113 protein-coding genes, 1 tRNA gene and 1 pseudogene (2 of these 115 running past the window's edge) are annotated in these 111540 nt (G+C 63.8%); 57 read left to right on the plus strand and 58 right to left on the minus strand.

Annotation, left to right across the window (positions count from 1 at the left end):
- The 3 genes in view from QAZ47_RS10875 to QAZ47_RS10885 are tightly spaced (at most 20 nt apart) and all read left to right on the plus strand, a layout consistent with a single transcriptional unit that may run on beyond the window.
- Window positions 1-100, plus strand: the final stretch of a protein-coding gene (locus tag QAZ47_RS10875; RefSeq protein ID WP_278233233.1) for an ROK family protein. 773 nt of this gene lie to the left of the window's left edge; only the last 100 of its 873 coding nucleotides appear in the window; the start codon falls outside the window, past its left edge; the stop codon is at window positions 98-100.
- Entirely contained in the window at window positions 97-861 is a 765-nt protein-coding gene (locus QAZ47_RS10880; RefSeq protein ID WP_278233234.1) for a GntR family transcriptional regulator, read from the plus strand. Before QAZ47_RS10875 ends, QAZ47_RS10880 begins: the two co-directional genes overlap by 4 nt.
- A 20-nt stretch (window positions 862-881) precedes the next feature.
- The gene (locus tag QAZ47_RS10885; RefSeq protein ID WP_278233235.1) at window positions 882-1673 is read left to right on the plus strand and encodes an SIS domain-containing protein; all 792 of its coding nucleotides are present in this window, start codon (window positions 882-884) and stop codon (window positions 1671-1673) included.
- 42 nt (window positions 1674-1715) lie between these two features.
- Here the strand turns inward: QAZ47_RS10885 and QAZ47_RS10890 are convergent, their stop codons facing one another.
- Complete coding sequence (locus QAZ47_RS10890) at window positions 1716-1895, minus strand: hypothetical protein (RefSeq protein WP_278233789.1); 180 nt, start codon at window positions 1893-1895, stop codon at window positions 1716-1718.
- A 324-nt stretch (window positions 1896-2219) separates the two neighbouring features.
- Here QAZ47_RS10890 and QAZ47_RS10895 point away from each other — a divergent pair, with 324 nt between their 5' ends.
- Window positions 2220-2654: a hypothetical protein gene (locus tag QAZ47_RS10895; protein WP_278073924.1), complete on the plus strand. Its 435-nt coding sequence runs from the start codon at window positions 2220-2222 to the stop codon at window positions 2652-2654.
- Window positions 2655-2893: 239 nt separating this feature from the next.
- Here QAZ47_RS10895 and QAZ47_RS10900 read toward each other — a convergent pair whose 3' ends face one another.
- From QAZ47_RS10900 to QAZ47_RS10935, 8 genes are all read right to left on the minus strand, one after another.
- Entirely contained in the window at window positions 2894-4084 is a 1191-nt protein-coding gene (locus QAZ47_RS10900; protein ID WP_278233236.1) for an NADH-quinone oxidoreductase subunit D, read from the minus strand.
- Window positions 4085-4256: 172 nt separating this feature from the next.
- Complete coding sequence (locus QAZ47_RS10905; RefSeq protein ID WP_278206767.1) at window positions 4257-4652, minus strand: hypothetical protein; 396 nt, start codon at window positions 4650-4652, stop codon at window positions 4257-4259.
- A 120-nt stretch (window positions 4653-4772) separates the two neighbouring features.
- A complete protein-coding gene (locus QAZ47_RS10910; RefSeq protein WP_278233237.1) occupies window positions 4773-6380 on the minus strand; it encodes an FGGY-family carbohydrate kinase in 1608 nt (535 codons plus the stop codon).
- A 32-nt stretch (window positions 6381-6412) separates the two neighbouring features.
- Window positions 6413-7141 carry an SDR family oxidoreductase gene (locus tag QAZ47_RS10915; RefSeq protein WP_278233238.1) on the minus strand — a complete coding sequence of 243 codons (729 nt, stop codon included), beginning with the start codon at window positions 7139-7141 and terminating at the stop codon, window positions 6413-6415.
- A 118-nt stretch (window positions 7142-7259) separates the two neighbouring features.
- The gene (locus QAZ47_RS10920; protein WP_278073929.1) at window positions 7260-8144 is read right to left on the minus strand and encodes an AraC family transcriptional regulator; all 885 of its coding nucleotides are present in this window, start codon (window positions 8142-8144) and stop codon (window positions 7260-7262) included.
- 171 nt (window positions 8145-8315) lie between these two features.
- Complete coding sequence (locus QAZ47_RS10925) at window positions 8316-9266, minus strand: ABC transporter permease (RefSeq protein WP_278233239.1); 951 nt, start codon at window positions 9264-9266, stop codon at window positions 8316-8318.
- A 23-nt stretch (window positions 9267-9289) separates the two neighbouring features.
- Complete coding sequence (locus QAZ47_RS10930; RefSeq protein ID WP_278233240.1) at window positions 9290-10810, minus strand: sugar ABC transporter ATP-binding protein; 1521 nt, start codon at window positions 10808-10810, stop codon at window positions 9290-9292.
- 73 nt (window positions 10811-10883) lie between these two features.
- A complete protein-coding gene (locus tag QAZ47_RS10935; RefSeq protein WP_278233241.1) occupies window positions 10884-11996 on the minus strand; it encodes a sugar ABC transporter substrate-binding protein in 1113 nt (370 codons plus the stop codon).
- 412 nt (window positions 11997-12408) lie between these two features.
- On the opposite strand from QAZ47_RS10935, the gene QAZ47_RS10940 reads away from it, so the two are divergent.
- Entirely contained in the window at window positions 12409-13566 is a 1158-nt protein-coding gene (locus QAZ47_RS10940) for an SGNH/GDSL hydrolase family protein (protein WP_278233242.1), read from the plus strand.
- A 53-nt stretch (window positions 13567-13619) separates the two neighbouring features.
- Here the strand turns inward: QAZ47_RS10940 and QAZ47_RS10945 are convergent, their stop codons facing one another.
- Window positions 13620-14579: a dihydrodipicolinate synthase family protein gene (locus QAZ47_RS10945; protein WP_278233243.1), complete on the minus strand. Its 960-nt coding sequence runs from the start codon at window positions 14577-14579 to the stop codon at window positions 13620-13622.
- A gap of 95 nt (window positions 14580-14674) precedes the next feature.
- On the opposite strand from QAZ47_RS10945, the gene QAZ47_RS10950 reads away from it, so the two are divergent.
- The gene (locus tag QAZ47_RS10950; protein WP_278233244.1) at window positions 14675-15715 is read left to right on the plus strand and encodes a proline racemase family protein; all 1041 of its coding nucleotides are present in this window, start codon (window positions 14675-14677) and stop codon (window positions 15713-15715) included.
- Window positions 15716-15845: 130 nt separating this feature from the next.
- Here QAZ47_RS10950 and QAZ47_RS10955 read toward each other — a convergent pair whose 3' ends face one another.
- Window positions 15846-16592 (minus strand): phosphoribosyltransferase, encoded by a 747-nt coding sequence (locus QAZ47_RS10955; protein ID WP_278233245.1) that lies wholly within the window; start codon window positions 16590-16592, stop codon window positions 15846-15848.
- Window positions 16593-16634: 42 nt separating this feature from the next.
- On the minus strand, window positions 16635-17912 hold the full coding sequence (gene hemA / locus QAZ47_RS10960) for a 5-aminolevulinate synthase (RefSeq protein ID WP_278233246.1): 1278 nt from the start codon (window positions 17910-17912) through the stop codon (window positions 16635-16637).
- A 127-nt stretch (window positions 17913-18039) separates the two neighbouring features.
- Between hemA and QAZ47_RS32090 the strand changes: the two genes are divergently transcribed.
- Both QAZ47_RS32090 and tnpA read left to right on the plus strand, forming a co-directional pair.
- Window positions 18040-18420, plus strand: a complete 381-nt coding sequence (locus tag QAZ47_RS32090) for a hypothetical protein (RefSeq protein ID WP_347567191.1) — start codon at window positions 18040-18042, stop codon at window positions 18418-18420.
- A 174-nt stretch (window positions 18421-18594) separates the two neighbouring features.
- Complete coding sequence (gene tnpA / locus QAZ47_RS10970; RefSeq protein ID WP_278233247.1) at window positions 18595-19023, plus strand: IS200/IS605 family transposase; 429 nt, start codon at window positions 18595-18597, stop codon at window positions 19021-19023.
- Window positions 19024-19153: 130 nt separating this feature from the next.
- On the opposite strand, the gene fixJ is transcribed toward tnpA, so the two are convergent.
- Window positions 19154-19765: a response regulator FixJ gene (fixJ, locus tag QAZ47_RS10975; RefSeq protein ID WP_278233248.1), complete on the minus strand. Its 612-nt coding sequence runs from the start codon at window positions 19763-19765 to the stop codon at window positions 19154-19156.
- Window positions 19755-21284: a PAS domain S-box protein gene (locus QAZ47_RS10980; protein ID WP_278233791.1), complete on the minus strand. Its 1530-nt coding sequence runs from the start codon at window positions 21282-21284 to the stop codon at window positions 19755-19757. Before QAZ47_RS10980 ends, fixJ begins: the two co-directional genes overlap by 11 nt.
- A gap of 224 nt (window positions 21285-21508) precedes the next feature.
- Between QAZ47_RS10980 and QAZ47_RS10985 the strand changes: the two genes are divergently transcribed.
- Window positions 21509-22318, plus strand: a complete 810-nt coding sequence (locus QAZ47_RS10985) for a universal stress protein (RefSeq protein WP_278233792.1) — start codon at window positions 21509-21511, stop codon at window positions 22316-22318.
- Window positions 22319-22370: 52 nt separating this feature from the next.
- Window positions 22371-25013 (plus strand): magnesium-translocating P-type ATPase, encoded by a 2643-nt coding sequence (gene mgtA, locus QAZ47_RS10990; protein ID WP_278233249.1) that lies wholly within the window; start codon window positions 22371-22373, stop codon window positions 25011-25013.
- A gap of 72 nt (window positions 25014-25085) precedes the next feature.
- Here the strand turns inward: mgtA and QAZ47_RS10995 are convergent, their stop codons facing one another.
- Together QAZ47_RS10995 and QAZ47_RS11000 are read right to left on the minus strand one after the other, a co-directional pair.
- On the minus strand, window positions 25086-25646 hold the full coding sequence (locus tag QAZ47_RS10995; RefSeq protein WP_278233250.1) for a cytochrome b/b6 domain-containing protein: 561 nt from the start codon (window positions 25644-25646) through the stop codon (window positions 25086-25088).
- A 3-nt stretch (window positions 25647-25649) separates the two neighbouring features.
- A complete protein-coding gene (locus QAZ47_RS11000) occupies window positions 25650-25931 on the minus strand; it encodes a PepSY domain-containing protein (protein ID WP_278206782.1) in 282 nt (93 codons plus the stop codon).
- A 149-nt stretch (window positions 25932-26080) separates the two neighbouring features.
- Here QAZ47_RS11000 and QAZ47_RS11005 point away from each other — a divergent pair, with 149 nt between their 5' ends.
- The 3 genes from QAZ47_RS11005 to QAZ47_RS11015 all read left to right on the plus strand — a co-directional run bounded on the left by QAZ47_RS11005 (window position 26081) and on the right by QAZ47_RS11015 (window position 28715).
- Entirely contained in the window at window positions 26081-26743 is a 663-nt protein-coding gene (locus QAZ47_RS11005) for a response regulator transcription factor (protein ID WP_278233251.1), read from the plus strand.
- Window positions 26740-28104, plus strand: a complete 1365-nt coding sequence (locus tag QAZ47_RS11010; protein ID WP_278233252.1) for an ATP-binding protein — start codon at window positions 26740-26742, stop codon at window positions 28102-28104. The genes QAZ47_RS11005 and QAZ47_RS11010 overlap by 4 nt, the downstream gene beginning before the upstream one ends.
- Before the next feature lie 62 nt (window positions 28105-28166).
- Window positions 28167-28715, plus strand: a complete 549-nt coding sequence (locus QAZ47_RS11015) for a hypothetical protein (protein ID WP_278233253.1) — start codon at window positions 28167-28169, stop codon at window positions 28713-28715.
- 70 nt (window positions 28716-28785) lie between these two features.
- On the opposite strand, the gene QAZ47_RS11020 is transcribed toward QAZ47_RS11015, so the two are convergent.
- From QAZ47_RS11020 to QAZ47_RS11065, 10 genes are all read right to left on the minus strand, one after another.
- Window positions 28786-29463: a CBS domain-containing protein gene (locus QAZ47_RS11020; protein ID WP_347567192.1), complete on the minus strand. Its 678-nt coding sequence runs from the start codon at window positions 29461-29463 to the stop codon at window positions 28786-28788.
- Window positions 29464-29518: 55 nt separating this feature from the next.
- Entirely contained in the window at window positions 29519-29689 is a 171-nt protein-coding gene (gene ccoS / locus QAZ47_RS11025) for a cbb3-type cytochrome oxidase assembly protein CcoS (RefSeq protein ID WP_278206787.1), read from the minus strand.
- The gene (locus QAZ47_RS11030; protein ID WP_278233255.1) at window positions 29686-31971 is read right to left on the minus strand and encodes a cation-translocating P-type ATPase; all 2286 of its coding nucleotides are present in this window, start codon (window positions 31969-31971) and stop codon (window positions 29686-29688) included. Before QAZ47_RS11030 ends, ccoS begins: the two co-directional genes overlap by 4 nt.
- Window positions 31968-32483: a FixH family protein gene (locus tag QAZ47_RS11035; RefSeq protein ID WP_278233256.1), complete on the minus strand. Its 516-nt coding sequence runs from the start codon at window positions 32481-32483 to the stop codon at window positions 31968-31970. The genes QAZ47_RS11030 and QAZ47_RS11035 overlap by 4 nt, the downstream gene beginning before the upstream one ends.
- Window positions 32480-34039 carry a cytochrome c oxidase accessory protein CcoG gene (ccoG, locus tag QAZ47_RS11040; RefSeq protein WP_278233257.1) on the minus strand — a complete coding sequence of 520 codons (1560 nt, stop codon included), beginning with the start codon at window positions 34037-34039 and terminating at the stop codon, window positions 32480-32482. The genes QAZ47_RS11035 and ccoG overlap by 4 nt, the downstream gene beginning before the upstream one ends.
- A 166-nt stretch (window positions 34040-34205) precedes the next feature.
- Window positions 34206-35069, minus strand: a complete 864-nt coding sequence (gene ccoP, locus QAZ47_RS11045) for a cytochrome-c oxidase, cbb3-type subunit III (RefSeq protein WP_278233258.1) — start codon at window positions 35067-35069, stop codon at window positions 34206-34208.
- Window positions 35070-35071: 2 nt separating this feature from the next.
- Window positions 35072-35221: a cbb3-type cytochrome c oxidase subunit 3 gene (locus tag QAZ47_RS11050; protein WP_278206792.1), complete on the minus strand. Its 150-nt coding sequence runs from the start codon at window positions 35219-35221 to the stop codon at window positions 35072-35074.
- 13 nt (window positions 35222-35234) lie between these two features.
- Window positions 35235-35966 (minus strand): cytochrome-c oxidase, cbb3-type subunit II, encoded by a 732-nt coding sequence (ccoO, locus tag QAZ47_RS11055; RefSeq protein ID WP_278233259.1) that lies wholly within the window; start codon window positions 35964-35966, stop codon window positions 35235-35237.
- A gap of 10 nt (window positions 35967-35976) precedes the next feature.
- On the minus strand, window positions 35977-37587 hold the full coding sequence (gene ccoN, locus QAZ47_RS11060) for a cytochrome-c oxidase, cbb3-type subunit I (protein WP_278233260.1): 1611 nt from the start codon (window positions 37585-37587) through the stop codon (window positions 35977-35979).
- A gap of 264 nt (window positions 37588-37851) precedes the next feature.
- Window positions 37852-38565, minus strand: coding sequence for a Crp/Fnr family transcriptional regulator (locus QAZ47_RS11065; RefSeq protein ID WP_278233261.1), 714 nt, complete (start codon window positions 38563-38565; stop codon window positions 37852-37854).
- 107 nt (window positions 38566-38672) lie between these two features.
- Here QAZ47_RS11065 and hemN point away from each other — a divergent pair, with 107 nt between their 5' ends.
- Entirely contained in the window at window positions 38673-40055 is a 1383-nt protein-coding gene (gene hemN, locus QAZ47_RS11070) for an oxygen-independent coproporphyrinogen III oxidase (protein ID WP_278233262.1), read from the plus strand.
- 81 nt (window positions 40056-40136) lie between these two features.
- On the opposite strand, the gene QAZ47_RS11075 is transcribed toward hemN, so the two are convergent.
- The 3 genes from QAZ47_RS11075 to QAZ47_RS11085 form a co-directional block, all read right to left on the minus strand.
- Window positions 40137-40568, minus strand: a complete 432-nt coding sequence (locus QAZ47_RS11075; protein ID WP_278206797.1) for a potassium channel family protein — start codon at window positions 40566-40568, stop codon at window positions 40137-40139.
- 115 nt (window positions 40569-40683) lie between these two features.
- Complete coding sequence (locus QAZ47_RS11080; RefSeq protein ID WP_278233793.1) at window positions 40684-41133, minus strand: group III truncated hemoglobin; 450 nt, start codon at window positions 41131-41133, stop codon at window positions 40684-40686.
- A gap of 182 nt (window positions 41134-41315) precedes the next feature.
- Complete coding sequence (locus tag QAZ47_RS11085) at window positions 41316-42506, minus strand: NnrS family protein (protein ID WP_278233263.1); 1191 nt, start codon at window positions 42504-42506, stop codon at window positions 41316-41318.
- A gap of 207 nt (window positions 42507-42713) precedes the next feature.
- Between QAZ47_RS11085 and QAZ47_RS11090 the strand changes: the two genes are divergently transcribed.
- Window positions 42714-43418 (plus strand): Crp/Fnr family transcriptional regulator, encoded by a 705-nt coding sequence (locus tag QAZ47_RS11090; protein ID WP_278074641.1) that lies wholly within the window; start codon window positions 42714-42716, stop codon window positions 43416-43418.
- Here QAZ47_RS11090 and QAZ47_RS11095 read toward each other — a convergent pair.
- Complete coding sequence (locus QAZ47_RS11095) at window positions 43336-43566, minus strand: hypothetical protein (RefSeq protein ID WP_347567206.1); 231 nt, start codon at window positions 43564-43566, stop codon at window positions 43336-43338. The two genes, QAZ47_RS11090 and QAZ47_RS11095, sit on opposite strands and share 83 nt — an antisense overlap.
- On the opposite strand from QAZ47_RS11095, the gene QAZ47_RS32095 reads away from it, so the two are divergent.
- From QAZ47_RS32095 to QAZ47_RS11105, 3 genes are all read left to right on the plus strand, one after another.
- On the plus strand, window positions 43465-43695 hold the full coding sequence (locus QAZ47_RS32095) for a hypothetical protein (protein ID WP_347567213.1): 231 nt from the start codon (window positions 43465-43467) through the stop codon (window positions 43693-43695). The two genes, QAZ47_RS11095 and QAZ47_RS32095, sit on opposite strands and share 102 nt — an antisense overlap.
- A gap of 227 nt (window positions 43696-43922) precedes the next feature.
- Complete coding sequence (locus QAZ47_RS11100; protein WP_278233265.1) at window positions 43923-46304, plus strand: phosphoketolase family protein; 2382 nt, start codon at window positions 43923-43925, stop codon at window positions 46302-46304.
- Window positions 46292-47542, plus strand: coding sequence for an acetate/propionate family kinase (locus tag QAZ47_RS11105; RefSeq protein WP_278233266.1), 1251 nt, complete (start codon window positions 46292-46294; stop codon window positions 47540-47542). The genes QAZ47_RS11100 and QAZ47_RS11105 overlap by 13 nt, the downstream gene beginning before the upstream one ends.
- Window positions 47543-47669: 127 nt before the next feature.
- Here QAZ47_RS11105 and QAZ47_RS11110 read toward each other — a convergent pair whose 3' ends face one another.
- A complete protein-coding gene (locus QAZ47_RS11110) occupies window positions 47670-48185 on the minus strand; it encodes a GNAT family N-acetyltransferase (protein ID WP_278233267.1) in 516 nt (171 codons plus the stop codon).
- Window positions 48186-48231: 46 nt separating this feature from the next.
- Window positions 48232-48879 (minus strand): helix-turn-helix domain-containing protein, encoded by a 648-nt coding sequence (locus tag QAZ47_RS11115; RefSeq protein ID WP_278233794.1) that lies wholly within the window; start codon window positions 48877-48879, stop codon window positions 48232-48234.
- Between the two features lie 231 nt (window positions 48880-49110).
- Between QAZ47_RS11115 and QAZ47_RS11120 the strand changes: the two genes are divergently transcribed.
- Together QAZ47_RS11120 and QAZ47_RS11125 are read left to right on the plus strand one after the other, a co-directional pair.
- On the plus strand, window positions 49111-49284 hold the full coding sequence (locus QAZ47_RS11120; protein WP_278233268.1) for a hypothetical protein: 174 nt from the start codon (window positions 49111-49113) through the stop codon (window positions 49282-49284).
- Window positions 49285-49375: 91 nt separating this feature from the next.
- Window positions 49376-50359 carry a zinc-dependent alcohol dehydrogenase family protein gene (locus QAZ47_RS11125; RefSeq protein ID WP_278233269.1) on the plus strand — a complete coding sequence of 328 codons (984 nt, stop codon included), beginning with the start codon at window positions 49376-49378 and terminating at the stop codon, window positions 50357-50359.
- A gap of 12 nt (window positions 50360-50371) precedes the next feature.
- On the opposite strand, the gene QAZ47_RS11130 is transcribed toward QAZ47_RS11125, so the two are convergent.
- The 5 genes from QAZ47_RS11130 to QAZ47_RS11150 all read right to left on the minus strand — a co-directional run bounded on the left by QAZ47_RS11130 (window position 50372) and on the right by QAZ47_RS11150 (window position 54185).
- Window positions 50372-50962, minus strand: a complete 591-nt coding sequence (locus tag QAZ47_RS11130) for an NAD(P)H-dependent oxidoreductase (protein WP_278233270.1) — start codon at window positions 50960-50962, stop codon at window positions 50372-50374.
- A gap of 32 nt (window positions 50963-50994) precedes the next feature.
- A complete protein-coding gene (locus QAZ47_RS11135; protein ID WP_278206806.1) occupies window positions 50995-51381 on the minus strand; it encodes a hypothetical protein in 387 nt (128 codons plus the stop codon).
- Window positions 51382-51464: 83 nt separating this feature from the next.
- Window positions 51465-51914: a thioredoxin TrxC gene (gene trxC / locus QAZ47_RS11140; RefSeq protein WP_278233271.1), complete on the minus strand. Its 450-nt coding sequence runs from the start codon at window positions 51912-51914 to the stop codon at window positions 51465-51467.
- Window positions 51841-53799, minus strand: coding sequence for a heavy metal translocating P-type ATPase (locus QAZ47_RS11145; protein WP_278233272.1), 1959 nt, complete (start codon window positions 53797-53799; stop codon window positions 51841-51843). The genes trxC and QAZ47_RS11145 overlap by 74 nt, the downstream gene beginning before the upstream one ends.
- Entirely contained in the window at window positions 53799-54185 is a 387-nt protein-coding gene (locus tag QAZ47_RS11150) for a DUF302 domain-containing protein (RefSeq protein ID WP_278233273.1), read from the minus strand. The genes QAZ47_RS11145 and QAZ47_RS11150 overlap by 1 nt, the downstream gene beginning before the upstream one ends.
- 147 nt (window positions 54186-54332) lie before the next feature.
- Between QAZ47_RS11150 and QAZ47_RS11155 the strand changes: the two genes are divergently transcribed.
- On the plus strand, window positions 54333-57014 hold the full coding sequence (locus QAZ47_RS11155) for a bifunctional acetate--CoA ligase family protein/GNAT family N-acetyltransferase (RefSeq protein ID WP_278233274.1): 2682 nt from the start codon (window positions 54333-54335) through the stop codon (window positions 57012-57014).
- Between the two features lie 14 nt (window positions 57015-57028).
- On the opposite strand, the gene QAZ47_RS11160 is transcribed toward QAZ47_RS11155, so the two are convergent.
- Complete coding sequence (locus QAZ47_RS11160; protein WP_278233275.1) at window positions 57029-58588, minus strand: bifunctional aminoglycoside phosphotransferase/ATP-binding protein; 1560 nt, start codon at window positions 58586-58588, stop codon at window positions 57029-57031.
- A 65-nt stretch (window positions 58589-58653) separates the two neighbouring features.
- Complete coding sequence (locus QAZ47_RS11165) at window positions 58654-59055, minus strand: c-type cytochrome (protein ID WP_278233276.1); 402 nt, start codon at window positions 59053-59055, stop codon at window positions 58654-58656.
- A gap of 168 nt (window positions 59056-59223) precedes the next feature.
- Between QAZ47_RS11165 and QAZ47_RS11170 the strand changes: the two genes are divergently transcribed.
- The 3 genes and pseudogenes from QAZ47_RS11170 (at window position 59224) to QAZ47_RS11180 (ending at window position 61577) form a co-directional block, all read left to right on the plus strand.
- The gene (locus QAZ47_RS11170) at window positions 59224-60036 is read left to right on the plus strand and encodes a universal stress protein (RefSeq protein ID WP_278233277.1); all 813 of its coding nucleotides are present in this window, start codon (window positions 59224-59226) and stop codon (window positions 60034-60036) included.
- Between the two features lie 306 nt (window positions 60037-60342).
- Window positions 60343-60744 (plus strand): annotated as a pseudogene (locus QAZ47_RS11175) (DUF6088 family protein); the annotation flags it as partial.
- A gap of 434 nt (window positions 60745-61178) precedes the next feature.
- A complete protein-coding gene (locus tag QAZ47_RS11180; RefSeq protein ID WP_278233278.1) occupies window positions 61179-61577 on the plus strand; it encodes a hypothetical protein in 399 nt (132 codons plus the stop codon).
- A gap of 126 nt (window positions 61578-61703) precedes the next feature.
- Here QAZ47_RS11180 and QAZ47_RS11185 read toward each other — a convergent pair.
- Window positions 61704-61793, minus strand: a tRNA-Ser gene (locus QAZ47_RS11185).
- Window positions 61794-62284: 491 nt separating this feature from the next.
- Between QAZ47_RS11185 and QAZ47_RS11190 the strand changes: the two genes are divergently transcribed.
- From QAZ47_RS11190 to QAZ47_RS11210, 5 genes are all read left to right on the plus strand, one after another.
- Window positions 62285-63025: a metallophosphoesterase gene (locus QAZ47_RS11190; RefSeq protein WP_278233279.1), complete on the plus strand. Its 741-nt coding sequence runs from the start codon at window positions 62285-62287 to the stop codon at window positions 63023-63025.
- A gap of 18 nt (window positions 63026-63043) precedes the next feature.
- Window positions 63044-64456, plus strand: coding sequence for a bifunctional serine/threonine-protein kinase/universal stress protein (locus QAZ47_RS11195; RefSeq protein WP_278233280.1), 1413 nt, complete (start codon window positions 63044-63046; stop codon window positions 64454-64456).
- A 181-nt stretch (window positions 64457-64637) separates the two neighbouring features.
- A complete protein-coding gene (locus QAZ47_RS11200) occupies window positions 64638-65339 on the plus strand; it encodes a hypothetical protein (protein ID WP_278206817.1) in 702 nt (233 codons plus the stop codon).
- A 158-nt stretch (window positions 65340-65497) separates the two neighbouring features.
- On the plus strand, window positions 65498-65818 hold the full coding sequence (locus QAZ47_RS11205; RefSeq protein ID WP_278206818.1) for a hypothetical protein: 321 nt from the start codon (window positions 65498-65500) through the stop codon (window positions 65816-65818).
- A gap of 201 nt (window positions 65819-66019) precedes the next feature.
- Complete coding sequence (locus QAZ47_RS11210; RefSeq protein ID WP_126097971.1) at window positions 66020-67009, plus strand: BMP family ABC transporter substrate-binding protein; 990 nt, start codon at window positions 66020-66022, stop codon at window positions 67007-67009.
- A 61-nt stretch (window positions 67010-67070) separates the two neighbouring features.
- Here QAZ47_RS11210 and QAZ47_RS11215 read toward each other — a convergent pair whose 3' ends face one another.
- Both QAZ47_RS11215 and QAZ47_RS11220 read right to left on the minus strand, forming a co-directional pair.
- Window positions 67071-67475, minus strand: coding sequence for a hypothetical protein (locus QAZ47_RS11215; RefSeq protein ID WP_278206819.1), 405 nt, complete (start codon window positions 67473-67475; stop codon window positions 67071-67073).
- 32 nt (window positions 67476-67507) lie between these two features.
- Window positions 67508-67717, minus strand: coding sequence for a SlyX family protein (locus QAZ47_RS11220; protein ID WP_278206820.1), 210 nt, complete (start codon window positions 67715-67717; stop codon window positions 67508-67510).
- Between the two features lie 166 nt (window positions 67718-67883).
- Between QAZ47_RS11220 and QAZ47_RS11225 the strand changes: the two genes are divergently transcribed.
- The 6 genes from QAZ47_RS11225 to deoA all read left to right on the plus strand — a co-directional run bounded on the left by QAZ47_RS11225 (window position 67884) and on the right by deoA (window position 74127).
- Window positions 67884-69416 (plus strand): ABC transporter ATP-binding protein, encoded by a 1533-nt coding sequence (locus QAZ47_RS11225; protein WP_278206821.1) that lies wholly within the window; start codon window positions 67884-67886, stop codon window positions 69414-69416.
- The gene (locus QAZ47_RS11230; protein ID WP_278206822.1) at window positions 69413-70552 is read left to right on the plus strand and encodes an ABC transporter permease; all 1140 of its coding nucleotides are present in this window, start codon (window positions 69413-69415) and stop codon (window positions 70550-70552) included. Before QAZ47_RS11225 ends, QAZ47_RS11230 begins: the two co-directional genes overlap by 4 nt.
- Before the next feature lies 1 nt (window position 70553).
- Window positions 70554-71525 carry an ABC transporter permease gene (locus tag QAZ47_RS11235; protein ID WP_278206823.1) on the plus strand — a complete coding sequence of 324 codons (972 nt, stop codon included), beginning with the start codon at window positions 70554-70556 and terminating at the stop codon, window positions 71523-71525.
- Between the two features lie 73 nt (window positions 71526-71598).
- Window positions 71599-71991, plus strand: coding sequence for a cytidine deaminase (cdd, locus tag QAZ47_RS11240; protein WP_278206824.1), 393 nt, complete (start codon window positions 71599-71601; stop codon window positions 71989-71991).
- Between the two features lie 13 nt (window positions 71992-72004).
- Window positions 72005-72811 carry a purine-nucleoside phosphorylase gene (locus QAZ47_RS11245; protein WP_278206825.1) on the plus strand — a complete coding sequence of 269 codons (807 nt, stop codon included), beginning with the start codon at window positions 72005-72007 and terminating at the stop codon, window positions 72809-72811.
- Window positions 72811-74127: a thymidine phosphorylase gene (deoA, locus tag QAZ47_RS11250; RefSeq protein WP_278206826.1), complete on the plus strand. Its 1317-nt coding sequence runs from the start codon at window positions 72811-72813 to the stop codon at window positions 74125-74127. The genes QAZ47_RS11245 and deoA overlap by 1 nt, the downstream gene beginning before the upstream one ends.
- Window positions 74128-74298: 171 nt before the next feature.
- On the opposite strand, the gene QAZ47_RS11255 is transcribed toward deoA, so the two are convergent.
- The 3 genes from QAZ47_RS11255 to QAZ47_RS11265 all read right to left on the minus strand — a co-directional run bounded on the left by QAZ47_RS11255 (window position 74299) and on the right by QAZ47_RS11265 (window position 76707).
- Window positions 74299-74865: a TIGR02281 family clan AA aspartic protease gene (locus tag QAZ47_RS11255; protein WP_278206827.1), complete on the minus strand. Its 567-nt coding sequence runs from the start codon at window positions 74863-74865 to the stop codon at window positions 74299-74301.
- A 104-nt stretch (window positions 74866-74969) separates the two neighbouring features.
- On the minus strand, window positions 74970-75599 hold the full coding sequence (gene upp / locus QAZ47_RS11260; RefSeq protein WP_278206828.1) for a uracil phosphoribosyltransferase: 630 nt from the start codon (window positions 75597-75599) through the stop codon (window positions 74970-74972).
- Between the two features lie 133 nt (window positions 75600-75732).
- Window positions 75733-76707 (minus strand): adenosine deaminase, encoded by a 975-nt coding sequence (locus tag QAZ47_RS11265; protein WP_278206829.1) that lies wholly within the window; start codon window positions 76705-76707, stop codon window positions 75733-75735.
- A 168-nt stretch (window positions 76708-76875) separates the two neighbouring features.
- On the opposite strand from QAZ47_RS11265, the gene ubiE reads away from it, so the two are divergent.
- The 3 genes from ubiE (at window position 76876) to coaBC (ending at window position 80815) form a co-directional block, all read left to right on the plus strand.
- A complete protein-coding gene (gene ubiE, locus QAZ47_RS11270) occupies window positions 76876-77652 on the plus strand; it encodes a bifunctional demethylmenaquinone methyltransferase/2-methoxy-6-polyprenyl-1,4-benzoquinol methylase UbiE (RefSeq protein ID WP_278206830.1) in 777 nt (258 codons plus the stop codon).
- 42 nt (window positions 77653-77694) lie between these two features.
- Window positions 77695-79269, plus strand: coding sequence for a 2-polyprenylphenol 6-hydroxylase (gene ubiB / locus QAZ47_RS11275; protein ID WP_278206831.1), 1575 nt, complete (start codon window positions 77695-77697; stop codon window positions 79267-79269).
- A gap of 73 nt (window positions 79270-79342) precedes the next feature.
- Complete coding sequence (coaBC, locus tag QAZ47_RS11280; RefSeq protein WP_278206832.1) at window positions 79343-80815, plus strand: bifunctional phosphopantothenoylcysteine decarboxylase/phosphopantothenate--cysteine ligase CoaBC; 1473 nt, start codon at window positions 79343-79345, stop codon at window positions 80813-80815.
- A 32-nt stretch (window positions 80816-80847) separates the two neighbouring features.
- Here the strand turns inward: coaBC and QAZ47_RS11285 are convergent, their stop codons facing one another.
- From QAZ47_RS11285 to QAZ47_RS11310, 6 genes are all read right to left on the minus strand, one after another.
- Window positions 80848-82284, minus strand: a complete 1437-nt coding sequence (locus QAZ47_RS11285; protein WP_278206833.1) for an MFS transporter — start codon at window positions 82282-82284, stop codon at window positions 80848-80850.
- A 192-nt stretch (window positions 82285-82476) separates the two neighbouring features.
- Window positions 82477-82953 (minus strand): DUF992 domain-containing protein, encoded by a 477-nt coding sequence (locus QAZ47_RS11290; RefSeq protein ID WP_278074605.1) that lies wholly within the window; start codon window positions 82951-82953, stop codon window positions 82477-82479.
- 270 nt (window positions 82954-83223) lie between these two features.
- Window positions 83224-84075 (minus strand): tetratricopeptide repeat protein, encoded by an 852-nt coding sequence (locus QAZ47_RS11295; protein WP_278206834.1) that lies wholly within the window; start codon window positions 84073-84075, stop codon window positions 83224-83226.
- 136 nt (window positions 84076-84211) lie between these two features.
- Complete coding sequence (gene rpsU / locus QAZ47_RS11300) at window positions 84212-84475, minus strand: 30S ribosomal protein S21 (protein WP_040969057.1); 264 nt, start codon at window positions 84473-84475, stop codon at window positions 84212-84214.
- A gap of 178 nt (window positions 84476-84653) precedes the next feature.
- Window positions 84654-85040 carry an SET domain-containing protein-lysine N-methyltransferase gene (locus QAZ47_RS11305; protein ID WP_278206835.1) on the minus strand — a complete coding sequence of 129 codons (387 nt, stop codon included), beginning with the start codon at window positions 85038-85040 and terminating at the stop codon, window positions 84654-84656.
- A gap of 108 nt (window positions 85041-85148) precedes the next feature.
- The gene (locus tag QAZ47_RS11310; protein WP_278206836.1) at window positions 85149-85907 is read right to left on the minus strand and encodes an SDR family oxidoreductase; all 759 of its coding nucleotides are present in this window, start codon (window positions 85905-85907) and stop codon (window positions 85149-85151) included.
- Window positions 85908-86158: 251 nt separating this feature from the next.
- Here QAZ47_RS11310 and QAZ47_RS11315 point away from each other — a divergent pair, with 251 nt between their 5' ends.
- The 5 genes from QAZ47_RS11315 (at window position 86159) to QAZ47_RS11335 (ending at window position 91658) form a co-directional block, all read left to right on the plus strand.
- The gene (locus QAZ47_RS11315; protein ID WP_278074601.1) at window positions 86159-87412 is read left to right on the plus strand and encodes a sarcosine oxidase subunit beta; all 1254 of its coding nucleotides are present in this window, start codon (window positions 86159-86161) and stop codon (window positions 87410-87412) included.
- 80 nt (window positions 87413-87492) lie between these two features.
- Window positions 87493-87789: a sarcosine oxidase subunit delta gene (locus QAZ47_RS11320; RefSeq protein ID WP_278206837.1), complete on the plus strand. Its 297-nt coding sequence runs from the start codon at window positions 87493-87495 to the stop codon at window positions 87787-87789.
- Window positions 87786-90794, plus strand: coding sequence for a sarcosine oxidase subunit alpha (locus QAZ47_RS11325; protein WP_278233281.1), 3009 nt, complete (start codon window positions 87786-87788; stop codon window positions 90792-90794). Before QAZ47_RS11320 ends, QAZ47_RS11325 begins: the two co-directional genes overlap by 4 nt.
- Entirely contained in the window at window positions 90787-91371 is a 585-nt protein-coding gene (locus QAZ47_RS11330; protein ID WP_278233282.1) for a sarcosine oxidase subunit gamma, read from the plus strand. Before QAZ47_RS11325 ends, QAZ47_RS11330 begins: the two co-directional genes overlap by 8 nt.
- A 95-nt stretch (window positions 91372-91466) precedes the next feature.
- Window positions 91467-91658, plus strand: a complete 192-nt coding sequence (locus tag QAZ47_RS11335; protein ID WP_278206840.1) for a hypothetical protein — start codon at window positions 91467-91469, stop codon at window positions 91656-91658.
- A 103-nt stretch (window positions 91659-91761) separates the two neighbouring features.
- Here the strand turns inward: QAZ47_RS11335 and QAZ47_RS11340 are convergent, their stop codons facing one another.
- The 6 genes from QAZ47_RS11340 to QAZ47_RS11365 all read right to left on the minus strand — a co-directional run bounded on the left by QAZ47_RS11340 (window position 91762) and on the right by QAZ47_RS11365 (window position 96128).
- Window positions 91762-91998, minus strand: coding sequence for a DUF680 domain-containing protein (locus QAZ47_RS11340; RefSeq protein WP_278233283.1), 237 nt, complete (start codon window positions 91996-91998; stop codon window positions 91762-91764).
- Window positions 91999-92167: 169 nt separating this feature from the next.
- Window positions 92168-92812: a TetR/AcrR family transcriptional regulator gene (locus QAZ47_RS11345; protein ID WP_278233284.1), complete on the minus strand. Its 645-nt coding sequence runs from the start codon at window positions 92810-92812 to the stop codon at window positions 92168-92170.
- A gap of 138 nt (window positions 92813-92950) precedes the next feature.
- On the minus strand, window positions 92951-93727 hold the full coding sequence (locus tag QAZ47_RS11350) for an SDR family oxidoreductase (RefSeq protein WP_278233285.1): 777 nt from the start codon (window positions 93725-93727) through the stop codon (window positions 92951-92953).
- 17 nt (window positions 93728-93744) lie between these two features.
- Window positions 93745-94797 carry a phosphotransferase family protein gene (locus QAZ47_RS11355; RefSeq protein WP_278233286.1) on the minus strand — a complete coding sequence of 351 codons (1053 nt, stop codon included), beginning with the start codon at window positions 94795-94797 and terminating at the stop codon, window positions 93745-93747.
- On the minus strand, window positions 94794-95279 hold the full coding sequence (locus QAZ47_RS11360; protein ID WP_278233795.1) for a MaoC family dehydratase: 486 nt from the start codon (window positions 95277-95279) through the stop codon (window positions 94794-94796). The genes QAZ47_RS11355 and QAZ47_RS11360 overlap by 4 nt, the downstream gene beginning before the upstream one ends.
- A gap of 33 nt (window positions 95280-95312) precedes the next feature.
- Window positions 95313-96128, minus strand: coding sequence for an SDR family oxidoreductase (locus tag QAZ47_RS11365; RefSeq protein ID WP_278233287.1), 816 nt, complete (start codon window positions 96126-96128; stop codon window positions 95313-95315).
- Between the two features lie 116 nt (window positions 96129-96244).
- On the opposite strand from QAZ47_RS11365, the gene QAZ47_RS11370 reads away from it, so the two are divergent.
- Window positions 96245-97486, plus strand: coding sequence for an acyl-CoA dehydrogenase family protein (locus QAZ47_RS11370; RefSeq protein WP_278233288.1), 1242 nt, complete (start codon window positions 96245-96247; stop codon window positions 97484-97486).
- Window positions 97487-97491: 5 nt separating this feature from the next.
- Window positions 97492-98529, plus strand: a complete 1038-nt coding sequence (locus QAZ47_RS11375; RefSeq protein WP_278233289.1) for a zinc-binding dehydrogenase — start codon at window positions 97492-97494, stop codon at window positions 98527-98529.
- 114 nt (window positions 98530-98643) lie between these two features.
- Here the strand turns inward: QAZ47_RS11375 and QAZ47_RS11380 are convergent, their stop codons facing one another.
- A complete protein-coding gene (locus QAZ47_RS11380) occupies window positions 98644-99474 on the minus strand; it encodes a MurR/RpiR family transcriptional regulator (protein WP_278233290.1) in 831 nt (276 codons plus the stop codon).
- A 146-nt stretch (window positions 99475-99620) separates the two neighbouring features.
- Here QAZ47_RS11380 and QAZ47_RS11385 point away from each other — a divergent pair, with 146 nt between their 5' ends.
- The 12 genes from QAZ47_RS11385 to QAZ47_RS11440 form a co-directional block, all read left to right on the plus strand.
- On the plus strand, window positions 99621-100439 hold the full coding sequence (locus QAZ47_RS11385; protein ID WP_278233291.1) for an N-formylglutamate amidohydrolase: 819 nt from the start codon (window positions 99621-99623) through the stop codon (window positions 100437-100439).
- 21 nt (window positions 100440-100460) lie between these two features.
- On the plus strand, window positions 100461-102017 hold the full coding sequence (locus tag QAZ47_RS11390) for an amino acid permease (RefSeq protein ID WP_278233292.1): 1557 nt from the start codon (window positions 100461-100463) through the stop codon (window positions 102015-102017).
- Window positions 102018-102098: 81 nt separating this feature from the next.
- The gene (locus tag QAZ47_RS11395; RefSeq protein WP_278233293.1) at window positions 102099-103469 is read left to right on the plus strand and encodes a glutamine synthetase family protein; all 1371 of its coding nucleotides are present in this window, start codon (window positions 102099-102101) and stop codon (window positions 103467-103469) included.
- 57 nt (window positions 103470-103526) lie between these two features.
- Window positions 103527-103973 (plus strand): helix-turn-helix transcriptional regulator, encoded by a 447-nt coding sequence (locus QAZ47_RS11400; RefSeq protein ID WP_278233294.1) that lies wholly within the window; start codon window positions 103527-103529, stop codon window positions 103971-103973.
- Complete coding sequence (locus tag QAZ47_RS11405) at window positions 103963-104382, plus strand: type II toxin-antitoxin system VapC family toxin (RefSeq protein WP_278233295.1); 420 nt, start codon at window positions 103963-103965, stop codon at window positions 104380-104382. Before QAZ47_RS11400 ends, QAZ47_RS11405 begins: the two co-directional genes overlap by 11 nt.
- A gap of 21 nt (window positions 104383-104403) precedes the next feature.
- Window positions 104404-105789 carry an aldehyde dehydrogenase family protein gene (locus tag QAZ47_RS11410; protein WP_278233296.1) on the plus strand — a complete coding sequence of 462 codons (1386 nt, stop codon included), beginning with the start codon at window positions 104404-104406 and terminating at the stop codon, window positions 105787-105789.
- 17 nt (window positions 105790-105806) lie between these two features.
- The gene (locus QAZ47_RS11415) at window positions 105807-106979 is read left to right on the plus strand and encodes an iron-containing alcohol dehydrogenase (RefSeq protein ID WP_278233297.1); all 1173 of its coding nucleotides are present in this window, start codon (window positions 105807-105809) and stop codon (window positions 106977-106979) included.
- 243 nt (window positions 106980-107222) lie between these two features.
- On the plus strand, window positions 107223-108329 hold the full coding sequence (locus QAZ47_RS11420; RefSeq protein ID WP_278206854.1) for an ABC transporter substrate-binding protein: 1107 nt from the start codon (window positions 107223-107225) through the stop codon (window positions 108327-108329).
- Between the two features lie 63 nt (window positions 108330-108392).
- Window positions 108393-109307 carry an ABC transporter permease subunit gene (locus QAZ47_RS11425; RefSeq protein WP_278206855.1) on the plus strand — a complete coding sequence of 305 codons (915 nt, stop codon included), beginning with the start codon at window positions 108393-108395 and terminating at the stop codon, window positions 109305-109307.
- On the plus strand, window positions 109304-110095 hold the full coding sequence (locus QAZ47_RS11430; protein WP_278206856.1) for an ABC transporter permease: 792 nt from the start codon (window positions 109304-109306) through the stop codon (window positions 110093-110095). The genes QAZ47_RS11425 and QAZ47_RS11430 overlap by 4 nt, the downstream gene beginning before the upstream one ends.
- An 11-nt stretch (window positions 110096-110106) precedes the next feature.
- On the plus strand, window positions 110107-111171 hold the full coding sequence (locus QAZ47_RS11435) for an ABC transporter ATP-binding protein (RefSeq protein ID WP_278074578.1): 1065 nt from the start codon (window positions 110107-110109) through the stop codon (window positions 111169-111171).
- Window positions 111172-111340: 169 nt separating this feature from the next.
- Window positions 111341-111540: the 5' end (the start) of a sodium:proton antiporter gene (locus QAZ47_RS11440; RefSeq protein WP_278206857.1), read on the plus strand. The gene runs 1354 nt beyond the window's last position; 200 of the gene's 1554 nt are visible here — the first part of the coding sequence; the start codon lies at window positions 111341-111343; its stop codon lies beyond the right edge, outside the window.

Here is a 111540-nt window from a genome sequence, read left to right on the forward strand (position 1 = left end):
CGATATCGAATTGAGGCCCGGCACCTTCGGTCCGCGCGCGGGGTTGGTTGGTGCTGCGCTTGCCGGGCAGGCGGGCAGCGGGTGGAGACAAATCCGATGAGCGAAGCGAGCTTTCAACAGCCGGACCGCAGGCGGCCGGAGCCGCTCTGGTATCAGGTCGAGGAAGCGATCCGCGCCATCGTCAAGAGCGGCGAATGGGCGACAGGCGACCAGATCCCGGCGGAAGACCGGCTCTGCGCCCTGTTCGGCGTCAGCCGCATCACGCTGCGCCACGCGCTGCGCAACCTGGAGGAAAGCGGACTGCTTCGGCGCGAGCACGGCCGGGGCACCTTCGTGCGTTCCGCCACGCTGGTGGCAGGCACGCGCGAACTGACCTCCTTCACCCAGGAAATGGGCAATATCGGCGTGGTCGCCGGCTCGCGTTTGCTCGATTGCAGCCTGACGACAGCCAATCCCGCCGCGGCCGGCGCGCTCGAGATCGAGGAGGACGATCCGGTGGTGCGGATCAGGCGGCTCAGGCTCGGCAACAACGAGCCGATCGGCATCCAGACGGCGCAACTGGCAGCGGTGCGTGTGCCGGGCTTCCTCGATGCCGGCCTGCTCAAGGGCTCGCTCTATGAGGCGCTGGAACGCCAGTACGGCATCGTGCCGGTCGAGGCGCGCGAGAATTACCGCGTCGGCGCGGTCAGCGCGGCCGACGCCGAACTGCTGGATCTGCCGGCGGGAAGTCCCGCCTTCGTGGTCGAGCGCATCACCATGGACGAGCGCGGCCCGTTCGAATTCACCGTCTCCGTCATGCGCGGCGACCGCTACGAAATTCGCTCGACGCTGCGCGCCGGCCGCCCAAGCACCAGAAGCTGACACGATAACAGGAGTACAAAGTGTCCGATCTCTACATTCCACGTCTCGTCGCCCTCATCGAACAGGCTTCGAAGGCCAATTCGGAAGCCTTCGGCCAGGTGGCGAGCCGCTTCGCCGACACGCTTCAGAATGGCGGGCTGATCCATCTCTACGGTTCGGGCCATTCGGTGCTGCCGGCACAAGAGATGTTCCCGCGCTATGGCAGCTATGTCGGCTTCAACCCGCTCACCGATCCGCGCGTGATGTGGCACAACGTGCTCGGCGCCGGCGGCGTGCGCGAGCTTCTGTGGCTGGAGCGGACCGAAAAATACGCTGAGAAGTTCCTCGACCACCAACCGCTGAACAAGGGCGATTCCATCATCATCTTCGGCCATAGCGGCCGCAATTCCTCCGGCATCGACACCGCGCTCTATGCCAAGAAGCGCGGCATCTTCGTCGTCGCGGTCACCAGCAAGAACAATCTCGACAAGCCGGCCACCCATTCATCCGGCAAGCGGCTTGCGGACGCCGCCGACCTCGTCATCGACACCTGCTCGCCGATCGAGGACGCAGTGGTGCCGATCGAAGGCTGGAGCCGGCCGGTGTCGGGTTCATCGACAGTGCTGGCGATGATCATGGCGCACGAGCTGCTGGCGCGCACGGCCGAGCAATTGTCGAAGCGCGGCATCGAACTGCCGGTCTTCGCTTCGCCGACGATTGCCGGTGTCACGCTGCACGACACCGACGTCATCTACGGCGTCTACCGCGAGCGCATGATCGATGCTCAGAAGAAGCACCTGCCGACCTTCCAGGCGACGATGCGCGGAGAATAGATGGGTGGCTCGGGAGGCGTGCCCCTGGCGCCTGCCGAGCTGTCAGATGTTGCGCTGGAGATTTCCCCACGCCGAGTGCTTGGGAGGCACATCGTTCTCATCCGGATTGGGGACAGGCTCCTCGTCCGGCAGCCGCTCCGGATCCGGTTCGCGCATCGGCTTCGGGTCGGGAAAAGGCGGCGGCGTGGGCACGGGCGTGGGCGTAGGATCGGGATTGGGGATAATGGCCATGCTGTGGGTTCCCTCGTTGCGCTGGCGGGTCGTCGGCGTGACGCGGTTTCCGGCAACCGGATATCTGCCCGACCAGAACATGACGGATTGATCGCAGCGGCCCCGGCGCCGATCGAGCGCCCGAGGGGCGGCTGACGCTGGCAGAACGGTCAGGGCCGCGGATGGTTCCAAGGCGAGCCTGCCGCATTCCGGCGGCGGCGGACGCGAATGCCGATCAAATGATTCCTGTAACCCGTTTCGGCTCTTGCCGGTGTCGCGTAGCGCATTAGTTCCGTTGCGGGGCGGGTGGTCAAACTGCCGACATAGGAGGCGGCCTTGAAGTACCAAACCGTTGATCAACTCAATGCCGTTGCCGACGTTAATGCTGAAGCAGCGGTTCTTCTTGCCAGTCGAGGCCAGCGCCTCGAACGCTGGGCGCAACTTCTCGAGCAGGACCCTGGCCGGCGCCTGACCGCGCTTGCGGGTACTGAATACGCGACCCCCGACGTGCGCGAAAGGATGCGTGCGGCCGGATCGCCGATCACTGTCGCTTTCGAAGACCCGATCTTTCGTGCGCAAGGCTTGCACGACGACAGTTACGGCGAAGCGAAGCGCTTCTTCGAGCTCAGCGACTGGCAGTTGCATGAGGTCGTCTGCCATTGCCATGTCGGCGCCAATCTGCCGGCCCGCTGGGCAGCGTCCCGCGTCCGCGCGGCGATCTCTCCAGGCTCGGGCATTCTTGCCTGGCTGAGATCGGTGTTCATGCACTGAGGCGACTGCCGCGGTTCGCGGAACCGCGGCAGGTTCAATACCGGACTTTGCCGGAGGCGAGGGGAGTTTCAGCTCTCTCCGCCGGCCGGCAAGGTTAGACCTGGGCAGCCTCGCGAGGGCACTTCAGCGTTCGGCAGAATCGCCGAGGTGCTCCGGTAGCCCGCGTTACGCACTTCCGGACGGAAAACCGCTATACTTTTCCTGGAACTGCTCCGGCTCCCTTTTCCGGACGGCTCCCGTCAGCGATCGATCTCGCCGAACACGATGTCCAGCGAGCCTATGATGGCCGCGACGTCGGCGATCATGTGCCCGCGCGACAGATAATCCATCGCCTGGAGATGGGCGAAAGACGGCGCGCGTATCTTGCAGCGGTAGGGAACATTGCTGCCGTTCGAGACCAGATAGACGCCGAACTCCCCTTTGGGGGCTTCCACCGCGGCATAGACCTCGCCGGCCGGCACGCGGTGCCCCTCGGTGTAGAGCTTGAAATGCTGGATCGTCGCTTCCATCGAGCGCTTCATCGTGGCGCGCGGCGGCGGCGTGATCTTCTGGTTGGGCGTGGCGACCGGCCCCGCGCCGTCGGGCATGCGCAGTTTTTCCAGGCATTGCCGCATGATCCGCACCGACTGCCGCATCTCCTCCATGCGCACGAGATAGCGGTCGTAGCAGTCGCCGTGCTTGCCGATGGGAATGTCGAAATCCATCTCGGGATAGCATTCATAAGGCTGCGCCTTGCGCAGATCCCAGGCGGCGCCCGAGCCGCGCAGCATGGGACCGGAGAAACCCCAGGCCCAGGCGTCATCGAGAGAGATGACACCGACATCCGCATTGCGCTGCTTGAAGATGCGATTGCCGGTGAGAAGGTCCTCGAGATTGTCGCAGACCTTCAGGAAAGGGTCACAGAAATCCCAGATGTCGTCGAGCAGTTGCTCGGGCAGATCCTGATGCACCCCGCCGACCCTGAAATAGTTCGCATGCATGCGGGCACCGGAGGCGCGCTCGTAGAACACCATCAGCTTCTCGCGCTCGGCGAAGCCCCAGAGCGGCGGCGTCAGGGCGCCGATATCCATGGCCTGCGTGGTGACGTTGAGCAGATGCGAGAGCAGCCGGCCGATCTCGCAGAACAGGACGCGAATGAGCTGCCCGCGCCGGGGAACCGGCAATTCGAGCAGCCTCTCGGCGGCGAGGCAGAAGGCATGTTCCTGATTCATCGGCGCCACATAGTCGAGCCGGTCGAAATAGGGCAGGGCCTGCAGATAGTTCTTGTATTCGATCAACTTCTCGGTGCCGCGATGGAGCAGACCGATATGCGGATCGGCGCGGTCGACGATCTCGCCATCCAGTTCCAGCACCAGCCGGAGCACGCCATGCGCCGACGGGTGTTGCGGGCCGAAACTGAGGGTGAAGTTGCGAACTGCGGTTTCGGTCACGGTGACCCCTCCGCGGAAGCTGTTTCGTTTCGGCCGGTGCAGTCCGATCAACCGCGCCAGAGCAATTCCAGAAAAACTGCACAGCCGTTTTCCGTCCGGAATTGCGTATAGACAAACACGTGGAGCGGGTCGGCGATCCTATCGAACGCTGAACCGCTCTAGGCAGCGCCGATCATGTGGTCGTCTGGATGATCAGCGTCAGCGTGCCGTCGCCATCGATGTTGGCTGCGACGACCTGCGAGGAATTCAAACCGTTCGCCTGCAGGACCGATACCGCCTCGGGCGAGGCATCGATCGATTTCTGCAGCTTTGCCAGGTCCTTGGCGGTCGTCCTGGTGACCACGGCTTCCGCCTGTGCCTTCACTTCGGCGGGCAGATCCTCGATCGCCACCACCACGACATTGGTGAATTTCTGACCGGAATTCTCCTGACCGGGTTGCGCCTGGTCCGGCGCAGGTTGCTGTGCAGGCGGCAAGGCCTGCGGCGGCTGCGGGTCCACACGCTGGGCCGAGACCGGCTGCGCCAGCGCCAGCGCTGAAAGCGTGAGGACCATCGTCAATGTCCGCATCGTCTTTCCTTCCATGTCTCGAAGTCTCACGACACAACCCCTCTGCCGGACGATGGTTCCCGGCGGCAAGTCGGAGGCGAAGGCCGACGAAGCCGAACAGCCGCCCGCCGCCAATGGGGATCAGGCGGCCAGCACCGACAGCGCCGCGGTCTGCAGGCGTTCGAACGCCGCAAAGCGCCTGTCGTGCCAGGCGGCAAGCGAGAGGTCGGGCGAATAGACCTCGCCCATTTCCGACATCGCCGACATGGCCGCGGGGAGGTCGGGATGGCGGCCGGCGGCGACGGCGCCGAGCATCGCCGAGCCGAGCAGCACCGGCTCTGGAGAGGTTGGCGCGTAGACCACCTTGCCGGTCGTGTCGGCGATGAGCTGCCGCACCAGCGGCCTTTGGCCGGCGCCGCCGCTGATGGCGATCGTGTCGATCTTGATGCCGCGGGCGCGCATTGCCTCCAGGATCTGCCGGGCGCCGTAGCCGAGGCCGCAAAGGCCGGCGAGATAGAGCGCGACGAGGCTGTCGGCGCCGGTTGCCATGTCCAGCCCGGCAATGAGCCCGCGCGCGTCGGGATTGGCCAGGGGGGCACGGTTGCCGAGAAATTCGGGAACGACGTGCAGGCCGCCGATCAGCCTGTCCGCCTTGGCCGCGCCACCATGGCGTTGCGCCTCCTGCGCCAGCCATTGGCTGAGGCTTTGGCCGTTTCGCGACGCAATCCCGGCGAGTTCGACCGCAGCGGGGTGCATGCCAACGAGGCGATCGATGGCGGCGCCCGCCGCCGACTGGCCGCCTTCGTTCAGCCACAGGCCGGGCACCATGGCGGAGAAATAGGGACCCCACACGCCAGGCACGAAAGCCGCCTGCTCGGTCGTCGTCATGGTGCAGGCGGAAGTGCCGAAGACATAGGCCATGCGCGTCGTCACGCCGCCGGCGCCGCCGCGCGCGCCGACCGAGCCGATGCCGCCGGCATGGGCGTCGATCATGCCGGCCGCGACCGGCGTTCCAGGCAGCAGGCCAAGCTCGGCCGCCGCCTCGTTCGTAAGGCCATTGGCGAGGGCGCTTCCGGGCGCCACGATCTCGGTGCCGATCCGCGCGAATTTCTCGTCCGCAAGCGCGCCCAGCCCTGCTTTCCGGAAATAGGCGTCGTCCCAGCGCGCCTCATGCGCGAGATAGGTCCATTTGCAGGTCACCGTGCAGGTCGAGCGCGCCAGGCTGCCGGTCGCCCGCCAGGTGAGGAAATCGGCAAGGTCCATGAACTGCCAGGCGTCAGCGAAAGTCCGCGGCATGTTCTCGGCGAGCCACAAGAGTTTCGGCGTCTCCATCTCGGGCGAGATGGTGCCGCCGACATAGCGCAGCACGCCCTCGCCGGTGTCGTTGATGCGGCGCGCCTGCTCGGTGGCGCGGTGGTCCATCCAGACGATGATGTTGCGGTCGGGATCGCCCGACGGGCTCACCGTCAGCGGCGCGCCGCCCAGCCCGAGAACGACAAGCGAGCAGGTCGCGTCGAAGCCGACGCCGTGCACCGACCGGGCCGAAATGCCGGCAAGCGACACGGCCTCGCGGACGGTGGCCGCAACCGCCCGCCATATGTCGTTGCTCGATTGCTCGACGATATGGCCTTCGGCATGCCAGATGGCGATGTCGGCCTTGGCGGATGCAAGCAGCACGCCTTGTTCGTCGAAGACGCCCGCGCGGGCACTGCCGGTGCCGATGTCGATGCCGATGAAATGGCTGCCCATGACTTCAGATCCTTCGCCCGATCCAACCGTTTCTATAGGTCATTGCTTTGCGGCAGGATGACAAGGTCGCGAATGGTGATGTTGCGCGGCCTGGTCAGCATGAACATAACGGCTTCCGCCACCTCGACCGGCTGCATCAGGCCGCCGGCGGCGAGTTCCTGCTCGAGCTTGTCCTTCGGCCAGTCCTTGATGAGCGCGGTGACCACCGGACCGGGCGCGACGGCGCCGACACGCAGGCCGTATTTGGCGACCTGTCGACGGACGGTGTGGACGAAGGCCTGCACGGCGTGCTTGGAGGCGGTGTAGATCGGCTCCCAGACGACCGGCACCAGCCCGGCGATCGAACTGGTCATGACGATGTCGCCCGTCTTGCGTTCGACCATATGCGGCAGCACGGCGCGGATGGAGCGGAAGGTGGCGTTGATGTTGAGGTTCAGCATGCGGTCCCAGGCATCGGGGTCGCCGCTCACCACCTCGCCGCCGATATAGGCGCCGGCATTGGCGTGGAAGATGTCGAGCCGGCCGGCGCGATCGAGGATCTGAGGCATCATGCGGGCGGCATCGGCGGCATCCGTCAGATCGACCCGCAACGGGACCGCCGCCGGGCCAAGCTCCTCGCAGACGGCATGCACCGCCTCTTCGTCGCGGTCGACCAACACCACGCGCGCGCCCTCCGAAACCATCATGCGGGCGCATTCGAGCCCGATGCCTGAGGCGGCGCCGGTGACCGCGGCGACCTTGTCGATCAGTTTCTGAGCCATGGGGTCCTCATGTTCCTATCGTCTTGCCGTTTCAGTTCGCACGCAGCCAATGCTTCGCCTGGCCGGGATTGGCTTGCCCCAACCGCGTCTCGATGCCGATGTTGCCGTGTCGGCCGCCTTAAGCCGCTTTCGCCAGGTTGATGTTGTGCAGTGTCAGCCGCCGGAAATGCGAAGGCGTCATGCCCTTTTCGGCGAGGAACTGCCGGTTGAAGTTGGAAAGGGTGTTGTAGCCGACCTCGAAACAGATGCTGGTGATCGAGGCCTGCTCGTCGCTCATCAGCATCTGGCAGGCCAGGTTGATGCGCAGCCGCTTCACATACTGCACCAGCGTCATGCCGGTGTGTTGGCGGAAGGAGCGGGAAAAGACGCTGGGCGACTGGCCGGCGATGGCGGCAAGGTCCGTCTCGCTGAAGGGCTGGGTCAGGTTCTCGCGCAGATAGGCCAGCGCCTTGTTGATGCCGGCAGACATGTAGCCGGACGGGTCCGGCAGGTAGCTCGCGCTGGCCAGCATGCGCGCGCCTTCGGCACGGCTGAGCAGGCCCATCATCATCATGAACAGCTCGATGCGGCGCACGCCTTGGGAATTCATGATTTCTTCCATCAGCGGAGCGATCTGTCGGCTGGTCTGCCGGCTGAAAAGCACGCCGCGGCGCGAGGCTTCGAGCACCGGCGTCAGGGCGGCGAGCTCGGGGAAGGTGTTGATGGCGCCGTCGATGAAGCCCTCATTGAACTGGATGATGCGGCAGCGCAGCGGCACCGTCGCATCCTTGGGCACGTCGCTCACCCAGTTGTGCGGCAGGTTGGGGCCGGCCAGCACCAGATTGCCCGGTTCGAACTCGCCGATGAAGTCGCCGACGAAATAGCGGCCGCGCGTGGCGACGATGAGATGCAGTTCGTATTCCGGATGGAAATGCCAGCGCACGGTGCGGAACGGATAGCCGTGCGACCAGGCGGTGAACGATTCGCCGGGCCTGATCTGCACAACCTCGAGATCAGGTTTCATCGCTGTTCCTCCTCGAAGCCTTCAACGTCATCGCCCTCATCGATGCGTTATTTGTCATCGGCCTCATGCCAGCCAAACTACTGAGCCGACAAAACCGGCGCCACCATGTTCCCATCCGATCATTGGTACTTTTTTGACTATACTGAGCCTCCACGACTCCGGCTCCAGCATTCAGACGACGCCGCGCTCCTCGCTTCTGATGCGGAAGGCGTCGACGGCGATGGCGAGCAGGATCATCGCGCCGCCGATCATCTGGATGTAGTAGGCCGAGACGTTGATGAGCTGCAGGCCGGTCTGGATGACGGTGATGAGCAGCGTGCCGCCGAGCATGCCGACGACACGGCCGCGGCCGCCGAAAAGCGAGACGCCGCCGATGACGGGTGCGGCCACGGCGTAAAGCAGCGTCGTGCTGCCGACGGTGACGCTGACGCCGCCGAGATAGGAGGTGTAGAGGAAGCCGGCCACTCCGGCGAGAAAGCCGGAAGCGGTGAAGGCGCCGAGCCTCGCTCGCTTGACGTTGATGCCGGCGGCATTGGCGGCACGGCGATTGCCGCCGGTGGCATAGAGGTTCCGGCCCCAGGCGGAATAGGCAAGCACGACATGCGCCAGCAGATAGGCGACGAAGAGGGCGATCGGCATCACCGGCCAGTTGCCGACGGTGGCGCTGCCTATGTAGCTGTAGCCCTCGTCGGTGACGACCATGGTGCGGGCCTGAGTGGCGCCGAGCACCGCGCCCTGCAGGAAAAGCCCCATCGCCAGCGTCGCGATCAGCGAGTTCATGCGCAGATAGGCGACGAAATAGCCGTTGAGCAGGCCGACGAGGACACCGGCAGCGACGGTGACGAGCACGGCCAGCGTCCAGTGGACGCCGAACTGCTGCATGGCGTAGGCGCCGACCATGCTCGAAAAGACGAGATTGCCGACCACCGACAGATCGATCTCGCCGATCAGAAGCGTGAAGGAAACCGCAAGCACAAGGACGCCGAGCGTTGTCGCCTGCACCAGCACATTCTGCAGATTGCCTTCCGAGAGGAAGAACGGATTGAGAAAGCCGGCGAGGATGCTGAACACGACTATCAGGATCCAGACCACATTGTCGAGAAGGAATTTCTTGCTGGCCATTTTGGAGCCTTACCTCAAAACTCTCATCGCGCCGTTCTCGCTTCGGCGATCGCGTCGATGGTTATCTCGGCGCGCTGCAGCGTGCGCGCGATACGGCCCTTGGAAAAGATCACCACGCGGTCGACGAGGCGCTGCATCTCTTCCGGGTCCTGCGCCAGCAGCAGCACGCTGACGCCGTTCCTCGTCGCGTCGTCGATCAGGCGGTGGATCTGTTCCTTGGCGGCGACGTCGACGCCGACGGTCGGCTCATCGAGCAGAAGCAGCTTTGGCTTGCGTTCCAGCAGCCGGCCTAGCATCACCTTTTGCTGGTTGCCGCCGGACAGCTCGCCGATCTCCTGGCCGCCGCTGCCCATGACGATATCCATGGCGCCGCGCGCCTCGCGCATGCGGCGGTTCATGTCCGATCCGCTGACCAGCCAGCCGAGCGACCGCGGCCAATTGCCGAGGTTGAGGTTCTCCGTCACCGACATCGAGCCGACCAGGCCCTCGCCGATGCGGTCGTGGGTGAGGTAGGCGACGCCGGATTCGAGGCTCTGCCCCGGCGAGCCGAGACGCAGTGCGCGGCCATCGATGACGACGCTGCCGGCTTCGACCGGCAGCAGGCCACCCAGCGCCCGCATCAGTTCCTGCGGTCCTTCGCCGAGCAGACCGACAAGGCCGACGATCTCGCCATGGCCTATCGTCAGATCGACCGGCCCGCCGCCGGGAAAGCAAAGTCCGCTGAGCGCGATGGCGGCGGGGTGATCCTCTCGGCTGCGGTGGAATTCGGCGACGTCGGCGCCGGTGATGACGCGCGCCATGGCATCGGCCGACAGTGCCGCCGCCTTGCCACTGGCGGTGACCTTGCCGTCGCGCAGCACCGTGTATTCCGAACAGAGCTGACGCACCTCGTCATTGTGGTGCGAGATGTAGATGAAGGACGTGCCCCTTTCGGTGAGGCTTTCGACCCATTCGAGAAGATGCAGCCGTTCGGCCGCGGCGAGGCCCGCCGTCGGCTCGTCGAGGATGATCAGCGAGGCTTCGGCCGCGACCGCCTTGATGATGGCGAGCCTTCGCCTGTCGCTGGCGCCGAGGTCGCCGGCGCGCCGCCTCGGGTTGACCGGCATGCCGTGGCTCTCGAGCAGGCGCGCCGCCAGGCGGTGAAGCGCCGGCCAGTCGGTCAGGCCGAAGCGCGTAGGCAAATCGGGCAGCAGAAGGTTCTCGCCGATCGAGAGGTCCTCGAAGATCTCGGAATGCTGGGACAGAAGATGGAGCCCACGCTTCTTGCGGGCGGTCAGCGGCAAGGCCGATACGTCCTCGCCGTTGAGCAGGATGGTGCCGCTGTCATGGCGCAGCAGGCCGGCGATGATGTTGGACAGCGTCGACTTGCCGGCGCCGTTCTTGCCAAGCAGGCCGTGGATCGCGCCGCGCGACACGCTCAGCGAGACGCCGTCCAACACTGCAAGCGGGCCGAAGCGCTTGAAGACGTTGTCGACGGTCAAGACGGCACCGGCGCTGTCCGGCGCAAGACTATCGGGCACGATCGTGCCTTCGGCGACATTCATCTGGATAACCGGTAATTCCGAAATGGGGTGAGAACGCGACGGCGCGTTCCCACCAGTCTCGTCGGTTGCGATCTCAGCCGGCGTTCTGCTGCATCTTCCACACCTGGGTCACGACATTGGCCCAGTGGCGCGGGTCGTCGGCGTTTTCCTTGGTGAGGAAGTAGGGCGGGATGGTGAGCAGCGGGCCGGACGGGCTGTCGGCGATGGTGCCCTTCTCCCAGAAATACTTCTTGTTCTCGTAAGGCCCGGTCGGGACCGGCTTGCCCTTCAGCGTGTACTCTTCCAGCAGATCGACGACGATCTCGACATAGGCGATCGGGTCCTGCGCGATATCGGCGTCGATCTCGCCGGCCTTCACCCATTCCAGCGCGTTCGGCGAGGCATCGATGCTGGTCAGGATGATGTGCTTCTCGTGACCGACCGGGAACAGCCGCTGCTGCGTTTCGAGCGCCTTGCGCGCATCGACGACGAAGATGTCGGTGGGCATGTGGATGGCGTCGAGGTCCGGCCGTTCGCGCAGCGTCGCCGAGACCACGGCAAGCGCCTGCTCATGCTGGTTGTTCTGCGGCCGCGAGATGATCTCGATGTTGGGGTATTTGCTCTTCAGCGTGTCCTCGAAACCATCCTTGCGGTCGCGCAGCGCGACCGCCGTCAGCGAGCCGTAGTTGTTGAGCACGCTGCCCTTCGGCGAACCGTATTTCTTGGTGAGCAACTCGGCGGTCTTCTCGGCCGCCATGACGCCCGACTGCTTGTTGTCGAAGGTGACGGAGGCCGCCACCTCGCCGCCGGTGAGCACGGTGTCGACCATGCCGAGCGGCACGCCGAGCGACTTCGCCTTCTTGCTCAGCGGGATGAGCAGCTCCGAATCCAGCGCGTCGGAAATGAGGTAGCGCGGCTTCTGCAGGAGAAGGCTGTTCCAGTCGTTCACCTGCGCGTTGGCATCGCCGTTGGCGTCCTTGCCGACGAATTCCAGGCCGAGGCTCTCGACCTTGCGCTTCAGCGCCTCCTGCAGCACGACGAAGAAGAAGAAGCCGAGATAGCCCGTCTCCCAGGCCACGACCTTGGATGCCGCACCTTGCGCCGCGGCGCGCTCGCCTCCCGCCAGCAGCAGGCCGCCGGCAGCGGCTGCCGCGCCCTGCAAAAGCGCGCGGCGGTTCATCGTAAAGCTGTTGGTTTCGGAACCCATGTCTCGCTCCCTAGAATGGTTGGAATCCTTTGCCGGCGCGGCTTTTCCACCAAGCCGCCCGGCGGGCACGCAGCCCCAGACATCTCCCGGAACGTCTCCTCCCCCGGTGATCCGATGTCGATTTCAGGCTAGGCGCGCGCTGTCCGGCCAGCCACCACGTTCCGGGGCGGGTGTTAGTACTTTTTTGATTCCACTCGAAAAAGACGATGCTGCGGCTGCGCCGTCGTTCCCGGAAAGTGAAGGGCTGGACTGCCGGCGCGTGGCGCGGCGAGTCAAAAATGTATGTGTCGCGGAAAGTGCAATCGGTAGCCTGCGCCGCGCGCTGCGGCTATCTGTGTTCGCGCGGGCTACGCCGAAAATCGAAGGGATGGAGAAGATGCAAAATTGGATCGGAACTTGGAGCGCCAGCCCGATGAATGTATGGCCTGGGGACGCCGTGCTCTACGGCTTCCATCAGCAGACGGTGCGCCAAGTGTTGCGCGTCAGCAAGGGCGGCGAGAGGTTGCGATTGAGGCTGTCCAACGAATATGGCGCCTCGCCGATTCGGATCGGTGCCGCCACCGTGGCGCTTGCCGCGAAAGACGGTGCCGTCGACGCCGCCAGCATCCGTCAAGCGACATTCGGCGGTGAGAGGCGAACCGATCTCGCGCCCGGCGCCCCGCTGCTCAGCGATCCGATCGAGCTCAAGGTTCCGGATCTCGGGCAGATCGCGATCAGCCTCTATTTCCCCGGCTTCGCGCCGATCGAGACCTACCACTATGAGGCGCAGCAGACGGCCTATATCTCCGAGTTCGGCAATTTCGCCGACGCGCCCGAACTGCCTGTGCAGCAGACCTCGACCAGCCGCTATTTCCTCAGCGCCGTCATGGTCGAGAGCGGGCCGGGCAGTGGCTCGCTGGTTTGTCTTGGCGATTCCATCACCGACGGCTTCGGCTCGACCGTCGACGGCAATGCGCGCTGGCCGGACCGGCTGGCGGAGCGGCTCGCGAAAAGCGGCCGGCTGTCAGGCATTGGCGTCCTCAACCAGGGGATCGGCGGCAACCGCGTGCTTGTCAGCCGCGCCCGCGGCGCCAATGCGCTCGCCCGCTTCGACCGCGACGTGTTGAGCTTTCCCAACGTCAAATGGATTTCGGTGCTGGAGGGCATCAACGATATCGGCTGGCCGGAAACCATGCTCGCCGGAGGCCAAGAGGCCGTGGCCGTCGAAAGCCTCATTTCAGCCTACCGGCAGATTATCGCACGCGCCCGCCTCAGCGGCATCAAGGTGCTGCTCGGCACGCTGCCGCCCTTCGGCGGCGCGTTCGAAGGCCAGCCGCTAAGGACCTTCTATTCTGCGTCCAAGGAGCGCGACCGCCAGGCGGTCAACGCCTGGGTCAGGACATCGGGCGAAGCCGATGCGGTCGTCGATTTCGAGCGCGCGCTGGCCGATCCCGCCGACCGGACCAGGCTGCTCCCCGCCCTCGATTGCGGCGACGGCCTGCATCCGTCCGACGACGGCTACGCCGAAATGGCCAAGGTGTTCGAGAAAGCTTTCGAGGGATTGCTCGCTGGCCAGCTGGCTCCGAAATGACGGCGGAGGGAGCGCGTTCTGGTTCAGCGAGCTTCCGCCGCCGTACGGGCCAATCAGGCAGCGTATCTCGCCATTGCGGGCTGCCTCGACCACTGGGCGTACCAGGCATCGAACAATTTTAGCTGCGCCTCGGCAAAGCCGCGCTGGCTGTCGGTGAGGGCATCCGTCTCGTTGAAGTGAAGCCGGTATTCGGGATTTCCCTTCAGCACCATCATGTGCTTGAAATAGAGCACCAGGTCGGGGCCTTCATCGAAGGAGGAGAGCACGGCGAGCGCCGCATCCAGCTCCAGCGCCAGCCGACGCGCTTCGGCGTCGCCCTTCGCCGCCGCCTGGCTGAGACCGACGAGATGCAGCACTTCCTTGGGCAGCACGTTGCCGATGCCGGTGATGGCACCGGACGCGCCGCAATTGACGAAACCATGAAAGACCGCGGTGTCGACGCCGATCATCAGCGCAACCTCGTCGTCGCGGCTGGTGATGTTTTCCGCCGCATAGCGCAAATCCGACGGGCCGCCGAACTCCTTGAAGCCGACCAGGTTCGGATGTTCGGCGCGTAGCGCGAAGAAGAGATCGGCGCGCGTGGCAAAGCCGTAGTAGGGGCTGTTGTAGATGACCGCGGGCAGATCGGGTGCGGCTGAGAGAATTGCCTTGAAGTGGTGGCGCTGCGCCGTGACCGAAGGCCCGCGCGACAAGACGCGCGGGATCACCATCAGGCCGCGTGCGCCGACCTTCTGGGCGTGCGCGGCGTGCGCCACGGCACTGGCGGTGTTGACCGCGCCGGTGCCGACGATCACCGGGACGCCGGCTTTCACCAGCCGCTCGACGCCTTCCATGCGCTGCTCGTCGCTCAGCAATGGCCAGTCGCCCATGGAGCCGCAATAGACGACCGCCGACATGCCGGCGGCGATCAGCTCGCGTCCCTTGCGCACGAGCGGGTCGAAATCGGGAAGGCGATCATTCGTGCAAGGCGTCATCAACGCCGGCATGCAGCCGGAAAAGACGTTGGCGTTCATTCGGATTCTCCTTGAGGCTGGCACGCAGATTGGTCAGTTTGTCCCGGAGGCGTACCGCTTGCCAAGCGGATAGTCGTGGTCGACAGGGAGAAACAATGCGTACCAGATCAAGCATTCGCGTCGTCGGCTGCCATGCCGAGGGTGAGGTCGGCGACGTCATCGTGGGCGGCGTGCTGCCGCCGGCAGGCCGCACGATGATGGAAAAGATGATCACGATGGAACGCGATCACGACCATATCAGGCGCATGCTGATCTGCGAGCCACGCGGCAGCGTCGCCCGGCACGTCAATCTCCTGGTTCCTTCGACGCGCGCGGATTGTGTCGCCGGAGCGATCATCATGGAGCCGACGGAGTACCCGCCGATGTCCGGCTCCAACACGATCTGCGTCGCCACCGTGCTGCTCGAGACCGGCATGGTGCCGGTGAACGAACCCGAGACGCGCTTCAAGCTGGACATGCCGGGCGGCGTCATCGAGGTGCGCGCCGAATGCCGCGACGGCAAATGCCTGTCGATCACTTTCCGCAACGCGCCCGCCTTCGCCGAACGCCTCGATGCCAATATCGAGGTCGAGGGGCTAGGAACGCTTAAAGTCGACATCGCCTATGGCGGGATGTTCTACGCCATTGTCGACGCGGCAGCGCTCGGCTTCTCGGTCACACCCGACGAGGCGCGCGACCTGGCGGTGATCGGCGAGAAGGTCCGCCGCGCTGCACGCGAGCAGCTCGATGTCGTGCATCCGGAATTCGACAATGTGCGCGGTGTGTCGATCGTGCAGTTCGCCATGCCGTTCCAGGGGCCGGGCAATGTCACGCGCAACACCTGCATCGTCTCGCCCGGACGCTCCGACCGCAGCCCGACGGGAACCGGCACATCGGCCCGCATGGCCGTGCTGCAGGCGAGGGGTCTGATGGACGTCGACGACGTTCTCATCCATGAATCGATCATCGGCTCGCGCTTCACCGGCAGAATTCTCGAACTGACCGAAATCGCCGGCCGCAAGGCGATCGTGCCGCAGATCACCGGCCGCGCCTGGATCACGGGCGAGCACAACTACTACCTCGATCCGACGGATCCCTATCCGCAAGGCTATGTGCTGTCGGACACGTGGGGCACGTCGACCTCGGTGACGCAGTAACGCGATCGGCGATGCCGATGGACGGACAGCCGAGCTGGCCGAAGGTATCTTCGGAGCGGTCTTCCATTGCTTGCGGCTGCAGCGTGCCTCTTTGCAGTCGCGTTGCAGGCTCGCGTTGGATCACCACAGCCTAAAGCGCGTCGCGATCTTTCGGATTCGCTCGATGCGCCTTAGGTTTTACGCATGTCTTTGACCCGAAACCGGTTCCCACCTTCGGGAGACATGGCTTGGCATTCCGGCTGCGTGCGGCCTCGTCGCAGATGGCAATGACGTCGTCGTCCGAGAGCTGAGGAAAGTTGAGGTAGTTTTGGCTGAGCGCCCGGAAATGTGCTAGTTCACTCAGGCAGACGGTCCAGTCGGCTTCCCCGGCAAGGTCGGTCAACGTCTCGGGTGGCGCCACCGGCAGGGCTACGACGATTTCGAGAGGTGAACGCCTCTTCAGCGCGCGGATCGCGACCTTCATCGTCGTTCCGGTGGCGGCACCGTCGTCAACGACGATCACCGTCTTGCCGCCTACCTCAAGAGGCGTGTGCTCGCCGCGATATGCCATGCGGCGCCTTTCAAGCTCCGGACGTTCCTTTGCGACAAGATCCCGGAGTTCGTCATCGCCGAGCGAGTAGGCCTCCATGGCCTCCCGGTTGAGCACGACGTCCGGCGGGTCGCCATCGACGATCGCGGCGACTGCCAGTTCCGGATTTTCCGGCGCTCCGACCTTTCGCACTATGGCCAGGTCAAGTGGCGCGTTGAGGGCCTTGGCGACCTCGGCGGCGACCGGAACGCCGCCCCTCGGCAATGCGAGCACGATCGGGTTCTCGAGCTGAAGCTTTTCCAGCTCGACCCCGAGCTTTCGTCCCGCCTCCTGGCGATCGCGAAACATTGGTCATTTCCCCGTCATGATCGCTACCGGATTGGAAACTTGCTACCCGCCCGATTTCGCCACCAAGAGCGGAATGATGCGGTCGCTCTCGGCGACGGCGGGGCGGCCGGCGGCGCCGTAGGGGATGCCGAGCGCGTCCCAGGTCTCGACCAGCGCGTCCTGCAATTCGGCGATCAGCGCGTCCGAATGGAAGGGTGTGGGCGTGATGCGCAGCCGCTCGGTGCCGCGCGGCACCGTCGGGTAGTTGATCGGCTGGATGTAGATGCCGTGGACGCCGAGCAGGCGGTCGCTCGCCATCTTGCACAGCTCGGGATCGCCGACCAGCACCGGCACGATGTGGGTGGCCGATTCCATCACCGGCAGCCCGGCCGCGGCAAGCACCTGCTTGGTTCTGGCCGCCTGGCGCTGCTGCGCGTCGCGCTCGACCTGCGAGCGCTTCAGATGCCTGATCGAGGTGGTGGCCGCCGCCGCGATCGCCGGCGGCAGCGCGGTGGTGAAGATGAAGCCCGGCGCATAGGAGCGCACCGCGTCGATCACCGCGCTCGCGCCGGTGATGTAGCCGCCGAGCGTGCCGAAGGCCTTGGCCAAGGTGCCCTCGATGATGTCGATGCGGTCGGCAAGCCCCTCGCGCTCGGTGATGCCGCCGCCGCGCGGCCCGTACATGCCCACCGCATGCACCTCGTCGATATAGGTCATGGCGTTGTAGCGCTCGGCGAGCTCGACGATCTGCCGGATCGGAGCGATGTCGCCGTCCATCGAATAGACGCTTTCGAACACGATCAGCTTGGCGCGCTCGCGCCCTGCCGCCTGCAGCAGGCTTTCCAGATGCGCGACGTCGTTGTGGCGAAAGATCTTCTTTTCGGCGCCGGAGCGCCGCACGCCCTCGATCATCGAGGCGTGGTTCAATTCGTCGGAGATGATCAGGCAGTTGGGCAAAAGCCTGGCAATGGTCGAGATCGAGGCCTCGTTGGAGACGAAGCCGGAGGTGAAGACCAGCGCCGCCTCCTTGTCGTGCAGGTCGGCCAGCTCATGCTCGAGCTCGACCAGCGGGTTGGAGGTGCCGGAAATGTTGCGGGTGCCGCCGGCGCCCGAGCCCATCTTGCCCGCCGCGGTCTGGAAGGCGGCGATCACATCCGGGTTCTGGCCCATGCCGAGATAGTCGTTGGAGCACCAGACGGTGATTTCCTGGGCGCGGCCGTTGGAACGCCAGATGGCGCGCGGAAACTTGCCCACCATGCGCTCGAGGTCGGCGAAGACGCGGTAGCGCCGCTCCGCATGGAGCTGCTCGATCGCATCTTCGAAGAACCGCTGGTAATTCATTGTTGAACTCCTATGCAGGAAGCGAAGCGCCGCCCGCGAGTTGCGGCGGTTCGATCCGCTGGACTCAAACTTATGAACCGAGGGAAGGCTCCGCTTTGAGCTATGTCAAATCGCAGGACGCCTGGATGTGTTCGACGTGCCGCCGAACGAGACCGCGCTCCGTGGCCAAGAAGCTCGCGCCCAAAAAGGCAAGGGCATTGCAATCCCGCGACCGCTGCGGGAGGTTCGACGCAAACGACCAAAACTGATTCAAGTCAAGGCGAGAAACCACTTTTCAGCTCATGCTGATCGAATGTGGAATCCCATAGCAAGCGCTCCGTTTGGCCGCAGCCTCGAACTAGCCGTTCTGGACGAGGATGGCTTGCATGCGCTTGTATTTCCTTGCGAAAAAGGTCGGGAAGGATGGCGGGATGCCGTTACCGGCGTGCGTGTCGATATCCGGCCGACCCACTGGCGCGAATGGGATCCCCAAAAAGATAAGACGGCTTCGCTTCGAAACCTGCCTTAGAGCGGCAAGTCCGGACGGAAAACCGCTGCGCACTTCTTCTGGATTGGTTGCTTTAAAAGCCTGTCGCGATCTTTCAGGTTCGCTCGGTGAGCTTTAGAGTCCCCGATAGGGGATCAGGAAACCCCACGCCTTTAGGCGGCTGGGATTGCGACGTTTGCAGTGTAGATTGGCTGGATGGAAGCGTACAAGCGCGGCAGCCATACGGTTTGGGACTGTAAGTATCACCTGGTGTGGGTGACGAAGTACCGCTACGCGGTGCTTGGCGGCGACGTTGGCAATCGATGCCGGGAACTGTTGCGCGAGACGGCGCAAGCGCACGAGATGGTGGTGCACGCCGGGTCGATCAACCGCGACCATGTGCACATGCTGGTATCGATCCCGCCGAACCTGTCGGTATCGCGTGCGGTGCAATACCTGAAGGGGCGCAGTTCGCACAAGCTGCTGAGCGAGTTCGGGATATTGCGCAAGCGCTACTGGGGCCAGCACTTGTGGGCGAGCGGTTACTGGGCGGCGACGAGCGGGAACGTTACCGATGAGATGTGGGTTGAATACATCAAGAACCAGACACCACCTGAGCCCGACGACAACTTCAACGTGACATGAGTTGGCGCCAGTCCGCCAGCGGGCGGACCGATCCGGCTTTAAGCCGTAACCTGAAGCCACCGCCTTGTAGGCGGTGGAGAATTCACGTGCCTTTGCCCCGGGACCGGTTCCCGCCTTCGGGAGACATGCTTCAACGTTTGGGCTCGGCGATCAAGGCCATGCGCACCAGATGCGAGAGGCTGCCGGCGCCCATCTTGCTCATGACGTTGGCGCGATGGATTTCGACCGTGCGTGGACTGATCCCGAGATCATAGGCAATCGTCTTGTTCGGCAGCCCGGAGACAAGCCCGTCGAGCACTTGACGCTCTCGCTCCGACAAGGTGGCAAGGTTCTTCCGGATCTCGGCCGATTGCGGGTGCGTGGCTACCGCTTGAGTTCGGTTATCCAGGGCAGAACGAATGGCATTGATGAGCACCTCATCGTCGAATGGTTTCTCGATGAAGTCGGAGGCGCCCTCCTTCATCGCCTGGACAGCCAGTGCGACGTCGGCATGCCCCGTCATCACAATCACGGGCACGCTCAAGCCACGGGCTTTCAGTTGCCGCAGGAATTCGATGCCGTCGATGCCGGGCATGCGCACGTCGGTGACGATGCAGCCGTCGATCTCCTTGGGTTCCGCCGCCAGGAACGCGGTTGCCGATTCATGCAGGCGCACGGCAAAGTCGGCTGTCGCAAGGAGGAAACCCAGGGACTTGCGAACGTCGACGTCGTCGTCGACGACATGCACAACATCATTGGCCACTGGCAACCTCTTCCTTCTCTACAGCGCGCAGCGTGAACCGAAACGCGGTGCCGCCGCCGGGTGGCGACTCTGCCCAGATATGACCACCGTGGGACTCGACGATAGTGCGACAAATGGACAGGCCGACACCCATTCCGTGCTTCTTGGTGGTGACGAAAGGCTGGAAGAGCTGGGCCGAAACCTCTGGCGCCAACCCCGGGCCGGTATCGATGACGCCAACCTCCATCATACCATCGTGCCGCGCCGTGGTTGCGACACGCAATTCCCGACGTGGCGCGCCGTGCATGGCCTCCACGGCGTTTCTCATCAGGTTCAGCAATACCTGCTCGATCTGAATTCTATCGGTCAATACAAGCTCGGCCGCCGGGTCGAGATCGTAGCTGACGCGCACGTCCGCTTCCCTGGCGCCGACCAAGGCGAGCGACGAGGCGTCCTCGATGAGCGTTGGCAGACGTTCGACTTTATGCTCGCTTTCGCCCCTGGCGACAAAATCCCTGAGACGACGGATGACGTCGCCGGCGCGCAAGGCCTGTTCGGCAGCCTTCTCGACAGCTTCATGCAACATGGCGGCGTTCTCGTCCTTGCTCTTCTCGAGGAGGCGGCGGCTGCCTTTGAGATAGTTCGTGATGGCCGTCAGCGGCTGGTTTATCTCATGCGCCAATGTCGAGGCCATTTCGCCCAGCGCGGTGAACCGCGCCATGTGAAGCAGCTCCTGCTGCTGCTCCTGCATCCTGGCTTCCGTCCTGTGGCGTTCCGTCAAGTCGCGGCAGAAGCCGGTGAAGAAACGGCCCGTTCCCGGATGCATTTCGCCGACGGCGAGTTCCATCGGAAACGTCGATCCGTCCTTGCGCATTCCGGTCACCGCACGCCCTATCCCGATGATGCGCCGCTCCCCAGTCGTCAGGTAGCGCTGCATATAGGCGTCGTGCTCGTCCCGGTATGGGGAGGGCATAAGCAACTTGACATTTTGACCGATGACTTCGCTGGCCTTGTAACCAAACAATGTCTCGGCGGCCGTGCTGAAGGATTGGATATTGGCGCTTTCGTCGATGACGATCATCGCATCGGGCACGGTCGCCAAGATCGAGCGCAGGTGGTCTTCGCGCAATTGCAGCGCAGCATTGGCGAACGACAGGTCGCTGACATCCGTGCCCTGAACGAAGATCGCGGCGATCCGGCCGTCCTTGGCCCTGATGGGCTGGTAGACGAAGTCGAGGATACGCTCTTCCGCAAGGCCGGTTTCAGGATTGCGCAGGACAATTTTGGCATTGCGGCCGACATAAGGCTCGCCGGTTTCGCTGACACGATCGAGCAATTCGAAGAATCCCTGGCCCTCGAGCTCGGGCAAGGCCTCGCGAACCGACTTGCCGATGACCTGCCGTTGGCCGATCAGGTGTTGGTAAGCAGCATTGGTCAATTGAAAGACGTGGCCCGGCTCGCTGAGCAGGGTCATGAAACCCGGAGCCTGATCGAACATCAGCGCGAGAAGCTGATGTTCCGGCAAGTAGTCTCGCCCCATTTCACCACCAGATGCCGGAAGTGCCGCGGCGACGGCTTCGGGTGAAACTTCTCCCTTTTTGCTCACGGCATTCTCCGGGTTGAAGCACGGCAGCGGTCGCTGATGTAGCACTCATCTTTTTACCCGCCAAACAGTCACTGCGGGCGATTTTGATCGGTATCAAGGCACTGCACTCCGCACGATGCAAAAACGACGGAGACTTTCCGCGTCGGCGAGGTGCCCGCATGTCCTACAAAACGATAGTCGTCAATCTGGCCGTTGATGCAAACCCTGCGCCGATCGTAAAGTTGGCAATGGAACTCGCGCAGCGTTTCGACGCTCACCTCGTCGGCTTCGCCGCCGCGGACGTTCCGCCTTTGGTGTCGACGGGAGAAGGCCTGGTCTACGAAGGCGAGGTCATGCAGATTGCTCGCACGGAAATCGAGAAGCGTCTTGCCGAACTGCGTGACATTTTCGAGAAAATCGTCCCGACCTCGATAAGCAGTGAATGGACGCAGTATATCTGCGGTCCGACGCGTGCTCTCGGCATAGCCGCCCGTTCGGCCGACCTTGTCGTGACCGCCGATGGCGGGGAGGATGTCTTCCGCGCCGTCGATATCGGAAGCCTTGTGCTCGGCGCCGGCCGGCCGGTGCTGGTCACCGCGGGCAATGCCGAACACCTTCTGGCGAAGACCGTCCTTATCGCCTGGAAGGACAGCAGGGAGGCGCGAAGGGCGTTGTCCGACTCTCTGCCGTTCCTGGCGAAGGCCAAAGAGGTGGTCGTTGCCACCATGGAGGCCGGCTCCGGAGGCGATGTTCGAAACAGCCTCGCCGACGTCGCGGTTTTTTTGGAGCAACATGGCATCACGGCGCGGACCGAAGTGATCGCCGGTGACGCCGACGGCGACAGGCTGGTGGCGTTCGCACGCTCGATCCATGCCGATCTGATCGTTTCCGGAGCCTACGGCCACAGCCGGCTGAGGGAATGGGCCTTCGGCGGTGTCACGCGCTCGCTGATCGACGAGAGCGGCATCAATCGCCTCCTGTCGAACTAACTGTCTGGCCGTGGCAACCAGAACGGCAGACGACGCGGATCGGCCGACAGCCATGGCAAGCAAGGAGCAATCGATCGGCCGCTTCCCTGGTCTTGTCGAGCATGCCTACTGGTCGCTCGGAACCGATCAGTTGGTCGGGCAGCTGGAAACCTCCACCTCCGGTCTTCTGAGCCCGGACGCAGCGTTCCGGCTCGCCAAATTCGGGCGAAACGCGCTGGCACCGCGGTCCGACGCTTCCGCATTGGCTGTCTTGGCGCGCCAGTTTCGCAGCCCGCTGGTCCTGATCCTCGTCTTTGCCGCCGCCGTTTCGGCGTTCGTCGGCGAGGGTCACGAAGCAGCGATCATCGGCGCGATCGTGCTGGCCAGCTGCATCCTCAGCTTCACACAGGAGTATGGCGCTTCCCGCGCGATGGAGGCGCTGCGGCAGCGTGTCGCCCGCAGGGCGACCGTTGTGAGGGACGGTTTCGAACGCACGGTCGGTGTCGAGGACATCGTTCCCGGCGACGTCGTTTGCCTGTCGGCCGGCAATCTCATCCCGGTCGACGGCGTGATCCTGGAGTCGCGGGATTTCAACGTCAGCGAATCCGTTCTGACCGGCGAGACCTTCCCCGTTGTGAAGTCCGCCGGCCGGTCCGCGCCTGAAGCCGGCATCGCGCAGCGGACCAATGCGGTTTTCACCGGCACGTCGGTTCGCAGCGGAACGGCAAAGGTGCTTGCCGTGGCCACAGGAACTCGGACCGAATTCGCATCGATAGCCGAGGCGTTGGAGCGACGGATTCCCGAGACCGAGTTTGCTCGCGGCATCAGGATGTTCGGATATCTGATGACCGAGATCATGCTTGCGATCGTCATCCTGGTATTCTTCGCCAACGTGATGCTCGACAGGCCCTTGATCGAGTCGCTGCTGTTTTCGCTTGCCCTGGCGGTTGGCCTGACCCCCGAACTGCTTCCCGCAATCATCAGCGTCACCCTGGCCAGGGGCGCGCGCACGATGGCCGCCAGCGGCGTCATCGTACGTCGCCTCGATGCCATCGAGAATCTCGGCAGCATGGACCTGCTGTGCACGGACAAGACAGGAACACTGACGGAAGGCGTCATCCACCTCGACGGATCGTTCGACGTCGAGGGCAATGCTTCGAGAGAGGTTCTGCTTTGGGCACGGCTGAACGCGACTTTGCAGACCGGGCTGAAGAATCCCCTGGACGAAGCAATAGCGAGTGCTCCGCCTGGACAGGAGGATCTGTCCGGTTTCGCCAAGATCGACGAAATCCCATACGATTTTGTTCGGAAGCGGCTGTCGGTCGCCCTGCGGGAGGGGGCGCGCGAACAGATCCTGGTGACCAAGGGGGCCGTCCAGAACGTTCTCGACGTATGTGCCTTCGTGCAGGGTCCGCATGGGTTGCAATCCCTGGACTCGGCGGAGCGCCAGGCGATCGACGAGAAATTCAGGCGTTGGAGTGCGCAGGGGTATCGCGTTCTCGGCCTGGCGATCCGGCGCTTTCAGGACAAGGCAGGCTTCAGCCGCGACGACGAAACCGCGATGGCCTTCGCGGGATTCCTGCTGTTTCTCGATCCGCCGAAGGAGGGGGTGCGGGAAACGCTTTCGGCACTTGCCGATCGCGGCATCGGCGTGAAGGTCATTTCCGGCGACAACCGCTATGTCGCCGCGCATCTGGCCGAGGCCGTGGGTCTCCGGTCCGACAGGATCATGACGGGCGAAGATCTGTCGCAAATGACGAAGAACGGGCTTCTGGCCAGCGTTCGCAGCACCGATCTTTTCGTCGAGATCGATCCGAACCAGAAGGAGCGCATCGTCGAGGCGCTGCGCCGCAGCGGTCACGTCGTCGGCTACCTCGGCGATGGCATCAACGACGCGCCGGCGCTTCATGAAGCCGACATAGGCATTTCGGTCGACACCGCTGTCGATGTGGCCCGAGAGGCCGCCGACATCATCTTGCTGAAGCGTGACCTGGGTGTTCTGGTGCAGGGCGTCGACGATGGCCGAAAGACGTTCGCCAACACGATGAAATACATCTCCATCACGACCAGCGCCAATTTCGGCAACATGATCAGCATGGCCGCCGCTTCGCTCTACCTGCCGTTTCTGCCGCTACTGGCTAAGCAGATCCTGCTCAACAATTTTCTATCGGACATTCCCGCGGTTGCGATAGCGAGCGACAACGTCGATCCGGACCAGCTCCAGCAGCCCCGTCATTGGGATATTCATTTCGTCCGACAGTTCATGGTCACCTTCGGGCTCGTCAGCTCGCTATTTGACTTTTTGACGTTTGCCTTCCTGCTGTATGTGGCTCGCGCGGAGGCATCGGCATTTCAGACCGGCTGGTTCGTCGAATCTCTGCTCACGGAGCTCTTGATTCTGCTCATCATACGCACCCGAAAATCCTTCTGGGCGAGCCGTCCAAGCCGGCTGCTTGCGTCGCTTGCGCTGGCGGTCGGCGGTCTCGCGGTCGCGATCCCGTACACGCCCGTCGCGGGCTGGTTCGCATTCGTGCCATTGCCGTGGCCCGTGCTCATGGGACTGATTGCGATAACGGGTTGCTATGTGCTGGTCTCCGAGTTGACCAAGCATTGGCTCTTCGATCGGGGAAACGGCGGCCCGCGCAGACGAAAGGCAAGGAGCCCGCAACACGGGCGCCGCCGTCCAAAACGCGAGTCGGCCCGTGTTGCCGGCTGAACCCCGCATTGCCGCGGTGGCCGGAAAACCTTGGGCCGACCGCAAGATCCGGGTCGACGGCAGGGAAGCCAGCTATGCGATATCACCTACATCCGGCGACCGCTTTCTGCCATTGATCATCGACCTCACCAGGTTCTCTCCATGGCGGATGCTGGCAAGAGCGACGCCGGCTATGTGAATGGCGATAAGGACAAGGATGGCGTTGCCCAGGAGCTCGTGAACAAGCTGCACCCACGCCACACCCCAATAGGCATCCGTGGTTTGCATCCAGCCCGTCAAAGCGATGCCGCAGATGCAGGCAAGAAGGGCCAGCACCATTGCCGCGCCTGCGGGGTTGTGGCCGATATATCGCCGTTCCCGCTTGTGCGCGATGTCCTTGAGATAGTTGAGGGTCTGTCGAGGCGACCGAACGAACTGGGCAAAACGCGTATAGCCGGATCCAAACAGGCCTGCCGTCAATCGGGAGGCAACCAAGGCGATCGCGAGATAGCCCGCGTATTTGTGGACCATCATGATCTCGCCGGAAGTGAGCCACGCCACCGCCACGCTAAGCACGAGAGCCCAGTGGAAAAGGCGGACATAATACGACCAGACGTTTATCGAGGTCTCTCGTGTGCGGACGGTGGCGTTCATGACTCAGCCCTCGTCGCCGTCGGTATCGCCGCCGACGGGTGCAAGGCTCTTCGGATCGAACATGGTTTCGACACGCTTGCCCTTGGCGTCGATGGCGTAGGCCTCGTAGCAGCCGGACTCGGATTTGATGTTGCGGACTTTCCAGCCCTGGGATTCCAGCTTTGCCTGCAGGGCTTCGCGCGGCTGCCATTCGCTTGCCGGCACGTCGCACTTGTTGCCGGCGAGCGCCGCTCCCGTTCCGGCGGTGCAAACGAACAAGGCGGCAATCACAACTGACTTCATCATTTTTTCTCCATCGGCTAATTCCGATGGCTGGAAGGTCGACGAAGAACCTGACAGCAAGCTGAACGCATCATGCGTCCAAACGGGCAATTGCCCAGCGACTTTGACAGTGGCAGCTTTGCCGCCGGAAGATGTGCTGATCAGGGGGTCGGTTGAGGGTTTTGTTCGTAGAAGACGACGCGGTCCTGGGCGAAGCCATCCGCGATCACGTCGCAGCCGACGGCCACGCGGTCGACTGGTCGCGCTCGATCGGCGACGCGGCCAGTCACCTCGATGTTGCGGCCTACGACCTTGTCCTCCTCGATTTGCAGTTGCCCGACGGCAAGGGCCTTGATTTCCTGAAACGGCTGCGCCGGGCGGGAAATGTCACGCCCGTTATTATCCTTACCGCGCGCGATCAACTCGCGGACCGGATCGAAGGGCTCAACAGTGGAGCCGACGATTATCTGGTGAAACCGTTCGATCTTGGCGAACTCTCGGCGCGACTCTTGGCCGTCTCGCGCCGCTACGCTGGAAATCCCAATCCGATCGTTCGTTTGACGGGTGGCGCAGAGGTAGACCTGGCCAAGAGACTGGTCCTCGTCAGCGGTGTCCAGGCCACATTGACGGGTCGCGAATGGGCTGTCCTGGAACTTTTCCTCCACCGGCCCGGAATGGTCATCAGCAAACGACAGGTTGAAGATGCGCTCTATGCCTTCGGCGCCGAGATCGAGAGCAACACCGTGGAGGTCTATATCAGCCGCCTGCGGCGCAAGATCGGTCGCGATGCCATCGTGACCATGCGCGGCCTTGGATACCGGGTGGCAATCCAATGACGCGTCGCGGCAGTCTGACCCGCAGGCTTGTCATCTCGATGTTTGTCTTGACAAGCGCATTCGGACTGATCGCGGCGGCCGCTGGCTCCGTCACCCTGCACCGCGAAATCAACGAGGCGATGGACGGCGCCTTGCGGGAGGCCGCTCGCCGCCTCGTTCCTATCGTGATCGACGACCTCTTCTCCAAGGACACGACAGGGGCGTCTCGGCAGCTGGCGGAGGGGGTTTCAGGAGAGGCAGACGACAGGCTGATCTTCCAGGTTCGCGACAAGGGCGGCCGGGTGCTCCTCCGCTCCTACAATGCGCCGGATGCAGCGCTCACCGATTCGCTTCAGCAAGGCTTTTCCGAAAACAAGGGCTGGCGCATCTATACCGAGCCGGCCATCAGCAAGACCATCTTCGTGCAGGTTGCCGAATCGACCGCACAGCACAACGAGGAGATATTCGAGGCCGCTCTCGGCTTCCTGGTGCCAATCGTGGCATTGACGCCGGTGAGCGCGCTCCTCGCCTGGGCAATGCTTGTCCGTTTCCTGCGTCCTGTGGGGCAGTTGCGTGGCGATATCAGCGAGCGGCACGGCGATAATCTCGAGCCGATCCGGACCCATACGCTGCCCGTCGAACTCGCCTCGATCGCCGGATCGGTCAACAGGCTCATGCGGCGGTTGCGCATGGCTCTCGAAGCGGAGAAAGAGTTCACGGCCAACGCGGCACATGAACTGAGAACGCCGATCGCCGGGGCACTGGCGCAAGCCGAACGCCTTCTGATCGAGGCGTCGAGCGAGCCCACGCGCAGGCGCGCGCGACAGATCAAGACAGCGCTGCGCGACCTGGCGAATCTCTCGGAAAAACTGATGCAACTCGCGCGGGCCGACTCAGGTTTGGCGGAGTCCGATACGCCGTCCGACCTCATGGGCATCGCGGCCCTCGTGGTCGGAGACTTCCGGCATCTGAGAGAAGGCGGCGAGCGGATCGCGCTTTCAGGCCCTGCGTCCGGTCCGATGGTTGCGATCGATCCCGACGCGCTGGCAATCGTGATACGCAACCTCATCGAAAACGCGCTTCGCCATGGATCCGTTGGAGGGACCGTAACCGTTGCGTTTCAAGCCGAGGCGGCGCTGCGCGTGGTCAACGAGGGTACGGTGGTGCCCCGCAAGGAACTCGGCGGGCTGATAAGACGCTTTCACCGCGGATCGACGCATGCCGACGGATCTGGGCTGGGACTGGCGATAGTAGCTAGGATTGTCCAACAAGCAGGTGGGGCTCTGGTGCTGAATTCACCGGCCTCAGGCAGGCAAGACGGCTTCGAGGCAATCGTGAAGTTCCGGTTGTTCGCGCAACAAGTTCGACCGGCCAGCAATTGACGAGAGTCAATGCAAACGGAACCTTTTTAGTCGATGGATCCGCATCCACGGGACCGTGCAGATTGAACAGTCTCTTTTTTCTGGAAGCATTTCTGCTCTTCGTCGCGCCAGGGCCCACCAACGCTCTCTTGATGGCGGGGACGATGAAGCGCGAGAAGGCTGTTACGCTTTTGGCTGCGCAAGCATGCGGATACGGGATCGCGGCGACGCTCTGGCTTTCGTTACGCCCCTTGATGCCTCCTGACGCGATACAGATACTCAAAGTGATCGCAGCCGGGTGGCTCGTGGTCCTAGGCCTGCGCCTGATGGCCAGCAACCCGATCGACGTAGGCGAAAGCGATGGAAGCCTTTCCGTGCTGGCGACTACCGTCCTCAATCCGAAGGCTTTCATCTATTGCCTGGCGATGGTGCCGATCGATGCCGAGCCGCAAGTTCTCGGCGCCTTCTGGATTGTGCTGCTTGGGATGACAGCCACCACGGGATCGCTCTGGCTTTTGCTCGGCAAGCGGCTTCGCGGGGGCTGGAGGATAACGGACAAGATCGCGGGCGCCGCGCTTCTTGGATTTGCCCTGCTGCTGCTTCGACCGCTGTTAGCCGCGGCTACGATGTAAGGCTTGATGAGCCGAAGTCGGGATTGGCCGCCAGAAGCCGTTTAGCCGACATATTTCCTTTCCCCGCTGACTAAGAGACAAGCACGACCGACAACGGGCCGGCGCAGAAGAGGCTGTCCTTGACCTCTTTGACGCCTTTGACGTTTTCCGCCGCAACGACAGCGGCCTTGCGCTGACGCTCGTCGAAAATGGCACCGCTAAGTTCGACGACGCCTTTGTCGACCTTTACGCCGATCAAAGTGCCATCGCCCCATGCCTGGCCCTGAAGCTCGGCCAGGATGTCCTTGCGGATGAGCTCGTCATCGCCGGTCGTCGCACCCGATTGAGGCAGGATGCGAAGCAGTGCGCGCAGCAGGTCCGTCCGGGTGACGATGCCTGCGATCGTGCCCGCGTCGACGATGGGCACGTTCTTGATGTCGTGGCGGGTCATCAATTCGACGATCTCGGCGAGCGAGGCACCCGGCGGCGCCGAGACGACGTCGCTCGTCATCACCTCGTCGACTCGACGTCCGTTGGCGAGAACATACTCTCTGGCCATCTTTCCGGGGCCGACGATAAACTCCAGCCAGCGAGGACGAACGCGCTGCGTGCCGAGCTCTTGACGGCGCAGGAAGTCACCCTCGGTTATGATGCCGACCATCGCGCCATCGCGCGTGACCGGCAGGCAACGGATTTTCCTCGACAGCATCAGGTCGACGGCGTCCGCGATCGGCGCCGCCCCATCGATCGTGACGACCGGCGTCGTCATGATGGCTTGAGCTTGCATCCCGGCCTCCCTTTCGCGCCATTGCGCTGAAACCGCATTATTTTGACTGCAGGACGTCGCCGGGCCGGTCGTCGGGCTCGATCAGTATCCGCTCCGCGGCCCCGTCGAGATCCTCGTATTGGCCGCTGCGCAACGCCCAAAGGAAGCCCGACAGACCGAGCGCTCCCAGGAACAGGGCCACGGGAATGAGATAGACGAGCGTGGTCATGGATGGGCCACACCCACGACATCGGAGCGGCGCCTAGTCGGAGTCGCTTCGGGCATGGCTTTCACGGTAGCCTGAAGCCGCATCGCATTTGCGATCACGATCAACGAGGAAGCGGACATGGCGATCGCGGCGATGAGCGGCGTCACATGTCCGAGGATGGCGATCGGAACGGCAAAAGCGTTGTAGACGATCGCGATGGCGATGTTCTGGCGAATGAGCCGGCCGGCCTTGCGCGAGATTTCCATCGCAAGAGGAACCGCGAGGAGGCTTTCGCGCAGGAAGACGAAATCGGCGGCCTTGCGGCCAATGTCGGCCGCGCTCGCCGGAGCGATCGAGACATGCGCCGCCCGCAGCGCCGGCGTGTCGTTGAGACCGTCGCCCACCATCAGTACGTTGTGTCCCGCACGCGTCAGCGATTCGATCCACTCGACCTTTCCCGAGGGCAGCAGCGCCGGCACGAAATTCTCGATCTCCAATGCGTCGGCGACATCACCGCAGGCCTTCTCGGTATCGCCGGACAACATATCGACCGACACGCCGGCTTCCTTCATTTGCCGGATAGTCGCCTTGGCGTCCGATCGAGGCGCATCCTCGAAGGCGAAGCATGCGACGATGCTCCCATTCTTCGAAAGCACCGTGCCGCCATAGCCGCCGATCCTGCCTTCTCCGCCGGTGCGAGCCTTCCACCCGGCCCATCCGCGTCGGCCCAGACGCCAGATGTCATCCCCAGCGGTCGCCTCGATGCCGAAGCCGGGCTCTTCTCGCACCGAGTCGAGCTTGGGCTCACCGGCAAAGCCCGCATAGGCCGTAATGGCCCTTGAAAACGGGTGCCGCGAATGGGCCGCCATGTCAGCGGCCATCGCAAGCATGGTCGGATCGATCTCGGATGCGTTGACGAGCCTCGGCTGCCCCAAAGTCAGCGTTCCGGTCTTGTCGAACACAGCCGTGTCGATCGCCGCGAGGCGCTCCATGGCCGAGCCGTCCTTGACCATGACGCCAGCCTCGAAGAGGCGCCGGGCCGCTACCACCTGGACGATCGGCACAGCGAGGCCGAGCGCGCAGGGGCACGTGATGATGAGCACGGCGATGGCGATGGTGAGAGCCCGGTGCCAATCGCCGGACTCGACCATCCAGCCGAGGAATGTCACAAAGGCCGCCAGATGGACCACGGGCGCGTAGAGCGCCGATACCCGGTCGGCGATGCGCCGGTAGTGCGAGCGGCCGCCTTCGGCGGCTTCCATCAGGCGAACCATTTCCGCCAGGAAGGAGTCCTTCGCGGCGGCGGTTGCCCGCATCGTCAGCGGACCAGTGAGATTGAGTGTGCCGGCCTGGACGTGCGTTCCAGCACTCACGGCCTTGGGCTCGCTCTCGCCGGAGACGATCGAGCAATCGAGGTCGGAATTGCCGCTGGTTATGTCGCCGTCGACCGGTATCCGTTCTCCGGCCGCGATGAGCAGGCGCATTCCCGGCGTGAGCTCGGCGACGGGCACGTATTCGCGCGTGCCGTCGTCCCGCAGGACCACCGAGCCCCGCGCCGCAAGCCTGGAAAGGCCGTTGACGGCCGTTCGCGCGCGTTCGCGCATCACATGGTCCAGCGTGCGGCCGATGAGCAGGAAGAAAAGCAGCGACACCGAGGCGTCGAAATAGGCATGTTCGCCGTGATTGATGGTCTCATAGAGGCTCATCGCGTAAGCCAGGGAGACGCCCACTGCGATCGGCACGTCCATGTTCATCCGGCCATGGCGCAACGCGTTCGCCGCGGAGCGGAAGTAGATGCCGCCGGCGAAGGCGAGAGCCGGGATGGCGATCAGCGCGGACAGCCAATGGAAAAGATCCCGCGTGGCGCCCTCGGCGCCGGACCAGACCGAAACCGACAGCAGCATGATGTTGCCGGCCGCGAAGCCGGCCACGGCGACGGCGCGGATCAACTCCGAAAGCGTCTTGTCCTTCTCGTGAATTTCCGGGTCGAACAGGTGCGCCTGGTAGCCCAGCCGACCGAGCACGGCAAAGAATGGCGGGACATCGTCTCCGTGCCAGCGGATCGACACACGCTTCGTCGACAGGTTGACGCGAGCAGACTCGACGTTCTCGACCTTGCCGAGCGCGGCCTCGATCGCTTGAATGCACGCCCCGCAATGAACCGTCGGCACCGACAGCTCGGTCTGGTGAATGTCGCCGCCAAGAGAGCGGCTGGCCAGCTTGATCTCATCGCTCGACGGCGAAGCGGATGCTGCGTTGGCGACCTCCAACGCCATTTCGGCGCCTGGCGCGCAGCAGCTCATTGCAGGGCTCCTTTCACGACCATGATGCGGCGGACATCGCGAAACGGTGACGTCAGTCCCGCATCCGCATCGATCTCCACGATCCAGACGCCATCCTTCGGCGCGTGCCGGGCGGCAAATTCCCGCGTATTGGCAGGAGAGTCGTCGGAGGCCGCGGCAAGTGTCAGGGCTTCGTCCTCGGCCTCGTAGGCCGGGTGGCGGAACAGCATCCTGACGCCGTGCAGCGGCACCGGTTTGCCCTGGCTGTCGAAAAGGCCGTAGCGGACCTCGCCGGAAGCGATGGTCAGCTTGCCCGTCCAGCCGAGCGCCGCCTGCGCCCTTCCTTTCTTCGCTTCTTCGTTGAACTGCTGGCTGGCAACATAGGTGTTCTCGACGACGAGGCCGGTCCAGCTCTTTTGGGCGAGCGTGGCCATCGTGACGTTGACCCCGATCACCACCCCGAAGAAGGCAAGGATGGAGATCAGCATATGCCTGCCGGTGAACTCGCGCGGTTTCCGCGTATCGGTGCTCATTTGCCGGTCTCCGGCGCGTTGAAACTGGCGGTGTATTCGGCGGATTCGGAACTCGCCTGGTCGTCGATGCGAAATTCGAAGCGTTGCACCGGCTTCTTGATCTCGTTCGCGGGTTGCCGAACGAAGATCTTCAGCGTCTTCAGCCGGTCAGGTTCGACCGAGATGGAAAATGAGCGGCTTGGGGGCTGGTCGATGCCGACGACGCTCATCTCACCGCCGGCGAGACCCTCCAGCGTCACCTCGATCGTTCTCGGCTCGGGTATCATGTTGAGCAGCTTGACGGTGTAGCCGTTCCGGATCGAGCCGTCCGAAAGCGTCACGAACTGCGGATTTCTGTCGTGCAGGACATTCAGCTCCAGCCGCTCGCGCGTCAGCAGCGAATAGACGAGCGCCAACCCGATCGCCGACCACACACCAAGATAGATGTAGGTGCGCAACCGGAAGATTTTGCCCAGATGGAAATGTGCCAAGCCATCGACGAAGCTGCCGCTCGCCGTTCTTACGAGCATCGGATTGACCGGGCTGGCGCCCCCCGAGGTCGCCAGCGCCATGTTGGCATTGTAGTCGGCCAGCGTTGCATAGGAAATCAGCCCGCGTTCTCGGCCGAGCTTGTCCATGACGCCGTCGCAGGCGTCGATGCACAGCGCGCAGGTGATGCATTCCAACTGCTGGCCGTCGCGGATATCGATCCCCATGGGACAGACGGCGACACAGGCGTTGCAGTCGACGCAGTCGCCGACCGCTTGCCCGGCGGCCGAGACCTTCTTGGCATGCCGCGAACGCGGCTCGCCGCGCCAGTCGTTATACGTCACCGTCAACGAGTTTTCGTCGAGCATGGCGGCCTGGATGCGCGGCCACGGGCACATATAGGTACAGACCTGCTCACGCATCAGCCCGCCGAACACATAGGTGGTGCCGGTCAGCACGCCGATCGTGGCATAGGCGACCGGCGCGGCAGTGCCGCTGACGACTTCGCCGAGCAATTTCGGCGCGTCGGCGAAATAAAAGATCCAGGCGCCGCCGGTGGCGACCGCGATAATGAGCCAGATGGCATGCTTGGATACGCGCAGGATGAGTTTGCGGGCGGTCCACGGGGCCGCGTCGAGCTTCATGCGGGCATTGCGATCGCCTTCGATCGCGCGCTCCACGACAAGGAACAGATCGACCCAGACGGTCTGCGGGCAGGTATAGCCGCACCAGGCTCGCCCGACCGTCGACGTGATCAGGAAAAGGCCGACGCCCGCCATCATGAGAAGTCCGGCGACGTAGTAGAATTCCTGCGGCCAGATCTCGATGAAGAAGAAGTAGAAACGGCGGTTCGCCAGATCGATGAGAACGGCCTGGTCGGGAGCGAAGGGGCCGCGGTCCCAGCGCAGCCAGGGCGTCAGGTAGTAGATGCCGAGCGTGATCGCCATCACCAGCCATTTGAACTGGCGAAAACGACCGGAGGCGCGCTTGGGGAAGATCTTCTTGCGCGCCGCGTAGAGCGGCTGTCGCGTCTTGGCGGAATTGACCGCTTCGGCCTCGAGCCGTTCTACCTGCGTCTGATCCAGCACGACGATCTCCAATCGCGGCGGAAAAATGCCGCCTCTATCCGGCAGTCTTGCAACTGCTCACGCCGCGCCGCGTTGATGCAGGTCAAATTGAGTCGTCAAAAGTCGAGGCCCGGCGTGGCCGGGCCTCGTCGCTTGAACGGCCGAGGGCCGAGAACAGGCCCCGCTCCTATTCTCCGCCGCCAAGCGAATGGACATAGACAGCCAGTTCCTTGACCGTCGTCTCCCCCAGGCGCCCGACCCAAGCGGGCATCACTCCGCTCTTCGGGGCTCGCACCTGTGAAGCAATGGCGGCTTCACCGGACCCGTAGAGCCAGATCGCGTCGGTCAGATTGGGGGCTCCAACGTCCCTGTTGCCCTTCGCGTCCTGGCCATGGCAGACGGCGCAATTGTCCGCGAAGACCTTGGCGCCGGGCTCGATCAGGGTCTTGTCCTTGACAGGGCCCGAAAGGCTGGCAACGAAAGCGCTGACCTGATCGATCTGTTCGGGCTTGAGCACATCGGCAAAAGCAGGCATTTCCGACTGGCGGGTATCGGCGTCGGTAGCGAACCGGATGCCGTGCGTGATCGTCTGCTGGATCTGCTCCGTCTTGCCTCCCCAGAGCCAATCGTCATCGTTGAGGTTCGGAAATCCCTTCGAGCCTTGCGCGCCGGATCCGTGGCATTGAACGCAATTGACCTTGAACGCGGCGCCGCCGGCCGCGACGGCAAACTCGCGCAGCGCGTCGTCGCCGGCGATTTCGGAGACGCTCTTGGACTGAATTGCCGCGACATACTTGGCCTTGGCGGCTTCGGCCGCTGCCATCTCGTTCTTGACGTCATTGCGGCTGGAGAAGCCCAGCGCTCCTCTGGTGGCCGAGCTCAGCATGGGCCAAGCCGGGTAGGCGATCGTGTAGGCGATCGCCCAGAAGATGGTGACATAGAAAGTAATGACCCACCAGCGGGGCAGGGGATTGTTGAGCTCCTTGATCCCGTCCCATTCGTGGCCGGTCGTCGTGATGCCCGAGATTTCGTCGATATGCTCGTTGCTCATGATCAATCGTCCTGGAGAGGAATTTTCGCGGCGTGGTCGGCATGGGCCTTGCCACCCGGACGGAGCGCGAAGGCAATGCAGCCGACAAAGAACAGGGCCATGGCAAGCAGCCCCCAGCTGTCTGCAAACTCCCGCATCAGATTGTAGTCCATCGGTTTGCTCTCCTCAGCGGTAGCCAGCGGCTTCGTCGTAGTTCTTGAAGTCGACAAGAGTGCCGAGCATCTGCAGATATGCGACCAGGGCATCCATCTCGGTGATCTGCTGGGGGTTGCCGTCGAAGTCGCCGACCTTGGCTTTCGGATAGCGGCTTTCCAGTCCCGACGTGTCGGCGTTGGGATCGGCCTGCGCCATCAGGTCGGCATTCGCCTGCGCGATCATGTCGTCGGTGTAGGGGACACCGACGCGCCGGTTGGCGACGAGGTGCGTGGAGAAGTCCTTCACCTCGATCGGCTTATCCTTCAGGAACGCGTAGCTCGGCATGATGGATTCCGGCACGACGGAGCGCGGGTCGGTCAGATGCTGGACGTGCCAGCTGTTGGAGTAGCGGTCGCCGACGCGGGCGAGATCCGGTCCGGTCCGCTTGGACCCCCACTGGAACGGGTGGTCGTACATCGACTCGGCCGCCAGGCTGTAGTGGCCGTAGCGTTCCACCTCGTCGCGGAAAGGCCTGATCATCTGGCTATGGCAGAGGTAGCAGCCCTCGCGAACATAGATGTTGCGCCCGGCCAGCTCGAGCGGCGAGTAGGGGCGCATGCCCTCGACCTTCTCGATCGTGTTGTCGAGATAGAAAAGCGGCGCGATCTCGACGATGCCGCCGACCGTGACGACCAGCAAGGATCCGACGAGAAGCAGCGTGGCGTTCTTCTCGATCAGAGCGTGTTTATCTATCAGACCCATGTCTGGCTCCTTATTGGGCGGGCTGGAGGGCGGGCGTGGAACTCGGCAAGGCCTGTTCTTCGCGCTGGCGGCCAAGAATTGTCATGGTGATGTTCCAGGCCATGATCAGCATGCCGGTGAGATACATGGCGCCGCCTGCAGCGCGCATGAGATAGTAAGGGTGCATCGCGGCGACGGTTTCGGCAAAGGAGTAGACCAGGAAGCCCTGCTCGTCGTACTCGCGCCACATAAGGCCCTGCATGATGCCGGAAACCCACATGACGGCCGCGTAGACCACGATGCCAAGGGTCGCCAGCCAGAAGTGCCAGGTGACGAGGCGCATGGAATAGAGCCGCTCCCGATTCCACAGTTTCGGCACCATGTAGTAGAGCGCGCCGAAGGTGATCATGCCGACCCAGCCGAGCGCTCCCGAGTGGACATGGCCGATGGTCCAGTCGGTGTAGTGTGAGAGCGAGTTGACGGTCTTGATCGACATCATCGGGCCTTCGAAGGTCGACATGCCGTAGAAGGCGACGGCCGCAACCATCATGCGGATGATGGGATCGGTGCGGATCTTGTCCCAGGCGCCCGACAGCGTCATCAGGCCGTTGATCATGCCGCCCCATGAAGGCATCCACAGCATGACCGAAAACACCATGCCGAGCGTCTGCGCCCAGTCGGGCAGGGCGGTGTAGTGGAGATGGTGCGGCCCGGCCCAGATGTAGAGGAAGATCAGCGCCCAGAAGTGGATGATCGACAGGCGGTAGGAATAGACCGGCCGGTTCGCCTGCTTCGGCACGAAGTAGTACATCATGCCGAGAAAGCCGGCCGTGAGGAAGAAGCCCACGGCATTGTGCCCATACCACCACTGGGTCAGCGCATCCTGAACGCCTGAGAACGCCGAGTAGCTCTTCGAGCCGAGGAATGAGACCGGCATCGAGAGGTTGTTGACCACATGCAGCATCGCAATGGTCACGATGAAGGAGAGATAGAACCAGTTGGCGACGTAGATATGCGGTTCCTTGCGCTTCAGGATGGTACCGAGGAAGAGGATCAGATACGCGACCCAGACGACCGTCAGCCAGAGATCGACATACCATTCCGGCTCGGCATATTCGCGGCTCTCCGTGATGCCCAGCAGATAGCCGGTCGCGGCCATGACGATGAAGAGCTGGTAGCCCCAGAAGACGAACCACGCGAGATTGCCGCCAAAGAGGCGCGCGCGTGACGTGCGCTGGACCACATACAGCGACGTGCAGAGCAGGGCATTACCGCCGAAAGCGAAGACGACGCCGGAAGTGTGCAACGGCCGCAGGCGGCCAAAATTGAACCACGGCGCGATGTTGAGGTCGGGATAGGCAAGCTGCAACGCGATGACCACGCCGACCAGCATGCCGACGACGCCCCAGAACGTGGTTGCAATTGCCCCGTAACGGACCGGCCCATCCATATAGGCGGAGGGGTCGACCGGAGCTGCAGGTTTGAAATCCGTGTTGCGCAGCAGGATCACGGTGAAACCAGCCACGGCGAAGAACAAAACCCACATGTGCTGGCGAAAAGGTTCATCCGCGCCGAAGCCGGCGGCCACAAGGGCGGCAAAAGCAAACAGGCCTAGAAGGACGATCTCTGTGCCAAATCTCATCGCAAGTCCCCGATCTCGTCTCGAAAATTCCAGCGGAAACTACCGCTCGCGGCACCATTTCGGGATTTTCCATCTCCCGGCCTTGATCCAGGTCAAACGCGGGCTGCTTTTCGTTCGGGAGCGTCCGTATCGACCGCTAGAGCGGAATGCCGGCAACGAGGCGGCTGGGCACGGAGTGCCGGCAAAGCGATCTGCAGGGCCGAACACCGGGTTCGGGTCCGGTGGGGCCGAAGCTCAACGATTGCTTGGCAGCGGGCGCGATGTTCAGTCGCCGCAGCGTTCCTCGAGCTGAACCATGCTTGCCAGGCTGATATGGCGCTTGTTTACGATCCGGATCACGCCATCAAACTTTAGCCTGGACAATTCGCGGCTTACCGTCTCGATGGTCAGTCCGAGAAAATCGGCGATGTCCGCGCGCGTCAGCGGCAGGTCGAAGCTTATCGAACTTGCCGGATGGCAGGCAGGATCGATGTTTCTGGCGATCATGAGGAGGAAGCTCGCAACTTTTTCGGACGCGGTCTTGCGCCCCAGCGCCGTCATCCAGTCGCGCGCCTCGTCAAGCTTGTTCAGCGCGTGGTTGAGCAAATTCTGCCCAAGCTTCGGCGAGTCATCCAGCATTCGCTCGATGATCGTCTTTGGAAAAGAACACAGCGCCACGTTCGTCAAGGCTTCCGCCCGGATCGGCCTTTTCGCTCCGAAAGGCCGGCCCAGAAAATCGGGCGCGAAATGAAACCCGACGATCTGCTGACGACCGTCCGACAGGTTTCGCGTGAGCTTGACGATGCCGGACAAGACGTTCGAGTAGGTTCCATCGTCTGCGAGTTCCGTCCCCGCCAAGACCTCATGCCTTGACGAGGCTTTGGCCAGTTCGGCGAGTTGGCGAACCCTGAGCGCACCGCACAATCCGGCCCGCCGCGCTTCGCAGGATCTGCAAGTCGCGGGAATGTCGGCTTGTTGAGCATGCTGTCTGGCGGCCATTGCGACGCCCGTGGTCAAATAAGGACGGCAATTTGCGCAGGTTGCGCCCCCAGCCTCCTTGATCCAAATCAAGGCCTTGCCGGTCTCGCTCAGGCAGTTTGCCCGGCATGAGCTCCGCAGCCGCCACCATCCATGAAACGCGTCCGCCGCCCACTGCCGTGGGCCTTGGCGACAACGTACCGCGCTACACGAGCTATCCGACGGCCCCGCACTTTCATCCGGGCATCGACGCGGCGGCGGTTCGCGGCTGGATGGGAGCGCTTGAAGGCAATGACGAGATATCGCTGTATCTGCATATCCCCTATTGCGACAGGCTGTGCTGGTTCTGCGCCTGCCACACCAAGCAGACGCGCCACTATGCGCCCGTTGCCAGTTTTCTGCGCGCGCTGCACAAGGAAATCGAAACGGTCGGTGGCCTTGTGAGCGGCCGGGGCAGGGTGCGCGCCGTTCATTTCGGCGGCGGCTCCCCGACGATGCTGAAGCCCGACGACATCCTCATGCTCGGAAAAGCGTTGCGGGACCGGTTCGACTTCCTTGATGATGCCAGCCTCAGCGTCGAGATCGACCCAAGCGACATGGACGAGGGGCGGCTCGATGCCTTCGCTGCGATCGGCATGACGAGAGCGAGCCTCGGCGTCCAGGACTTCGATCCCAAAGTGCAGAGGGCGATCAATCGCGAGCAGAGTTTTGCGCTGACCAAAAGCATAGTCGACGCGGTGCGCGCGCGAGGCGTTCGCTCCGTCAACCTCGACCTGCTCTACGGGTTGCCGCATCAAACCTTGGAGAGCGTCGCGGCGACCGTCGCCCAGGCGCTGACGCTGGCGCCGGACAGGCTGGCCCTGTTCGGCTACGCGCATGTGCCGTGGTTCAAGAAGCATCAGACGATGATCGATGAAGCCTGGCTGCCCGACTCGTCCGCGCGCTTGGCGCAATCGCAGCTCGCCGCGCGAATGATCGTCGATGCAGGCTACGAGGCCTTGGGATTGGATCATTTCGCAAAGCCGCAGGATGCGCTGGCGGCAGCGGCGCGCGCCGGCAAGATCCGTCGCAATTTCCAGGGCTATACCGAGGACCAGTGCGAAACGCTGATCGGCCTTGGCCCGTCCTCGATCAGCCGGTATCGCCAGGGCTATGCGCAGAACATCGTTGCGACCGGCGAGTACGAGAAGGCCGTGAATTCCGGACGGCTGGCGATAGCGCGCGGCGTCGAGTTCAGCCTCGATGATCTGGCGCGGGGCTGGATCATCGAGCGCCTGATGTGCCAATTCAGTTTCTCGGCGGTAGAGCTCGTCGAACGCTTCGGCGCCGTCGGCCAAACGCTGCTCTGTGAAGCGAGCCGACTGGCCATCAGCGGCGCAGGCCAGCTTCTTCGGCTCGACGGTGAAAGCTTCGTCGTGCCGGCGGAAAGCCGCCCGCTGGTCAGGGCGGTGGCGGCGAAATTCGACAAATATCTCAGCAACGGAACCGGCAGGCATTCGCTGGCGGTTTGAGCACGTCTTTGTTTCCCAAAACCACCGCGCACCCTCGGGGTCAAGCCCGTGGGCATGCTTTTGGCGACATCGATGGGCGGATCAAAAGTGCTCGCCGACCCTGAAGGGGCCGACACGGGTACCGGCCGCGATCAGATAGGCGGTCGACCAGCCGATCAACAGAAAACCGTTGACGCCTTCCAGAGCCGCCAGCACGCGCCAGCCATGGGCGGGCACAACATCTCCATAGCCGACCGTGGAAAAGGTGATGGTCGAAAAGTAAAGCGCCGTCTCGAAGTCGTTCAATATCCCGAGCAGCCGGTAGATCCCGGCCCATAACCAGACTTCCGCCGTCATGACAGCAAAAAGCCCCATCACCACGCTGATCATGGCGATGACACGGCTGCGCCGGCCGTGCATACGGAAGAGCGCCACGAGACGTGCCATCACGCGGGTGATCGCGATGAGGCCGAAAGTATGGATCAAGACCGTCAGGCTGATGACGATAGTGCCGACGCAGAGATTGAGGATCATCTGAGGAAACTAAGGCCTCGGCGGATCGCAGTCCTTGCGTAAAATCAAGCCCGACACCGGCGCGCCAGGCACCAACGTCTCAAACCGTTGCTCGCCGGAGGTTTGCCGGCGCAACCTATTCGGCACCCGATCTCGCGGCGGGACCGAGGCGAAAGAACATGGCAAGCTTCAGGCTGGCGGCTATTCGTTCCGCCCGCTCGACAAATACCGCCGCGGTTTCAGGCGCGAAAAGCTCTGCCGCCGTCCCGCGGAAGAGAGCCAGCCAGATCTCGAAGTCGGCTTCGGTGACATCCTCGAGCTTCAGGTGGGCCGGCACCGGCCGGCCATGATAATCGCCGCTTTTCAATATGACGGAGGACCAGAAGTCCGTCATCTTCTCCAGATGGGGCTCCCAATCGCCGGTGATCTCGCGCGCGAAGATGGGGCCCAGACGCTCATCCTTTCTCACCTTCGAATAGAATTTGCGAACCAGCACTCCTATCGAGGCCCGGTCGACGCCAGGGCGAAGCAAGGGCTGTTCGGCGGCAGGGCGAACCCTGTCAAGCAAGGCCGGCTTCGAAGTCATCATGTTCCTTATTCTTTGGCAATCAGGTCGGTGGTTCGCTACGGCATCAACCGCGATGTCCTTGTAGATCGCCCGACGGTTTGGCGATTTGCGCTGGCTCAAATTGCTCGCGGAACAATGACCGGCGCGCGGCCAGCTCGAAAACCGAGTGACAAGACGGCTTCGCCGCCCATCTTCAAGGCTCACTTGCCGCGTGCGTTGAGGCGAGGCCGCATGAGCATCCCCCCAAAGAGCACAGCGTAGCCGACGAAGGCGGCCACCCAGAACGCCGCCGAGATATGCAGCAGAATTGTTGCGGCAGGAGCCATGGCGGCAGCTATTCGCAGAACGGCAGCGATGACGATCGCAACGAAAACCGCGCGTGTTCCGGCGTTTGCCGTCAGCGCGCGGCCTGTGTGGCCGAGGGAGGCGCGGGTCATGACGGCAAGCGTCATACAGGCAATCGCTCCCACCGCCAATGCATGAATGCCGGCCACCGGGGGAACCGTCCCCGGGGCGAAGACGGCTAGGCCGGCTAGCAGCAGGCCAAGCGGCACAAAGGCGAATGCAACGTGCAGGATCAGAACCAAAGGGTCTGCCAGCGTCCGGTCACCCGCCCAGCGGCCGAGCCGAACGGCATTGAGGACTGCACCGGCGATGAGCAACACGCCGGTTGCGATGGTGTCGGGAAAGAAAGTCCACGCGGCGAGCCCGACGGCGGACAGCGCGATCGTTGCGATATCGAACCTGCCGAATGATGCCGGGAGCCGGCCGGGCTTCTCGCGAACCAGCCAATTGCGGGTGAAGCTCGGAACGATGCGCCCACCGATAACCATGATGAGGACGACAACGGCTCCAAGACCGAGGCGCCGGCTCATATCGGAGACGCCCTGGTAATGCGCTTCGGCATGAAACATGACATTTGCCGCAAAGAGGGTCGCGACCGGCAGGAGCACCTTGAGGTTCCGCCAGTTTCGCCCGGCAACGATTTCCGTCGCGGCGGCGGCTACCACCGCAAGAAGAAAGGAGCAGTCCACGACCGCGCTCAGGAGCCAGCCCGTTTCCGCCGAAAAGAACACGGCCACCCGACCCGCGAGCCAGAGCAGCACGAGCACCAACAGGCGAAAATCCTGAACGGGGAGCCGTCCGGTCCAATTGGGAATTGCAGTCAACAGGAATCCCGTCACGACCGCCGGCAGATAGCCGAAGAGCAGTTCGTGAATGTGCCAGTCCACGGGCAGGAATACGCTGAGGATCTCGAGCTTGCCGTAATAGAGCGGCAACCACAAGAGTATCGCGACGCCGGCCTGCAGCGAGCCTAGCAGAAAGAAGGGCCGAAAGCCGTAGGAGAGAATTGCCGGATAGACGCTTGGCCGCGTCCGTGGAATTGCCATGACATGCCTCATAGGAAACCAGGCAATGCGCCCGTTTCGATTCTTCTATCCCGGCCCCAAAGGGTGGAATTTGCCTCAGCGCAAACAAGAATGTGAATCGCCGTCGCCGGCGATAACAGGCTTTACTTGTCGATGGGCGGTCGTCCATGACAAAGTCTGGTCAGGGGCCTGAGAGCGTTGCGCCACTGAAGTCGGGAGGAAAGGCGGTTGGCAAGCCTTGATCGATCACTGATTGCCGGGCTGCCCGTGTTCGAGGGAGTCGCTGCTGCGGATCTCGATCGCATCGTCGGGCAGGCAAGATCCATTCGTATCGCGAAGGATCAGCCGGTGTTCGAGCAGGAGCAGGAGGCCCATTCGTTCTTCCTGCTGCTCGACGGCCATGTGCGCGTGGTGAAATCGACCCCGGACGGGCACGAGGTGACCGTACGATATATAAGCCCCGGCGAGCTGATGGGGATCGCCAGCGCGCTGGGCCGGACGACCTACCCGGCAAATGCCATTGCCGCCGTCGATTGCGTGGTGCTTGCCTGGGCAAGCCAGCTCTGGCCCACCTTCGCGACGAGCTTCCCGAGCTTCAGCGCCAATACATACAAGGCGGTGGGAAGCCGGCTCCAGGATGCCCACGCACGCGTCATCGAGATGTCCACCGAGCAAGTGGAACAGCGTGTCGCGCATGCGCTGCTCAAGCTGATCAAGCAGTCAGGGAAAAAGACCGAGGAAGGCATTTTGATCGACTTCCCGATTTCACGCCAGGACGTTGCGGAAATGACGGGCACAACGCTTCACACGGTGAGCCGATTGCTTTCGGCCTGGGAAGACCAGGGCCTGGTCAAGAGCGGACGCCAAAGGGTCGTCGTGGTCGAGCCGCATCGACTGCTCGTGATTGCCGAGGGCCGCGCGGCAAAGAGCTAGTCCCATCTCCGGCATCGATCGCCGCCTCCAGGTCGCGGCGAAGCTGATGCTCGTCGAGATCATGCTCGCGCGCCGCGTCGGAAACGGTGTGAAAGGAAGCGATCGGGCAGCCGACGCACAGCATGCCGTGCTGGAGGATGACGCGGATTGCAGCCGGCGTCTCGCGCATGATCCTGTCCATCGTCGCATCGTCGTTCAATTTGCGTTTCATGCTGCCGCTTGTCCGCATTGCAGGCAGACATCTTGCCTGCGCGTTCCGGCGCGTTCGTTGCTCTGAAGCAAAGATGGCGCTGTCTTGCCTTGCTCGACGAAGCCGCAGCTCGAGGTGCGGCTTAGACCTTGCGGCCGGCCGGCCTTGGCATTTGCGATGGATCAAAGCTTGATCGTTCTTCGCCGGATAGATCGATGACGACTGGTTTGGCACCGAGCCGTCGTGAACCGGTGGCGGCCTCGATGCGTTGTGCTTCAGCCGGCGTCGACTTGGAATCAGCGAAGGAGTCGGAAATGACCGAGCATCCCAGCGCCAATCGCTTGTCCGCACAGGAGCTGAGCGACATCGATGCCTATTGGCGTGCCGCCAACTACCTGACGATCGGGCAAATCTATCTGCTCGACAATCCGCTGCTTCGCGAGCCGCTTCGGCTGGAGCATGTCAAGCCGAGGCTACTCGGCCATTGGGGAACCTCGCCGGGACTGAGCTTCATCTATACGCATCTCAACCGCGTAATCAGACAGCGCGATGCAAATGTCATCTATGTCTGCGGTCCCGGTCACGGGGGACCTGCGATGGTTGCAAACACCTACCTCGAAGGCACCTACAGCGAGATCAATCCGGATATCCAGTTGGATGAGGCCGGGATGAAGAAGCTCTTCCGGCAGTTCTCCTTTCCGGGCGGCATCCCAAGCCATGCGGCGCCCGATGTGCCCGGCTCGATCCATGAAGGCGGCGAGCTCGGCTACGCGCTCTCGCATGCTTATGGCGCGGCCTTCGACAATCCGGATCTGATCGTCGCCTGCGTCGTCGGCGACGGCGAGGCGGAAACCGGGCCGCTCGCCACCTCCTGGCACTCCAACAAGTTCCTCAACCCGGCGCTTGACGGCGCGGTGCTGCCGATCCTCCATCTCAACGGCTACAAGATCGCCAATCCCACCATTCTGGCCCGCATCCCTGAAGAAGAACTGCGCGCGCTGTTCGTCGGCTATGGCTACGAACCGCTGTTCGTCGAGGGCGACGATCCGGCCTTGATGCACGAGCGGATGGCGGTCGTGCTCGACGATGCGCTGGACCGCATTCGGGCGATCCAGCAGGCGGCGCGCAGCGGCGCGAAGACCGCGCAGCCCCGGCCGAAATGGCCGATGATCGTGCTGCGAAGCCCGAAAGGCTGGACCGGTCCGAAGGAGGTCGACGGGCTGAAGACCGAAGGGTTCTGGCGCGCCCACCAGGTTCCGCTCTCCGGCCTCGCGGAAAACCCCGCGCATCTGAAGATGCTCGAGGAATGGCTGCGGAGCTATCGGCCTGAAGAACTCTTCGATGCAGCGGGCGCGCCTGTGTCCGCCATCCGTGCCACCGCGCCGGGAGGCGCCAGGCGCATGAGCGCCAATCCGCATGCCAATGGCGGCCTGCTGCGACGGTCTCTCGATCTGCCGGACCTGAACGAGCACGCGATACCGGTCAAGCGCCCGGGACAGGTGAAGGCCGAATCGACCAGAGCCATGGGCGCCTTCCTGCGAGACGTCATGGCGTTGAACCAAGCTGCCCGGAATTTCCGCATCGTGGGGCCGGACGAGACGGCTTCGAATCGCTTGCAGGACGTCTTTGAGGTGACGGAACGCGCCTGGATGGAAGAGATCCTGCCCGAGGATGTCCACCTAGCGCGGGAAGGCAGGGTTTTGGAAATCCTATCGGAGCATACCTGTCAGGGCTGGCTGGAAGGCTACCTGCTTACGGGGCGCCATGGGTTCTTCTCCTGCTACGAAGCCTTCACGCATATCGTCGATTCCATGTTCAACCAGCACGCAAAATGGCTGGACGCCTGCCGCAAGCTGCCCTGGCGACGACCGGTCGCGTCGCTGAACTATCTGTTGTCCAGCCACGTCTGGCAGCAGGAGCACAACGGCTTCAGCCATCAGGATCCAGGCTTCATCGACGTGGCTCTGAACAAGAAGGCGGACGTCGTGCGCGTCTACCTGCCGGCGGATGCCAACAGCCTGCTTTGCGTGACCGATCATGTGCTGCAGACATGGAACCGCATCAACGTCATCGTCGCCGGCAAAGCCAATTCCTGGCAGTGGCTGTCCATCGACGAGGCGAAAGTCCACTGCAGCGCCGGCATCGGCATATGGGAGTGGGCATCGACCGACCGCGGGGCAGAGCCGGATGTGGTGATGGCCTGCGCCGGCGATGTGCCGACGCTCGAGACTCTGGCCGCCGTCCAAATTCTGAAACGCCACATCCCCGATCTCAAGATCCGGCTGGTCAACATCGTCGACCTGATGACCCTGCAGCCAAAGGAACATCATCCGCACGGCCTGTCGGATCGCGAGTTCGATGCGCTGTTCACCAGGGACAAGCCCGTCATCTTCGCCTACCACGGCTATCCATGGACCATCCATCGCCTGACCTACCGGCGGACCAATCACGACAACATCCACGTGCGCGGCTACAATGAGGAGGGCACGACAACGACGCCCTTCGACATGACCGTGCTCAATGGGCTCGACCGCTACCATCTCGTGCTCGGCGTGCTCGACCGCATTCCCGAGCCGGCCGGTGCGCACATTCGGCTGAAACAGGCCATGGAAGGCAAGCTGATCGAGCACCGGGCCCATATCCGCGAGCACGGGCAGGACATGCCGGAGATCCTCGACTGGAAATGGGAGCAGTAGCCGATGCCGAAGCGCCGGGCCGCGAGGACAAGCGCCGCAAAAGTGACCGGGACCGGTCGGTGATGACCGATGCAATTCTCGTGCTCAACGGCGGCTCCTCAAGCCTGAAGTTCGCCCTGTTCCAGCAGCGCGACGAACTTCACCTTTTGCTGCGTGGCAGCGTCTCGTCGATAGGGCGCAGCCCACGACTGCACATCGCGCCTACGGCTCTGTCGCCCGAAATCGACAGGGGCCTGGGGGACGAGCCGATCGATATCGCAAAGGCGTTCGAGGCCGTGGCGTCCTTTCTCGCCGACCGCTGTCTTTTGCGCCAGATCGGCAAGGTTGGACATCGCATCGTGCATGGCGGTCGGGAATTTGCCCGCGCGACCCGGCTTGACGAGCGCACGCTCGATGTCCTTCACAAGCTTGAGCCGCTGGCCCCGATCCACCAGGCGATCAATCTCGAAATCGTCGGCATGGCCAGCCACCTTCTGCCTGAAGCCTTGCAAGTCGGCTGCTTCGACACGGCGTTCCACGATGCTCGGCCGGAGCTGTCGAAGCTCTATGGCTTGCCGCGCGAGATGTCGGAACAGGGCATCGTTTCGTATGGCTTCCATGGATTGTCCTATAGCCACATCGCCGCGAAGCTTCATGATCGCTACGGTGCCGCCGCCGGCGGCCGGACGATTGTCGCCCATCTCGGCAGCGGCGCGAGCTTGTGCGCCATGAAGGCAGGTGCGAGCGTCGCCACCACCATGGGGTTTTCGACGCTCGACGGTCTTCTCATGAGCACGCGTTGCGGTGCCATCGATCCTGGCGTGATCCTGCATCTCTTGCAGGACCAGAAGCTGTCATCCGAGGAACTATCCACCTTGCTTTACGAGCGCTCCGGCCTGCTCGGCGTATCCGGCATTTCCGGTGATATGCAGACGTTGCTTGCGTCGAAGGAGCCCGCGGCGGCCCGTGCCGTCGATCTCTTCGTCTACCGCGCCGGACGCGAGATCGGATCGCTCGCAGCCGCGCTTGGGGGGCTCGACACACTCGTGTTCACCGCGGGGATCGGCGAGCATGCGCATCAGATCCGGCAAAGGATCAGCGAGGCCGCTGGATGGCTGGATGTCGTTGTCGACGACGGCCTGAACCGCAGTGGCGAGGAGCTGGTCAGCGCCCCGAATTCCCGCGTCGACGTTCTTGTCATTCCAGCCGACGAGGAACGCGCGGTGGCCACGGAACTGCTCGACCTTGAAACGGCCTGATTGCCCCTTGGCAGCAGGGCGGGACGCAAAGCGCGTCGCGCCGAACCGGATTTGGGCGGCGCGCTTTTAAATCTTGCATTCACGCGTGTCGTTTCCCGGAACCGCCGCGCTCTTTGGGCGACATGCGTTAACCCGGCAGCTTGGCGCCGAGCTTCCGCTGAACCAGGACGAGTGTCGGATCATCGGGGTAGGTTGCGACGGTGAAGCCCATGTCGCGCTCAACCTCGATCGCGGCGCGGTTCTCGCGGCTCTCGATCGACTCGATCGTCTCGATACCATGCTCCTCGGCATATCGCGCGATATAACTGAGAAATTCCCAGCCGACGCCGAGATGCTTGCGGTCCTGTCGAATGCAGATCGCCACCTCGCCGCGCCTGTCGGCCGGATCGCTGGCAAGCGTCGCCACCGCGATCAGCATTCCGTCGGTCGAGAAGGCGAGAAAATTATGGATGTGCGGATCGTCGGAGCGGGTCATCGCGACCAGCCGCTCATGCGAAACTTCCTTCACGGCTCCGAGGAAGCGGAAGCGCATATCCTCCGATGTGACATGGGTGAAGAACTCAGCGACGAGCAGCTCGTCCTCAGGACGTGCGCGGCGCACCTCGAAGCGAAATCCGGTGTGAGTGGTAAGCGTGGTTTTCATTGTCGTCCCTTTCAGGATTGATGCGCGCGGATTGGCTCGACTGGCCTCATTCTCCCATCGCCAGCAGCGTATCCCGCTTGAGGATTTCGATGCTGCGCAGGCTGGGCAGACGAATGACGCCCTTCTCCTTCAGGCGGGTGAAGACGCGCGACACGGTTTCAATGGTGAGGCCGAGATAGTCGCCAATGTCGATCCGCGACATCGGCAGTTCCACCTGCCGCAACCCACCCTGGCGCTCCGACATTTCGACCAGGAATGCCGCGACGCGCTCGATGGCGTTCTGTCGGCCGAGCACGAGAAGATGTTCCTGCGCCCGGATCAGACCTTTGAGGGCAAGAGGCAGAAGCTGGCGGGACACATCCACTCCCGAGGGAGTGCGAAAGACCCTTACCCCCGTTGCGTTGATGGCTTCGGCGAAGAAGTGGTGAGTAGCGTCGGCCTCGAAACCGAAAGTCTCTCCCGCCAGATGGAACGCGCTTATCTGTCTGCGGCCGTCGGCAAGCAGGCGGTAGATGCGGACCGCGCCGAATTCGACCTGGTAGAGGGCGCCCGCCTTTTCGCCTTGGGCATAGATCTCGGCGCCTGCCGGAAAGAAGCTGACCGGCTGCGTTGCCGCCCCGTCAAAGATGGGCGCAGGGCTATGATGAGGGAGATACGACTGCAGTTCCATCTTGGCGGAAGCGTGAGCGTGCATGGCTGTGGTCCCGGTGAATTGGTGACAACAGCAGTCGCGCAAATCCGGCCATGCCGAAATTCGGTTATGTCCCTACGGGAAACTACTTAGAGCGGGCTCGACATCATCCGATCGAGCCGGGCCGCGCGTGGCCGCTCACGCGTTCCATGCGATTGACCACGATCAAGGCCGGTGTGATTTGGCTCGGCAATTATTGGTCAGAACCAAGCATCCAACCAAGGGAATCCGACCATGACCTCCGGTATCATCGAAATCTGGGCTGGGATACTCGGCCTCGCGTATCTTGCCGGTGCAGGACTTTATTTCGAGATGATCTCGACCAGGAAGCGTAGCCACGTTTCGGCGAGCCATGGCTTCGGCCATCACACCCGGCCGCAGCCGCTCAAGATCAGGCACTCGCGATAGGAACGGGTGCCGGACAAGCGCGTTTTCCGTTCTGGTTGCCGAATGGAGCGGGTCTGTTCCCGCCTGTTTTCCAAGAAACCGGGGAAGTGCGATGAAGGCAATGGTGCTGGAAAAGCCCGGTACGCCTTTGAAGCTCATCGACCGCCCCGACCCCACGCCGGGACCGGGCGAGATCAGGCTAAAGGTGGAGGCATGCGCAGTCTGCCGGACCGATCTGCATGTCGTGGACGGTGATCTGCCGCAGCCGAAGCTGCCGCTCGTGCCGGGCCACGAAATCGTCGGCGTCGTCGATCTGGTCGGCGAGGGCGTGTCGCCGTCCCGGCTCGGGCAGAGGGTGGGTGTCCCTTGGCTCGGACACACATGCGGGCACTGTCCCTATTGCACCTCCGGCGCCGAAAATCTCTGCGACCAGCCTCTCTTCACCGGCTATACGCGCGACGGCGGCTTCGCCAGCCATGTCGTTGCCGACGAGCATTTCGCTTTCGAGCTCGATGTCGCCGCGGATCCGGTGTCGCTGGCGCCGCTCCTGTGCGCGGGGCTGATCGGCTGGCGCTGCCTCAAGAAGGCCGGTGACGGCCGGCGACTGGGCATCTATGGCTTCGGCGCGGCCGCTCACATCATCACGCAGGTGGCGATCTGGCAGGGACGCGAGGTCCTTGCCTTCACGCGGCCGGGGGACATCCAGGCGCAGGATTTCGCGCGCTCGTTGGGCGTCGCCTGGGCAGGGGCGTCCGATGAATTGCCCACCGTCCAGCTTGACGCCGCGATCATTTTCGCACCGGTCGGCGCGCTGGTGCCGGCCGCATTGCAGGCCGTTCGCAAAGGCGGCCGCGTGGTCTGCGGCGGTATCCACATGAGCGACATTCCATCGATGCCCTACAAGCTTCTCTGGGAAGAGAGAGAATTGGTGTCGGTCGCCAACCTAACCCGCCGCGACGCGGAGGAATTCTTCCCGGTCGCGCAGCGCGCGCAGGTGCGCACGCACACAAAAACCTATCCGCTGGAGCGGGCCAACCAGGCGCTGGACGATTTGCGGATGGGCAGGCTGAGTGGCGCTGCCGTCCTGCAGCCGTGACGGCCCCGCAGATTAGATCGCGCGTTCGCCCAGCCGCTGCATCTGCTTGAGCCAGTTCGCCCGCTTCGCGTCGCCGGCGTTCGCAACCATGCCGAACAAGGTCTCGCGTACCGGCTTGATGCCGGCGAAGTTGAGGATGCTTCGCCGCATGCCCGCCAAGCCGTGACCGAGGAACCAAAGCCGATAGACCGCCGCCGGCATTCCCATCGTCACCACCAGGCGCGCGGAACGGCCGCGCAGCAAGGTTTTGGGGAACCCGCCGCCTTTGTCCGAATAGGCGAACGCGACGCCCGGCCGCATGACCTGCTCCAGGAATGCCTTGAGCATGGCCGGCATGGTTCCCAGCCAAAGCGGAAAGACAAAGACGAAATGCTCCGCCCAGACGACTGACTCGGCCGTTTCCTTGAGATTGCCGGGGAGCGTTCCATGCTCGAACTCCTGCATTGTCCGAAGCATCGGAAAGTCCTGCAAGGCCAGGTCGATCCGGCGCACGGCATGGCCAGCCCGTTCCGCGCCTTCGGCGTAGGCCGAAGCCAGCGCGCGGCAGAGACGATCGGGAGACGGATCGGGATGGCCGATGACAATGAGTGTGCGGCGCGGCATGGCTTGGCTCAGACCAGCTTTGAAGAGAATTGCTACGGCTGCTCCACGCGAGCGACCTGATAGGTGTGCATGGCCCCATTACGCTTTATGGAGACATATTCGCCGGTCACGAAGCGCTCCTCGCCGAGATGAAAGCCGACCTCGTCGTCGCGGTCGCCCTCGGCATAGTCGAAAAACCATTGTCCGCCCGGCTTGCGGCGCAAGCGGCCGACAAGATCCTCTTCGCCGGTGCGAAAGCGGCGGACGCGACAGACTGCCCGATGCGTCTTCCATTCCTCCGCGTCCAGCCGTCCCTCGTCGGTGAGCGGCGCCAGCACGTCGTAGCCTTCTTCCCGGTCTCCTTCCGGATGACCTTTCTCGCGAGCGAGAAGCAGGCGGATGTTCCTGAATTTGGGGGTGAGGTCGTGCAAGCTGGTCATGACAAACTCCTTCGAGGCCATTCCTACCGCGGCGGCCGGACGTGGCCTTGATCAGAGTCAAACGAGTCTCGGTTCGGCGAAGCTCAGCTGGCGCCCGTTGGTACGTGGCCGCGAACCCAGCTGACGATCTGGCTCGTGCTCATCGCCCCCGATATGCGCGCGATCTCCCGCTGGCGATGAAAAAGGATCATGGTGGGAATCCCACGAATGCCCAGCCTTGCGGCGATGGCCTGCCCCTTGTCGGAATTCAGCTTGATCAGCCGCACGTGAGGCTCAAGCGCCTTGGCGGCAGCTTCATAGGCCGGCGCCATCATCTTGCATGGGCCGCACCATGGAGCCCAGACATCGACGAGAACGGGCAGACTGCCGCGACCGACCTGGCGTTCGAAGTTCACGGCGTCCAAGTCTTCCGGATGCCCTGAAAACAGCCGGGCGCCGCACTTCCCGCACTTCGCGTCGCTACCGCTTCGGGTGGAAGGCAGGCGGTTGATCGTGGCGCATTTGGTGCAAACCACCAGATTTTCCTGTGACATGGCTTTGACTTCTCTTGCCTCGGATGCCTACGGAACGCCCGTCGCCAAGCGCGCGCAGCGCATTGAGAATCACCGCGACGTCTATGCCCTCCTGAAGCAATGCTCCCGCCACCGGCGTCATGTGTCCCATGGCGGCCGCAACCATCGCGGCGCCCGAGAGCGCCAGTCCGACAATGATGCTCTGCAGGGCGATCCTGCGCGTATGTCTGGCGATCCGCAGTGCTTCCGCGACCGGCTGCAGCCTCTCGGTCAGCACAACGACATCCGCGGCTTCCGAGGAGGCTGTCCCGCCACGGGCTCCCATGGCAATGCCTACCGTCGCCGCGGCAAGGGCAGGGGCGTCGTTGATACCATCGCCCACCATCATTGTCGGCGCGATCGTCTTCTCCGCCTCGACCGTTGCGACCTTGTCCGCCGGCGTGGCATCGGCAATCACGGCATCAAGATCAAGCGAAGCGGAGATCTTCTCCGCCGCCGAGCCATCGTCGCCGGTGAGCATGACTATCCGGGCCACACCGCCCGAACGCAGTCCGCAGAGGGTGTCGCGCGCATCCTCTCGTATCGCATCGCCAAAAGTGAAAATGCCGGCAAGCTCGCCATCGAGCGCCAGAAACGCCCTGAGCACTTGCGCGTCGCGGTGCCGTTCCTCTCCACTTTCCGCCCATCTGGGCAGTGGTTCGTCCCCAAGGACGAGCGACCTCGACCCTGCCGCGATCGACATCAGATCAACCCGCCCCCTCAAGCCTTCTCCGCGATGTTCACGAACGTCACGGGGTTGGGACAGCGCCAGGTTTCCACGGCGAGCGATGCGGACAATCGAATCCGCAAGGACATGATGCGAAGCCTGTTCCAGCGAAGCCAGCAGCCGCAGCAATTCTGCGGCATCCTGGCCCGGGGCGACATCGATCTCGATCAGCTCGGCGCCGCCGAGCGTCAAGGTGCCGGTCTTGTCGAAGATTGCGGTGCGTATCTGGGCGAGCGCCTCCAGCGCCGTGCTGCCCTTCATCAGAATGCCGGCGCGGGCGGCGCGAGACACGCCGCCTATGAATGCAACGGGCGCCGCGAGGATCAGCGGACAGGGCGTTGCGACCACCAGAACGGCGAGAGCGCGGATCGGATCATCCGAAAGACGCCAGGCGAAGCCGGCGACCAGCAGCGTGACCGGAAGGAGCAGCAGGGCAAAGCGATCGGCAAGGCGTATGAACGGCGCCTTGGCGGTTTGCGCGGCAGCGACCATGCGCACGATAGCGGCGTAGGTGCTCCTGTCGGCGATAGCCGAGGCTCGCATGACGAAGGCCTCGCCGGCATTGACGGTGCCGCTGCGCAACGTGTCGCCAGCGCTTCGCCGGCCCGGCAGGGGCTCTCCGGTCACGGTCGACTCATCGAGCCGGGCCGAAGCGTCGATCAGGATGCCGTCGACAGGCAGCAGTTCGCCGGCGCGAACCAAAAGCTCGTCGCCGACAGCGACCTGATCGATCGGAACGGTCTCGGTGCCGCGTGCGGATTTTCGATGCGCCACACGTGGCGCCCTATCGGTCAGAGCCTTCAGATTTCGCTCAGCTCGCCCGCGCGCCAGATCTTCGAGCACCGTGCCGCCGGCATACATGATTGCGATGACGATTGCCGCCAAAGGCTGCCCAAGCAGCAGTGCCGCCGACATCGAAACGAGCGCGATCGCATCGACGCCGATCCGGCCGATCCAAAAATCCCGCAGGATGGAAATGGCAAGCGTCACGACAACGGGCAGGGTTGCCGCCGTCCAGATCGCATCATGCGGGACGAAGTCGAAGCCGCTTCGCCACACGCCCAGCCCAACCGCCAGTCCGAGAACGGCGATCATCAGCAGCGCCCGCCGCAGCACGGACTCGTTCATGGCGGCGGCCATCAAAGCTCGCCGATCATTTCCTGCAGCAACAGCCGAACATCCCTTGCCGTCGCGGCAAGCTGGGGGTTGTCGATGGCCCCCATCGCCGCCATCGGATCGATGGCCGCTACCTCGACCCGACCGGGGGCGGTCTCGGTCACGATCACGTTGCAGGGCAGCATGGCGCCGATCTTGTCCTCGGCCTGCAGCGCGCGCCAGGCGAAATGCGGATTGCAGGCGCCGAGGATCATGTATGGCTTGAAGTCCACGCCCAGCTTGACCTTCATCGTGTGCTGGACATCGATCCTCGTCAGGATGCCAAAGCCCTTGCCGGCAAGCTTCTTGGTTACGTGTTCGATCGCCGCCACGAACGGCATCTCGAGGCTTTTGCCGAGATAGTAGCTCATCGGATTCTCCTTCGACGGACCCGCGCCAGAAGCGAGAGATTGCGAGTGGCGTTCCGTCAGCTAACCGCGACAGATCGGGTGGAGCTTTGATCCAGCGCAATGAATGCCCGACGTCTTTGGTGAATGTGGCGGCAAGGAGTTTCCGGGATGACCATCCGAAATCTTGAATATGCCGTCTCGCCGAAATCCGTCGCCGTCGTCGGCGCTACCGAGCGCGCCGGCTCGGTCGGCCGCGTCGTCTTTTCCAATATCGTCAGCGGCGGCTTCGAGGGAGAGATCTGGCCGCTCAATCCCAAACATGCACAGGTGGCCGGTCATCGCTGCTATGCGAAGGTCGCCGATCTTCCTGGCATTCCCGATCTGGCCGTCATCGTGACCCCTCCCGACACCGTTCCAGGCATGGTGCGCGAGCTGGCCGAGAAGGGAACACGCGCGGCCGTCGTCATCACCGCCGGGCTCAATCGCGAGAACGGTCTGCGCCAGGCGATGCTCGACGCGACCAAACCCTCGCTCATGCGCATCATCGGGCCGAACACGGTCGGGCTGATGATCCCTCCGGCCAAGCTGAACGCCAGTTTCGCCCACATGGCGGCCAGGTCCGGGAACATTGCCCTGGTTTCGCAATCCGGCGCGATCGCCACGTCGCTGATCGATTGGGCAGCCGAAAACAATGTCGGCTTTTCCCGGATCATCTCCCTCGGCGACATGGCCGACGTCGACGTCGGCGACTGCCTCGACATGCTGGCGGGCGATTTTCACACGCGCGCCATCGTGATGTATCTCGAAACGATACCCAATCCACGCAAGTTCATGTCGGCCGCGCGGGCGGCGGCGCGCCTCAAGCCGGTCATCGCCATCAAGCCCGGCCGGCACGAGCAGGCGGCCAGGGCGGCCGCGACACATACCGGCGCGCTTTCCGGCGCCGACAGGGTCGTCGACGCCGCCTTGCGCAGGGCAGGGGTGCTGCGCGTGAACGACCTTGCCGAATTGTTCGACGCCGCCGAAACGGTCGCGCGCTATTCTCCGCTCGAGCGAGCGCGGGTCGGTATCGTCACCAATGGCGGCGGCGCCGGCGTTCTTGCGGTCGACAAGCTGGTCGGACGCGGAGGTGAGCTGGCCACGCTTTCGCCGTCTACGATCGAGAGGCTGAACCGCATGCTGCCGCCGACCTGGTCGCATGCAAACCCGATCGATATCGTCGGTGACGCGGCGCCGGAGCGCTATGGCGCGGCACTCGAAGCCTTGGCGGCAGATCCCGAAACGGACGTCATCATGGTCATGAACTGCCCGACCGGGCTCGGCTCATCGCCCGACGCCGCCAGAAAGGTGGCCGAGCTTGGCGACGAGGGCGAGGTCGGAGGAAAACCGCTGCTGGCGTGCTGGCTCGGCGAGCATACCGCGCGGCAGGGCCGGGACATACTGACGGAGGCCGGCATCGCGAGCTTCGAAACGCCGGAGGATACGGCGATCGCGGCGTCCTATCTCAGCGAATGGTCGCGGGCCCAGCGAGCGCTCCTGCGTACGCCCTCGAGCCAGGACGAAGGCCAAGTCGCCGGCAAGGCGTCGGTGCATGCCATCTTCCGGCAGGTGGCAAGCGAGGGGCGGCGCATGCTGACGGAGCCGGAAGCAAAAGCGGCGATAGCCGCTTACGGCATTCCCGTGCCGCGAACCATCGTCGCCGGATCCGTCCCGGAAGCGGCGCAGGCGGCCGGCCAGCTTCTCGAAAGCTCCGCAAGCGTGGTCGTCAAATTGTTGTCGAAGGCGGTTTCACACAAATCCGATGTCGGCGGCGTGGTCCTCGACATCACGAGCGCCGCGGAGGCTGGTGAGGCCGCGCGGTCGATCGAGATACGCCTGAGCGCGCAGGCGCCAGGGACGAAGGCGGACGGCTACACCGTGCAAACCATGGTCGTGCGCAAACATGCACAGGAGCTCATTCTAGGCATGAACCTGGACCCGATGTTCGGCCCGATCATTCTGTTCGGCGCCGGCGGCACGGCGGTCGAGGTTCTCAACGACACCGCGATCGCGCTTCCGCCGCTCGACGACGTTCTGGCCGGAGACGTGATCGACGCAACGCGAATAGGCCGCCTGCTTGCCGGCTATCGCGACCGGAAGCCAGCCGATCGAGCCGCGATCATCGCCGCGCTGAACGGTTTGTCGCAAATGATCGTCGACTTCCCTTGCCTGGTTTCCCTCGACATCAACCCGTTGCTGGCCGACAGCGAAGGCGTGATCGCGCTCGATGCCCGCATCGAAATCGATCCGCGACGGATGGATGAACCAGCGCCGAATCCGGCCCTTGCCATAAGGCCCTATCCGTCGGGATGGAGCCGCGACCTGCTATCGGACGGCATGTCTTTCCACGTCCGGCCAATCATGCCGGCGGACGTCGCGCTTTATCCGGCGTTCCTGGCGAAGATTTCCCCTGACGACCTGCGGCTGCGCTTCCTCTCGCCGCGCAGGAATTTCCCGGACCAGATGCTGAAACGGCTGACGCAGCTCGACTATGATCGCGACATCGCCTTCGTCGCGCTCGAGAAGGACACGGGCGCGCTGGCCGGTGTCGGCAGGCTTTCCTGCGACCCGGATCACAGGACCGGCGAATATGCGCTGCTCGTGCGATCGGATCTGCAGGGGCATGGCTTGGGATGGGACCTGCTGAAACAGGTCATTGACTATGCGAAGGCCGAAGGCGTCAGCCGGATCGAGGGCATGATCCTCAACGAAAATCGCAAGATGCTGACAATGTGCCGGGAGTTTGGCTTCTCGCTTGCGCATCACCCCAGCGAGGCCGGCCTGTCGGTGGCGACGCTGGAGCTCGGTTAAGCCGCCGGTCAGCTCTATGATCCCGTCTTCCTGAGGCTGACTGGAGATGAAGGAGCGCCCTCGACGAAGGCCGCCACCTCGGCGGTGATTTCGGCTATCTTGCGGTCTGCCTCGATCTTGCGCCATGTCAACGGACCGGCGTCGCGCTGCAATTGCCGCGACAGGATGTCGACCGTGGCATCGGAGGGGCCGCCCTTGCGCTCGCTGACCCGATGCCAAAGCACCGCCGGATCGGCCGACAGCCAAAATCCCGCAAACGGGGCATTTGCCTCGCTCGCGGCGCGTTCGATCCTGTCGCGATCCTCCGGCTTGTCGAAAACGGCGTCGGCGACAACGGAGCCGCCTTCGACAAGGATCAGCTCCGCGCGCCAGCCGATCTGGCGATAGACGCGTTCCGACACGCCTGGACGGTAGGCCTTGTCCGGCAGCCTCGTTTCAGCGGCCACGCCGTGCATGGCCTTGCGGATGCGGTCGCTCTCGACAATCCGTGCGCCGGGCGGCGCACCGATGTGGGCGGCGAGCGCTTCGGCGACCGTGGTCTTGCCGGAGCCGCTCAAACCGCCGATCGCGACGAGCCGAGGCGGCGCCTCGGCGAGCAGGGCTCGGGCGAGCTCGAAGTAGGACCGCGCTTCGGCAGTGAGCTTTGCTGAATCCGAACTGCCTTCCTCGACTTGCGTTGCCGTGACATGCGCGCGCACCGCGGCCCGCACCGCCATGAAGAACGGCAGGAGGATGAAACCGTCTTCGTCGTCGGCGTCATCGAGATAGCGATTCATCACCAGATTGGCGAATTGCGGAAAGCCGCGGTGCCACAGGTCCATCAACAGGAATGCCAAGTCGTAGAGCACGTCGACAGTAGCGATCCGGTCGTTGAACTCGATGCAATCGAACAAGCGCGGCTCGCCCTCGAAGAGGCAGATGTTGCGCAGATGCAGGTCGCCGTGGCAGCGGCGGACGCGGCCCGCCGTCTCGCGCCGGTCAAGCAGGCCGGCATGACGGGCGAGGGCGGTGCGGAACGCGGCGTCGAGCGTTTCGATCTCCCTTCCGTCAAAGACGTGGCTTGTTGCAAATCCGGCCGAATTGATATCGAGCACGCCGCCGATATTCGCCGACCCGCTGCCGGCATGGATTTCCTCGGCGCTGCGGTGGTACCGCGCGATCATGCGTGCGACGTTCGTCATCAGGGCTGGTGTCAGCTCGCCCGCGCCGGCCATGCGATCCAGAAGCTTCGACTGATCGAAGCGAACCATTTCGATGACGGCGTCGACCAGGTCACCCGGCCCATCCAGGGCAAGCCGGTCTCCTTCGCGCGTGATGCGGTGGACACCGAGATAAAGGCCCGGCGCCGTCCGGGAGTTCAACTCCACTTCCTTTTCGCACGCGGCGAGCCGCAGCTCCGGCGTCGAAAAATCGACATAAGGCAACTCGACCGCCCGCTTCAGCTTGAAAGCGCGGCGCGCGACGAGAAATATCCGGGAAATATGGGTCTCGATCGCCTCGACGGGGCCAACCTCGCCATAGGCGGCAGGATCCTTCAACATCTCGACCACGACGTCCTGGTTCTCAGCGATCATAGCCTGTGCGCCCTTGGTCCTGGTTGCATCATCGTCCAGTCTCGCCGACTGAAGCCTAACGAGGCTCATTGGCGTTGAAGCGTCTGGACGTAACCGGCGAGGTTATGGATGCGTTCCGTGGTGACGGCCTCCCCACCGTAGGGGCCGTAGCGCTTCACGTCGTCAGGCAGGAACTGATTGCCCCAGACCGGCATGTCGCGCTCGCCGTGCTCCGGCACGAGGCCGCGGCCGTCGATCGTCGAGTAGACCCGCCAATAGGGAAATTCCCCACCATTGCGCCTTGTCAGCGTCGTCAGATCCGCTGGGCGCTTCCGCAATACGTCGGCCATAGGTCCGTCGCCTTTGCCGTCCACGCCGTGGCAGACGGCGCAGGAGTTCAGATATTCCTGCTCGCCATTGCTCATCTCCTGTGCCGCCGCGGCGCTCAGCGTCAGCGCCAAGAGACCCATCGTCGTCCAGAATCGCATCGATCCGCCTCCTGCCATCGATGTCAGGCTAAAGCGTGTGACGCGCGCGCACGTTGACCGGGATCAATTCGGCGAAGGGATCGGTTTGATTCAGCGCAAGGAAGGAGGCCGACCGGGCCGCTACGGCTACCTCCTCTGTGAACCTTTGTCGAACAAGGAGTCGCCGCCATGCCATTCAAGACTTTGCTCACCGTCACGGGGCCGGATCATGGGGACGGCGATGTGAGGCTCGCCGCCGGTCTCTGCGAGGAAATCAACGCACATCTCTCCGTGCTGGTCCTGGTCATGGCCGCGCCTCCCTCGGGCGGAGAATACGCAGCGGTGGTCTCGCCGGCGTGGCTCGCAGAGCGCGAAGCCGAAATGGAAACGCTGGAGAGGCGCAGCTCCGCGGTCTCCAAAATGCTGTTGGAAAGCCTCGTATCGGCTGACCTGAGCAGCGATTACCCGGAGCAGTCCTGGGCGGATGAAGTCATCGGTCGGCGCGCCCGTTACGCCGATTTGACCGTTGTCGGGCCAGAAATGCTCGCAGGCCACTTGCTCAAGGAGAAGGTCATCGCAGGCGGACTGTTCTCGTCAGGAAGGCCTGTCCTGCTGGTCCCCGAGGCAGCGCGAGCGACGTTGAAACCGAAACGCGTCCTTGTCGCGTGGGACGCCAGCCTGGAAGCGTCGCGGGCCGTGCGGGAATCGCTCGACATCCTGGCACGGGCCGATGAGGTGCGCATCGCCATGATCGACCCGGTCGAGGACGAACGGCACCACGGAGCGGAACCCGGGGCGGACGTGGCAGCCTATCTCGCCCGCCACGGCGTGAAGGTTACGGTCGACCGTCTGCCGAGTTCGAACCATTCGATCGCCGGTGTCCTTCGCCAGCACGCGGTCGACACCGGCGCCGAGCTCATGGTCATGGGAGCCTACGGCCATTCCCGCCTGCGCGAGCGGATCTTTGGCGGCGTGACCAAGTCGATGATCGAGGAACCGTGACTGCCGGTCCTTCTGGCCCGCTGAGGGGCGCGCGGGCCGTTTGAAATCGCAGCAGGGAGTTAGATCGCGATTCCTACCAGTTTGTTACACGCCTCTCCGTCGCCAAGGCTTCGGAGGGCATCCTGCTTCGCGCTGAGAGGAATTCGCCAGGCTTGTCCTGCGAAGCGCGCAGCGCGAAGCAGGATGGCGGAGAGAGCGTCTTTCGATTCCGTCCGTATCACATCGAAATAATTGATCTTTTTCAGCATTTGTTACACAGTTTGTTACACGACAAGCGTTACAAACCCTTCGCGGGGGACTAGAGCGCCGAAGGTCCATCCGAAGCTACTGGGCCAGCTTTCACCGCCTCCCGACGATGTCGCGCGTGCGCTGGCGCGGGAGGCGCGTTCAAAGGCGCAGATCGCCGGCGCGCACGCCGTCAATGCGCACGGCCTCTCGAGCGAGGTTCCCGCAAAGCGCCTTTATCTGACGGACCCCCGGATCGTGCTGGGCAAGCGCTTGATCGATCTGCGTCACGCTTCGCATAAGCATCTGATCGCACCGGGCAGTCCTGGCGGCACCGTTGTCCAGCACTTCGCTACGTCGGGCCGGTGCGCGCCTCCGATGTGGCCCAGCTCGCCGTGCGGCGGCTGTCGGCGCGACAAAAGGCTACTCGCGTCCAACGCGGTTCAGGCTCCGGCCTGGATGAGTCCCACGCCGCGAACCTGATGCGCCAGTTTAAGCGCTACGCCTTCAAGGATTGATCCCGTCACAAATGTTGATGCATCACGCGTCGGCCTGGTGCACCTCGGCGTCAAAGATCAATCGGCATCGACACGAAGACCGAAAGATCAATGATTTAGGATTTCACCGGGTCCTTCCTCGGCCGTGCCAGGGGTGGGACAAAAAGCATATTTTCACTATGCGTCACGAATACAAACCATCGCTTTCGTTGATGGTTCTGAATTCCGCAGTTCAACCCATCCTGCGGAATCCTTCTAGCGGATCAAACGGTTGTCTACCAGCGGGGGCGGACCCACTTCGGCGGCGGCCGCCAGATTAGAGTCTTGCAGGTGCGCATATCGAACTCGCTGCTGCGAGGAACCCGCAGAGGGTAGGTCCGTTTCCTTGCCAGGAAACCAAGTCCCTATTGGGAGGCGTACATGTCTATACGAATGGCCATCGCATCGGCGTCCATCTTGGCGTTCGCTTCGCCGGCTTTTGCCGACTGCGGACAGGAGTTGAAAGCACTCGAGCCTAACGTCACCACTGCCGAAACGGGCGCAGTCTCTAACAAGTCGGGTATTCCGGCGACCAAGCACCAAGCGGAGGTCTTGGGCGGCAAGCAGCAGGGCGGCAACACTGAGGTTACGGGATCGACGGCGGGAGCTGTGAAGCCGGCCACACCTCATCAGGAGCAAGTGACTGGCGCCCGCAGCGGCCAAAGCGCCGAACATCCCAGCCAACTGATGGCTGAAGCCCGCAAGATGTCCCAGGCCGGAGACGAGCAAGGGTGCATGAAGAAACTGGCAGAACTCAAGAACGCTCTTGGCGTCAAGTGACTGCCGATCCGATCAGGATAGGTGGTCTCTAATTCGCCACGTGCCGCAGACGGAGTGAATGCAGGGCTCGCTGCCTGGTGACGCGCTCATATGACTCTTCAAATTTGCGCGAAGCGCGAAGCAGGCTGGCGGAGAGAGCGGGATTCGAACCCGCGTTACGGTTTCCCGTAAACACACTTTCCAGGCGTGCGCCTTCAACCACTCGGCCACCTCTCCGTCCTTGCATCTCGCGCTGGCCGGTTTCGCCGCGCGGGTTGGGGAGATGCGCCTCCCTTGGGAAGTCCTCAAGCGACTATTTGGGGTGCCTTCAACCGGCGGACAACCCCTTTCCCGGCACCTCTAGCCGTCTAGGCAAAACAGGCGCGGGGCTCATCTAGTCGATCCCAAAGCGAATGCCAAGCCATAATGGCGTTGCAAAGCTTTTTGTCGCGCATGGTCCGAGGGCCGCATGCGTGAAAGCGTGCCGCGCGTTGCAATGCCGTGCAACGGCTGGCCCGCAAGGCGGTCCGCGTGTAAGCGCAGCTTCGGACGGTTTCAAAGGCGTCGGAGGCCAATGACCTTATCCGCGGCAAACGATCGCCGAAATCAGAGAGGCAGCTATGGTGGCGGGGAACGCCTTGTCGTGAACGCGCGCATCGATATTGAGCCCGATCAAACCCTTTGCGGCCGTTGCCTTACTATGGTGTGCTGGTTCGGGGACAAGGTGGATGCGCATAGCGATCCTGTCTGACATTCATGCCAACCGCGAGGCCTTCGACGCGGTCCTGGACACCGTCCGCAAGCAGCCGCCGGACCAGCTGGTCCTGCTTGGCGATCTGGTCGGCTATGGGCCCGACCCCGTCTATGTCGTCGAGAAAGCCGCCGCTCTGGTCGAGGACGGCGCAGTCTGCATCATGGGCAACCACGACGAAGCGGTGGTGGTTGGCCGGACCGACATGACCGAACATGCGCGGGCAGCCGTCGAGTGGACCCGCGAGCGCCTCGCCCGGCAGCACTTGGATTTCCTGGCGCGGCTGCCGCTTTCGTTCCGGTCCGAGGACCGGTTCTATGTTCACGCCAGCGCGGAGCGGCCGGAAAAATGGTTGTATATACGCGACGCCGACGCGGCGGAACGTTGCCTCTCCTCAAGCGATGCCCGCTTCATCTTCTGCGGCCACACCCACGTTCCGGCCATCTACTACGCCTTGCCGGGCACCCGGCCGATCCATTTTTCGCCTCTGAGCAATGTGGCGGCGCCTTTGTCCGAGTTGCGGCGGCATCTGATCGTGGTTGGAGCGGTCGGCCAGCCGCGCGATCGCAACCCGGCTGCCTGCTTCGCGCTGCTCGACACGAAGTGGCGCGAGGTGACGATGGTTCGCGTTCCCTACGATCACGAAGAAACCGCCCGCAAGGTTCAGGCGTCCGGCCTGCCCGCGTGGCTTGGCATGCGTTTGAAGATTGGCCGCTAGATCTCCTGGAGACGATGGATGCAGAGATTCGAGGCAGGGGCACAGATCGACGGTTTCGAGCTCGTTGAAAGGCTGCCATCCGGCGGCATGGCATCACTCTGGCGCGCGAAAAACCCGAAGTTCGATTTCCCGCTTCTGCTGAAAATCCCTTTTCTCGATCCGGGCGGGGACGTCTCCGTCATAGTCGGCTTCGAGGTCGAGGAAATGATCCTCAAACGCCTGGCGGGTCCGCATGTACCGCGCTTCGCATCGTCCGGCGGCCTGGCGGAAGTGCCTTACATCGCAATGGAGTTCGTCGTCGGCGCCGGCCTGGCGGAAACAGCCCGCCGCGCGCCTCTGCCGCCGGACGAAGTGGCAAGGATCGGCGGCGAAATCGCGAAGGCACTTGCGGCGTTACATCGCCAGAAGGTCGTCCATCTCGATCTCAAGCCCGAAAACATCATCCTTGCCGAGCGCGGCGCCGTGCTTCTGGACTTCGGCCTCGCCCGCCACGCCGAGCTTCCGGACCTGCTCGGCGAGGAGAGTTCCGTGCCGATGGGTACCTCAGCCTATATTGCGCCGGAACAGGTGCTGGGCGAGAGGTCCGATCCCGCAAGCGACCTGTTCGCGCTGGGCTGCATCCTCTATCAGCTCGTCACAGGCGAGGAGCCGTTCGGACGTCCGACCACGTTCGCCGGAATGAAGCGCAGGCTCTATCATGCGCCCAAGCCGCCGCGCGACATCGACAAGGCCATTCCGAGGTGGCTGGAGGCCGTCATCCTTCGATGCATGGAAGTCGACAGATCCAAGCGGTATGTCGAGGCGGCGCATGTTCTTTCGGACCTCAGAAACCCCGACCAGGTCGTGGTCGCCAGGCCGCGCGCGACATCGAACGCAAGAATCTGGGGCTCCATCGCGAATCTCTTCCGCAGGACAGACGAGAAGGCGCTGGTTGGGAAGCCGGCCGGCGGCAGGGTGAAGTCCGGACCGCCGATCGTTCTGGCCGCGGTCGACCTTGCCAACGGCAGCGACGCGCTGGCAGTTGAGGTTCTCAACGAAACAGCGCGTGTCCTTGCCGCGCGGGAGGATTCCTGGCTGGCCTGCGTGACGGTATTGAAGACCGAGATCATCGCCGACACGCCGGCCGCCGACGAATCGGGACGCCTGATCTATCTGAAGCGGCTGGTCGCGCTGAAGGACTGGGCGCGTGCGCTGCACCTGCCGGAAGATCGCATAAGCTATCACGTGCTGGAGGCCGTCAGTCCTGCCGACGCGATCCTCAACTATGCCGAGCACAATGACGTCGGGCACATCGTCGTCGGCGCCCGATCGTCTTCGGCAATTCGCCGGCATCTCGGCAGCGTCTCGACCAAGGTCGTGGCGCGAGCTCTTTGCTCGGTGTCGGTGGTCCGATTGAAGGCGGTCGAGGAGCAAAGGCGGCTGCCGCCTTGATGTCATCGGCGCGCTGCAGCAGCGTCCGCGCTTGACTTCGGCCTTGGCTGCCTGTCGACTGCCCTTGGAGAGCTTCGGTTTCCGATGGAAGAGCCGAACGCTCCAAATATTGGTTTCACGCAATCCCGGGGGACGGCTTTTTCGGGAATTGCGTTGGGCTTTGCGGGGGCATCGTCCTGACATGGCATCGATCAACCAGCAACCCGCGGGCCGGCCGGACAGCGGGCTTTCCTTCATCCCGGTGGCGTGGCTGATCATCGTCATGGGGCTCTCGGCCTATGGCCTGATCTCGAGCTGGCGGCTGATCGGCGACTTCGACCTGCCGGAGAGCGTGTTCTTCCTGATCTATGGCGGGCTGGCCGGCGGCATCGTCACCATTTTGTGGGGGCTTTACCTGCTCGGCCTTGCCTTCAACCGATCGGCGCGGTTTCCCCGCCACTACACCATCTGGCAGGTGGCGATCATCCTGTGGCTCATCGTGCGCGAGGGCTACACGCTTCTGGTGCCCGACTTCGTCTTTTCCGCCGAAGCACTGGGCTTTACGGCCGCCGAGATCGCCATCGGCCTGCTCTGCATCTATCTCCTGCGGCATGGCGCCGGCGCCGAGGCCGTCTATGCCAATCCCGAGACCGAACGCCCGCCGCTCCTGATCTCGCTCGTTGCCGCGCTGCTCGGCATCATCCTTGGCGGCGCCATCGGCGCCTGCGCCGGATTCTTCGCCGGATCGCTGATCGCCGATGCCACCCATATGAGCTGCTTCGAGGGCGCCTGCGGGTTTTTCGCTGCCTTCATCGGCCTCGCAGGCCTGATCGTCGGAGCCATCGCCGGCGGAATTTTCGCCATCTGGCGGGTCAATCGGCGCAAACCGGCAAAAGCAGCCTAAGGCAATTCCAGGAAAAGCGCGCAGCGGTCTTCCGTCCGGAATTGCGTCAAAACAAATAGATAGGGCTGCTCAAAATCGCGTGTCGCGATTGCGTGGCGATTGTGCACGCTCTATGTCGGTTGCGGGGCAGACGGGAGCTTTCCCGGGGAGTGCGTTGGATGTTGCGGTTCATCTTTCGGCTGGCGGCTATGATTGCGTTGTCGATTTCGGTCATCATGGCGGTGATCGACACCACGCGCTCGGTGGCGGCGTCGGCGCTGGTCATGACGCCGCTCAACACGAGCTGGCTGGCGGTATCGCCCGACACTCGCGCTGCCTTCGAGACCTATGTGCGCGCCAAGGCCAGTCCGCTGGTCTGGGACGGCGCCATCGCCTGGGTGCTCGCCCAGCCCGGCTTCGCGGTGTTCGCGGTGCTGGCGTTCCTGCTCTACCTCGTCGGCTACCGGCGTCGGCGCCACGAATTCGCCCCGACCAACTGACGGGGACGTTTCTCGCCGGGAGTAGGCTGCCGGGCCGTTTTTCCAACAGGTCAAAATTCCACGTGAATTTTGTTTCGGGCCGTGCCAGATTGGCCGCGAGCGGGAGGGGCATATACACTTCCTGCCTGACATCGCATGCCTGCCGGAGAACCGGGCAGGCAGGCGGTGCAAACGGAAAATAACCGACAGGGTGTGGATCACATGAAACGTATCGTTCTCGGCCTCTTGGCCGCAACTGCAATGGTTCTTCCGGCCTTCGCCGCGGATGTCCAGCCGGCCATCCTCTACGATCTCGGCGGCAAGTTCGACAAATCCTTCAACGAGGCCGCCTTTCACGGCGCCGAGAAGTTCAAGGCCGAAACCGGCGTCGCTTACGTCGAATTCGAGGTTTCCAACGCCTCGCAGCGCGAGCAGGCTCTGCGCCGCTTCGCCGAGGACGGCCGCAACCCGATCGTGATGGCCGGCTTTGCCTGGGAGGATGCGCTGAAGAAGGTCGCGGCCGAATATACCGACCTCAACTTCGCCATCATCGACGATGCCGTCGACCTGCCCAATGTCCGCTCGCTGGTATTCAAGGAGAACGAAGGCTCCTACCTCGTCGGCATCCTGGCGGCGATGGCTTCCAAATCGAAGAAGGTCGGCTTCGTCGGCGGCATGGACATCCCGCTGATCCGCAAGTTCGAATGCGGCTATGTCGGCGGCGCCAAGTCGGCCGGCGCCACCGACGTCATCCAGAACATGACCGGCGACACGCCGGCCGCCTGGAACGACCCGGCCAAGGGCGGCGAGATCGCCAAGACGCAGATCGACCAGGGCGCGGACGTGGTCTACGCCGCCGCCGGCGGCACCGGCGTCGGCGTGCTGCAGGCGGCCGCCGACGCGGGCAAGCTCGGCATCGGCGTCGATTCCAACCAGAACGGCCTGCAGCCCGGCAAGGTGCTGACCTCGATGATGAAGCGCGTCGACGTCGCCGTCTATAACGCCTTCATGGACGGCAAGAACGGCACCTTCAAGGGCGGCGTCCAGAATCTGGGCCTCAAGGAAGGCGGCGTCGACTACGCCATGGACGACAACAACAAGGCGCTGGTGACCGACGAGATGAAGGCGGCCGTCGAAAAGGCCAAGGCCGACATCATCGCCGGCAAGGTCGAGGTGCACGACTACACCGCGGACAACAAGTGCCCGTATTGATCGGCTGCTGAATCAAGATATCTCGACCGCCGGGCGAACGCCCGGCGGTTTCTTTTTGGGCTTATAGCGTGCCGGCGAGATAACCCAGCGCGAAGGCCGCCAGCAGAGCGAGCGCGATGACGAAGCCGAGCCGGCCGCCAAGGGAATGCACGCCGACGCCATAGGGTTTGCGCTCGATCTTATTGATCACGACGGGCGACTTCGCCTCGCTCTCGCTTAATCCGGCGAGCCGCATCTGCGGCAGTTCGCCAAGCCGGCGCTGGACAAGCTGCCAACGCTCGTCCGAAGACGCCTCGGACGCACCCGCAGGCTCCGCCGCGCGCATGCGCTCGGCGAGCCACAGCACCGCGTCGCGAAAGGCGGGATCGATCTCAAGGTCGCGCTCGGCGCGGGCGCGCTCCCTTTCGTCCATCAGGCCGAAGACATAGTCGCCGGCCCTCGCGATGCGGTCTCCTTCACTGGCCATGATCGTTCTCCCCATGGCTCGCCAATGCCCGCTCAATAGTGCGGCGGCTTAGTCACAGGCACGTCGGGAGCGGCCTGCTCCTCCAGTGCCAGGAACCTGTCGGTAAGGGCGGCGAGCTTGCGTTCCATGCGCTCGATCACCCTCCACTGCTCGGCGATCTGGCCGGACAGTTCCTCGATCGTCTTTTCCTGCTCGGCGGCACGGATTTCCAGCGTCGTCAGCCGATCATCAGGCATGGTCATTCAAAACCCGGTTCTGTGAATGTGAAGCTCTCGGCCACCTTCGAAATTGACAAGCGCGCGGGGATTTGTCGAGAGTGAATGACGTTCCATGCCAATTGGCACGGGCGGGGCATCATGCTAGGCATCTTGACCAAGCGATAAAAAAATAACGAGTGGGACAGGCTGCATGGCGCAAGCCGCAATCGAACTCATAGGCATCAACAAGAGTTTTGGCGCCGTGCGCGCCAACCGCGACATCAACCTGGAAGTTGCGCGCGGCACCATCCACGGCATCGTCGGCGAGAACGGCGCCGGCAAGTCGACGCTGATGTCGATCCTCTACGGCTTCTACCAGGCCGACAGCGGCGAAATCCGCGTCGGCGGCAAGCCGGTGTCGATCAACACCTCCAACGACGCGATCGCGCTCGGTATCGGCATGGTGCACCAGCATTTCATGCTGGTCGACAATTTCACGGTGCTGGAGAACGTCATCCTCGGCGCCGAGACCGACGCGCTTTTGAAGAGCAGCATCGCCAAGGCGCGTTCCGAGCTAGAGCGGCTGGAGCGCGAATACGGCCTCGAGGTCGATCCCGACGCCATCATCGAGGAACTGCCGGTCGGCCTGCAGCAGCGCGTCGAAATCCTCAAGGCGCTCTATCGCGGCGCCGAGATCCTGATCCTGGACGAGCCAACCGGGGTCTTGACGCCGGCCGAGGCCGATCACCTCTTCCGCATCCTCAAGCAATTGAAGGAGCAGGGAAAAACGGTGGTTCTGATCACCCACAAGCTGCGCGAGATCATGGCCATCACCGACACCGTCTCGGTCATGCGTCAGGGAACTATGGTGGCCACCAGGGTGACGAAGCAAACCACGGTCGGCGAACTGGCCGAACTGATGGTCGGGCGGCGCGTGCTCTTGCGGGTCGAGAAGGGCCAATCGGAAGCCGGCGCCATAAAACTCTCGGTCAAGAACCTGACGGTCAAGGATTCACGCGGCGTCACCATGGTCGACGACGTGTCCTTCGACGTGCGCGGCGGCGAGATCGTCGGCATCGCCGGCGTGGCAGGCAACGGCCAGTCGGAGCTGCTCGAGGCGATCTCCGGCATCCGGCACGCCGTTTCCGGCGAGGTCATGCTCGAAGGCAAGCCGGTCGACCTGACCGGCAAGGCCGACCCCGGCGAATTGCGCGACCGCGGCCTCGCCCATGTGCCGGAGGACCGCCACCATGTCGGGCTGGTGCTCGCCTTCGAGGAGCACGAGAATTCGATCCTCGGCTATCACGACGACGAGCGCTATCTGAAAGGACCGTTCCTCGACGTCGATGCCATCATGGCCGACGCCAAGGACAAGATCGAGAAATACGACATCCGTCCCGGCAATCCACGGCTGAAGACCGCCAATTTCTCCGGCGGCAATCAGCAGAAGATCGTGCTGGCCAGGGAGATGGAGCAGGATCCCGGCGTGCTGATCGTCGGCCAGCCGACGCGCGGCGTCGATGTCGGCGCCATCGAATTCATCCACAAGCGGCTGATCGCCATGCGCGACCAGGGCAAGGCGGTGCTGGTGGTGTCGGTCGAGCTCGACGAGATCCGCTCGCTCTCCGACCGCATCCTGGTGATGTTTGCCGGCCGCATCGTCGGCGAGCGCGGGCCGGAGGCGACCGAAGGCGAGCTTGGTCTCTTGATGGCCGGTGTCGAACACCAGGAGGCTGCGGAATGAGCACGCCTTACACCAAGCTGCCGGCCTGGGCCGATTACGGGCTGATCCCGCTGATCAATCTCTCGGTGGCCTTCATCGTCGCCGGCTTCGTCGTCATGCTGGTCGGCGAAAATCCGTTCCGCGCCGCCGTCATTCTGGTCGAGGGCGCTTTTGGCAAGGGCACGGGCATCGCCTTCACCTTGTTCTACGCCACCACCTTCATCTTCACCGGACTGTCGGTGGCGGTGGCGGCGCATTGCAGCCTGTTCAACATCGGCACCGAGGGCCAGGCCTATATCGGCGGCCTCGGCATCGCGCTCGTCTGCCTGAGCTTCGACAGCGTGCTGCCCTGGTGGGTGATCTTTCCGATAGCGATCGTTGCCGCGGCCTTGTTCGGCGCGCTCTGGGGTTTCATCCCCGCCTATCTGCAGGCCAAGCGCGGCTCGCACATCGTCATCACCACCATCATGTTCAACTTCATCGCCGCCTCGGCGATGGTCTATCTGCTGGTCGGTCCGCTGAAGCCGGCGGGATCGCAGGCGCCGCAGACACGCAACTTCCTCGCCGGCGCGGAATTGCCGAAGCTCAACTGGATGCTCGAATTGTTCGGCGCCAAGATCCGCTCGGCGCCGCTCAATATCTGCTTCCTGCTGGCGCTGGTGATGGCGTTCCTGGTCTGGCTGCTGATCTGGCGCACCAGGCTCGGTTACGAGATGCGCACCTATGGCCATAGCCCGAAGGCGGCGCGCTATGCCGGCATCTCGGAAACCCGCATCATCCTCACCGCGATGATGATCTCGGGCGGGCTGGCCGGCATGATGGCGCTCAACCCGGTGATGGGCGACCAGCACAATGTGGCGATCGATTTCGTCTCGGGCGCCGGCTATGTCGGCATCGCGGTTGCGCTGATGGGCAGGCTGCATCCGGTCGGCATCGTGCTGGCGGCGATCCTGTTCGGCATGCTCTATCAGGGCGGCGCCGAGCTTGCCTTCGAGATGCCGGCGATCAGCCGCGACATGATCGTCATCATCCAGGGCCTGGTCATCCTCTTCGCCGGCGCGCTGGAGCATATGTTCAGGCCCTATATCCAGGCGCTGTTCGCCTCGTTCAGCCCGAAATCGGTCGGCATGCAGGCGGTCAACGGGAAGGGGGCCTGAGATGGACGTCTTCAACGCTATCGTCCAGGTTCTGGATTCCACCATCCGCCTGTCGGTGCCGCTGCTGCTTGCCTGTCTCGCCGGCCTCTATTCCGAGCGCGCCGGCATCTTCGACATCGGTCTCGAAGGCAAGATGCTGGTCGGCGCCTTCGCCGGCGCCGCGGCAGCTTCCGTCTTCCATTCGGCCTTCATCGGCCTCGGCATGGCCATCCTGATCTCGGTCGCCTTCGCCATGGTGCACGGCTTCGCCTCGATCACGCATCGCGGCAACCAGATCGTCTCCGGTGTCGCCATCAATTTCGTCGCCGCCGGCTCGACCATCATCCTCGGCCAGGCCTGGTTCCAGCAGGGCGGCCGAACACCGGCGCTGCAGCCGGGCGAGCGGTTCGAGGCGATCGTCTGGCCCGGCGCCGAAGCCGTCCGCGACATGCCGATCCTTGGGCCGATCTACGCCGAGCTGATCTCCGGCCATTCGATCCTGGTCTATTTCGCCTTCGCCATGGTGCCGTTCACCTGGTGGGTGCTTTTCCGCACCCGCTTCGGTCTCAGGATGCGCGCCGTGGGCGAGAACCCGGCTGCCGTCGACACGGCCGGCATCTCGGTCGCCTGGCTGCGCTATCGCGCGCTGATCTGCACCGGCGTGCTGACCGGCGTGGCCGGCGCGTATCTCTCCATGGTGCAGAATGGCGGCTTCGTGAAGGACATGACCGCGGGCAAGGGCTATATCGCTCTTGCCGCGCTGATCTTCGCCAAATGGAAGCCGGTCAACGCCATGTTCGCCTGCCTGCTGTTCGGCTTCCTCGACGCGGCATCGATTCGCCTGCAGGGCTCGCCGCTGCCCATCGTCGGCAAGGTGCCGGCGCAGTTCATGCAGGCGCTGCCCTATGTGCTCACCGTCGTCCTGCTCGCCGGCTTCATCGGCAAAGCGATCCCGCCGCGCGCCGGCGGCGTGCCCTACGTCAAGGAACGCTGAGGCCTGGACTGCACAAGGGTTCGGCAGCTTCGGCAACCAGCATTTGAACAAGATCGTGGGAGAGAAGAACTGAATGTCGCATGATCTGTTCGAGGCTGCGAAGACGGCGATGGCCAAGGCCTATGCGCCCTATTCCAAGTTTCCCGTCGGCGCCGCGCTGCGCACCGAGGACGGCCGCGTCTTCACCGGCGCCAATATCGAGGTGGCCTCCTATCCCGAGGGCTGGTGCGCCGAGACCACCGCGCTCGGCCACTACATCATGGGCGGCGGCGGCAAGATCACCGAGATCGCGGTGATCGCCGAGCGCATGGCCAAGTGCTCGCCCTGCGGCGGCTGCCGGCAGCGGCTGGCGGAGTTCTGCCGGCCGGAAACCAAGCTCTATCTCTGCGACAATACCGGCGTGGTCGAGACGGTCACCATGGGCGAGATGCTGCCTTACGGTTTCAGTGGCGACATCTTGAAATGAAGAGTGGGTTGAAATGAAGGAAGCGCTGGATCATTTGGTCGAGAAACTCGATGGGCTGACTCCGACCGCGGCCCTTGTGCTGGGCTCCGGCCTCGGCGGGCTGGTCGACGAGGTCGAGGACAAAAGGCGCATTTCCTATGCCGAACTGCCGGGCTTCCCGCGCAGCGGTGTTTCCGGCCATGCCGGCGAGGTCGTTGCTGGGCGTTTCGCCGGCACGCCGGTGCTGATGTTGTCCGGCCGCGCGCATTATTACGAGCACGGCAACGCCGCTGCGATGCGCCCGGCGCTGGAGGTGCTTGCCGGCATCGGCATCTCGCATCTCTTCCTCACCAACGCCGCCGGCTCGGTCGACCCGGAGATGGGGCCGGGCTCGGTGATGCTGATCACCGACCACATCAACTTCTCCGGCTCCAACCCGCTGATCGGCGAGCCGAGCGATCGCCGCTTCGTCGGTCTCACCGAGGCCTATGACGCCGGCTTGCGCAAGGCGATCGAGACGGCGGCGAAGGCAACCGGCACGGCGCTGCACAAGGGCGTCTACATGTGGTTTTCCGGACCGTGCTTCGAAACGCCGGCCGAAATCCGCATGGCGCGCGTCATGGGCGCCAATGCCGTCGGCATGTCGACGGTGCCGGAAGTCATCCTTGCCCGCTTCCTCGGTCTCAAGGTTGCTGCCTGCTCGGTCGTCACCAACCTCGCGGCCGGCATGACAGGGGCGGAACTCTCGCACCAGGAAACCAAGGATATGGCGCCGGTCGGCGGCGCGCGGCTGGCGACCATCCTGCGGCGTGTCTTCGAGGAAGGTTTGCCGGAAAGCTGATGCTCCCCCAGGAAATCATCCGCCGCAAGCGCGACGGCCACCGGCTCTCGGCCGAGGAGATCGCTGCCTTCATCGAGGGCATAACGGCCGGCACGCTCTCGGAGGGCCAGATCGGCGCCTTCGCCATGGCGGTGTTCCTCAAAGGCATGAGCCGCGAGGAGGCTGTGGCGCTGACGCTCGCCATGCGCGATTCCGGCGACGTGCTCGACTGGTCCGACCTGCCGGGCCCGGTCACCGACAAGCATTCGACGGGCGGCGTCGGCGACAATGTCTCGCTGATGCTGGCGCCGATCGTCGCGGCCTGCGGCGCCTATGTGCCGATGATCTCCGGCCGCGGCCTCGGCCACACGGGCGGCACGCTGGACAAGATGGACGCCATCCCCGGCTACACCAGCCAGCCGGATGTGACGCGCTTCCGCAAGACCGTGCTGGAGACCGGCTGCGCCATCATCGGCCAGACCGCCGATCTCGCGCCCGCCGACCGCCGGCTCTATGCGATCCGCGACGTGACGGGCACGGTGGAATCGGTGCCGTTGATCACGGCCTCGATCCTGTCGAAGAAGCTCGCCGCGGGCTTGGGCTCGCTGGTGCTCGACGTCAAGGTCGGCAATGGCGCCTTCATGGAGAAGTCGCGCGACGCCGTCGCCCTGGCGAACAGCCTGGTCGAAGTCGCCAACGGCGCGGGCCTGAAGGCCTCGGCGCTGGTGACCGGCATGAACGAGCCGCTGGCCTCGGCCGCCGGTAATGCGGTCGAGGTGAGGAACGCGGTCGACTTCCTCACCGGCCGGCTCCGCGACCGGCGGCTGGAGGACGTGACGCTGGCGCTCGCCGCCGAAATGCTGCAGTCGGCGGGGATCGTCTCGTCCAACCAGGACGGGATCAGGCGCGCCGCCGAGACGCTTGCCGGCGGCCGCGCGGCGGCGGTGTTCGCGCGCATGGTGAACGCGCTCGGCGGTCCCGCCGATTTCGTCGAGAACCCGGAAAAGTATCTCCCCAGAGCCGCGGTGGAATTGGCGGTTGAGGCGGCGAAGGACGGCTTCGTCACAGGCATCGCGACGCGCGATATCGGGCTCGCCGTCGTCGCGCTGGGCGGCGGACGCATCCGTCCGGACGACAAGATAGACCATGCCGTCGGTCTCACCAGGCTGCTGCCGGTCGGGGCGGAGGTGCGGGCGGGCGAGGCGCTGGCGCTGGTCCATGCGCGGACCGAGGCGGACGCCGAGACTGCCGCCGCCGCGGTGCGTTCCGCCTATTCGACCGGCGCCGCGAAGCCGTCCGCCGAAAAGACCGTCCTCAGGCGGATCCTGCCGCTTTGAAGCGCGTCTCCCGAAAGTGGGAACCGTTTCGGGACAAAGACATGCGCAAAATCAAAAACCTAAAGCGCATGGAGCGAATCTGAAAGATCGCGACGCGCTTTAGGATGCGTTGATATTCGGGTGATGCCGGCCTGACCTGAATCTCGACACACCCTATGTGGGGCTCAATTCCTACTGCACGAGCAGCAGCGCGCCGTTCTGGACTTCGTATTTCTGCAGCCGCTGCAGGAAGCTCATGCCGATCAGGTTGGTTTGCAGCGCCCGGTCGTCGAGCACCACCGCCTGGACGTTGTCGATGGAGATCTTGCCGATCTGCAGGTGATCGACGGTCACCACCGCGGCCTTGATGGCGCCGTTCGCCGTGTTCACCTGCTGGCTGAAATCGGACTGGTTGAGAGAAATGCCGATCCGGCGCGCGGTCGAGGTGTTGATGGCAACCAGCGTCGCGCCGGTGTCGATCATGCCGTCGATCTGACGGCCGTTGAGCTTGAAGGCGGAGGTGAAATGGCCGCGCTCGTCGGCATTCACCAACACCTGGCGGCCGAGCGGCATCGGCGCCGCCGGCCTGACTGGAACCGAAGCGAGCTTGACGTCCGGCTGGGCATCCGGGGTCGCAGGCTGCGAGGCGACCGCCGATCGCAGCAGGGCTTCGACCATCCGTGGGTTCGACTGATAGACGATCGGGATCGATGCCGAGCCTCCGACAAAGACACCAAGGAGGAGAAGCTTGCGCAGCATGGATCGACCTTCATAAAGGTCCAATGCCTACGCCGACATGGTGTTTTCAGCTTTAACGGGCGCCGGAACCGTGGTCTTTGCGTAAACAAGCGGTAAAGAAACGCTCACTTGGTCCCGTACATGCGGTCGCCGGCGTCGCCGAGGCCAGGCATGATGTAACCCTTTTCGTTCAGCTGGCGGTCGATCGAGGCGGTGAAGATCGGGACATCCGGATGCGCCTTGGTAAACCGCTCGATGCCTTCGGGCGCGGCGAGCAGGCAGAGGAAGCGGATGTTGGTAGCGCCGCGCCCCTTCAGCTTGTCGATCGCGGCAATTGCGGAATTGGCCGTCGCCAGCATCGGATCGACGACGATCACCAGACGGTCGGCAAGGTCGCTCGGCGCCTTGAAGAAATACTCGATCGCTTCGAGCGTCTCGTGGTCGCGATAGAGGCCGACATGGGCGACGCGCGCCGCCGGCACCAGGTCGAGCAGGCCTTCTAGCAGGCCGTTGCCGGCCCGCAGCACGGAGGCAAAGACCAGCTTCTTGCCCTCCAGCGTCGGCGCCTCCATCTCCTCGATCGGGGTCTCGATGGTGGTGGTGGTCAGTTCGAGATTGCGGGTCACCTCGTAGCCCAGAAGCAGCGAGATCTCGCGCAACAGACGCCGGAAGCCGGCCGTCGAGGTCTCCTTCTTGCGCATGATGGTCAGCTTGTGCTGGACAAGGGGGTGGTCGACGACGGTGACGCCCTGCATGGTCTGCTCCCGTGAATGGTGAACGGTGGATGGTGAATAGTGAATAGTGAGCGGGTTTGCGAGTCCTGATGGTTCGATGATTGCCTTGACACGCCGAGGCGCGCCGGCAAACCAACCATTCACCATTCACCATTCACCGGCCCTTAGCGTCGAGCCGGCCCAGCAGTGTCGCCTTGGTCTTCCGGTCGACGAAGGCCGCTTCGATGGCCGTCCTGGTGACGGCGGTGAGCGCCTTGTCGTCCATGGCGAAATGCTCGGCGGCGATGTCGTATTCGCGTTTCAGCGAGGTCCAGAAATAGGGCGGGTCGTCGGAATTGAGCGTCACCTTGCAGCCGGCCGCGCGCAGCGCCGGGAAGGGATGGTCGGCGAAACTGTCGAACACCTTGAGCGCGATGTTCGAGCCCGGGCAGCATTCCAGCACCACACCCTCGGCGGCGATGCGGCGAACGAGGTCCGGGTTTTCGACGGCGCGCACGCCATGGCCGATGCGCGACGGGCGGATATGGTCGAGCGCTGCTTTGACACTTTCCCAGCCCATCAGCTCGCCGGCATGGATGGTGATGCCGAGGCCGGCCTCGCGGGCAATCTCGAAGGCGCGCACATAATCCTCGAAGTCGCCGATGCGCTCGTCGCCGGCGACGCCGAAACCGGTCACCAGCGGATGGCCGCAGCGCGCCGCGAAGCGCGCCGCCTGCTCGATCGCCTCGACGCCGACATGGCGAACGCCGGTAACGATCATACGGCCCTCGATGCCGGTCCTGGCCTTGGCGCGGGCTATGCCTTCGCCCAGCGCATCCGTATAGGCCTTGGGCGAGAGGCCGGCCTTCCTGGCGTGATCCGGCGAGGTGAAGACCTCGGAATAGATGGCGCCGTCACGGGCGAGGCTGGTGAGATAATGATCGGTCAGGCGAGCATAGTCTTCCTCGGTGCGAAACAGGTCGGAGGCAAAGTCGTAGGCCGCGAGGAAAGAGCTGAAATCGTGCCAGACGAAGGAGCCGTTCTGGATATAGGGCGAGGGGTCCTTGCCGTATTTGCGGGCCTGGCTGACGACGAGGTCGGGCGCCGCTGCCCCTTCGATGTGGCAGTGCAATTCGGCTTTCAAGATCATGCGGCCATCCCGTCCGGTATGCTGTGCCCGCGCGGATTCGGGGCGAAAAATCATGCGAGACTCTTCCCGAAGCCGTATCGAAGGCGCGGCTGAAAACCGCGCCTTCGACAATAGCGTCGGCCCCATCGATCGGCTATGGTCCCGCCGGTTTTATGGCGGATCAAAATAATGTCAGTTGAGAGAACCACGGCCGCGGGCGGCATGGAAACCTCCTACGGCTTCAGGAAGGTAGGCGAAGGCGACAAGCAGTTCCTCGTCAACGATGTCTTCCACAAGGTGGCCAATCGATACGACCTCATGAACGATCTGATGTCCGGCGGGCTGCACCGGCTCTGGAAGGACGCGATGGTGGCGTGGCTCAATCCGCCGAAGCGCCCGGGCTGGAAGGTGCTCGACGTCGCCGGCGGCACCGGCGACATCGCCTTCCGCATCGTCGAGGCCAGCCATCGCAACGCGCATGTGACGGTCCTCGACATCAACGGCTCGATGCTCGACATCGGCCGCGACCGCGCCGGGAAGAAAGGGCTCTCGGAAAACACCGATTTCGTCGAGGCCAATGCCGAGACGCTGCCCTTCGACGACAATACGTTCGATGCCTATACGATCGCCTTCGGCATACGCAACGTGCCGCGCATCGATGTGGCGCTGAGCGAAGCCTACCGCGTGCTGAAGCGCGGCGGACGGTTCCTTTGCCTGGAGTTCTCCGAGGTCGACATGCCGCTGCTCGACAAGGCCTACGAAGCCTGGTCCTTCAACGCCATCCCCAAAATCGGTAGAGCGGTGACCGGCGACGGCGAGCCCTATTCCTACCTGGTGGAATCGATCCGCAAATTCCCCAATCAGGCGAATTTTGCTTCCATGATCACCCGCGCGGGCTTCGATCGCGTCAGCTTCCGTAATTATTCGGGCGGCATCGCTGCACTTCATTCGGGCTGGAAGCTTTGAGGCCCGAATCTTTGAGGCAGGCCAGGCGATGAGCAGCGTCCGATGACCAGCGTTGGCGCCGCTTTCCGGCTCGCCAGGGCCGGCTGGGTGCTGGTCCGCGAGGGTGTCGTCGCGGCGCTGCCCGGCGAAGAGCTTTCCGGCATGCCGAAGCTCGGCTGGCGGCTGGCGCGCGTGCTCACCCGCCGTCGCGCCAGACGGCATCAGCGCGGCGACCGGCTGGCGCAGGCGGTGGTGCGGCTGGGGCCATCCTACGTCAAGCTCGGCCAGTTCCTGGCCACGCGACCGGATGTCGTCGGCAACGACATGGCGGTCGACCTCGCCCTTCTGCAAGACAAGATGCACACATTCCCGAAGACGGAGGCGATCGCCGCTATCGAGGCCTCGCTCGGGCGCAAGATCGGCGACCTCTACGCAAGCTTCGGCGAGCCGGTTGCGGCCGCTTCGATCGCCCAGGTGCACGGCGCCGAAGTCGTTCGCGACGGGAAAGCTTCACGGGTGGCGGTGAAGGTCATCCGGCCCGGCGTGCGCCATCGCTTCTTCCAGGACCTCGAGAGCTACTTCCTCGCCGCCCGCCTGCAGGAAAAATACATTCCATCGTCGCGCCGGCTGCGGCCGATCGAGGTGACCCAAACGCTGGCGCAGACCACCAAGGTCGAAATGGACATGCGGCTCGAGGCGGCCGCGTTTTCAGAGCTCGGTGAAAACACGAAGGGGGATCCAGGCTTTCGGGTGCCCGCGGTCGACTGGGAGCGGACCGGCCGCGACGTGATCACCATGGAGTGGATCGACGGCGTCAAGATGAACGATCTGGTCGGCCTTGCCGCCGCCGGTCACGATCTCAAGGCGATCGCTGCCAACCTCATCCAGTCGTTCCTCAGGCACACGCTGCGCGACGGCTTCTTCCATGCCGACATGCATCCGGGGAACCTGTTCGTCGAGGCGAGCGGAACCATCGTTGCCGTCGATCTCGGCATCGCCGGCCGGCTCGGCAAGAAAGAGCGGCGTTTCCTGGCCGAAATCCTCTACGGCTTCATCGTGCGCGACTATCAGCGCGTCGCCGAGGTGCATTTCGAGGCCGGCTACGTGCCGCGCCAGCACAATGTCGAGGCTTTCGCGCAGGCGATCCGCGCCATCGGCGAGCCGATCCATGGCCAGTCTGCCGAGACCATCTCGATGGCGAAGCTTTTGACGCTGCTATTCGAGGTCACGGAACTGTTCGACATGGCCACCCGGCCCGAGCTGATCCTGTTGCAGAAGACGATGGTCGTGGTCGAGGGCGTCGCCCGCACGCTCGATCCCGCCTTCAACATGTGGAAGACATCGGAGCCGGTGGTCGGCGACTGGATCGCCAGCAATCTCGGCCCACGCGGCATGTTCTCCGACGCGCGCGACGCCGGCAAGGCGCTGGTGGCGCTGGCAAGGCAGGCGCCGGATATCGCCGCCCGCACCGAGCGGCTGTCGCGCGAAATCGACCTGATGGCCGAACATGGCCTGCGCTTCGACGAGGCGACCGCGCACGCCATCGGCAAGGCCGAGGCGCGCCATACCCGCTCCGGCCGCTTGGCGCTCTGGGTGATCGCGTTGACGCTGCTTTACATCGCCTGGCGGATTTTCTGACCGCCACCCGCCTTGCCGCAGTTTGATTGCATTGCTATCATTGCCGGCGAAAGTTTGAAGCGGGTGCAATCAGATGGCCAGCATCACGATCCGCAACCTTGACGACGAGGTCAAGGACCTGCTGCGCCAAATGGCTGCCGAAAACGGCTGCTCGATGGAGGAGCAGGCGCGGGCGATGATCCGCGCAGCGGTCGAAGGAAGGGCGGGGCAGGCCGACCGCATCGACGAGATCGAGAAGACGCTGCGCGCGCTGACAGGCTCCAATCGGCAAGCGGGTCCCATCTCAACAGTATCCGGCAAGCCATCAATTCGAGGGACGCTTGCCGGCAAGCGCATCCTGCTGATCATCGGCGGCGGCATTGCCGCCTACAAGGCGCTCGACCTGATCCGGCGCCTGCGCGAGCGCGGTGCGTCGGTCAGGGTCGTCATGACATCGGCCGCGCGGGAATTCGTCACCACGCTGTCGGTCGGCGCGCTCTCCGCCGACCATGTCTTCACCGAGCTGTTCGATCGCAATGACGAGCATGATGTCGGCCATATAAGGCTGTCGCGCGAGGCCGATCTGCTGGTGGTCGCGCCGGCGACCGCCGACCTGATGGCGAAGCTCGCCAACGGCCATGCCAACGACCTTGCCTCGACGGTGCTGCTTGCAACCGACAAGAAGGTGCTGATGGCGCCGGCGATGAACCCGAAGATGTGGTCGCACCCGGCGACGCGGCGCAACCGGGCGACCTTGCAGAAGGACGGTATTACCTTCGTCGGTCCCGCCAAGGGCGAGATGGCGGAAAGCAACGAGGCCGGCGAAGGTCGCATGGCCGAGCCGCTGGAGATCGTTGCCGCGATCGAGGCGATGCTCGACGAGAGACCGAAGCCGCTTACCGGCCGCAGGATCATCGTCACCTCGGGGCCGACGCACGAGCCGATCGACCCGGTGCGCTACATCGCCAATCGCTCCTCCGGCAAGCAGGGCCATGCGATCGCGGCGGCGCTGGCGAAGCTCGGGGCCGATGTCAGGCTCGTCTCCGGCCCGGTCAATATCGCCGATCCGGCCGGGGTCACGACCACGCATGTCGAGACCGCGGCAGAGATGAAGGAAGCGGTCGAGGGCCTTTTGCCGGCGGACGCCGCGGTGTTCGTCGCCGCGGTCGCCGACTGGCGCACGGCCAATGCGGCCGGCGAGAAGATCAAGAAGGTGGCGGGCGAGGGACCGCCTTCGCTCAAGATGGTCGAGAATCCCGACATCCTGGCCGGCGTCGGCCATCATAGCCAGCGGCCGCGTCTCGTCGTCGGCTTTGCCGCCGAGACGCAGGATCTCATCGGCAACGCCGAGGCCAAGCTCAGGAAGAAAGGCGCCGATTTCATCGTCGCCAACGACGTCTCGCATGAGAGCGGGATCGGCCCATCGGGCGTCATGGGCGGCGACCGCAACAAGGTACGCATTGTCTCCCGCACCGGCGTCGAGGAATGGCCGGAGATGGGCAAGGACGAGGTGGCGACACGGCTCGCTGCGCTGATCGCCGAACGGCTGCAGACGGTTGTCGTTTGAGAGTAGCGGGCCGGTTAACCGACCCGTTACCATTAGCCTGCCGCTTCCTGTGGCCGAACGGCCGGCATGGCGATCCTCAGAGCTGCGATGCAACCCAGAACGCCGAGCGGCACGAAGGCAAGGAACAGCCAGCCTGCGACGCCGGCGGCCGCTTCGCGGTTCAGCCCTTCCGAGAAGCCGCTGGCGTTGGCTACGATGCCGGCGAGCGCCGCGCCCACCGCGTAACCGATGCGCTGCATGGTCGGCACGGCGGCCGACGCGATGGTCTGCTCGCCTTCACGGGCCGAAGCGACGATGACACGCGTGAGGAACGGCCAGCATATGCCGAAGCCGCCGCCCTGCAGCAGAGCGCAGAGCAGGATCAGCGGAATCGAGCCCGCCGGGATGGTGTAGGCGAAACCGGCGAGGCCCGAGGCGATCATCAGCGCGCCGATGACGATGATCACGCGTTCGCGTTCCAGCGGCGCATTGGCGATGATGATCGACAGGATCGACCAGGCGATCGATTCGGCGGCGATGATGTAGCCGGTCGTCAGGATCGGTATGCCGTGCAGGGTGGTCAAAAGCAGCGGCCCGTAAATGGCGAAGGTGCAGGTGGCCACCGAGAACGCCGCAACCATGGTCATGCCGCTGCCGAGCGGCGTACGCCATGAAAACAAAGGTGACGGGAAGAGGCGAGAGCGCGGCCTGAGGGCGTCGATGCGGAAGAACAGGACCAGCCCGATCGAGCCGAGGGCCAGCAGCAGCGACGAGCGCAGCAGGGCAATGTCGATGCCGGCTGCGGCGATCAGCACGACGCTGATGGCGAGACAGGCGAGCGCCGGATAGGGAAAGGGCGGTGCGGAGCCCCCGCCCGCCTGCGGCTTCGTCGCCTCGGGTGTGTCGAGCACCATGAAGCTTACCAGCGCCATCGCCGCGCCGCCGAAGGTGAAGACGCCGAAGGCCCAGCGCCACGACAGGAACTCTGTCATGATCGCGCCGAGCATCGGTCCGCTGAAGGCGGCGACGCCCCAGATCGCCGACATGATGCCGAAGAGCTGCGGCCAGATGTTGCGCGAAAACAGCCGCTCGACCGAGACGAAAGCGAGCGACACGAGCGCGCCGCCGCCAAGACCCTCGACCAGGCGTCCGGCGAGGAAGAGCGGCATCGAGGGAGCCGTGGCGCAGATCAGCGCGCCTGTCGCGTAGAGCAAAGCGGCGACCACCATGTTGGAGCGCAGCGCGACATAGCTCACCAGCCGCCCGGCCGCGGCGCCAGCGACAATGGCGCCAAGCTCGTAGATCGCCAGCGACCAGCCAACCAGCTGCACGCCCGCGAGCTCGCCGACCATGGCCGGCATGATCGTCGCCACCATCGTCTCATTGGTAGCATGCAGCAGAATACCCAGGCTGATGAAACAGAAGCGCGCCAGGTCGCCGCTTGCCCACAACGCCCGCCAATTCACCTTGTTGCCGCTTGCTGCGGTCACGTCGATCTCCTGCTTGCTACAGCAGCCTCATTCGCTTTCGAACAGGGCGCCAGATCCAGATCGGCAGGGCTTGTAGAACCTCAAGCGCAGTTGAGCTCAAGAGGCTTTTTCAGCGATATCGGTGGACCAGCGCGCAAAAAAAATGCGGCCCGGAACGAATGTCCCGGGCCGCATCGGTTCCGATTGAAAGTTCTACTTGTAGGAGTGGACGAGGTCCAGCGAGGCCACGGTGACGGCGAGATTGACGCCGGTCTGCGCCTGGACGCTGAGCGGCTCGAGCATGAAGGCGCTATTCCAGCCGCCGACCAGGACGTTGGCGCCGCCGCCTGTCACGACGCTCGCCTCGGCATTGACGCCGTAATAGCTGCCGGCGAGGTCCCCCGCGTCATGACTGGGGGTGGCGGCCAGAACCGCCCAGACGAGCTGGCCCTGATGCGTCTTGCCGACATCGACGCCGAGCTTGGAGATCATCCCGGTGTAAATCTCGGCCGGCCCGTGATGAGAGGGCCGGAAGACGCAGGACACGCCCTTGTTTGACGAGATGATATAGCCGGTTCCACCGTCGATTGAGCAATCGAGCGTGCCGAGCCGGAGCGTGCCGGCGTTGACCGGAGAAGCGAGGACCGTGGCGGTAAGCGCGGCGGCGGCACAGGCAAGCGTTTTGATCATTGGAAAGGTCCTTTCGCAAAAAATTGGCCCCGATTAAACGGTCGAGGTGCGAGGAGCGTTCCGCCGAAAACTTGGCGCGAGCATGGCAGAGGTCGACGCATTGCGCCAGGCGGTTAACGGACCGCTACGGGCGTCTCCGGGGCGCAACAGTGCGATCGCCGGCACGACAGGGCGATCGCAGGCGACGCCTTGGCGATCGAAGGCGACGCCTTGGTGATCGCAGGCGACGCCTTGGTGTCGCGGAGCAACCTTGCTTGCGTCAGCTTTCGATCAGCTGGCGCTGCCGGAGGTGCGCGACAAACCGTCCTTGGCCGGCTGGTAGTTGGGGTCGAGGTGGATGGCCTCGCGGTAGGACTTGGCCGCCCTTACCTTGTCGCCGCGCCGCTCGTAGATAAGCGCCTGGTTGGCCCAGGCCTCGGCGTTCTTGCCGTCGAGCTTGATGGCCATGTTGAAGTCGGCGAAGGCATTGTCCTCGTCGTTCATGGCGAGGTAGGAGAGGCCGCGGCCGTTGTAGGGCTCGGCGGCGTCCGGCGCCAGCGATATGGCGGTCGAGAAGTCCTCGATGGCGAATTTGTGCTGGCCCTGGCTTTGATAGATCAGGCCGCGATTGTGGTAGGCGCGGGCGTCGGTGGTGTCGAGCTGGATTGCCTTCTGGAAGTCGTTGAAGGCGTCCTGGGTGCGGCCCGCCTTGCGATAGAGATTGCCGCGGCCGATATAGGCGGCGTCGTAATTCGCGTTGATCTGGATCGAGCGGTTGTAGTCCGCGAGCGCCGCTTCCTGATTGCCGAGGAAGCGCTGGATGAGCGCGCGGTTCGAATAGGCCTGGTAGAAATTCGGATTGAGCTGGATGGCTTGGTTGAAATCCTTCAAGGCCGCCTGGTACTGGCCGCCGCGGCCATAGGCCGAGCCGCGCACATTATAGCCCTCGGGATCCTGCGGATTGCGCTGGATGACCGCCGACAGCGAGGAGATGTTCTCAGTCGACCCTTGCGCCTTGTCGATGTTGTTGAACTCCCCTGTCGGGGCTGTCTGGCATGCTGCAAGGGTCAGGCCCGAAAGCAGGGCCGCCGTCAGGGCGAAGCCGCGAAAAGCGGTTCTGCGCTCCACGGTAATTGCGTTCATCTTTGTCCTCACTGGCGCCGCGCCGTCAGGTCCGTTCCCTCTCCGAACCGGCTCGAATGCATAAACAAAAAGGTGGCGGCGATTCCGCATCGCGCCACCCTCGGTATCCTTCGAAAAGGACGAAAAATTGGCGTTATCAGCGCGGCGAACGCGATGCGCCGGCAGCACCAGCGGGAGCCGGGCGCGGGGTCATCGGCAGCAGGCCTTCGCGCTGCGCGCGCTTGCGGGCCAGCTTGCGGGCGCGGCGGACGGCTTCGGCCTTCTCGCGGGCACGCTTCTCGGACGGCTTCTCGTAGTGACCGCGCATCTTCATTTCGCGGAAAATACCTTCGCGCTGCATCTTCTTCTTCAGCGCGCGAAGCGCCTGATCAACGTTGTTGTCGCGGACGAGTACCTGCACGGGCAATCCTGTCTTCGGGTTTGAAATCAACAGGCAAGCGGCCATAGCCACCATGCCTCCGCGGCGGGTTGCACCGCGAATTGTGGCGGCTGATAGCAGAATCAGGCCGTGCTGTCCACCGTTGATTGCAGGAAACCGTGATCAAAAACCGGTGCGCCTCGCCTCGCCTGCTCCGCGCTCACGCCGTCGCCAAATGGAGGCGGGCGAAATCCTCGAAAAACTCGCCATAGTCGCAGGTAATTTCCTCGCCGGCGGCGATGTCGCGAATGGCGGTGGCGCCGCCATATTGCGAGAAATCGGTGTTCGGCCGCTCGGAATGATTCATGAAGCGGCCGTTGTCGACCTCATAGACCATGAAACCCGGCCTGTCCGGGCTCGGATAGGCGTAGCGGTCGAGCAATTCGCGCAGATGCGCCGGCGCCGCCTCGTATTTCTCCATTGGGATCAGCCGATCGAAATCGGGATCGAGCCGCCAGATCGAGGCACCCTTCCTGATCGGCTCGGCGGCGAAAACGCCGACGCCTTCGATGGCGCTCTGGGCAACATAGGTTCTGATCAGCAGCATCGGTCCCGTCCGTCTTCGACGAGAAAACGGAATCGTCAAACCGCGCAGAAATGCAAGGCCGCTTCACGACATTTTCGGCTGGTGGGCAACCCATGCCCACCAATCCCTTCACGTCCGGTTGATCGATACTCCGCCATCGGCAAACAACGCCGTGCCAGTGGTGAAGCTCGAAGCGTCAGAAGCGAGATAAAGCGCCGAGCGGGCGATCTCTTCCGGCTGCGCCATGCGCTTCAGCGCGTGGATGCCCTCGACGAAGGCGCGGGCCTCGGGCGTGGTGGTTGTGGCACCGGGCGTGTCCGTTCCGCCGGGCAGCAGCGCGTTGACGCGCAGCCCCTTCGGTCCGTATTCGGCGGCCAGCACCTGCGTCAGTCCGATCAGGCCCGCCTTAGCCGCGGCGTAGGCCGCCATGCCCGGCATGCCGGCCGTGCAGCCGACGAAACTCGAGGTGAAGATCAGCGAGCCGCCGCCGCGCTGCAGCATCGGCGGAATCTGTTGCCGCGCGGCCAGATAGGCGCTGGTCAGGTTTGTGTCTATCGTCTCCCGCCAGCTTGCCGGCGCCATATCGGGAAGCGGTGCCATCACGCCGACGGAGCCGGCATTGTTGAAGGCGATGTCGAGACCGCCGAACCTTTCGATCGCAAGCTCGACCAGAGCCTTCGCGTGGGCCTCGTCCCTGACGTCGCCGGCAAGTGCTGCCGCAGTGCCGCCGGCTTCCTCGATCTCGCCGACAAGCGCGTCGAGCTCAGTCCGGCGGCGCGCCGCAACGACGAGGCGGGCGCCCTGTTCGGCGAACAGCCTGGCGGTGGCGCGGCCGATGCCCGAACTGGCGCCGGTGACGATGGCGACCTTGTTGGTGAGCGCGAACATGTCTCTATCATCCTTCCATTGAACCGGTCTTGCCGGCGGTCGGGTGTTTGCTCGCAGATCGGCATTTCGGCAGCCACCCGAAAGCTGACTTGCAGGTCGGATTGCGGCTGGTCGGGCAGGCGCCGCGAACCTGTGGCGCAAAACGGCAAGCGCCGTCGCAAACAGCGCAAGGATGGCAGCACGGTTTCGCTAGTGATACACCTCGCGTGACGGGCGGACGACATCCGCGATTTTTGGCGCGAGGCTATAACGTGAAGAAATATTCGGTATTCGCCATTGCCCGCGAGGCGATGCGCGGCCACAAGGGCTGGGAAGAACAGTGGACTTCGCCCGAGCCGAAGAAGGAATACGACGTCATCATCGTCGGCGCCGGCGGCCACGGCCTGGCGACGGCCTATTATCTGGCGAGCGAGCACGGCATCACCAATGTCGCGGTGCTGGAGAAGGGCTGGCTCGGCGGCGGCAACACCGGCCGCAACACCACCATCATCCGCTCCAACTACCTCTATGACGAGAGCGCCGGCATCTACGACCATGCGCTGAAGCTGTGGGACGGGCTCAGCCAGGAGCTCAACTACAACGTCATGTATTCGGCGCGCGGCGTCATGATGCTTGCGCACAATGTGCATGACGTCCAGGTGTTCAAGCGCCACATCCATGCCAACCGGCTCAACGGCATCGACAATGAATGGCTGACGCCGGAGCAGGCGAAGGAATTCTGTCCGCCGCTGAACATCGCCAAAGAGGCGCGCTATCCGGTGATGGGCGCGGCCTTGCAGCGCCGCGGCGGCACGGCGCGCCACGATGCGGTCGCCTGGGGCTATGCGCGCGGCGCCTCGGCGCGCGGCGTTCACATCATCCAGAACTGCGAGGTCACCGGCATCAAGCGCGCGGCCAATGGCGCCGTCGCCGGCGTCGAGACGACGCGCGGTTTCATCGGCGCCAAGAAGGTCGGTGTCGTCGCCGCCGGCCATTCCTCCGTCATCATGAACATGGCCGGCGTGCGCATGCCACTCGAAAGCTACCCGCTGCAGGCGCTGGTGTCGGAGCCGGTCAAGCCGGTGGTGCCTTGCGTGGTGATGTCGAACACCGTGCACGCCTATATCTCGCAGTCCGACAAGGGCGAGCTGGTCATCGGCGCCGGCACCGACCAGTATATCTCCTATTCGCAGACCGGCGGCCTGCACATATTGCAGCACACGCTGGACGCCATCTGCGAGATGTTCCCGATCTTCACGCGCATGAAGATGCTGCGCTCCTGGGGCGGCATCGTCGACGTGACGCCGGACCGTTCGCCCATCCTGGCGAAGACGCCGGTCAAGGGACTCTATGTCAATTGCGGCTGGGGCACGGGCGGCTTCAAGGCGACGCCTGGTTCGGGCAACGTCTTTGCCCACACGATCGCCAGGGACGACCCGCACCCGATCAATGCGCCCTTCACGCTCGAGCGGTTCCGCACCGGCCGTCTCATCGACGAGGCGGCTGCGGCGGCGGTGGCGCACTGATGCCGACATTTCCGCTGAGGCTTTGCGATCAACCGGCCGGCGCCCGCGCCGGCCATGGCGAATTGTAGGATCGACCGAAAATGCTTCTCATCCGCTGTCCCTATTGCGAGGAAGAGCGCCCGGAACTCGAATTCCGCAATGCCGGCGAGGCGCATATCGCGCGCCCGACCAACATTGCCGCCGAGAGCGAAGACGATTTCGAGAAATTCTTCTTCATCCGCTCGAACCCGAAAGGCGTCACCTATGAGCGCTGGCGGCACATCCATGGCTGCGCGCGCTTCTTCAACGCCGTGCGCGACACCGTCACCGACAAGTTCGTCATGACCTACAAGGCCGGCGAGCCGAAGCCTGCGAAGCTGCCTGGAGCCTCGAAATGAACGCCGCGTTCCGCATTCCCGGCGCCGGGCGCCTCAGCCAGGCGAAGACCGCGTCCTTCAGCTTCGACGATAGGTCCTATACCGGTATCGAGGGCGATACGCTGGCCTCGGCGCTGCTCGCCAACGGCGTGCATCTGGTCGGCCGTTCCTTCAAATATCACCGGCCGCGCGGCTTCCTGTCGGCCGGCGCGGAAGAGCCGAACGCGCTGGTTCAGGTCGTGCGCGACGACGCGCGCAAGACGCCGAATGTGCGGGCGACCGTGCAGGAGCTCTATGACGGACTGACAGCCCATTCGCAGAACCGCTGGCCTTCGCTGGCCTTCGACGTCGGCGCGGTCAATGACCTTGCCTCGCCGATGTTCTCGGCAGGCTTCTACTACAAGACCTTCATGTGGCCGAAATCGGCCTGGAAGAGCCTCTACGAGCCGCAGATCCGCTCGGCCGCCGGCCTTGGCGTTTCTCCGGACCGACCGGACCCCGACCACTATGCGGCGCGCTATGCGCATTGCGACGTGCTGGTGCTGGGCGGCGGTGTCGCCGGTATCGCCGCGGCGCTCGCCGCCGCCGAAACCGGCGTGCGGGTCATCCTCGCCGACGAGCAGGCCGAATTCGGCGGCAGCCTGCGCTTCGAGAGCGGAGCCAAGATCGACGGCGAGAATGGTTTTGCCTGGGCGCAAGCCGCGATCGCGAGACTCAAGGCCATGGACAACGTCCGCGTGCTGCCGCGCACGACTGCCTTTGGGTATTATGCGCAGAACTTCGTCGGCCTGGTCGAGCGGGTCAGCGACCATCTCAAGAGCCCCGGCCGCGAGCTGGCGCGCGAGCGCCTGTGGCAGGTCCGCGCCAAGCGCGTGGTGCTGGCAACCGGCGCCATCGAGCGGCACATGGTGTTCGCCAACAACGACCGTCCGGGTGTCATGCTGGCATCGGCCGCGCGCACTTACCTCAACCACTATGGCGTCGCGGTCGGCAGGAATGTCGGCGTCTATACGGCCAACGACTCGGCTTACGCGGCAGCGATCGACCTGAAGAAAGCCGGCATCAATATCGCCGCGATCGTCGACCTGCGCGACAACCCGTCGGGGGCGGTGATCGACGAGGCGAGAAGACTCGGCATAGAGATCAATTTCGGCCGCGCGGTGGTCAGCGCCGGCGGCAAGCTGCGCGTCTCCTCGATGACCGTGCAGCCGAAGAATGGCGGCGGCGAGCGCACCATCGCGGTCGATGCCATCCTGATGTCGGCCGGCTGGACGCCGTCGGTACATCTTTTCTCGCAGTCGCGCGGCAAGGTCGCCTTCAACGAGGAGACGCGGCGCTTCGTGCCGGGAACCTATGCGCAGGACTGCGTCTCGGTCGGCGCCTGCAACGGAACGGACGGGCTGGACGCAACGGTCGACGAGGCCTACGCGGCCGGCGCCAAAGCGGCGAAGGAGGCCGGCGTCAAGGATTCCAGCGTCAAGACGGGCAAGGGCGCCAAGCCCAAGGTCGATGCCAGCGAGAGCTGGTCGCGCGGCATGCTGGGCGCCGCCCCCGGCGCCGGACCGGGCACCACGGTCAAGGCTTTCGTCGATTTCCAGAACGACGTCACCGCCAAGGACATCCGCCAGGCGGTGCATGAAGGCATGCACTCGATCGAGCACGTCAAGCGCTTCACCACCAACGGCATGGCGACCGACCAGGGCAAGACCTCGAACATGCACGGCCTGGCGATCGCGGCCGAAACGCTTGGCAAACCGATCCCGCAGGTCGGTCTCACCACCTTCCGCGCGCCCTATACGCCGGTGACGTTCGGCTCGATCGTCGGCCACGCGCGCGGCGCCTTGTTCGACCCGACGCGTCGGACCGCGACCCATGGCTGGGCGGCGGCGCATGGCGCCGTCTTCGAGGATGTCGGCCAGTGGAAACGCGCCTGGTATTTCCCCAAGGCCGGCGAGGACATGCACGCCGCCGTCAACCGCGAATGCGTGACGGTACGCAAGGCGGCCGGCCTGTTCGACGCCTCGACGCTCGGCAAGATCGAGGTGGTCGGGCCGGATGCGGCGAAGTTCATGGAGCTGCTTTACACCAATCCGTGGGAGAAGCTGGAGCCCGGCCGCTGCCGCTACGGCATCATGCTGCGCGAGGACGGCTTCATCTATGACGACGGCGTCGTCGGCAGGCTGGCGCCGGACCGCTTCCATGTGACGACGACGACCGGCGGCGCGCCGCGCGTCATGCACCACATGGAGGACTACCTCCAGACCGAGTTCCCGCATCTCAATGTCTGGCTGACCTCGATCACCGAGCAATGGGCGGTGATCGCGGTGCAGGGACCGAAATCCCGCGAGATCATCGCGCCGCTGGTCGAAGGCATCGACATGTCGGACGAAGCGCTGCCGCATATGTCGGTGCGCGAGGGCAAGATCTGCGGCGTGCCGACGAGGCTGTTCCGCATGTCCTTCACCGGCGAGCGCGGCTTCGAGGTCAACGTGCCGGCCGACTATGGCGAGGCCGTCTGGGAAGCGCTGTGGGCCGAAGGCCAGAAGCATGGCGCCACTGCCTACGGCACCGAAACGATGCACGTGCTGCGCGCCGAGAAGGGCTACATCATCGTCGGCCAGGACACCGACGGCACGGTGACGCCGAACGACGCCGGGCTCGACTGGGCGGTCGGCAAGAAGAAGACCGACTTCGTCGGCATCCGCGGCATGATGCGCTCGGACCTCGTCGCCAATGGCCGCAAGCAACTCGTCGGCCTGAAGACCAAGGACCCGAAGGTCGTGCTGGAAGAGGGCGCGCAGATCGTGGCTGATCCGAAACAGGCGATCCCCATGAAGATGATCGGCCACGTCACCTCCAGCTACTGGTCGGAGAATTGCGGGTGCTCGATCGCGCTGGCGCTCGTCGCCGGCGGCCGCGACCGCCTCGGGCAGACGCTCTACGTGCCGATGCCGAACGGCACGATCGAGGTGCAGGTGACGGGCATGGTGTTCGTCGACGAGAAGGGAGAACGCCTCAATGGCTAAGGCTGCCGCCAAGATAAAAGCCGCCGAGGCTTCAGCTTCCGTCGAGCGGCGTCCGGCACTTGCGGGCCGCGCTCTGGAGGCGCCGGGCGTCAAGGTCGAGATCCTGCCGCCGGCCGAACGCATCTCGCTGCGCGCGCCGGAAGCTTCGCTCGCCGCGCTCTCCAAGGCGCTGGGCGTGACGCTGCCGGCGAAGCCGAAAAGCTCGGCCACCAAGGGCGGGCGCACCGCGCTATGGCTCGGGCCGGACGAGTGGCTGATCATCGACGAGGCCGGCAAGGATCCGCTGGCCGACTGCGCCAAGCTGTCGGCGCTGCATTCGGCGGTCGGCATCTCGCATCGCAATGTCGCGATCTCGGTCACCGGGCCAGCCGCCGCCGTGACGGTCAATTCCGGTTGCCCGCAGGACCTGTCGCTCGAAGCCTTCCCGGTCGGGGCGGCGTCGCGCACCATCCTCGGCAAGTCCGAGATCGTGCTGCTGCGTACCGGCGCGGACGCATTCCGCGTGGAGTGCTGGCGTTCCTTCTCGGACTATGTCTTTACTTTGCTGTCGGAAGCGGCGAGCGACGCTGCGAACTGAGTACATGACCTCTCGTGGCGTGCCCTCTGCTGTGTTCCCCCATAGGAACCATCGCCGCTTCGTTCCGTTATTTGCGACTAGCGAGGGAGAAGCCGATGCCATCCAAATCAGCACCAAAGTCGCCTAGGAAGACAGCGGCGGTCCGTTCGCTCGAGCAGGAACGGCATCACGAGATCGAGGAAGAAGAGCTCGAGGAAGGCCTCGAGGACACATTCCCGGCCAGCGATCCGGTGTCGATCACAGGCACGTCCATTTCCGGCTCTCCGGCGAAGCCCGGCAAGAAATAGAAACGTGCCGGCAAAGACATAGGGTACGACCGGATTACCTTGGAAACGAAAACGGGCGGCCAAGTGCCGCCCGTTTTCGTTTCCAATTTTGCGTTTGCCGCGTTCAAAGGCCGGGCAGGAACCACGGGTTCACGTCCATGCCGAGCCGCGGGCCCTTGGTGGTCTGGGTCTTGCTGGCGTCGGCCTTTTCGACCGAGCCGGTGGCGGTGCAGTCGAGCGTCACATTGGTATGGGTCTGAGCGCAGGCGGCCGGGGCGTGCTTGGCCGGCTGGCTCGCGCCGGCAAAAGCGGCGCCCGAGAAAGCCAGCACGGCAGCGAGAGCGAGGACTGTCTTTTTCATCTTCCGTCTCCAGTCAATTCCGTACATGTACGACACGACGTACATATACGGTTAACGGAAGCTGAATACAAGGAGAAGTTTTGTACGTGTACGACAAATTTTCTTGAACGTAGGAATTCGCCTTCGCGAATCAAGCGATCGGATGGGCAAAACGGTCAAAGATGGCCGGTCAGCAGTGGACGGGTGTTTCGGTGAGCGGGGGTATGTCCTGCGCCGACAATGAAGCCAACATGAAGTCGCACATCCGCTTCACATAGGCCTGGGGATCGCCGAACGGATAGAAGGGAAAGGTGATCAGCAGCGAGATCGTGCCGTGGCCGACGGTCCACAGCATAGTGGCGATGGCGCGTGGGTCGCCCTTGAGCTTGCCGGCGGCGACACAAGCTTCGACCCTTTTGATCAGCACTTTCATCGCCGGGTTGCCCTCTTCCATGTCCTCGTAGCTGCGACCTTCCGGCAGCCGAGTCTTCTCGGTCATGAAGACGGTGCGGTACTCATTGGGGTTGCCGAGCCCGAAGGCGGCATACTCGGTCATCACCGCCCGCAGCGCCTCAACGGGATCGTCGGAGGGATGTTCCTCGATGCGCCGGGCCAGCGTTTCGAAGGCGTCCTCGGCGAGCGCGAACAGGATGTCCTGCTTGTCGGCGAAGTAGGAATAGACAGACATCGGCGCGTAGCCGACCCGCTTGGCCAGCTTGCGGATGGTAAGCCCTTCGTAGCCCTCTTCCTGGACAAGCTTGTGGGCCGCGTCGACCAGTTCGGAGCGAAGCTCAGCTTTCTGTTTCTCGCGGCGCTTCTGAACGCTCAGCGTCAATGTCCGCCTGCCTTTGTCGTTGGTTGCCTTACGAAATTATATACGCTGTACGGAAACGGACAAGGGAGCGGCTTGGTTCCGCAAGGTACGGCCTAACGCTTTGTTCCAACTCAATTCCGGGGAAAGCCGTTACCTGAACTAGATCGCGCCGATGCCGCCGTCGAGCGCCAGCGCGTGGCCGGTCATGAAGGAATTGGCGGGGTCGGCGAGATAAAGGATGCCGGTCACGATCTCGTCCACTTCGCCGACGCGCTTCATCGGCACGCCGCGCGTGAGCTCGGCAAGCGCTTCGGCTTCCGGCGCGCCGGTGGAGCGCACGAAGCCGTCGACCATCGCCGTCCTGGTATGCGCCGGGGAGACCGCGTTGATGCGTATCCCCTTGGTGGCGTATTCGACCGCCGCGGAGCGCGTCAGCCCGACGACGCCATGCTTGGCGGCGGCGTAGACCGACAATTTCGGCGCGCCGGAGAGACCGGCGACCGAGGCGACGTTGACGATGGCGCCGCCCTTGCCGCTTTCCCTGAATTGCCGCTCCATCTGTGGAATCTGGTGCTTCATGGCGTAGAAGACGCCGAGCAGGTCGACCTCAAGCACCCGGCGCGCTTCTTCCGACGTCACCAGCGGCAGGCGCACGAAGGCGTGCACGATCCCAGCGTTGTTGACGGCAATGTCCAGCCGGCCGAATTTCTCCACGGCGAGCTTCACCAGATCCTCCGAGAGCTTCTCGTCGGCAATGTTGCCGGCAAGGAACGCGGTTTCGGCGCCAAGTGTCGCCGCGAAATCGCCCAGTGCCGCTTCGTCGAGATCGGAAAGAACCAGCCGCGCACCCTCGGCGGCGAAGGCTTTGGCCGCGCCGCGGCCGAGGCCGCCGGTCGCACCGGTTATCAGCACCGTGGCTCCATCGAATCTGCCCATCGCTCAACTCCCCGTATTCAAATCCGCCCGTCGATCAGGTCCACCGCGAGCGCGGCGAGCAGCTTCACCGCCTCGCCATAGGTCTTGGCCTTTTCCGGATTGGAGGCATTGCCGTCCAGCGCACGGCGGTAGACACCCTGGCAGATCGCCGCCAGCCGGAAGAAGGAGAAGGCGAGGAAGAATGTCCAGTTGCCTATGCCGTCGATGCTGCGCCGCCGGCAATAGGCGGCCACATAGGCTTCCTCGGAAGGCAGACCGAGCACAGCGCGGTCGACGCCGCCGAGGCCGCGAAAGCCGGAGGCATGCGGCAGCCGCCACTGCATGCATTGATAAGCGAGGTCGGCGAAGGGATGGCCGAGCGTCGACAGTTCCCAGTCGAGCACGGCGATGACCTTAGGCTCGTCCTTGGCGAAGATCATGTTGTCCAGCCGGTAGTCGCCATGCACCAGCGAGACCCGGCCGTCGTCGGCCGGCATATGCGTCTCCAGCCAGGCGATCAGCCGGTCCATGTCGGCGATCTCTTCCGTTTCGGAGGCGCGGTACTGGCTGGTCCAGCGCGCGAACTGGCGCTCGAAATAGCTGCCGGGCTTGCCGAAATCGCCAAGCCCCACGGCCGCGATATCGACGTCGTGCAGGGCGGCGAGCGTCGCGTTCATGGCGTCGTAGATCGCCGCGCGCTCGTCATTGCTGGATGTGTCGGGGCCGGATGCGTCCGGCAAGGACGGATCCCAGAAGATGCGGCCATCGAGGAATTCCATGACATAGAACATGCGGCCGATCGGCGAGTCCTCGCCGGACAGGTGCAGCATGCGCGGCACCGGCACGGCGGTCGAGCTGAGCGCCTGCATGACCCGGAACTCGCGGTCGACCTGATGCGCCGACTTCAGCAACTGTCCCGGCGGTTTGGCGCGCAGCACGTAGCGGCCGCTCGCGGCGGTCAGCAGATAGGTTGGGTTCGACTGTCCGGACTTGAACTTGTCGACCGCCGAAAGCCCGGCAAAGCCCGGAATATGCGCCTCGAGGTAAGGCGCAAGCGCTGTTTGATCTAAGACGTTGCTGTCGCCGCTCATGCGGTCTCGGGCTGGCGCTCGATCAGCGTCAGGGTCAGCCAGCGCGCGGTCAGCGCCGGCTTCTTCGATCCTTCGATCTCGATGGTCACGTCATGCGCCGTCTGGACCCAGCCGGAAGGCCGCACCTTGACGTCGGCCAGCACGAAGTGCGTGCGGATGCGCGAGCCGGTCTTGACCGGCGCCAGGAAGCGCAGCGTGTCGAAGCCGTGATTGACGCCCATCTTGGTGTTTTCGATCGGCGGCATGGTCTCGAAGGTCATGGCCGACAGCAGCGACAGTGACAGGAAGCCATGCGCGATGGTGCCGCCGAACGGCGTCTCACGCGCGGCGCGCTCCGGATCGCAATGGATGAACTGATGGTCGTCGGTGGCGTCGGCGAACTGGTCGATCATGCGCTGCGTCACCGTTCGCCAGGGCGACACGCCGACTTCGTTGCCGACGCTGGCCAGAAGCGTATCGAGACTGATCGGTTCCACGCTAATGTCCTCCGCACCCCCGCCCGGATAACGAGCGTATCATTCCTTGAACAACGTCATTCCATGCTGCACCGACTGGCCGCCGTCGATCGGCAGGATGGCGCCGGTGACATAGCTTCCGGCACGGCTGCACAAATAGAGCGTTGCGCCGGCAATGTCATCCGCCACGCCGATGCGGCCGAGCGGAACATGGTTACCGACATGTTTCGCCTGCTCCGCGGTGGCGGTGGCAAAGGCCGTCATCCGGCTCTGGAAGGGGCCGGGGGCGAAGGCATTGACCGTGATGCGGCGGGCGGCGAACTCGATCGCCAGCGTGCGCGTCAGGTGATGCACGGCGGCCTTGGAGGCGGTGTAGGAATAGGCGTCGTCGGCCAGCGGCTGGGTGCCCATCACCGAGCCAAGATTGATCACGCGGGCCGGATCCTCGTCGCTTGCGGCGGCGTCGAGCAACGGCAGAAGCTCCCGCGTGAGATGGAAGACCGCGGTGACATTGACGCCGAAGACCTTGGCCCAGGCGTGGTAGGGAAACTCCTCCAGCGGCGCGCCCCAGGAAATGCCGGCATTGTTGACCAGGATGTGCAGCCGGTCCGTGCGCACCTTCACCTCGGCGACCAAAGCGGCGATGCCCGCTTCGCTGGACACGTCGCCGGCAAAGCCCTCGGCCCGGCCGTCGCCGCCCTGCGCATTGAGCTCGCTGGCGACCCGGATGCAGTCCTCGCCCTTGCGCGAGGCGATCATCACGGTGGCGCCGGCCCGCACCAGCCCGGTCGCGACCATCCGGCCGATGCCGGTTGCGGCGCCGGTCACCAGCGCTGTCTTGCCGGCGACCGAGAACAGCCTGTCCAGATAGCTCATCCTAATTCCTCCCACGTGCCTCGTCCCGGCCGGAAACCGAAGGACTCGCGTTGACAACGCTAGCCGAAGTACGGTCATCCTTGCCACGGGTAAAGACTTCGAAAGGGCCGGAACCGATGGCGGACATGAATCTCGGCATGAGCGAGCGGCTGAAGCCGATCCACCAGAGCGTGGCCGCGATGGTGCGCGACGAGATCGCGCCGCTTGGCGAGGCGTTTCTCGCCGAGGTCGGCAAGGGCGGCGACCGTTGGGCCTACACGGCCAGACAGACCGAGATCCTCGAAGGGCTGAAGAAGACGGCGCGGGAGCGCGGCCTGTGGAATTTCTGGCTTACCGATTCAAAGCGCGGCTACGGCCTGTCGACTGTCGAATATGCCTATCTGGCGGAAGAGATGGGAAAAGCCCATCTCGGCGCCGAGACCTTCAACTGCTCGGCGCCCGACACCGGCAACATGGAAGTGCTGGAGCGCTACGGCTCGGAAGAGCATAAGCGGCAATGGCTGGAGCCGCTGCTCGATGGGAAAATCCGCTCGGCCTATCTGATGACCGAGCCCGACGTCGCCTCATCGGACGCCACCAACATTTCGATGCGCTGCGAGCGGCGCGGCGATGATTATGTGCTCAACGGCGAGAAATGGTGGGCGTCCGGCGCCGGCGACCCGCGCTGCGCCATCTACATCGTCATGGTCAGAACCGGCTCGGACGAAGAGCCGCAGCATCGCCGGCATTCGATGATCCTGGTGCCGGCGGACAGCAAGGGCGTCACCAAGTTGCGACCGATGCAGGTCTATGGCGACGACGATGCGCCGCATGGCCATATGCATCTCAGGTTCGAGGATGTGCGGGTTCCGGTGGCGAACCTGATCCTCGGCGAGGGCAGGGGCTTCGAGATCGCGCAGGGGCGGCTGGGGCCTGGCCGCATCCATCACTGCATGCGCGCCATCGGCCAGGCCGAGATGGCGCTGGAGATGCTGTGCCAGCGTTCCGTGCGGCGCGAGGCCTTCGGCCAGTCGCTGGCGAAGCTCGGCGCCAATTTCGACATCATCGCCGAGTGCCGCATGGAGATCGAGATGGCGCGGCTGCTCTGTCTCAAGGCGGCATGGATGATCGACCAGGGCGATCCGCGCGCCGCCGCGCCCTGGATCAGCCAGATCAAGGTGGTAGCACCCCGCGTCGCGCTGAAAGTCACCGACGAGGCGGTGCAGATGTTCGGCGCGCAAGGCATCAGCCAGGACACTCCGCTCGCCCGCTCGTGGACACATCTGAGAACATTGCGGCTCGCTGACGGGCCGGACGCCGTGCACCGGCGCCAGGTGGCGCGCGCCGAGCTCAGGAAATATACGCAGGAAAAGGTCTGACCGCCATGGCGCTTGCGTCGGAAATGAAGGCCTTGCTGCTCGTCGGCGACGGCTATACCAAGACACCTTCGGCCGGCGCGCTGGAGGCGATGGAGCCTTATCTCCGACCGGGCAGCATCGCCGTGCCCGAACCCGGCCCGACACAGGCGCTGATCAAGGTTGGCCTCGCCTCGATCAACCCGTCCGACATCGCCTTCATCAAGGGGCAATACGGCCAGCCGCGCGTGAAGGGGCGGCCGGCGGGCTTCGAGGGCGTCGGTATCGTCGTGACGACAGGCGATGACCCGTATGCAAAGAGCCTCGAAGGAAAGCGCGTCGCCTTCGCCACCGGCGTGTCGAACTGGGGCTCGTGGGCCGACTATGCGGTGGCGGAGGCTGCGTCCTGCGTTCCGTTGCTCGACACGGTTCGCGACGAGGACGCCGCGGCGATGATCGTCAATCCGCTGACCGCGCTCGCCATGTTCGACATCGTCAGAGAGGAAGGCGAGAAGGCCTTCGTCATGACCGCCGGCGCCAGCCAGCTCTGCAAGCTGATCACTGGGCTAGCGAAGGAGGAAGGTTTTCGGCCGATCGTCACCGTGCGCCGCGAAGAGCAGATCCCGTTGCTGAAAGGGCTCGGTGCCGCGCATGTGCTCAACGAAAAGGCGGCGGATTTCGAAGCTGCGCTGCGCGAGGTGATGAAGACCGAGCAGCCGCGCATCTTCCTGGACGCGGTGACCGGACCGCTGGCCTCGGCCATCTTCTACGCCATGCCGAAGCGCTCGCGCTGGATCGTCTATGGTAGGCTCGACGCCGAGCCGACGGTGATCCGCGAGCCCGGCCAGTTGATCTTCCAGCACAAGCGCGTCGAAGGCTTCTGGCTGGCCGAATGGATGCGAGCGTTTCGCGACCGGCTCGGCCCGGCGGTGCTGGAGGCGCAGAAGCGCTTTTCCGACGGACGCTGGTTAACCGACGTGACGGCGGTGGTGCCGCTGGACGAAGCTATGACCAGGCTGCCGGCCGAGTTGGCCAAGCCGAATGGCAAGGTGTTCATAAGGCCTTAGAGCGTTTCATCGTTTCACGGAAACGCTGAACCACTCTAACTATTTGTTTTTAGGCAATTCCGGACGGAAAACCGCTACACACTTTTCCTGGAATTGCTCTAGGCCAACACCTGTTCACCGCAGGCTTTCCAGGTCGCGGATGCGCTTGGCGCCGGCGGCTTCGAGCTGTCTCGTGACGGCGCCGATCAGCGTTTCGGCGACGACGAAGAGCGCGGCCGACGAATCCCAGGCCGACGGCACGGCGGTACGCCCGGCAATCACATGGCGGGCGAAGCGGGCGATCGGCGACAGCCACTGGTCGGTGAAAAGCACGATCTGCACGCCGCGCTGGTGCGCCTTCTCGGCAAAGCGGACGAGGCTTTCCTGGTAGCGCCTGATGTCGAAGATCACCAGCACGTCGCGCTTGCCCATGTCGATCAGCCGGTCGCGCCAGATGCTCTCCTGGCCGGCGAGGTGGTAGACATCCGGCTGGATGATGGCGAGATGGGCGGCCATGTAGCGCGCCAGCGGATCGGTGAAGCGGCCGCCGATCAGGAAGGTCTTGCCGCGCCGCTCGGCAAGCCTTGTGGCGATGTCGGCCAGTTGCTTGTCGGAGAGGTGCCGGAATGTCTCGCGCATGTTTTCCAGCGTCGCCTCCAGCATCGGCGAAACCGCGCCGCCGTTGGCGGGCGACGCCGGGTTGAGGGTGCGCGACGCCGGAGACTGCAATTGCGCCGCCAGCTCATCCTGCAGCGCCGACTGGAATTCGGGATAGTTCTGAAAGCCCAGTCTCGCGACGAAACGCAGGATCGTCGGCGAGGATACGCCGGCCGCGGCCGAGAACTCGGCGACCGTCTTCAGCCCGGTCAGCGGATAGTTGGCGATCAGCGTCTGCGCGGCGCGGCGCTCGCCGGCGGGCATTGTCCCGATGCGGTCCGAGATCAGTTCGGCAATGCTGGAAATCATGGTTTTCCCCCGCCCGTTGGCCCGGTCGCCGCCGTTTTCCGAATTGGCGTTTGACAAAGCCGGGCAAAGTGTATGAAATCATCCACAGGGACGCAATGAGGCAAAATACGTAACATAAGATACAGCGCTCCCCAGGGGACGGCAGTATGGAGAAAGCACGGCACGCCAGCCTTGCACCGTCGGAGACCGTGAGGGTGACCAACCTTGGCGGCTCCAGCCCCTTCGTCTTCACCTGCGACCACGCCTCGAACTTCCTGCCCTCCGAATTCGGCACGCTCGGCCTGCCCGTCGAGGACCTCTCCCGCCACATCGCCTGGGATCCCGGCGCGCTGCCCGTCGCCGGCCGCATGGCCGAGGCGCTCGATGCCACGCTGGTCGAGACCTGCGTCTCGCGTCTCGTCATCGACTGCAACCGGCCGCTCGACGCGCCGGACCTCGTGCCGCCGGTCAGCGAAACGACGGCCATCCCGGGCAATACCGGTCTTTCCGAAAGGGATCGCGCGGCGCGGGTCGACCTGGCGTGGCGTCCGTTCCATGACACGGTTGCACAAATCATCGAGCGACGGCTGGCGCACGGCCAGGAGACGCGCCTTGTGTCGGTGCACTCCTTCACGCCGGTCTACAAGGGCAGAAGCCGGCCCTGGCATATCGGCATCATCCATGATGACGACCGCAGGCTGGCGGCGCCGCTGATATCGGCGCTCAAGCGGCTCTCCGGCGTCACCGTCGGCGTCAACGAACCCTATTCGCCGGCCGACCGCGTCTATTTCACGCTGGAACGGCACGCGCGCTCGCGCGGCCTAGCCTGCGCGATGATCGAAATCCGCAACGACGAGATCTCCGGCGAGACCGGGCAGCGGAAATGGGCGGATCTGCTCACAGGCATATTTTCGAATCTGGAGCCCGAGGAGGCCAGGGGCTCCCGACAACGCGTAATGGGAAAGTCAGTACAGTCGGCCAGCTAAGAACCAACAGGGGACTTCCAAATGACAACAAACGACTATACCGAAGTCGACAAAGCGGAGGACATGAAGGTCCTCCACAACATGGGCTACGCCCAGGAACTGGAGCGGCGCCTCAGCCGCTTCTCGAATTTCGCGGTTTCCTTCTCGATCATCTGCATCCTGTCCGGCGGCATCAATTCGCTGGCGCAGGCAACGTCGGGCGCCGGCGGCATCGGCATCGGCATCGGCTGGCTGGTCGGCTGCTTCATCTCGCTCACCTTCGCGGTCGCCATGTCGCAGATCAGCTCGGCCTATCCGACGGCCGGCGGCCTCTATCACTGGGGCTCGATCCTCGGCAATCGCGGCACCGGCTGGGTGACGGCCTGGCTCAACCTGCTCGGCCTGATCACCGTGCTCGGCGCCATCAATGTCGGCACCTGGACATTCTTCCTCGGCGCCTTCGGGCCTGCGCTCGGGATCGAGGGCACGCTGACCAACCAGATGATCTTCCTGGTCATCATCACCGGCGCCCAGGCGCTGATCAACCACCTCGGCATCAAGCTGACGGCGAAGCTCACCGACTTCTCGGGCTACCTCATCTTCTTCGGCTCGATCCTGATTGCGATCGTCTGCCTGCTCTCCGCCGAGACCTGGGATTTCAGCCGTCTCTTCACCTTCCACAACTACTCCGGCGACGCCGGCGCAGGTGTGTGGCCATCGGTGTCGAACGCCTGGGTGTTCGCGCTCGGTCTGCTGCTGCCGATCTACACGATCACCGGCTACGACGCCTCGGCGCATACCTCGGAGGAAACCATCAAGGCGGCCTCGTCGGTGCCGCGCGCGATGGTGATGTCGGTCATCTGGTCGACGCTGTTCGGCTATCTGTTCCTGGTTGCCTTCGTGCTGATGATCCCGAACATGGACGACGCGGCCAAGCAGGGCTGGAACGTGTTCTTCTGGGCCTTCGACCAGCGCGTCAGCCCCGGCGTCAAGGAGTTCATCTACCTCATCGTCTTCCTCGCGCAGCTCTTGTGCGGCCTCGCCACCGTCACGTCGGCCTCGCGCATGATCTTCGCCTTCTCGCGTGACGGCGGCCTGCCGGGCTCGTCGGCGCTCGCCAAGGTGAGCCCGACCCACCGCACCCCCGTGGCGGCGATCTGGACGGCCTCGATCCTGTCGGTGCTGTTCGTCTGGGGCTCGTCGGTGGTTTCGGTCGCCGGCACTTCGGCCTACACGATCGTTGTGTCCTGCACCGTCATCTTCCTGTTCCTCTCCTTCATCGTACCGATCGTGCTCGGCATGCTGGCCTGGGGAACGCCGAAATGGGACAAGATGGGGCCGTGGAACATGGGCCGCGGCCTGTTCATGCTCTTTGGCTTCCTGTCGATCGTGTCGATGATCCTGATCTTCGTCATCGGTGTCCAGCCGCCGAACGACTGGGCGCTCTACATCACCGTCGGCTTCTTCATCCTGACGGCGATCGTCTGGTTCGCCTTCGAGCGTAACCGCTTCCAGGGCCCGCCGCTGGGCGACATCATCGCGGCGCGCCAGGCAGCGATCAAGGCGGCGGAGCAGGCGGTCGGCGAAACCGGCCACTGATATCAGTGTCATGGCCATGGCCGGCATCGTGCCGGCCATGGTTCCTCCCTTTCAATCGACAAGTGTTGGAGCGCCAAAGGAATGGCCGGGAATTTCTCGTTCGATCAGTTGAAGGAAGCGGTCTCGAAGGGCGAGATCGACACCGTGCTGGCCTGCATCGTCGACATGCAGGGCCGGCTGGCGGGAAAGCGCTTCCTGGCCCAGTATTTCGTCGATTCAGCGCATGGCGAGACGCATGGCTGCAATTATCTGCTGGCCTGCGACATCGATATGGAGCCGGTGCCCGGATACAAGGCGGCGAGCTGGTCGAAGGGCTATGGCGACTTCGTCATGAAGCCCGACCTTTCGACGCTGCGGCGCATCCCCTGGCTGGAAAAGACGGCGCTGGTCATCTGCGACGTGCTCGACCACCATAACCATGACGACCTCGCTCACTCGCCGCGCGCCATCCTGAAGAAACAGGTCAAGCGTCTCAAGGAGCGCGGCTATATCGGCTACTTCGCCTCCGAGCTCGAATTCTACCTGTTCAACGAGACCTACGATTCGGCCCGCAAGAAGCACTGGCAGGGCCTCGATTCCGCTTCGCCCTATATCGGCGACTACCAGATCGGCGTCACCACCAAGGAAGAAGGCGTCATGCGCCGGCTTCGCAACGAGATGGAGGCGGCCGGCATCCCGATCGAGAATTCCAAGGGCGAGTGGGGCCCGGGCCAGGAAGAGATCAATGTGCGCTATGCCGAGGCGCTCGAGATGGCCGACCGCCACGTCATCCTGAAGAACGGCGCCAAGGAGATCGCCGATTCCGAAGGCAAGGCCATTTCCTTCATGGCCAAGTACAATTACGGACTGGCCGGCAATTCCAGCCACATCCACAATTCGCTGTGGAGCGACGACGGCAAGACGCCGCTGTTCTTCGACAAAAGCGCGGAATGGACGCTGTCGAGCCTCGGACAGCAATGGGCGGCCGGCCAGCTCAAATACGCCAAGGAGCTCACCTGGTTCCTTGCGCCCTACATCAATTCCTACAAGCGCTTCCAGGCAGGTACCTTCGCGCCGACCAAGATCATGTGGAGCGAGGACAACCGCACCGCGGGCTTCCGCCTCTGCGGCGAGGGCACCAAGGGCATCCGCATGGAGTGCCGCATCGGCGGCGCCGACCTCAATCCCTATCTCGCCTTCGCGGCGCTGATCGCGTCCGGCCTTGCCGGCATCGACGAGAAGCTGGAACTGCAGAAGCCGTTCGTCGGCGATGCCTATCAAGCCTCGCAACTGCCCGAAATCCCGAAGACGCTGCGGGACGCCACCGAGACGCTGGCGACCTCCGCTATGCTGAAGCAGGCCTTCGGCGAGGACGTGGTCGAGCACTACGTGCACACCGCCCGCTGGGAGCAGTTCGAATACGACCGCCGCATCACGGATTGGGAACTGCACCGAGGCTTCGAGCGATATTGACGATGTTGCTATTTTCGCAATATGTTGCGATTATAGTACCGCAACATGGAGGCGACGTTGTCGGAAGGCAGAGATGGTGTCGACAAGGCATGGTTCGTGAACAAGATGAAGGAGCGCAATCTGACGGTGCGCAGCATGGCCGGCCGTATGGGCATGCACTACAGCGCGCTGTCGCGAACCCTCAGCGGCGAACGGCGTATGCAAGTCGATGAGATACGCAAGATTGCTGAAATTTTCGATCAGCCGGTGAGCGAGATATTGGTCCATCTGGGTTCCTCAGGCGCCCCGGTGGACGCCAAGCCTCGCGCCGCGCAGGAAAGCAGGCCGGGTTTCGCGGAGGGGCATATGGATTTCAACGATACTGACGCGAACGAAGACTATATCGTGCCGCCTCCGGGTGCAGACCCTTTGTTTGGGTGCATGGCCGGAACGCTGAAACTGCTTCCCGATATTGACTACACCGCCCCCGCGGATCCCGACTGGGGCAAAGTGTATGACAGATGACGGGTTGCTGCTTGATACATGCTTCGTGCTTTGGTCGTCGGCGCGGCAGCCGGTCACGAGAACGGCGATTGAAGCGGTGAACCGCGCACGAAAAAATACCGGTGCGATCGCTGTCTCGGTCATGTCAGCGTGGGAAATCGGAATGCTGGTCTCGAAAGGCAGGCTGCCCTCCATCAGGACTCCGGAGCGCTGGTTCGAAGAGTTCGTCGAGGCGGCGGCCGTTACAGTGGAAGGCGTCACTGCGCGCATTCTTGTTGCTGCGTCCCATCTTCCGGGCGCCGTGCACAACGATCCCGTCGACCGGATACTCATCGCCACTGCGCGGGAGCGCGATCTGACAATCATAACGCGAGACCGGGCCATTCTGGCTTATGCCGCCCAAGGCCACGTTCGCGCGATCGCCTGCTAAGACACAACCGGAGACGTTTAATTGGAAACCGTAAAACTCAAATCCCCCATCGACGGCTCGATCTATGCCGAGCGGCCGGTCGCGAGCGACCAAGCGATCAACGCAGCGGTCGAGCGCGCCAAGGCGGCGCAGGAAAAGTGGGCCGAGATGCCGGTCGTCGAGCGCGGCAAATACATGCTGGCGATGCTTGAGGCACTGGTTGCGATGACCGACGAGATCGTGCCGGAGATCGCCTGGCAGATGGGACGGCCGGTGCGCTATGGCGGCGAGTTCGGCGGCGTCAAGGAACGCACCAACTACATGGTCGAGATCGCGGAAGCTGCGTTGAAGCCGGTCATGGCCTCCAATCCGAAGGAGGGCTTCCGCCGCTATGTGAAGAAGGTGCCGCTCGGCGTCGTGCTGGTGATCGCGCCGTGGAACTATCCCTATCTCACAGCGGTCAACACCATCGTACCCGCACTGATGGCCGGTAGCGCCGTTATCCTCAAGCATGCGGCGCAGACGCTGCTGGTCGGCGAGCGCTTCCAACAGGCCTTCGACAAGGTGGGCCTGCCCAAGGGCCTGTTCCAGAATCTGGTCATGAACCACAGCCGGACCGAGAGGCTGCTCGGCTCCGGTAAGATCGACCATGTCAACTTCACCGGTTCGGTCGGCGGCGGCCGCGCCATCGAGAAGGCTGCGGCCGGCACCTTCATGACGCTCGGCCTCGAGCTCGGCGGCAAGGACCCCGCCTATGTGCTGCCCGACGCCAAGATGGACCATGCGGTCGCCAATCTGGTCGACGGCGCCTTCTACAATTCCGGCCAGTGCTGCTGTGGCATCGAGCGCGTCTATGTGCACGAGAAGGTCTATGACGAGTTCGTCGAGGGCTTCATCGCCGAGACCAAGAACTATGTCGTCGGCAATCCGCTGGAGCAGGCCACCACGATGGGGCCGATGGCGCAGGCGCGCTTCGCCGACCTGATCCGCGAGCAGAAGGCCGAGGCGCTGCGCAAGGGCGCCAGGGCGCACATCAACATGAAGGTCGAGAACGACAGAGCGGGCTCGCCCTATCTGGCGCCGGAAGTGCTGACCAATGTCGACCACCAGATGAGCGTCATGCGCGAGGAAAGTTTCGGGCCGATCGTCGGCATCATGAAGGTGCGCGACGACGAGGAGGCGATCGCGCTGATGAACGACAGCCCCTATGGGCTGACGGCTTCGATCTGGACGCGCGACACCGAGCGCGCGGTGGCGATCGGCGACCGTGTCGAGACCGGCACCGTGTTCATGAACCGCTGCGACTATCTCGATCCGGCGCTGGTCTGGACCGGCGTCAAGGACACCGGCAAGGGCGCCGCGCTCTCGGCCATCGGCTACGACAATCTGACCCGGCCGAAATCCTACCACCTGCGTGAAGCGATCTGATTTTCGAAAGACAATCCATGTCCAAGCTGATCTCCAAATGGAACTACCCCACCACCGTCCGCTTCGGCGCCGGCCGCATCAGGGAACTGCCGGATGCGCTGACGGCGGCCGGCATCAAGCGGCCGCTTTTCGTCACCGATCCTGGCCTGGCGAAACTTCCGGTCGTCGCCTCCACGCTGAAGATTCTCGACGACGCCAAGGTCCCCTATGGCGTGTTTTCCGAGGTGAAGCCGAATCCGGTCGAGTCCAACCTCACCGCAGGCATCGCGGTGTTCAAGAAGGGCAAGCATGACGGCGTCATCGCCTTCGGCGGCGGCTCGGCGCTCGACCTCGGCAAGCTGATCGCCTTCCAGGCCGGACAGACGCGCCCGGTGTGGGATTTCGAGGACATCGGCGACTGGTGGACCAGAGCCAATTCCGACGCGATCGCGTCGATCATCGCGGTGCCGACCACGGCGGGCACCGGGTCCGAGGTGGGGCGCGCGGGCGTCATCACCAATGAGGCGACCCACACCAAGAAGGTCATCTTCCATCCGAAACTTTTGCCGGCGATCGTGATTGCCGATCCGGAACTGTCGGTCGGCATGCCGCCCTTCATCACCGCCGGCACCGGCATGGATGCGCTCGCCCACTGCCTCGAAGCCTATTGCGCGCCGGGCTATCATCCGATGGCCGACGGCATCGCGGTGGAAGGCATCCGCCTGGTGTTCGAGAATCTGCCCAAGGCCTTCGCCAACGGCAAGGATCTAGTCGCCCGCGCCCATATGATGAGCGCCGCGGCGATGGGCGCGGCCGCCTTCCAAAAGGGGCTGGGGGCCATCCACTCGCTGTCGCATCCGATCGGCGCGCTCTACGACACCCACCACGGCATGACCAACGCCGTGTTCATGCCCTATGTGCTCGCCTTCAACCGCGAGGCGATCGAGGACCGCATTGCGCGGCTCGCCGCCTATTGCGGCATCAAGGGCGGTTTCGACGGTTTCGCCAAGGCGATCATCAAGCTGCGCAAGGAACTCAAGGTGCCGCACGCGCTGCCCGGCCTGATCAAGGGCCTCGACATGGACAAGAAGCGCAAGGCGTTGATCGCCGACATGGCGGTGGTCGATCCGACCGCCGGCGGCAATCCCGTCAAGCTCACCAAGAAGGCGGCGCTGACGCTGCTCGATAATGCCATCGCCGGGTCGGTGTGAAGCGGGTACCGACGGTGAAAGTTGATCTGGAAACGAGGGGAAAGGAAGGGGAACAGGGCAAGGGACAAGTCGGATAATGGTTAGCCGGAAAAAGAGTCGCGAGGCGATTGCTACAACCGGTTAAAAAGAGTTTACTTTTTCGTACTGCGGGGTGCCGGTTTCACAAAGGTTTCATCTGGCTGTCACACGAAAACGATACCGCATCGCAGGCGTCCAATGGCGTCAGTTCAACGGAGAGAACAAATGTTGAAATTCACGGGGAAAGTGCTTTCCCTTTCGGCCGCGGCGCTCTTCGCGTCGACGGTGATTTCGTCCGCGGCTTCGCTGGACGATCTCGCCAAGGCGGCCAAGGCGGAGGGCGAACTCACGGTCATCGCGCTGCCGCATGACTGGTGCGGCTACGGAGCGGTCATCGACGCTTTCAAGGCTAAGTATCCGGACATCAAGATCAATGAGCTCAACCCCGACGCCGGTTCGGGCGACGAGGTCGAGGCGATCAAGGCCAACAAGGACAACAAAGGCCCGCAGGCGCCCGACGTCATCGACGTCGGCCTGTCGTTCGGCCCGTCCGCAAAGAAGGACGGCCTGATCCAGGCTTACAAAGTGTCGACCTGGGATTCGATCCCGGACAGCGCCAAGGATGCCGAAGGCTACTGGACCGGCGACTATTACGGCGTGCTGTCCTTCCTGGTGAACAAGGATCTCGTGAAGGAAGCGCCGGCTGACTGGGCCGACCTTTTGAAGTCGGACTATGCCAACACCGTCGCGCTCGCCGGTGATCCGCGTGCCTCGAACCAGGCCATCCAAGCGGTCTACGCCGCCGGCCTTTCCGGCGGCGCGGCCGCGGGCGATGCTGCCGGCACCGCCGGCCTCGATTTCTTCAAGAAGCTCAACGCCGCCGGCAATTTCGTGCCGGTCATCGGCAAGCCGGCGACGCTGGCCCAGGGCCAGACTCCGATCCTGGTCACCTGGGACTACAATGCGCTTGCCGGCCGCGACACGCTGAAGGGCAACCCGCCGGTGGATGTCGTCGTGCCGAAGACCGGCGTCGTCGCCGGCGTCTACGTGCAGGCGATCAGCGCCTTCGCGCCGCATCCGAACGCCGCCAAGCTCTGGCTCGAGTACCTCTACTCCGACGAGGGCCAGATCGGCTGGCTGAAGGGCTATTGCCATCCGATCCGCTTCAACGACCTCGCCAAGAACGGCAAGCTGCCAGCCGACGTGATGGCCAAGCTGCCGCCGGCTGAAGCTTACGCGTCGGCCGTCTTCCCGACGCTCGACGAGCAGGGCAAGGCGAAGGAAGCGATCACCAAGAACTGGGACGCCGTTGTTGGCGCCAACGTCAAGTAAGTTGTAGAAATGTCCGGGCGGCCTCGAGGCCGCCCGGAACCCTTCGAAGACGGTAGCCGGCGCATGACCGACCTCTCGCTCTCCAATCAAGCCATCGCGGGAAAGACCGCGCCGCCCAGCGAGGCGCGCGCGTTGCGGCTGCCGACGCAATGGATCGGCGTTGCGCCCTTCTTCATCTTCGCCGTCATGTTCCTGATCCTGCCTACGCTCTACCTGATGCTGGGCGCGTTCCAGAACGAGGCGGGCGAGTTCACGCTTGAAAATCTTATCGCTCTGTCGGAGCCAAATATCGTTGCCGCCTACTGGATCTCGATCAAGGTCAGCCTGGCTTCGGCGCTGATCGGAGCGTTTGCCGGCCTCGCCATCGCCGTCGCAATCGTGCGCGGCGGCCTACCCAACTGGATCAGGTCGGCCACACTCACCTTTTCCGGGGTGGCCTCCAATTTCGCCGGCGTCCCCCTGGCCTTTGCCTTCCTCGCCACGCTCGGCCGTCTCGGTCTCGCCACGGTGATCCTGAACACCTTGTTCGCGCTCAACATCTACGCGCATGGCTTCAACATCCTGTCGTTCTGGGGCCTGACGCTGACCTACGTCTATTTTCAGATCCCATTGATGGTGGTGATCATCGTGCCGGCGATCGACGGGCTGAAGAAGGAATGGGGCGAGGCGGCCGCGACGCTTGGCGCGACCACCGCCCAATATTGGCGCATGGTGGTCATCCCGGTGATCTGGCCGAGCTTCCTCGGCACCGTCATCCTGCTCTTCGCCAATGCTTTCGGAGCGATCGCCACTGCTTACGCGCTGACCGGCTCGTCGCTCAATATCGTGCCCATCCTGCTCTACGCGCAGATACGCGGCGACGTTCTTCACAATGCACATCTCGGCTATGCGATCGCCTTCGGGATGATCGTCATCACCGGCCTCGCCAATGTCTTCTACATCTGGTTCCGGACGCGCTCGGAGAGGTGGCTGAAATGAAGACCGGACGCTTCTGGGCCTGGGTCGTTTTCATCCTTGGCGCGGCCTATTTCTTCATTCCGCTGATCGCGACCGTGGAATTTTCCATGCGCATGCGTCGCGGCGCCTATTCCTTCGACGCCTACCAGATCGTGCTGGGCGACGCCCGCTTCCAGGCGACATTCATGTATTCCGTGGTTGCCGCCATATTCACCATCATCCTCGGCGTGCTGGTGGTGGTGCCGGCGGCCTATTGGATCCGGCTGCGCCTGCCGCAGATCAGGCCGCTCGTCGAGTTCATCACGTTGCTGCCGCTGGTCATCCCGGCAATCGTCATCGTGTTCGGCTATATCAGGATGTACGGCTCGAATTCGCCGCTGCCGTTCCTGGCAAACGACACGGCCACCAACGCTCTGCTGGTGATCGGCTATGCGACGTTGTCGCTGCCTTATATGTACCGGGCGGTGGATACAGGCCTTCGCACCATCGACGTGCGCACGCTGACGGAAGCGGCGCAGATCCTCGGGGCGGGCTGGTCCACGATCATCACTCGGGTGATCCTGCCAAATGTGCTGATCGCTGTGCTTTCCGGGGCCTTTCTGACCTTCGCCATCGTCATCGGCGAATTCACGATGGCGAGCCTGCTCAACCGGCCGGCCTTCGGCCCGTATCTGCAGAATATCGGCGCCAACCGCGCCTATGAGCCGGCGGCGCTCGCCATTATCGCTTTCGCCATCACCTGGGGCTGCATGTCGCTGATCCAGATCCTTTCGCGTTTCGCGCCGAAATCGGCGAATCGCCCGAACTGAAAGTCAAAGCCATGGCTGAGCCGTTCCTCTCCATCCAGCACGTGCGAAAATCCTTCGGCGCCACGACGGTGGTCGAAGACTTCAATCTCGATGTCGAAAGCGGAGAATTCGTCTCTTTCCTCGGCCCGTCCGGCTGCGGCAAGACGACGGTGCTGCGCATGGTCGCCGGCTTCGAGGAACCGTCGGCCGGCAAGATCGTCGTCGGCGGCAAGGACATCACCAGGCTGAAGCCAAATCAACGCAATGTCGGCATGGTGTTCCAGGCCTATGCGCTGTTCCCGAATCTGACGGTGGCGCAGAACATTGCCTTCGGCCTGAAGGTGGCCGGCATGCCGAAGGCCGATGCCGACAAGCGCGTCGCCGAGATGCTCGACATCATCAAGCTGCCGCAGATGGGCGACCGCTATCCTTATCAGCTCTCCGGCGGCCAGCAGCAACGCATTGCGTTGGCGCGGGCGATCGCCCCGAAGCCCAAGCTGCTTCTGCTAGACGAGCCGCTGTCGGCGCTCGACGCCAAGGTGCGCATTTCGCTGCGCGAGGAAATCCGCTCGATCCAGAAGAAGCTCGGCATCACCACCATCTTCGTGACGCACGACCAGGAAGAGGCACTGTCGATCTCGGACCGCATCGCCGTCATGTATGGCGGCAAGGCCGAGCAGGTCGGCACGCCGTTCGAGATCTACAACCGGCCGGCGACCAAATTCGTCGCCAATTTCGTCGGCACGCTGAACGTGCTGGAAGGCAAGGTCACCGACGCCGCCTCGGGCAGGGTTCAGGTGAACACGCAGGAGGTCTCGCTCAAGGGCAAACTGAACGGCTCGAAGTCCGGCGACACGCTGTCGCTTGCGCTGCGGCCGGAAGCGATCTCGCTGGGCCGGCAGCCGGGCCACGACACCAGCCTGTCGGGCGAGATAGCCGAAGTGCATTTCCTCGGCTCGGTGATCCGGGTGCGCGTCGGCATCGGCGGCAACACGGTGTCGCTCGACACCTTCAACAACTCCGCGACGCCGCCCCCCGTCGTCGGCGAGAAGGCGGACATCTCCTTCTCGTCGGGCGACATGCTGGTGTTGCATTAGGGAAAGAGTGAATGGTCAATGGTGAATGGCAATCGGCGAAGAGAGCACTTTACGTGCTCGAATTCTTATGATGACGCCCATTCACCATTCACCATTCACCATTCACCATTCACCATTCACCATTCACTTTTGCAGTGCCAAACGCCTGGTTCCATCGCTACGATAAGCCATGGCGCTGTTCGAAGTCACCTTGATCCTGCTGCTGATTGCCGTCGTGCTGACGGCGCTGTCACGCTGGCTGGAGGTGCCTTATCCCTCGCTTCTGGCCCTGGCCGGGGCGGGGCTCGCCTTCCTGCCCGGCGCTCCGATGATCGAGATCGACCCGGAATTGGCGCTGGCGCTGTTCATCGCGCCGGTGCTTCTCGATGC

Origin of the sequence: Mesorhizobium sp. WSM4904 (assembly GCF_029674545.1) — a bacterium.
Taxonomy (GTDB): Bacteria; Pseudomonadota; Alphaproteobacteria; order Rhizobiales; family Rhizobiaceae; genus Mesorhizobium.

Excerpts from the sequence above, each read along its gene's own strand:
- QAZ47_RS10880 (WP_278233234.1), top strand. The coding sequence starts at position 97 with ATGAGCGAAGCGAGCTTTCAACAGCCGGACCGCAGGCGGCCGGAGCCG.
- QAZ47_RS10905 (WP_278206767.1), bottom strand. The coding sequence starts at position 4,652 with ATGCGGACATTGACGATGGTCCTCACGCTTTCAGCGCTGGCGCTGGCG.
- QAZ47_RS10910 (WP_278233237.1), bottom strand. The coding sequence starts at position 6,380 with ATGGGCAGCCATTTCATCGGCATCGACATCGGCACCGGCAGTGCCCGC.
- QAZ47_RS10915 (WP_278233238.1), bottom strand. The coding sequence starts at position 7,141 with ATGGCTCAGAAACTGATCGACAAGGTCGCCGCGGTCACCGGCGCCGCC.
- QAZ47_RS10920 (WP_278073929.1), bottom strand. The coding sequence starts at position 8,144 with ATGAAACCTGATCTCGAGGTTGTGCAGATCAGGCCCGGCGAATCGTTC.
- QAZ47_RS10925 (WP_278233239.1), bottom strand. The coding sequence starts at position 9,266 with ATGGCCAGCAAGAAATTCCTTCTCGACAATGTGGTCTGGATCCTGATA.
- QAZ47_RS10930 (WP_278233240.1), bottom strand. The coding sequence starts at position 10,810 with ATGAATGTCGCCGAAGGCACGATCGTGCCCGATAGTCTTGCGCCGGAC.
- QAZ47_RS10935 (WP_278233241.1), bottom strand. The coding sequence starts at position 11,996 with ATGGGTTCCGAAACCAACAGCTTTACGATGAACCGCCGCGCGCTTTTG.
- QAZ47_RS10940 (WP_278233242.1), top strand. The coding sequence starts at position 12,409 with ATGAATGTATGGCCTGGGGACGCCGTGCTCTACGGCTTCCATCAGCAG.
- QAZ47_RS10945 (WP_278233243.1), bottom strand. The coding sequence starts at position 14,579 with ATGAACGCCAACGTCTTTTCCGGCTGCATGCCGGCGTTGATGACGCCT.
- QAZ47_RS10950 (WP_278233244.1), top strand. The coding sequence starts at position 14,675 with ATGCGTACCAGATCAAGCATTCGCGTCGTCGGCTGCCATGCCGAGGGT.
- QAZ47_RS10955 (WP_278233245.1), bottom strand. The coding sequence starts at position 16,592 with ATGTTTCGCGATCGCCAGGAGGCGGGACGAAAGCTCGGGGTCGAGCTG.
- hemA (WP_278233246.1), bottom strand. The coding sequence starts at position 17,912 with ATGAATTACCAGCGGTTCTTCGAAGATGCGATCGAGCAGCTCCATGCG.
- tnpA (WP_278233247.1), top strand. The coding sequence starts at position 18,595 with ATGGAAGCGTACAAGCGCGGCAGCCATACGGTTTGGGACTGTAAGTAT.
- QAZ47_RS10980 (WP_278233791.1), bottom strand. The coding sequence starts at position 21,284 with ATGGGGCGAGACTACTTGCCGGAACATCAGCTTCTCGCGCTGATGTTC.
- QAZ47_RS10985 (WP_278233792.1), top strand. The coding sequence starts at position 21,509 with ATGTCCTACAAAACGATAGTCGTCAATCTGGCCGTTGATGCAAACCCT.
- mgtA (WP_278233249.1), top strand. The coding sequence starts at position 22,371 with ATGGCAAGCAAGGAGCAATCGATCGGCCGCTTCCCTGGTCTTGTCGAG.
- QAZ47_RS10995 (WP_278233250.1), bottom strand. The coding sequence starts at position 25,646 with ATGAACGCCACCGTCCGCACACGAGAGACCTCGATAAACGTCTGGTCG.
- QAZ47_RS11000 (WP_278206782.1), bottom strand. The coding sequence starts at position 25,931 with ATGATGAAGTCAGTTGTGATTGCCGCCTTGTTCGTTTGCACCGCCGGA.
- QAZ47_RS11010 (WP_278233252.1), top strand. The coding sequence starts at position 26,740 with ATGACGCGTCGCGGCAGTCTGACCCGCAGGCTTGTCATCTCGATGTTT.
- QAZ47_RS11020 (WP_347567192.1), bottom strand. The coding sequence starts at position 29,463 with ATGACGACGCCGGTCGTCACGATCGATGGGGCGGCGCCGATCGCGGAC.
- ccoS (WP_278206787.1), bottom strand. The coding sequence starts at position 29,689 with ATGACCACGCTCGTCTATCTCATTCCCGTGGCCCTGTTCCTGGGAGCG.
- QAZ47_RS11030 (WP_278233255.1), bottom strand. The coding sequence starts at position 31,971 with ATGAGCTGCTGCGCGCCAGGCGCCGAAATGGCGTTGGAGGTCGCCAAC.
- QAZ47_RS11035 (WP_278233256.1), bottom strand. The coding sequence starts at position 32,483 with ATGAGCACCGATACGCGGAAACCGCGCGAGTTCACCGGCAGGCATATG.
- ccoP (WP_278233258.1), bottom strand. The coding sequence starts at position 35,069 with ATGAGCAACGAGCATATCGACGAAATCTCGGGCATCACGACGACCGGC.
- QAZ47_RS11050 (WP_278206792.1), bottom strand. The coding sequence starts at position 35,221 with ATGGACTACAATCTGATGCGGGAGTTTGCAGACAGCTGGGGGCTGCTT.
- ccoO (WP_278233259.1), bottom strand. The coding sequence starts at position 35,966 with ATGGGTCTGATAGATAAACACGCTCTGATCGAGAAGAACGCCACGCTG.
- ccoN (WP_278233260.1), bottom strand. The coding sequence starts at position 37,587 with ATGAGATTTGGCACAGAGATCGTCCTTCTAGGCCTGTTTGCTTTTGCC.
- QAZ47_RS11065 (WP_278233261.1), bottom strand. The coding sequence starts at position 38,565 with ATGGCCGCCAGACAGCATGCTCAACAAGCCGACATTCCCGCGACTTGC.
- hemN (WP_278233262.1), top strand. The coding sequence starts at position 38,673 with ATGAGCTCCGCAGCCGCCACCATCCATGAAACGCGTCCGCCGCCCACT.
- QAZ47_RS11075 (WP_278206797.1), bottom strand. The coding sequence starts at position 40,568 with ATGATCCTCAATCTCTGCGTCGGCACTATCGTCATCAGCCTGACGGTC.
- QAZ47_RS11080 (WP_278233793.1), bottom strand. The coding sequence starts at position 41,133 with ATGACTTCGAAGCCGGCCTTGCTTGACAGGGTTCGCCCTGCCGCCGAA.
- QAZ47_RS11085 (WP_278233263.1), bottom strand. The coding sequence starts at position 42,506 with ATGGCAATTCCACGGACGCGGCCAAGCGTCTATCCGGCAATTCTCTCC.
- QAZ47_RS32095 (WP_347567213.1), top strand. The coding sequence starts at position 43,465 with ATGCTCGTCGAGATCATGCTCGCGCGCCGCGTCGGAAACGGTGTGAAA.
- QAZ47_RS11100 (WP_278233265.1), top strand. The coding sequence starts at position 43,923 with ATGACCGAGCATCCCAGCGCCAATCGCTTGTCCGCACAGGAGCTGAGC.
- QAZ47_RS11105 (WP_278233266.1), top strand. The coding sequence starts at position 46,292 with ATGGGAGCAGTAGCCGATGCCGAAGCGCCGGGCCGCGAGGACAAGCGC.
- QAZ47_RS11110 (WP_278233267.1), bottom strand. The coding sequence starts at position 48,185 with ATGAAAACCACGCTTACCACTCACACCGGATTTCGCTTCGAGGTGCGC.
- QAZ47_RS11115 (WP_278233794.1), bottom strand. The coding sequence starts at position 48,879 with ATGCACGCTCACGCTTCCGCCAAGATGGAACTGCAGTCGTATCTCCCT.
- QAZ47_RS11120 (WP_278233268.1), top strand. The coding sequence starts at position 49,111 with ATGACCTCCGGTATCATCGAAATCTGGGCTGGGATACTCGGCCTCGCG.
- QAZ47_RS11125 (WP_278233269.1), top strand. The coding sequence starts at position 49,376 with ATGAAGGCAATGGTGCTGGAAAAGCCCGGTACGCCTTTGAAGCTCATC.
- QAZ47_RS11130 (WP_278233270.1), bottom strand. The coding sequence starts at position 50,962 with ATGCCGCGCCGCACACTCATTGTCATCGGCCATCCCGATCCGTCTCCC.
- QAZ47_RS11135 (WP_278206806.1), bottom strand. The coding sequence starts at position 51,381 with ATGACCAGCTTGCACGACCTCACCCCCAAATTCAGGAACATCCGCCTG.
- trxC (WP_278233271.1), bottom strand. The coding sequence starts at position 51,914 with ATGTCACAGGAAAATCTGGTGGTTTGCACCAAATGCGCCACGATCAAC.
- QAZ47_RS11145 (WP_278233272.1), bottom strand. The coding sequence starts at position 53,799 with ATGGCCGCCGCCATGAACGAGTCCGTGCTGCGGCGGGCGCTGCTGATG.
- QAZ47_RS11150 (WP_278233273.1), bottom strand. The coding sequence starts at position 54,185 with ATGAGCTACTATCTCGGCAAAAGCCTCGAGATGCCGTTCGTGGCGGCG.
- QAZ47_RS11155 (WP_278233274.1), top strand. The coding sequence starts at position 54,333 with ATGACCATCCGAAATCTTGAATATGCCGTCTCGCCGAAATCCGTCGCC.
- QAZ47_RS11160 (WP_278233275.1), bottom strand. The coding sequence starts at position 58,588 with ATGATCGCTGAGAACCAGGACGTCGTGGTCGAGATGTTGAAGGATCCT.
- QAZ47_RS11165 (WP_278233276.1), bottom strand. The coding sequence starts at position 59,055 with ATGCGATTCTGGACGACGATGGGTCTCTTGGCGCTGACGCTGAGCGCC.
- QAZ47_RS11170 (WP_278233277.1), top strand. The coding sequence starts at position 59,224 with ATGCCATTCAAGACTTTGCTCACCGTCACGGGGCCGGATCATGGGGAC.
- QAZ47_RS11180 (WP_278233278.1), top strand. The coding sequence starts at position 61,179 with ATGTCTATACGAATGGCCATCGCATCGGCGTCCATCTTGGCGTTCGCT.
- QAZ47_RS11190 (WP_278233279.1), top strand. The coding sequence starts at position 62,285 with ATGCGCATAGCGATCCTGTCTGACATTCATGCCAACCGCGAGGCCTTC.
- QAZ47_RS11195 (WP_278233280.1), top strand. The coding sequence starts at position 63,044 with ATGCAGAGATTCGAGGCAGGGGCACAGATCGACGGTTTCGAGCTCGTT.
- QAZ47_RS11200 (WP_278206817.1), top strand. The coding sequence starts at position 64,638 with ATGGCATCGATCAACCAGCAACCCGCGGGCCGGCCGGACAGCGGGCTT.
- QAZ47_RS11205 (WP_278206818.1), top strand. The coding sequence starts at position 65,498 with ATGTTGCGGTTCATCTTTCGGCTGGCGGCTATGATTGCGTTGTCGATT.
- QAZ47_RS11210 (WP_126097971.1), top strand. The coding sequence starts at position 66,020 with ATGAAACGTATCGTTCTCGGCCTCTTGGCCGCAACTGCAATGGTTCTT.
- QAZ47_RS11215 (WP_278206819.1), bottom strand. The coding sequence starts at position 67,475 with ATGGCCAGTGAAGGAGACCGCATCGCGAGGGCCGGCGACTATGTCTTC.
- QAZ47_RS11220 (WP_278206820.1), bottom strand. The coding sequence starts at position 67,717 with ATGACCATGCCTGATGATCGGCTGACGACGCTGGAAATCCGTGCCGCC.
- QAZ47_RS11225 (WP_278206821.1), top strand. The coding sequence starts at position 67,884 with ATGGCGCAAGCCGCAATCGAACTCATAGGCATCAACAAGAGTTTTGGC.
- QAZ47_RS11230 (WP_278206822.1), top strand. The coding sequence starts at position 69,413 with ATGAGCACGCCTTACACCAAGCTGCCGGCCTGGGCCGATTACGGGCTG.
- QAZ47_RS11235 (WP_278206823.1), top strand. The coding sequence starts at position 70,554 with ATGGACGTCTTCAACGCTATCGTCCAGGTTCTGGATTCCACCATCCGC.
- cdd (WP_278206824.1), top strand. The coding sequence starts at position 71,599 with ATGTCGCATGATCTGTTCGAGGCTGCGAAGACGGCGATGGCCAAGGCC.
- QAZ47_RS11245 (WP_278206825.1), top strand. The coding sequence starts at position 72,005 with ATGAAGGAAGCGCTGGATCATTTGGTCGAGAAACTCGATGGGCTGACT.
- deoA (WP_278206826.1), top strand. The coding sequence starts at position 72,811 with ATGCTCCCCCAGGAAATCATCCGCCGCAAGCGCGACGGCCACCGGCTC.
- QAZ47_RS11255 (WP_278206827.1), bottom strand. The coding sequence starts at position 74,865 with ATGCTGCGCAAGCTTCTCCTCCTTGGTGTCTTTGTCGGAGGCTCGGCA.
- upp (WP_278206828.1), bottom strand. The coding sequence starts at position 75,599 with ATGCAGGGCGTCACCGTCGTCGACCACCCCCTTGTCCAGCACAAGCTG.
- QAZ47_RS11265 (WP_278206829.1), bottom strand. The coding sequence starts at position 76,707 with ATGATCTTGAAAGCCGAATTGCACTGCCACATCGAAGGGGCAGCGGCG.
- ubiE (WP_278206830.1), top strand. The coding sequence starts at position 76,876 with ATGTCAGTTGAGAGAACCACGGCCGCGGGCGGCATGGAAACCTCCTAC.
- ubiB (WP_278206831.1), top strand. The coding sequence starts at position 77,695 with ATGACCAGCGTTGGCGCCGCTTTCCGGCTCGCCAGGGCCGGCTGGGTG.
- coaBC (WP_278206832.1), top strand. The coding sequence starts at position 79,343 with ATGGCCAGCATCACGATCCGCAACCTTGACGACGAGGTCAAGGACCTG.
- QAZ47_RS11290 (WP_278074605.1), bottom strand. The coding sequence starts at position 82,953 with ATGATCAAAACGCTTGCCTGTGCCGCCGCCGCGCTTACCGCCACGGTC.
- QAZ47_RS11295 (WP_278206834.1), bottom strand. The coding sequence starts at position 84,075 with ATGAACGCAATTACCGTGGAGCGCAGAACCGCTTTTCGCGGCTTCGCC.
- QAZ47_RS11305 (WP_278206835.1), bottom strand. The coding sequence starts at position 85,040 with ATGCTGCTGATCAGAACCTATGTTGCCCAGAGCGCCATCGAAGGCGTC.
- QAZ47_RS11310 (WP_278206836.1), bottom strand. The coding sequence starts at position 85,907 with ATGTTCGCGCTCACCAACAAGGTCGCCATCGTCACCGGCGCCAGTTCG.
- QAZ47_RS11320 (WP_278206837.1), top strand. The coding sequence starts at position 87,493 with ATGCTTCTCATCCGCTGTCCCTATTGCGAGGAAGAGCGCCCGGAACTC.
- QAZ47_RS11325 (WP_278233281.1), top strand. The coding sequence starts at position 87,786 with ATGAACGCCGCGTTCCGCATTCCCGGCGCCGGGCGCCTCAGCCAGGCG.
- QAZ47_RS11330 (WP_278233282.1), top strand. The coding sequence starts at position 90,787 with ATGGCTAAGGCTGCCGCCAAGATAAAAGCCGCCGAGGCTTCAGCTTCC.
- QAZ47_RS11335 (WP_278206840.1), top strand. The coding sequence starts at position 91,467 with ATGCCATCCAAATCAGCACCAAAGTCGCCTAGGAAGACAGCGGCGGTC.
- QAZ47_RS11340 (WP_278233283.1), bottom strand. The coding sequence starts at position 91,998 with ATGAAAAAGACAGTCCTCGCTCTCGCTGCCGTGCTGGCTTTCTCGGGC.
- QAZ47_RS11350 (WP_278233285.1), bottom strand. The coding sequence starts at position 93,727 with ATGGGCAGATTCGATGGAGCCACGGTGCTGATAACCGGTGCGACCGGC.
- QAZ47_RS11355 (WP_278233286.1), bottom strand. The coding sequence starts at position 94,797 with ATGAGCGGCGACAGCAACGTCTTAGATCAAACAGCGCTTGCGCCTTAC.
- QAZ47_RS11365 (WP_278233287.1), bottom strand. The coding sequence starts at position 96,128 with ATGAGCTATCTGGACAGGCTGTTCTCGGTCGCCGGCAAGACAGCGCTG.
- QAZ47_RS11370 (WP_278233288.1), top strand. The coding sequence starts at position 96,245 with ATGGCGGACATGAATCTCGGCATGAGCGAGCGGCTGAAGCCGATCCAC.
- QAZ47_RS11375 (WP_278233289.1), top strand. The coding sequence starts at position 97,492 with ATGGCGCTTGCGTCGGAAATGAAGGCCTTGCTGCTCGTCGGCGACGGC.
- QAZ47_RS11380 (WP_278233290.1), bottom strand. The coding sequence starts at position 99,474 with ATGATTTCCAGCATTGCCGAACTGATCTCGGACCGCATCGGGACAATG.
- QAZ47_RS11385 (WP_278233291.1), top strand. The coding sequence starts at position 99,621 with ATGGAGAAAGCACGGCACGCCAGCCTTGCACCGTCGGAGACCGTGAGG.
- QAZ47_RS11390 (WP_278233292.1), top strand. The coding sequence starts at position 100,461 with ATGACAACAAACGACTATACCGAAGTCGACAAAGCGGAGGACATGAAG.
- QAZ47_RS11395 (WP_278233293.1), top strand. The coding sequence starts at position 102,099 with ATGGCCGGGAATTTCTCGTTCGATCAGTTGAAGGAAGCGGTCTCGAAG.
- QAZ47_RS11405 (WP_278233295.1), top strand. The coding sequence starts at position 103,963 with ATGACAGATGACGGGTTGCTGCTTGATACATGCTTCGTGCTTTGGTCG.
- QAZ47_RS11415 (WP_278233297.1), top strand. The coding sequence starts at position 105,807 with ATGTCCAAGCTGATCTCCAAATGGAACTACCCCACCACCGTCCGCTTC.
- QAZ47_RS11420 (WP_278206854.1), top strand. The coding sequence starts at position 107,223 with ATGTTGAAATTCACGGGGAAAGTGCTTTCCCTTTCGGCCGCGGCGCTC.
- QAZ47_RS11425 (WP_278206855.1), top strand. The coding sequence starts at position 108,393 with ATGACCGACCTCTCGCTCTCCAATCAAGCCATCGCGGGAAAGACCGCG.
- QAZ47_RS11430 (WP_278206856.1), top strand. The coding sequence starts at position 109,304 with ATGAAGACCGGACGCTTCTGGGCCTGGGTCGTTTTCATCCTTGGCGCG.
- QAZ47_RS11435 (WP_278074578.1), top strand. The coding sequence starts at position 110,107 with ATGGCTGAGCCGTTCCTCTCCATCCAGCACGTGCGAAAATCCTTCGGC.